The 115,343-nt window shown below is 37.0% G+C and carries 122 protein-coding genes (2 of these 122 only partly in view); 31 read left to right on the top strand and 91 right to left on the bottom strand.

Annotated elements, in window-relative coordinates:
• From BM102_RS03640 to BM102_RS03510, 27 genes are all read left to right on the top strand, one after another.
• Window positions 1-691: the 3' portion of a pyrimidine-nucleoside phosphorylase gene (locus tag BM102_RS03640; RefSeq protein ID WP_090393987.1), read on the top strand. The gene continues 614 nt to the left of window position 1, outside the view; the window shows 691 of its 1,305 coding nt (coding positions 615-1,305); its start codon lies off the left edge, out of view; the stop codon is at window positions 689-691.
• 1 nt (window position 692) lies between these two features.
• On the top strand, window positions 693-1,679 hold the full coding sequence (locus BM102_RS03635; RefSeq protein WP_044934344.1) for a PhoH family protein: 987 nt from the start codon (window positions 693-695) through the stop codon (window positions 1,677-1,679).
• The gene (locus BM102_RS03630) at window positions 1,679-2,872 is read left to right on the top strand and encodes an HD domain-containing protein (RefSeq protein ID WP_090479003.1); all 1,194 of its coding nucleotides are present in this window, start codon (window positions 1,679-1,681) and stop codon (window positions 2,870-2,872) included. The genes BM102_RS03635 and BM102_RS03630 overlap by 1 nt, the downstream gene beginning before the upstream one ends.
• Window positions 2,869-3,366 (top strand): rRNA maturation RNase YbeY, encoded by a 498-nt coding sequence (gene ybeY, locus BM102_RS03625; protein ID WP_090479000.1) that lies wholly within the window; start codon window positions 2,869-2,871, stop codon window positions 3,364-3,366. Before BM102_RS03630 ends, ybeY begins: the two co-directional genes overlap by 4 nt.
• Before the next feature lie 20 nt (window positions 3,367-3,386).
• Entirely contained in the window at window positions 3,387-4,520 is a 1,134-nt protein-coding gene (locus tag BM102_RS03620; protein ID WP_044934349.1) for a DUF3048 domain-containing protein, read from the top strand.
• Window positions 4,521-4,527: 7 nt separating this feature from the next.
• Window positions 4,528-6,210, top strand: coding sequence for a putative polysaccharide biosynthesis protein (locus tag BM102_RS03615; protein ID WP_090478997.1), 1,683 nt, complete (start codon window positions 4,528-4,530; stop codon window positions 6,208-6,210).
• A gap of 4 nt (window positions 6,211-6,214) precedes the next feature.
• A complete protein-coding gene (locus BM102_RS03610; RefSeq protein WP_090478994.1) occupies window positions 6,215-7,429 on the top strand; it encodes an aminoacetone oxidase family FAD-binding enzyme in 1,215 nt (404 codons plus the stop codon).
• Window positions 7,426-9,012 (top strand): NAD(P)/FAD-dependent oxidoreductase, encoded by a 1,587-nt coding sequence (locus BM102_RS03605; protein ID WP_090478991.1) that lies wholly within the window; start codon window positions 7,426-7,428, stop codon window positions 9,010-9,012. The genes BM102_RS03610 and BM102_RS03605 overlap by 4 nt, the downstream gene beginning before the upstream one ends.
• Before the next feature lie 36 nt (window positions 9,013-9,048).
• Window positions 9,049-11,640 carry a DNA mismatch repair protein MutS gene (mutS, locus tag BM102_RS03600; RefSeq protein ID WP_090479079.1) on the top strand — a complete coding sequence of 864 codons (2,592 nt, stop codon included), beginning with the start codon at window positions 9,049-9,051 and terminating at the stop codon, window positions 11,638-11,640.
• Complete coding sequence (gene mutL, locus BM102_RS03595; RefSeq protein WP_090478985.1) at window positions 11,640-13,544, top strand: DNA mismatch repair endonuclease MutL; 1,905 nt, start codon at window positions 11,640-11,642, stop codon at window positions 13,542-13,544. Before mutS ends, mutL begins: the two co-directional genes overlap by 1 nt.
• Window positions 13,544-14,491 (top strand): tRNA (adenosine(37)-N6)-dimethylallyltransferase MiaA, encoded by a 948-nt coding sequence (miaA, locus tag BM102_RS03590; protein WP_090478981.1) that lies wholly within the window; start codon window positions 13,544-13,546, stop codon window positions 14,489-14,491. The genes mutL and miaA overlap by 1 nt, the downstream gene beginning before the upstream one ends.
• The gene (locus BM102_RS03585) at window positions 14,484-15,770 is read left to right on the top strand and encodes a methionine gamma-lyase family protein (RefSeq protein WP_090478978.1); all 1,287 of its coding nucleotides are present in this window, start codon (window positions 14,484-14,486) and stop codon (window positions 15,768-15,770) included. Before miaA ends, BM102_RS03585 begins: the two co-directional genes overlap by 8 nt.
• A 44-nt stretch (window positions 15,771-15,814) precedes the next feature.
• Complete coding sequence (gene mreB / locus BM102_RS03580) at window positions 15,815-16,828, top strand: rod shape-determining protein (protein ID WP_044934366.1); 1,014 nt, start codon at window positions 15,815-15,817, stop codon at window positions 16,826-16,828.
• On the top strand, window positions 16,828-17,691 hold the full coding sequence (gene mreC, locus BM102_RS03575; protein WP_090478975.1) for a rod shape-determining protein MreC: 864 nt from the start codon (window positions 16,828-16,830) through the stop codon (window positions 17,689-17,691). Before mreB ends, mreC begins: the two co-directional genes overlap by 1 nt.
• Window positions 17,684-18,229 (top strand): rod shape-determining protein MreD, encoded by a 546-nt coding sequence (mreD, locus tag BM102_RS03570; RefSeq protein ID WP_044934371.1) that lies wholly within the window; start codon window positions 17,684-17,686, stop codon window positions 18,227-18,229. The genes mreC and mreD overlap by 8 nt, the downstream gene beginning before the upstream one ends.
• Entirely contained in the window at window positions 18,216-21,059 is a 2,844-nt protein-coding gene (locus BM102_RS03565; protein WP_242942895.1) for a penicillin-binding transpeptidase domain-containing protein, read from the top strand. The genes mreD and BM102_RS03565 overlap by 14 nt, the downstream gene beginning before the upstream one ends.
• 32 nt (window positions 21,060-21,091) lie before the next feature.
• Window positions 21,092-21,775, top strand: coding sequence for a septum site-determining protein MinC (locus tag BM102_RS03560; RefSeq protein WP_090478972.1), 684 nt, complete (start codon window positions 21,092-21,094; stop codon window positions 21,773-21,775).
• A complete protein-coding gene (locus tag BM102_RS03555; RefSeq protein WP_044934375.1) occupies window positions 21,775-22,890 on the top strand; it encodes an FtsW/RodA/SpoVE family cell cycle protein in 1,116 nt (371 codons plus the stop codon). The genes BM102_RS03560 and BM102_RS03555 overlap by 1 nt, the downstream gene beginning before the upstream one ends.
• The gene (locus tag BM102_RS03550; RefSeq protein WP_028236218.1) at window positions 22,891-23,286 is read left to right on the top strand and encodes a methylglyoxal synthase; all 396 of its coding nucleotides are present in this window, start codon (window positions 22,891-22,893) and stop codon (window positions 23,284-23,286) included.
• Window positions 23,270-24,250 (top strand): D-alanyl-D-alanine carboxypeptidase family protein, encoded by a 981-nt coding sequence (locus tag BM102_RS03545; protein WP_090393975.1) that lies wholly within the window; start codon window positions 23,270-23,272, stop codon window positions 24,248-24,250. Before BM102_RS03550 ends, BM102_RS03545 begins: the two co-directional genes overlap by 17 nt.
• A 78-nt stretch (window positions 24,251-24,328) precedes the next feature.
• A complete protein-coding gene (locus BM102_RS03540) occupies window positions 24,329-24,751 on the top strand; it encodes a cupin domain-containing protein (protein WP_044934379.1) in 423 nt (140 codons plus the stop codon).
• A 56-nt stretch (window positions 24,752-24,807) separates the two neighbouring features.
• Window positions 24,808-26,199: a biotin/lipoyl attachment domain-containing protein gene (locus BM102_RS03535; protein WP_044934382.1), complete on the top strand. Its 1,392-nt coding sequence runs from the start codon at window positions 24,808-24,810 to the stop codon at window positions 26,197-26,199.
• A gap of 35 nt (window positions 26,200-26,234) precedes the next feature.
• Entirely contained in the window at window positions 26,235-26,939 is a 705-nt protein-coding gene (locus BM102_RS03530) for a YggS family pyridoxal phosphate-dependent enzyme (protein WP_090478970.1), read from the top strand.
• Between the two features lie 17 nt (window positions 26,940-26,956).
• Window positions 26,957-27,469 carry a cell division protein SepF gene (locus BM102_RS03525; protein ID WP_033154092.1) on the top strand — a complete coding sequence of 171 codons (513 nt, stop codon included), beginning with the start codon at window positions 26,957-26,959 and terminating at the stop codon, window positions 27,467-27,469.
• Window positions 27,470-27,547: 78 nt separating this feature from the next.
• A complete protein-coding gene (gene aroB / locus BM102_RS03520) occupies window positions 27,548-28,639 on the top strand; it encodes a 3-dehydroquinate synthase (RefSeq protein ID WP_090478967.1) in 1,092 nt (363 codons plus the stop codon).
• Entirely contained in the window at window positions 28,639-29,169 is a 531-nt protein-coding gene (lspA, locus tag BM102_RS03515; RefSeq protein ID WP_044934390.1) for a signal peptidase II, read from the top strand. The genes aroB and lspA overlap by 1 nt, the downstream gene beginning before the upstream one ends.
• Window positions 29,162-30,076 carry an RluA family pseudouridine synthase gene (locus tag BM102_RS03510; RefSeq protein ID WP_090478964.1) on the top strand — a complete coding sequence of 305 codons (915 nt, stop codon included), beginning with the start codon at window positions 29,162-29,164 and terminating at the stop codon, window positions 30,074-30,076. The genes lspA and BM102_RS03510 overlap by 8 nt, the downstream gene beginning before the upstream one ends.
• A gap of 19 nt (window positions 30,077-30,095) precedes the next feature.
• On the opposite strand, the gene BM102_RS03505 is transcribed toward BM102_RS03510, so the two are convergent.
• The 29 genes from BM102_RS03505 to BM102_RS03360 all read right to left on the bottom strand — a co-directional run bounded on the left by BM102_RS03505 (window position 30,096) and on the right by BM102_RS03360 (window position 53,658).
• Window positions 30,096-31,160: a tyrosine-type recombinase/integrase gene (locus BM102_RS03505; protein WP_090478961.1), complete on the bottom strand. Its 1,065-nt coding sequence runs from the start codon at window positions 31,158-31,160 to the stop codon at window positions 30,096-30,098.
• A gap of 355 nt (window positions 31,161-31,515) precedes the next feature.
• Complete coding sequence (locus tag BM102_RS03500) at window positions 31,516-32,439, bottom strand: radical SAM mobile pair protein B (protein ID WP_090478959.1); 924 nt, start codon at window positions 32,437-32,439, stop codon at window positions 31,516-31,518.
• On the bottom strand, window positions 32,415-33,113 hold the full coding sequence (locus BM102_RS03495) for a radical SAM mobile pair protein A (RefSeq protein ID WP_090478956.1): 699 nt from the start codon (window positions 33,111-33,113) through the stop codon (window positions 32,415-32,417). Before BM102_RS03495 ends, BM102_RS03500 begins: the two co-directional genes overlap by 25 nt.
• 65 nt (window positions 33,114-33,178) lie before the next feature.
• The gene (locus BM102_RS03490) at window positions 33,179-33,532 is read right to left on the bottom strand and encodes a cupin domain-containing protein (protein ID WP_027424698.1); all 354 of its coding nucleotides are present in this window, start codon (window positions 33,530-33,532) and stop codon (window positions 33,179-33,181) included.
• Window positions 33,533-33,622: 90 nt separating this feature from the next.
• The gene (locus tag BM102_RS03485; RefSeq protein ID WP_027424699.1) at window positions 33,623-34,057 is read right to left on the bottom strand and encodes an Rrf2 family transcriptional regulator; all 435 of its coding nucleotides are present in this window, start codon (window positions 34,055-34,057) and stop codon (window positions 33,623-33,625) included.
• Window positions 34,058-34,265: 208 nt separating this feature from the next.
• Window positions 34,266-34,709, bottom strand: a complete 444-nt coding sequence (locus BM102_RS03480; RefSeq protein ID WP_090478953.1) for a GNAT family N-acetyltransferase — start codon at window positions 34,707-34,709, stop codon at window positions 34,266-34,268.
• An 84-nt stretch (window positions 34,710-34,793) separates the two neighbouring features.
• Entirely contained in the window at window positions 34,794-35,270 is a 477-nt protein-coding gene (locus tag BM102_RS03475; protein WP_330388577.1) for a GNAT family N-acetyltransferase, read from the bottom strand.
• Window positions 35,263-35,706, bottom strand: a complete 444-nt coding sequence (locus BM102_RS03470) for a MarR family winged helix-turn-helix transcriptional regulator (protein ID WP_090478951.1) — start codon at window positions 35,704-35,706, stop codon at window positions 35,263-35,265. The genes BM102_RS03475 and BM102_RS03470 overlap by 8 nt, the downstream gene beginning before the upstream one ends.
• A gap of 189 nt (window positions 35,707-35,895) precedes the next feature.
• Complete coding sequence (locus BM102_RS03465; RefSeq protein ID WP_090478948.1) at window positions 35,896-37,368, bottom strand: glycoside hydrolase family 32 protein; 1,473 nt, start codon at window positions 37,366-37,368, stop codon at window positions 35,896-35,898.
• Between the two features lie 41 nt (window positions 37,369-37,409).
• Window positions 37,410-38,396 (bottom strand): LacI family DNA-binding transcriptional regulator, encoded by a 987-nt coding sequence (locus BM102_RS03460; protein ID WP_090478945.1) that lies wholly within the window; start codon window positions 38,394-38,396, stop codon window positions 37,410-37,412.
• Between the two features lie 94 nt (window positions 38,397-38,490).
• Entirely contained in the window at window positions 38,491-39,336 is an 846-nt protein-coding gene (locus BM102_RS03455; protein WP_090478943.1) for a carbohydrate ABC transporter permease, read from the bottom strand.
• A 12-nt stretch (window positions 39,337-39,348) separates the two neighbouring features.
• A complete protein-coding gene (locus tag BM102_RS03450) occupies window positions 39,349-40,245 on the bottom strand; it encodes a carbohydrate ABC transporter permease (protein ID WP_090478941.1) in 897 nt (298 codons plus the stop codon).
• A 113-nt stretch (window positions 40,246-40,358) separates the two neighbouring features.
• Window positions 40,359-41,717: a sugar ABC transporter substrate-binding protein gene (locus BM102_RS03445; protein ID WP_090478938.1), complete on the bottom strand. Its 1,359-nt coding sequence runs from the start codon at window positions 41,715-41,717 to the stop codon at window positions 40,359-40,361.
• A 234-nt stretch (window positions 41,718-41,951) separates the two neighbouring features.
• On the bottom strand, window positions 41,952-42,812 hold the full coding sequence (locus BM102_RS03440; protein ID WP_090478935.1) for a flavodoxin family protein: 861 nt from the start codon (window positions 42,810-42,812) through the stop codon (window positions 41,952-41,954).
• Window positions 42,813-42,930: 118 nt separating this feature from the next.
• The gene (locus BM102_RS03435; RefSeq protein ID WP_090478933.1) at window positions 42,931-43,299 is read right to left on the bottom strand and encodes a zinc ribbon domain-containing protein; all 369 of its coding nucleotides are present in this window, start codon (window positions 43,297-43,299) and stop codon (window positions 42,931-42,933) included.
• 13 nt (window positions 43,300-43,312) lie between these two features.
• Window positions 43,313-43,528, bottom strand: a complete 216-nt coding sequence (locus BM102_RS14660; RefSeq protein WP_033154823.1) for a hypothetical protein — start codon at window positions 43,526-43,528, stop codon at window positions 43,313-43,315.
• A gap of 645 nt (window positions 43,529-44,173) precedes the next feature.
• Complete coding sequence (locus BM102_RS03420; RefSeq protein WP_090478927.1) at window positions 44,174-44,785, bottom strand: hypothetical protein; 612 nt, start codon at window positions 44,783-44,785, stop codon at window positions 44,174-44,176.
• Between the two features lie 70 nt (window positions 44,786-44,855).
• Window positions 44,856-45,059, bottom strand: a complete 204-nt coding sequence (locus BM102_RS03415; protein WP_090478924.1) for a hypothetical protein — start codon at window positions 45,057-45,059, stop codon at window positions 44,856-44,858.
• Between the two features lie 114 nt (window positions 45,060-45,173).
• Window positions 45,174-45,707 (bottom strand): VanZ family protein, encoded by a 534-nt coding sequence (locus BM102_RS03410; protein WP_090478922.1) that lies wholly within the window; start codon window positions 45,705-45,707, stop codon window positions 45,174-45,176.
• Window positions 45,708-45,960: 253 nt separating this feature from the next.
• A complete protein-coding gene (locus tag BM102_RS03405; protein ID WP_090478919.1) occupies window positions 45,961-46,698 on the bottom strand; it encodes a NifB/NifX family molybdenum-iron cluster-binding protein in 738 nt (245 codons plus the stop codon).
• A gap of 64 nt (window positions 46,699-46,762) precedes the next feature.
• Complete coding sequence (locus BM102_RS03400) at window positions 46,763-47,284, bottom strand: 2'-5' RNA ligase family protein (RefSeq protein ID WP_090478916.1); 522 nt, start codon at window positions 47,282-47,284, stop codon at window positions 46,763-46,765.
• Window positions 47,285-47,342: 58 nt separating this feature from the next.
• Window positions 47,343-47,807, bottom strand: coding sequence for a hypothetical protein (locus tag BM102_RS03395; RefSeq protein ID WP_090478913.1), 465 nt, complete (start codon window positions 47,805-47,807; stop codon window positions 47,343-47,345).
• A 162-nt stretch (window positions 47,808-47,969) separates the two neighbouring features.
• Entirely contained in the window at window positions 47,970-48,290 is a 321-nt protein-coding gene (locus BM102_RS03390) for a putative heavy metal-binding protein (protein WP_090478910.1), read from the bottom strand.
• A gap of 93 nt (window positions 48,291-48,383) precedes the next feature.
• Window positions 48,384-49,844, bottom strand: coding sequence for a carbon starvation CstA family protein (locus tag BM102_RS03385; protein ID WP_090478906.1), 1,461 nt, complete (start codon window positions 49,842-49,844; stop codon window positions 48,384-48,386).
• Between the two features lie 120 nt (window positions 49,845-49,964).
• Entirely contained in the window at window positions 49,965-50,975 is a 1,011-nt protein-coding gene (locus BM102_RS03380) for a LytS/YhcK type 5TM receptor domain-containing protein (protein ID WP_090478902.1), read from the bottom strand.
• 150 nt (window positions 50,976-51,125) lie between these two features.
• On the bottom strand, window positions 51,126-51,863 hold the full coding sequence (locus BM102_RS03375; protein ID WP_090478899.1) for an alpha/beta hydrolase: 738 nt from the start codon (window positions 51,861-51,863) through the stop codon (window positions 51,126-51,128).
• 75 nt (window positions 51,864-51,938) lie between these two features.
• Window positions 51,939-52,487 (bottom strand): DUF3990 domain-containing protein, encoded by a 549-nt coding sequence (locus BM102_RS03370; protein WP_090478896.1) that lies wholly within the window; start codon window positions 52,485-52,487, stop codon window positions 51,939-51,941.
• A 27-nt stretch (window positions 52,488-52,514) separates the two neighbouring features.
• Window positions 52,515-53,261 carry a lysophospholipid acyltransferase family protein gene (locus tag BM102_RS03365; RefSeq protein ID WP_090478894.1) on the bottom strand — a complete coding sequence of 249 codons (747 nt, stop codon included), beginning with the start codon at window positions 53,259-53,261 and terminating at the stop codon, window positions 52,515-52,517.
• A 67-nt stretch (window positions 53,262-53,328) separates the two neighbouring features.
• Window positions 53,329-53,658 carry a LysM peptidoglycan-binding domain-containing protein gene (locus tag BM102_RS03360; RefSeq protein WP_083380585.1) on the bottom strand — a complete coding sequence of 110 codons (330 nt, stop codon included), beginning with the start codon at window positions 53,656-53,658 and terminating at the stop codon, window positions 53,329-53,331.
• 170 nt (window positions 53,659-53,828) lie between these two features.
• On the opposite strand from BM102_RS03360, the gene lexA reads away from it, so the two are divergent.
• On the top strand, window positions 53,829-54,443 hold the full coding sequence (gene lexA, locus BM102_RS03355; protein WP_044934479.1) for a transcriptional repressor LexA: 615 nt from the start codon (window positions 53,829-53,831) through the stop codon (window positions 54,441-54,443).
• Window positions 54,444-54,491: 48 nt separating this feature from the next.
• Here lexA and rsfS read toward each other — a convergent pair whose 3' ends face one another.
• The 8 genes from rsfS to BM102_RS03315 all read right to left on the bottom strand — a co-directional run bounded on the left by rsfS (window position 54,492) and on the right by BM102_RS03315 (window position 59,138).
• Window positions 54,492-54,839 (bottom strand): ribosome silencing factor, encoded by a 348-nt coding sequence (gene rsfS, locus BM102_RS03350; RefSeq protein ID WP_033154117.1) that lies wholly within the window; start codon window positions 54,837-54,839, stop codon window positions 54,492-54,494.
• 14 nt (window positions 54,840-54,853) lie between these two features.
• Window positions 54,854-56,041, bottom strand: a complete 1,188-nt coding sequence (nadD, locus tag BM102_RS03345) for a nicotinate-nucleotide adenylyltransferase (protein WP_090478891.1) — start codon at window positions 56,039-56,041, stop codon at window positions 54,854-54,856.
• A 10-nt stretch (window positions 56,042-56,051) separates the two neighbouring features.
• On the bottom strand, window positions 56,052-56,339 hold the full coding sequence (gene yhbY, locus BM102_RS03340) for a ribosome assembly RNA-binding protein YhbY (protein ID WP_033154118.1): 288 nt from the start codon (window positions 56,337-56,339) through the stop codon (window positions 56,052-56,054).
• A 12-nt stretch (window positions 56,340-56,351) separates the two neighbouring features.
• A complete protein-coding gene (gene obgE / locus BM102_RS03335) occupies window positions 56,352-57,638 on the bottom strand; it encodes a GTPase ObgE (protein ID WP_033154119.1) in 1,287 nt (428 codons plus the stop codon).
• A gap of 68 nt (window positions 57,639-57,706) precedes the next feature.
• On the bottom strand, window positions 57,707-57,991 hold the full coding sequence (gene rpmA, locus BM102_RS03330; RefSeq protein ID WP_015549701.1) for a 50S ribosomal protein L27: 285 nt from the start codon (window positions 57,989-57,991) through the stop codon (window positions 57,707-57,709).
• 3 nt (window positions 57,992-57,994) lie between these two features.
• Window positions 57,995-58,321, bottom strand: coding sequence for a ribosomal-processing cysteine protease Prp (locus tag BM102_RS03325; protein ID WP_033154120.1), 327 nt, complete (start codon window positions 58,319-58,321; stop codon window positions 57,995-57,997).
• A gap of 2 nt (window positions 58,322-58,323) precedes the next feature.
• A complete protein-coding gene (gene rplU / locus BM102_RS03320) occupies window positions 58,324-58,632 on the bottom strand; it encodes a 50S ribosomal protein L21 (protein WP_028236391.1) in 309 nt (102 codons plus the stop codon).
• A gap of 137 nt (window positions 58,633-58,769) precedes the next feature.
• Window positions 58,770-59,138, bottom strand: coding sequence for a hypothetical protein (locus BM102_RS03315; protein ID WP_074788913.1), 369 nt, complete (start codon window positions 59,136-59,138; stop codon window positions 58,770-58,772).
• Window positions 59,139-59,371: 233 nt separating this feature from the next.
• Here BM102_RS03315 and BM102_RS03310 point away from each other — a divergent pair, with 233 nt between their 5' ends.
• Complete coding sequence (locus BM102_RS03310) at window positions 59,372-60,451, top strand: GGDEF domain-containing protein (protein WP_090478888.1); 1,080 nt, start codon at window positions 59,372-59,374, stop codon at window positions 60,449-60,451.
• Window positions 60,452-60,463: 12 nt separating this feature from the next.
• Here BM102_RS03310 and BM102_RS03305 read toward each other — a convergent pair whose 3' ends face one another.
• From BM102_RS03305 to BM102_RS03205, 21 genes are all read right to left on the bottom strand, one after another.
• Window positions 60,464-61,348, bottom strand: coding sequence for a ribonuclease E/G (locus BM102_RS03305; protein WP_090478886.1), 885 nt, complete (start codon window positions 61,346-61,348; stop codon window positions 60,464-60,466).
• Window positions 61,338-62,054 (bottom strand): TIGR03936 family radical SAM-associated protein, encoded by a 717-nt coding sequence (locus BM102_RS03300; protein ID WP_090478883.1) that lies wholly within the window; start codon window positions 62,052-62,054, stop codon window positions 61,338-61,340. The genes BM102_RS03305 and BM102_RS03300 overlap by 11 nt, the downstream gene beginning before the upstream one ends.
• Complete coding sequence (locus tag BM102_RS03295; RefSeq protein ID WP_090478880.1) at window positions 62,044-63,909, bottom strand: TIGR03960 family B12-binding radical SAM protein; 1,866 nt, start codon at window positions 63,907-63,909, stop codon at window positions 62,044-62,046. The genes BM102_RS03300 and BM102_RS03295 overlap by 11 nt, the downstream gene beginning before the upstream one ends.
• 7 nt (window positions 63,910-63,916) lie before the next feature.
• Window positions 63,917-65,197, bottom strand: coding sequence for a bifunctional phosphoribosyl-AMP cyclohydrolase/phosphoribosyl-ATP diphosphatase HisIE (gene hisIE, locus BM102_RS03290; protein WP_049960256.1), 1,281 nt, complete (start codon window positions 65,195-65,197; stop codon window positions 63,917-63,919).
• A gap of 22 nt (window positions 65,198-65,219) precedes the next feature.
• Window positions 65,220-65,813, bottom strand: coding sequence for an imidazoleglycerol-phosphate dehydratase HisB (gene hisB, locus BM102_RS03285; protein WP_044934491.1), 594 nt, complete (start codon window positions 65,811-65,813; stop codon window positions 65,220-65,222).
• Window positions 65,814-65,888: 75 nt separating this feature from the next.
• The gene (gene hisD, locus BM102_RS03280; protein ID WP_090478876.1) at window positions 65,889-67,175 is read right to left on the bottom strand and encodes a histidinol dehydrogenase; all 1,287 of its coding nucleotides are present in this window, start codon (window positions 67,173-67,175) and stop codon (window positions 65,889-65,891) included.
• A complete protein-coding gene (gene hisG / locus BM102_RS03275; protein WP_033154127.1) occupies window positions 67,162-67,821 on the bottom strand; it encodes an ATP phosphoribosyltransferase in 660 nt (219 codons plus the stop codon). Before hisG ends, hisD begins: the two co-directional genes overlap by 14 nt.
• Window positions 67,818-68,807: an ATP phosphoribosyltransferase regulatory subunit gene (hisZ, locus tag BM102_RS03270; RefSeq protein ID WP_044934496.1), complete on the bottom strand. Its 990-nt coding sequence runs from the start codon at window positions 68,805-68,807 to the stop codon at window positions 67,818-67,820. The genes hisG and hisZ overlap by 4 nt, the downstream gene beginning before the upstream one ends.
• Before the next feature lie 119 nt (window positions 68,808-68,926).
• On the bottom strand, window positions 68,927-69,457 hold the full coding sequence (locus BM102_RS03265; protein ID WP_090478873.1) for a Holliday junction resolvase RecU: 531 nt from the start codon (window positions 69,455-69,457) through the stop codon (window positions 68,927-68,929).
• Complete coding sequence (locus tag BM102_RS03260) at window positions 69,444-70,379, bottom strand: RluA family pseudouridine synthase (RefSeq protein ID WP_090478869.1); 936 nt, start codon at window positions 70,377-70,379, stop codon at window positions 69,444-69,446. The genes BM102_RS03265 and BM102_RS03260 overlap by 14 nt, the downstream gene beginning before the upstream one ends.
• Window positions 70,348-72,246 carry a YgiQ family radical SAM protein gene (locus BM102_RS03255; RefSeq protein WP_090478867.1) on the bottom strand — a complete coding sequence of 633 codons (1,899 nt, stop codon included), beginning with the start codon at window positions 72,244-72,246 and terminating at the stop codon, window positions 70,348-70,350. The genes BM102_RS03260 and BM102_RS03255 overlap by 32 nt, the downstream gene beginning before the upstream one ends.
• 68 nt (window positions 72,247-72,314) lie before the next feature.
• Entirely contained in the window at window positions 72,315-73,028 is a 714-nt protein-coding gene (locus tag BM102_RS03250) for an ATP synthase subunit B family protein (protein ID WP_044934504.1), read from the bottom strand.
• A gap of 5 nt (window positions 73,029-73,033) precedes the next feature.
• Window positions 73,034-73,522, bottom strand: a complete 489-nt coding sequence (coaD, locus tag BM102_RS03245; RefSeq protein ID WP_033154133.1) for a pantetheine-phosphate adenylyltransferase — start codon at window positions 73,520-73,522, stop codon at window positions 73,034-73,036.
• A 1-nt stretch (window position 73,523) separates the two neighbouring features.
• The gene (gene rsmD / locus BM102_RS03240) at window positions 73,524-74,075 is read right to left on the bottom strand and encodes a 16S rRNA (guanine(966)-N(2))-methyltransferase RsmD (RefSeq protein ID WP_090393933.1); all 552 of its coding nucleotides are present in this window, start codon (window positions 74,073-74,075) and stop codon (window positions 73,524-73,526) included.
• A 13-nt stretch (window positions 74,076-74,088) separates the two neighbouring features.
• The gene (locus tag BM102_RS03235) at window positions 74,089-74,568 is read right to left on the bottom strand and encodes a CinA family protein (RefSeq protein WP_044934508.1); all 480 of its coding nucleotides are present in this window, start codon (window positions 74,566-74,568) and stop codon (window positions 74,089-74,091) included.
• Window positions 74,569-74,570: 2 nt separating this feature from the next.
• Window positions 74,571-75,113 carry a CDP-diacylglycerol--glycerol-3-phosphate 3-phosphatidyltransferase gene (gene pgsA, locus BM102_RS03230; protein WP_090479071.1) on the bottom strand — a complete coding sequence of 181 codons (543 nt, stop codon included), beginning with the start codon at window positions 75,111-75,113 and terminating at the stop codon, window positions 74,571-74,573.
• Between the two features lie 11 nt (window positions 75,114-75,124).
• Window positions 75,125-76,453, bottom strand: coding sequence for a 30S ribosomal protein S12 methylthiotransferase RimO (rimO, locus tag BM102_RS03225; protein WP_090478864.1), 1,329 nt, complete (start codon window positions 76,451-76,453; stop codon window positions 75,125-75,127).
• 3 nt (window positions 76,454-76,456) lie between these two features.
• Window positions 76,457-76,699, bottom strand: coding sequence for a DNA-directed RNA polymerase subunit omega (gene rpoZ / locus BM102_RS03220; RefSeq protein ID WP_044934512.1), 243 nt, complete (start codon window positions 76,697-76,699; stop codon window positions 76,457-76,459).
• A gap of 2 nt (window positions 76,700-76,701) precedes the next feature.
• Complete coding sequence (gmk, locus tag BM102_RS03215; RefSeq protein WP_044935020.1) at window positions 76,702-77,337, bottom strand: guanylate kinase; 636 nt, start codon at window positions 77,335-77,337, stop codon at window positions 76,702-76,704.
• The gene (locus BM102_RS03210; RefSeq protein WP_044934514.1) at window positions 77,333-77,593 is read right to left on the bottom strand and encodes an extracellular matrix/biofilm biosynthesis regulator RemA family protein; all 261 of its coding nucleotides are present in this window, start codon (window positions 77,591-77,593) and stop codon (window positions 77,333-77,335) included. Before BM102_RS03210 ends, gmk begins: the two co-directional genes overlap by 5 nt.
• A 1-nt stretch (window position 77,594) precedes the next feature.
• Entirely contained in the window at window positions 77,595-78,473 is an 879-nt protein-coding gene (locus BM102_RS03205) for a YicC/YloC family endoribonuclease (protein ID WP_242942894.1), read from the bottom strand.
• A 140-nt stretch (window positions 78,474-78,613) separates the two neighbouring features.
• On the opposite strand from BM102_RS03205, the gene BM102_RS03200 reads away from it, so the two are divergent.
• Entirely contained in the window at window positions 78,614-80,365 is a 1,752-nt protein-coding gene (locus tag BM102_RS03200) for an Rqc2 family fibronectin-binding protein (protein ID WP_090478861.1), read from the top strand.
• Here BM102_RS03200 and recG read toward each other — a convergent pair.
• The 23 genes from recG to rsxC form a co-directional block, all read right to left on the bottom strand.
• Window positions 80,333-82,381 (bottom strand): ATP-dependent DNA helicase RecG, encoded by a 2,049-nt coding sequence (recG, locus tag BM102_RS03195; protein ID WP_090478858.1) that lies wholly within the window; start codon window positions 82,379-82,381, stop codon window positions 80,333-80,335. The two genes, BM102_RS03200 and recG, sit on opposite strands and share 33 nt — an antisense overlap.
• Window positions 82,382-82,385: 4 nt before the next feature.
• On the bottom strand, window positions 82,386-83,921 hold the full coding sequence (locus tag BM102_RS03190) for a DAK2 domain-containing protein (RefSeq protein WP_090478855.1): 1,536 nt from the start codon (window positions 83,919-83,921) through the stop codon (window positions 82,386-82,388).
• Window positions 83,922-83,934: 13 nt separating this feature from the next.
• Window positions 83,935-84,294, bottom strand: a complete 360-nt coding sequence (locus BM102_RS03185) for an Asp23/Gls24 family envelope stress response protein (RefSeq protein ID WP_033154141.1) — start codon at window positions 84,292-84,294, stop codon at window positions 83,935-83,937.
• A 140-nt stretch (window positions 84,295-84,434) separates the two neighbouring features.
• Window positions 84,435-84,620, bottom strand: coding sequence for a 50S ribosomal protein L28 (rpmB, locus tag BM102_RS03180; protein ID WP_015549663.1), 186 nt, complete (start codon window positions 84,618-84,620; stop codon window positions 84,435-84,437).
• Window positions 84,621-84,755: 135 nt separating this feature from the next.
• Window positions 84,756-86,186, bottom strand: coding sequence for a peptidoglycan D,D-transpeptidase FtsI family protein (locus BM102_RS03175; RefSeq protein ID WP_090478852.1), 1,431 nt, complete (start codon window positions 86,184-86,186; stop codon window positions 84,756-84,758).
• Window positions 86,179-87,426 (bottom strand): FtsW/RodA/SpoVE family cell cycle protein, encoded by a 1,248-nt coding sequence (locus tag BM102_RS03170; RefSeq protein WP_177194887.1) that lies wholly within the window; start codon window positions 87,424-87,426, stop codon window positions 86,179-86,181. The genes BM102_RS03175 and BM102_RS03170 overlap by 8 nt, the downstream gene beginning before the upstream one ends.
• A gap of 83 nt (window positions 87,427-87,509) precedes the next feature.
• Entirely contained in the window at window positions 87,510-89,618 is a 2,109-nt protein-coding gene (locus tag BM102_RS03165; protein ID WP_177194886.1) for a U32 family peptidase, read from the bottom strand.
• Between the two features lie 43 nt (window positions 89,619-89,661).
• A complete protein-coding gene (locus tag BM102_RS03160; RefSeq protein WP_044934527.1) occupies window positions 89,662-90,087 on the bottom strand; it encodes a cell division protein ZapA in 426 nt (141 codons plus the stop codon).
• 66 nt (window positions 90,088-90,153) lie between these two features.
• Window positions 90,154-91,167 carry a Holliday junction branch migration DNA helicase RuvB gene (gene ruvB, locus BM102_RS03155; protein ID WP_033154145.1) on the bottom strand — a complete coding sequence of 338 codons (1,014 nt, stop codon included), beginning with the start codon at window positions 91,165-91,167 and terminating at the stop codon, window positions 90,154-90,156.
• Window positions 91,168-91,179: 12 nt separating this feature from the next.
• Window positions 91,180-91,788, bottom strand: coding sequence for a Holliday junction branch migration protein RuvA (gene ruvA / locus BM102_RS03150; protein ID WP_090478844.1), 609 nt, complete (start codon window positions 91,786-91,788; stop codon window positions 91,180-91,182).
• Window positions 91,785-93,215: a tRNA (N6-isopentenyl adenosine(37)-C2)-methylthiotransferase MiaB gene (miaB, locus tag BM102_RS03145; RefSeq protein ID WP_090393923.1), complete on the bottom strand. Its 1,431-nt coding sequence runs from the start codon at window positions 93,213-93,215 to the stop codon at window positions 91,785-91,787. Before miaB ends, ruvA begins: the two co-directional genes overlap by 4 nt.
• Window positions 93,216-93,227: 12 nt before the next feature.
• Window positions 93,228-94,472, bottom strand: coding sequence for a glutamate-5-semialdehyde dehydrogenase (locus tag BM102_RS03140; protein ID WP_090478841.1), 1,245 nt, complete (start codon window positions 94,470-94,472; stop codon window positions 93,228-93,230).
• Window positions 94,469-95,062 (bottom strand): 5-formyltetrahydrofolate cyclo-ligase, encoded by a 594-nt coding sequence (locus BM102_RS03135; RefSeq protein ID WP_090478838.1) that lies wholly within the window; start codon window positions 95,060-95,062, stop codon window positions 94,469-94,471. The genes BM102_RS03140 and BM102_RS03135 overlap by 4 nt, the downstream gene beginning before the upstream one ends.
• Window positions 95,043-95,264: a DUF896 domain-containing protein gene (locus BM102_RS03130; RefSeq protein WP_177175553.1), complete on the bottom strand. Its 222-nt coding sequence runs from the start codon at window positions 95,262-95,264 to the stop codon at window positions 95,043-95,045. The genes BM102_RS03135 and BM102_RS03130 overlap by 20 nt, the downstream gene beginning before the upstream one ends.
• A 2-nt stretch (window positions 95,265-95,266) precedes the next feature.
• A complete protein-coding gene (gene proB, locus BM102_RS03125; RefSeq protein ID WP_074788937.1) occupies window positions 95,267-96,100 on the bottom strand; it encodes a glutamate 5-kinase in 834 nt (277 codons plus the stop codon).
• Window positions 96,101-96,136: 36 nt separating this feature from the next.
• Window positions 96,137-98,047 carry an EAL domain-containing protein gene (locus BM102_RS03120; protein WP_090478835.1) on the bottom strand — a complete coding sequence of 637 codons (1,911 nt, stop codon included), beginning with the start codon at window positions 98,045-98,047 and terminating at the stop codon, window positions 96,137-96,139.
• A 117-nt stretch (window positions 98,048-98,164) separates the two neighbouring features.
• Complete coding sequence (locus BM102_RS03115; RefSeq protein ID WP_090478831.1) at window positions 98,165-99,934, bottom strand: flavocytochrome c; 1,770 nt, start codon at window positions 99,932-99,934, stop codon at window positions 98,165-98,167.
• Window positions 99,935-99,943: 9 nt separating this feature from the next.
• The gene (locus BM102_RS03110; protein ID WP_044934543.1) at window positions 99,944-100,735 is read right to left on the bottom strand and encodes an RnfABCDGE type electron transport complex subunit B; all 792 of its coding nucleotides are present in this window, start codon (window positions 100,733-100,735) and stop codon (window positions 99,944-99,946) included.
• Window positions 100,736-100,748: 13 nt separating this feature from the next.
• A complete protein-coding gene (locus BM102_RS03105; RefSeq protein WP_090478829.1) occupies window positions 100,749-101,333 on the bottom strand; it encodes an electron transport complex protein RnfA in 585 nt (194 codons plus the stop codon).
• Complete coding sequence (rsxE, locus tag BM102_RS03100) at window positions 101,333-102,190, bottom strand: electron transport complex subunit RsxE (protein ID WP_044934544.1); 858 nt, start codon at window positions 102,188-102,190, stop codon at window positions 101,333-101,335. Before rsxE ends, BM102_RS03105 begins: the two co-directional genes overlap by 1 nt.
• The gene (locus BM102_RS03095; RefSeq protein ID WP_044934546.1) at window positions 102,183-102,806 is read right to left on the bottom strand and encodes an RnfABCDGE type electron transport complex subunit G; all 624 of its coding nucleotides are present in this window, start codon (window positions 102,804-102,806) and stop codon (window positions 102,183-102,185) included. Before BM102_RS03095 ends, rsxE begins: the two co-directional genes overlap by 8 nt.
• The gene (locus BM102_RS03090) at window positions 102,799-103,737 is read right to left on the bottom strand and encodes an RnfABCDGE type electron transport complex subunit D (RefSeq protein ID WP_081828627.1); all 939 of its coding nucleotides are present in this window, start codon (window positions 103,735-103,737) and stop codon (window positions 102,799-102,801) included. The genes BM102_RS03095 and BM102_RS03090 overlap by 8 nt, the downstream gene beginning before the upstream one ends.
• Window positions 103,738-103,754: 17 nt before the next feature.
• Window positions 103,755-105,074: an electron transport complex subunit RsxC gene (rsxC, locus tag BM102_RS03085; protein WP_090393916.1), complete on the bottom strand. Its 1,320-nt coding sequence runs from the start codon at window positions 105,072-105,074 to the stop codon at window positions 103,755-103,757.
• Between the two features lie 160 nt (window positions 105,075-105,234).
• Between rsxC and BM102_RS03080 the strand changes: the two genes are divergently transcribed.
• The gene (locus BM102_RS03080) at window positions 105,235-106,293 is read left to right on the top strand and encodes a ribonuclease H-like domain-containing protein (protein WP_090478827.1); all 1,059 of its coding nucleotides are present in this window, start codon (window positions 105,235-105,237) and stop codon (window positions 106,291-106,293) included.
• Here BM102_RS03080 and BM102_RS03075 read toward each other — a convergent pair.
• From BM102_RS03075 to BM102_RS03030, 10 genes are all read right to left on the bottom strand, one after another.
• Window positions 106,290-107,063 carry a CheR family methyltransferase gene (locus BM102_RS03075; RefSeq protein ID WP_044934554.1) on the bottom strand — a complete coding sequence of 258 codons (774 nt, stop codon included), beginning with the start codon at window positions 107,061-107,063 and terminating at the stop codon, window positions 106,290-106,292. The two genes, BM102_RS03080 and BM102_RS03075, sit on opposite strands and share 4 nt — an antisense overlap.
• A gap of 161 nt (window positions 107,064-107,224) precedes the next feature.
• The gene (gene rpsA / locus BM102_RS03070) at window positions 107,225-108,343 is read right to left on the bottom strand and encodes a 30S ribosomal protein S1 (RefSeq protein ID WP_044934556.1); all 1,119 of its coding nucleotides are present in this window, start codon (window positions 108,341-108,343) and stop codon (window positions 107,225-107,227) included.
• Complete coding sequence (gene ispH, locus BM102_RS03065; protein ID WP_044934558.1) at window positions 108,331-109,176, bottom strand: 4-hydroxy-3-methylbut-2-enyl diphosphate reductase; 846 nt, start codon at window positions 109,174-109,176, stop codon at window positions 108,331-108,333. Before ispH ends, rpsA begins: the two co-directional genes overlap by 13 nt.
• Window positions 109,177-109,187: 11 nt before the next feature.
• Window positions 109,188-109,844 carry a (d)CMP kinase gene (gene cmk / locus BM102_RS03060; RefSeq protein ID WP_090393914.1) on the bottom strand — a complete coding sequence of 219 codons (657 nt, stop codon included), beginning with the start codon at window positions 109,842-109,844 and terminating at the stop codon, window positions 109,188-109,190.
• A 23-nt stretch (window positions 109,845-109,867) separates the two neighbouring features.
• Window positions 109,868-111,097, bottom strand: coding sequence for a BaiN/RdsA family NAD(P)/FAD-dependent oxidoreductase (locus BM102_RS03055; RefSeq protein ID WP_090478825.1), 1,230 nt, complete (start codon window positions 111,095-111,097; stop codon window positions 109,868-109,870).
• Complete coding sequence (locus BM102_RS03050; protein WP_044934565.1) at window positions 111,097-112,011, bottom strand: MurR/RpiR family transcriptional regulator; 915 nt, start codon at window positions 112,009-112,011, stop codon at window positions 111,097-111,099. The genes BM102_RS03055 and BM102_RS03050 overlap by 1 nt, the downstream gene beginning before the upstream one ends.
• A gap of 92 nt (window positions 112,012-112,103) precedes the next feature.
• Window positions 112,104-113,522, bottom strand: a complete 1,419-nt coding sequence (locus tag BM102_RS03045; protein WP_090478822.1) for an oxaloacetate decarboxylase subunit alpha — start codon at window positions 113,520-113,522, stop codon at window positions 112,104-112,106.
• Between the two features lie 35 nt (window positions 113,523-113,557).
• Window positions 113,558-114,706 carry a sodium ion-translocating decarboxylase subunit beta gene (locus tag BM102_RS03040; RefSeq protein WP_090478819.1) on the bottom strand — a complete coding sequence of 383 codons (1,149 nt, stop codon included), beginning with the start codon at window positions 114,704-114,706 and terminating at the stop codon, window positions 113,558-113,560.
• Window positions 114,707-114,720: 14 nt separating this feature from the next.
• On the bottom strand, window positions 114,721-115,077 hold the full coding sequence (locus BM102_RS03035) for a biotin/lipoyl-containing protein (protein WP_044934573.1): 357 nt from the start codon (window positions 115,075-115,077) through the stop codon (window positions 114,721-114,723).
• Between the two features lie 18 nt (window positions 115,078-115,095).
• Window positions 115,096-115,343 carry the 3' portion of an OadG family protein gene (locus tag BM102_RS03030; RefSeq protein ID WP_090478816.1) on the bottom strand. The gene runs 478 nt beyond the window's last position, so only the last 248 of its 726 coding nucleotides appear in the window; the start codon falls outside the window, past its right edge — the gene reads right to left on this strand; the stop codon is at window positions 115,096-115,098.

The following is a 115,343-nucleotide window of genomic DNA, read 5'->3' as shown; positions in this document are numbered from 1 at the left end:
CGCCTTCATGAAGACAAAGGAAAAGGCATTAGAGCTTGCAAAATCTATGGTTGATATTGGTAAGCGCGCAGACAAGAAAATCGCTGCAGTTCTTACAAATATGGATGAGCCACTTGGTTTTGCAGTAGGAAACAATCTCGAAGTTATTGAAGCAATCAATGCCTTAAAGGGAAATGGTCCAGAGGACTTAATGGAAGTTGTTTATGAGCTTGGTTCTCAGATGATTGTTTTCTCAGAAATTGAGACTGATAAAGCTAAAGCTAGAAAGCTTATGGAAAATGCAGTAGCAGATGGTAGTGCATTTAACAAATTTGTTGAGTTCATTCAGGCACAAGGTGGCGATTCAAGCTTTGCAACTGATATTAGTAAATTTGAGCCTGCTAAATATGTAGTGCCAGTTGAGGCTCAGTCTGATGGATATGTTCACGCATTGAAAGCAGAGGCATTTGGTCTTGCTTCTATGTCTCTTGGCGGAGGTCGCGAGACATTCGAAGATGTCATCGATATGGCTGTTGGTATTGTTCTCAACAAAAAGGTTGGGGATGAAATCAAAAAGGGCGAGCCTATCTGCTATATCCATGCAAATGATGAGAGCAAAATCAAAAATGCTATGGAGATGATTAACTCAGCTACAGTTATTGCTCCAGAAAAATGTAACCACATGGACTTGATTATCGATATTGTTGAATAAAATGAGCGATTTTTCTTTAAGTATTAGTATTCCGGCTGAGCACATCGACAATATTTTTGGCCAGTTTGATAAAAATATCAAAACCATAGAAAAGGGTATGGGAATTTCCTTTATTCTTAGGGATGATGTTATCAAAGTAGTAGGTGAAAAATCCCATGTTGAACATGGAATCGTTGTTGTGGATGAGCTTTTATCCCTTTCAAAAAAGGGCAGTATTATTACTACACAGGATGTTAATTATATTATGTCAATTGAGCAGGAAAAAATAGAAAATCATGATGTTTCAGAAGCTAGAGGCGAAATAATTTGCCATACAACCACAGGTAAGCCTGTAGCTCCTAAGACACTAGGACAAAAGAAATATGTAGATGCAATCACCAACAACATGATTGTATTTGGCGTGGGCCCAGCAGGTACTGGTAAAACATATCTTGCTATGGCAAAGGCTATTACAGCCTTTAAAAACGAGGAGGTTTCTAGAATCATTCTTACTCGTCCAGCTATTGAGGCGGGAGAGAAGCTAGGTTTCCTTCCAGGAGATTTACAAAGCAAGGTCGACCCTTATCTTAGACCATTATATGATGCTCTGTATCAGATAATGGGTGCTGAAGCATTTCAGCGCAACATGGAAAAGGGACTTATAGAAGTAGCTCCTCTTGCTTATATGAGAGGCCGTACTTTGGATAATGCCTTTATCATTTTGGATGAGGCACAAAATACTACGCCAGCCCAAATGAAAATGTTCCTTACAAGAATTGGTTTCGGTTCAAAGGCTGTAATCACAGGTGATAAGACTCAGAAGGATTTACCTACAGGGGTTAAATCAGGCCTTGATGATGCCATGGCAGTTTTAAAGAACATTGATGACATAAAGATTTGCAATCTTGATGCGAAGGACGTTGTTAGACATCCACTTGTTCAAAAGATTGTAAATGCGTATGAAGTACACGACAAAAAATTACAAAGCAAAAATAAAAAGGCGAAATAATGAAATGGACTAATCGTTTTTCCACTACAAGATTATTGTATGCAATAGGCATGGCGTTTGTTTTTATTATTGCCAACACTTTAATGTGTTCATTTGCCTCTGTACTTATGGACAAATATATTTGCTTAGTTGCAATTAATATTTGTTTCTTTTGCTTACAGTTTTTACTTATCATCAGAAGACGCTTAGAGCAAAAGCTTCCAGAAAAAAACTATATATCCTACGGAAAAATGACATTCGTAATTTTAGTAGAATGGGTTTTGGTTATTGCTATGTCGTTGTGGGCACCTGATTTTTTTGCTCCATTCATAGTGCTTCCGATTATTGCCAGTAGTGTTTTTGAGGATAGTCTTTCAAATGCGTTCAGTCTTTATTTGGTGGTGCTTACATCTCTTTGCTGGGATTACAATAGTTACACTATTCTTTGTTATATTACGCTGATTCTTTTTGGCGGTGTGCTATCCGCATTTCTTAGAAAAGGAGAGACACTTCAAAAGTTGTATGCGCTAATTATGGTTTTTGCAATTACAACACTAGTGTCTATAGTTTTTTATTACTTTAATTATCTTGAGTTATCATTTTCAGTGTTATTTTATGGCTTGATTGATGGCGTGGTGGCATGTTTAATTATAGCGGCTATCTTCCCTGTAATTAGCAGATTCGTGGATAGAGAACAGGTACTGATATACGACTCCTTCTTGGATCCGGATTACACTCTATGCAATGAAATCCGCAAGCTATCCTACATCGAATACCAGCATGCAATGAGACTTTCACGATTATCTAGAAAGTGTGCCGCAGCAATTAATGCCAACGAAAATCTTGCTGCTTGCGCAGGACTATATTATCGCCTTGGCAAAATCGAGGGTGAGCCAATGATTGATAACGCAATCAAAATTGCAAACAATCATTGTTTTCCAGCTGAGGTTATTCAAATCCTGGCTGAGTATGGCGGAATAGTTATTTTGCCTAGCTCAAAAGAATCAGCCATTGTTCATATGGTGGATTCAGTTGTTACAAAGGTAGAGCTTTTTGATTCTGATTCAATGAGCAGTAGTTGGAATCAAAATATGGTTATATATCAAACTATTAATGAGCTTTCACAAAAAGGCTTCTACGACAACTCAGGACTGACCATGAATCAGTTCTTGAAGATTCGTGAGATTTTAGCAAATGAGGATATTTTAGCATGACAATTTTAATGGAAAGCGAAACAGAAGTTGATTTCGACTTCGATTACGAGAAAGTTGCAAAAGATGTGGTGAATACTGCTTTGGATTATATGGAATTTCCTTTTGAAACCGAAGTAAGCATCACTCTTACAGACAACGAAGGTATACAGGTAATCAATAAAGAATTCAGAGGTATTGATTCACCTACCGATGTATTATCATTCCCAATGATTGAGTATGAAAATCCTGGTGATTTTTCAAAAATAGAAGAGAATGATGATTTATTTAACCCTGAGACAGGAGAAGTAATTCTTGGAGATATAGTTCTTAATATTCCTCGTATTCATGCGCAAGCAGAGGAATATCAACATTCAAATCTCAGAGAGTATGCTTTTCTTATAGCCCATAGTATGTTACATTTAATGGGGTTTGATCACATGACAGAGGATGAAGCTTCTGTTATGGAACAAAAACAAAGGGAGATATTAAACATACTAAATATTTCTCGAGATTAATGAAAAGGAGACACTAATCTATGAAAAAACAATTAGTATCCGCATTGCTTGTTTTGACTATGTGCACATCATTGATTGCCTGCGGCAAAGATGAAGCAGACGATACAGCGGCTGATGATGCAGCAAGCAATACAGCACAGGAGGTAGTTGAACCAGTTGATGATTCTGCAGCTTTTTGGGATCAGGTTTCAGAAGATGGCAAGGTTCGAAGCTACTTAACTGGAGATTGGGTTGATGCTGAGTATGGCAGACAGCGCCCAGTTGCAGTCATGATTGAGAACACAAAGGCATGTTTACCACAGTATGGTATTGGTAATGCTGGTGTTATCTATGAGTGTGTTGTTGAAGGTGGAATCACACGTATGATGGCTATCTTTGATGATTATTCAGGATTAGACCAGATTGGTAATATCCGTAGTTCACGTCCTTATTACGTATATTTTGCTAGTGAGTATGATGCTATTTACATGCATGCAGGTGGTAACCCAGCAGCATTTGAGCTTATCGATGACAAGAATCTTGTAGACAACATCAATGCTCTTACAGTAGAAGGTACAAAGGGTAAGGCAGCTGCTTTCAGAACAGGTAAGGGTGAGCACACTCTTTACACAAATTCTGATGGTATTGATATTGGTATTGAAAAGCTTGGATATGACACAGAGCTTCCAGCCAACTATGAGCCTCACTTCACATTTGCTGCTGATGGTAATGACCTTTCTAGCGGTGAAGATTGCCAGGCTATCCAGCTTTACTACTATACAAACAAGCCTTATTGGATTTACAACGAGGATGATGGTTTATATTACAGATACGAGTTCAATCAGAAGCAGGTTGATGCAATTACTGGTGAACAGCTTACAGCTAAGAACATTATTATCCAGAATGTAGAGTGGTGGACATATGAAGGATCTCAGTATCTTGGATACCTTCTTTCATACAACACAGGTACTGGTAAGTACATCTCTAATGGAAAGATGATTGATATTGTCTGGTCAAAAGATGGTGATACTGATATCACACATTATTATGACTTAAACTCAGGCGAAGAAATTCAGCTTAATGTTGGTGTAACTTGGATTCAGGCTTGCCAGCAGGATTACACAGATGAAACTGTATACTATGCAGATAAATCAGAATTTAGTAAGGCAAATTAATTAGTTTATGAATGCTAAAAAAAGGCGTAGCGATACCGGCTTTTTAATGCAGGGATCAATTCTTGCTATGGCTTCAATTATCAGTCGTATTGTGGGACTCATTTACAGAGTCCCACTTACGGCTACTATTGGAAAGACAGGAAATGATTACTACGGTACCGCTTATGAAATTTACAACATAATATTACTTATATCTTCTTATAGCATACCTCTCGCGGTATCAAAGCTAGTTTCAGCGAGAATAGCCAAAGGGCACATTAAGGACGCAACTAAGGTTTTACATGGCGCCCTTCTTTTTGCGTTTATAAGTGGTGGTATTGCATCCATAATTGTATTCTTTGGAGCAGAGTTCTTTACAGGTACTGTTTTAAAGACACCTCTTGCGGCTATTGCTTTAAAGGTTTTGGCGCCTACATTACTTGTAGTTGCTATTCTTGGTGTATTTAGAGGCTTTTTCCAGGGCCTTGGCACAATGATTCCAAGTGCTATTTCTCAGATAGGAGAGCAGTTGGTTAACGCTGTTGTTTCTGTAGTGGCAGCAACTATATTATTCAGCTACGGAAAAAAGGTTGGCGGTGTTTTAGGTAATGTTTCAGATTATGCAGCTGCTTTTGGTGCGGCTGGTGGAACACTTGGAACATCTACAGGTGCTTTGTTTGCTCTTTGTTTCATTATTTTCATTTTCTTTGCTTTCAAGAAGGTCCTTAAGAGAATGGTAAAGAAGGATAGACATAAGCATTTTGAAACCTTTGGGGATATTTTACCAGTTTTAATTATGACAATAATCCCTGTACTGCTTAGTACAACGGTTTACAATATAAGCTCTATAATAGATCAGGGTATTTTCAAAAATCTTGCTTTGTTGCAGGGCTATGATTCAAAGGTTACCAGTGAATCATGGGGTGTGTTCACTGGTCAGTATAAGGTTCTTATAAATGTACCTTTAGCAATTGCATCTTCAATGGCTGCATCTACAGTTCCTAGTTTGACTGCTGCATTTAATTCTAATGACAAAGATGTAGTTAAAAGACAGATTAACGCAGCTAATAGATTTGTTATGGTGATTGCTTTCCCATGTGCTGTAGGACTTATGGTACTTGCTTCGCCAATTATGCTTTTGTTATTCAATGATGCTGAAAGCTCATCAGCATTAATGCTTATTATTGGTGGATGCTCAGTTGTTTTCTATTCCCTTTCAACTCTTTCCAATGGAATTCTTCAGGGAATTGATAAAATGACTATTCCTGTAAAAAATGCGCTTATTGCACTTGTTGCTCATGTGGCACTTTTGTTTGTATTGATGGAAGTATTTAAATTACACATCTATGCTGTAATCATTGCTAATGCTTTTTATGCACTTATGATGTGCTTCCTTAATCAATCTGCAGTACTTAGATTCTCTGGAGCAAGGATTGATGTTAAAAAAGTTGTACTTGCGCCACTTGAAGCATCAGCTCTTATGGGACTAGTTGTTTATCTCGTTTATCATATGCTTGATGCCATTTTAGTTATTGGTATGTCAGAAAAGGTAGCAAACCTTTTTGCATGTGTTATTTCTATAGTTGTTGGAGCGGTAGTCTACTTTGTTGCTATGCTTCTCTTTAAAGGTATAGATGAGGAAACACTATTAAAATTCCCTGGTGGAACAAGACTTTGTCAGATAGCATATAATTTACATTTGTTGAGGTAGTTTTATGAATACAGATGAAAAGGTATATGATGTTTGTATAATAGGTGCCGGATTTTCAGGACTTGTTCTCGCAATCAAACTTGCGAGAGCAGGTCTTTTGGTCTGTTTAGTGGAATTAAATCGTATGGTTGGCAGAAGAATTTTATCTACTGGCAATGGCCGATGCAACTTCACAAACAGTAGAATGGGGGCTCAGTATTATTACAGCAATCACAGCCTTGATTTTATTTCAGATAATCATAATGATTTACGCCAATTTCTTAATGAATTAGGTGTATACGACAAGGATTTGGATGGATATTATTATCCAATTACAAATCAAGCTAAGACAGTTAGAGAAGCACTTGAAAATGAAATTGGTTTTCTTGGAATCGATGTTCTTCTTGATAATAGAGTTACAGAAGTTTCAAAAGCAGATTTATTTAAAGTTACTACCACTAGAACTATCGTAAATGCGAAGAAGGTTTGCGTTGCTTCAGGTGGACTTGCTGCTGCAACTCTTGGTTCTTCTAAAATCGGTTATAAAATAGCACAAAGCTTTAAAATGAAAACAACTAAGCTTTCGCCAGCCCTTGTTGGTGTTAAATCTTCAAGCCAGTGCTTAAAAGAATTAGCTGGAGTGAGAGCTACAGGTGTAGTTTCTTACAAGGATTACAGTTGTGAGGGTGAAATCCAATTCAATAAAGATAGCGTTTCAGGATACCCAATCATGTGCATTAGCCGTTTCATCGGCTTTGATGAACTGGATAAAAAGCTATCGGATATACGAATTGATTTTATTCCTTATCTTTCAGCAGAACAATTGAAGGATGAGCTAACTAAAAGATTTAATCGTAATCCAAAAGCTACAATTTTGACTGCGTTGGTTGGTCTTTGTAATGAAAAAGCTATTGAACAGGTGGTTAGTTATTCTCGAATTTATGGTGACACCACTGTTGATCGCTTAGACGAAGAGGATTTAGAGAATCTTGTTTACTTCTTCAAGAGTTTCACAATCTCTGTAGATGGAACAAAGGGATTCGACAGTGCTCAGGTCACTGCAGGAGGTGTTGATTTATCAGAAATCGATACTTCTTCAATGGAATCACTAAAGTGTAAAGGTTTGTATTTTACAGGTGAAGTGTTGGACGTAGATGGAATATGCGGAGGCTACAATCTCAACTGGGCATATACATCTGCTGATATTGCATCTAAATCGATTATAAAGGAATTACAATGATTAGAATTGATCAAGTTAAAGTAGAGGTATCAGGACAAGAAGCTGATTTAAAACAGATTGTTGCTAAGAAGTTAAAAGTCAGCGAAGGTGAAATCAAGTCTTTAGAGATTTTAAAGAAGTCTGTAGATGCCAGAAAAAAGCCAATTATTTACTTCGTATATTCGATAATTGTTGAATTATCAAATGATAATGAAAAGAGAATATTGGCTAAATTTAAAAAAGATAACAATATAAATAGCTATGTTCCTAAGGCTTACAATATGCCAAAAGCATCAGATTGGACTGGCGATAGACCTATTGTAATAGGTGCTGGACCTGCTGGATTATTTGCAGCATATATTCTTGCTTTAAACAACCTTAATCCTATAGTTTTTGAACGAGGAAAAAAGGTTGATGAAAGAACAGCTGATGTTGTTAAATTCTGGGAGACTGGAATTCTTGATACCACATCTAATGTACAGTTTGGCGAGGGCGGTGCCGGAACATTTTCAGACGGCAAGCTAAACACCCTTGTAAATGACAAATTGGGACGTAACAAATTCGTTCTGGATACATTTGTCAAGTTTGGAGCCAATAGCAATATTTTATATGATTACAAACCTCATATCGGCACTGATGTTTTAAAGAATGTTATTGCCAATATGAGAGAGGAAATCATTAGGCTTGGCGGTGAGTTTTACTTTGGTACAGCTGTTGATGAATTTATTATTGAAAATGAGAAAATCATTGGTGTAAAAGCTGGTGATAAAACATACAAATCAAGTCATGTGATTCTTGCAGTAGGACATAGTGCAAGAGATACATTCAAAATTCTTCATGAATCAGGCATTTATATGGAGGCAAAGGATTTTGCTGTTGGATTTAGAATCGAGCATCCTCAGGAGATGATTTCTCGCAGTATGTATGCAGATGGCTACAAAAACCTTGAGCCTGCACCATACAAGCTTGCTACTAATCTTGATAATGGCCGTGGCGTTTATTCATTCTGTATGTGTCCAGGTGGCTTTGTAGTTAATTCTTCATCTGAGGAAAACAGGCTTGTTGTTAATGGTATGAGCTATTCAAAGCGTGATAGCAAAAATGCCAACAGCGCCATTGTCGTATCAGTTGGTGGGCGAGAGTTTGATAAAACAAATCCTCTTGCAGGCGTAGAATATCAGCGCACCCTTGAAGAAAAAGCATTTAGCTTGTGCAATGGAAAAATTCCACAGCAGCTGCTTGGAGATTTTAAACTAAAGAAATTGTCTTCTAGCTTCGGTGATTTCTCTTCTGAAACAAAGGGGCAGACAGCATTTGGATTGCTATCTGATATATTTTCTCAGGAAATTTACCAGTCTGTTATTGACGGCATAGGTGTTTTTGGGACTAAAATAAAAGGGTTCGATAGAGATGATGCGATTTTCTCTGGTGTTGAAAGTAGAACTTCTTCTCCAGTAAGAATTAGTCGTGATGAATTCTATCAGGCTAACATAAAAGGTCTATATCCTTGCGGAGAGGGTGCAGGCTATGCAGGTGGTATAACATCTGCTGCAATGGACGGAATGAAAGTTGCAGAGGCTGTTATATCCAACATGAATTTATAAGAATAGGTGGGATAATAATTGGCTGAATACACTCCAATGATGCAGGAGTATCTTAAAACAAAAGCGGAATATGAAGATTGTATCTTGTTTTACCGTCTAGGTGATTTTTATGAGATGTTTTTCGAGGACGCAAAGACTGCATCTAGAGAACTTGAATTAACACTTACAGGAAAGTCTTGCGGAGCAGAAGAACGTGCACCTATGTGCGGCGTTCCTTTCCATGCTGCAGACACATATATTAATCGCTTGGTTGCAAAGGGCTATAAAGTTGCAATTTGTGAGCAGGTGGAGGACCCAAAGGAAGCAAAGGGGCTCGTTAAAAGAGAAGTAATTAGAGTAGTTACTCCTGGTACAAACATTGATCAGCTTGCACTAGAAGAAGGAAGCAACAATTACATCATGTCTTTGTATTATACAAAGGGTGTGATTGGTATTGCCTGCTGCGATGTTTCTACTGCAGATTTCTATTTAACTGAAGTTAATGAGACTAGAAAGCTTACAGATGAGCTTTACAGATTCACTCCAGCTGAAATAATCTACAGCAAATCAATCTATGAATCAGGAATCGATATTACTGATTATGCGGATAAATTAAATATTGCTCTTACTCAGCTTGACGAATCTTATTTTGATGATACTTTAAGCACACGTGAGCTTTTGAATCATTTTAAAGCTCATTCTTTAGAGGGCTTAGGTTTAATTGATTTTTCTGTTGGCAAGGTATCTGCTGGCTCATTATTACTTTACTTAAAAGAGACACAGAAATCAGAGCTTACACATTTAACACATATCACTCCATATACAGATGGTAAGTTTATGCTGATTGACAGCTCTACTCGCAGAAATCTTGAATTGACTGAGACAATGCGAGATAAACAAAAGCGTGGATCACTTCTATGGGTTTTGGATAAAACTAAAACTGCCATGGGTGCAAGACAGCTTAAGAGCTTTATTGAACAGCCACTTGTATCGGTAGATGAAATCATTAAAAGACAGGATGCTATCGAAGATATTAATGGTTCTTTAATTGACAGAGAAGAGCTCAGAGAATATCTTTCATCAGTTTATGATTTAGAGCGTCTTATTACTAAAATCACATATCAATCAGCAAATCCAAGAGATTTGATAGCATTTAAGCAATCTATCGGCATGCTTGCTCCAATCAAAACATTACTTGATGGCTTTCATTCACATCTAATCAGAGATTTAAATGCAAGTATCGATGATCTGAAGGATTTATATGTGCTCATTGATAATGCTATTGCGGAGGAGCCTCCAATCAGCTCACGTGATGGCGATATTATTAAGACTGGATACAACGAAGAAGTAGACAGACTTCGTTCTGCTAAGATAGATGGCAAACAGTGGCTTGCTGAGCTTGAAGCAAAAGAGCGTGATAAAACAGGTATTAAAAATCTAAAGATAAAGTTCAACAAGGTTTTTGGATTTTATCTTGAGGTTACAAATTCATATAAGGATTTGGTTCCTGATTATTACGTAAGAAAGCAGACTCTTACAAATGCTGAGCGTTACTATACTCCAGAGCTTAAAGAGCTGGAAGATAGCATTTTAGGAGCTGAGGATAGATTAAATACTATCGAGTATGAGTTCTTCAAAGCAGTCAGAGATACAATTGCTGGCGAGGTAGATAGAATTCAAATCAGCGCAAAGGCAATCGCAACACTTGATGCAATTATTTCACTTGCTGTTGTTGCTGAAAAGAATCACTATGTGAGACCGGTAATTAATAATCGTGGAGTATTAGATATCAAGGAAGGCCGTCATCCTGTTGTTGAACAGATGATTAATGCCGACCAGTTCATATCTAACGATTGTTATTTGGATCAGGATTCCAACACCATTGCAATTATTACAGGCCCTAATATGGCTGGTAAATCTACATACATGAGACAGGTTGCACTTATTGTGCTTATGGCTCAAATCGGTAGCTTCGTTCCAGCTACTAGCGCAACAATTGGTGTTGTAGATAGAATCTTTACCAGAGTAGGTGCATCAGATGATTTATCAACTGGTCAGTCTACATTCATGGTAGAGATGAATGAAGTGGCTAATATTTTGCATAATGCTACTAGCAAATCACTTTTGATTCTTGATGAGATAGGCCGTGGAACTTCCACATATGATGGACTTTCAATTGCATGGTCTGTTGTTGAACATGTGGCTTACAATATTGGTGCAAAAACTTTATTTGCAACACATTACCACGAGCTTACAGAATTGGAAGGTCAGATAAAAGGAGTACATAATTACTGCATCGCAGTACAGGAAATGGGAGAGGATATTATATTCCTTAGAAAAATCATTTCTGGCGGCGCAGATCAAAGTTACGGTATACAGGTAGCCAGACTGGCAGGCTTACCTGAGGAGGTGCTTTCAAGGGCACGTACAATCGTAGATTCTTTAAATGAAAATGATATTGCTGCAGTTTCGGATAAGATTGCTCTGCAGGAAAAATTCGAAGAAAAGCTCAAAGAAGCTACAGGATTAGAGATTTCTGAATCTGAGGCACAGATAATTACAGAGCTAAAGAATCTTGATGTTACAAAGATAACTCCCCTTGAAGCTATGAACATATTGTTTGAGTATCACAATAAGGTGAAAGAATAATGGGAAAAATTAATTTACTTAGCCAGGAAACTATTGACAAAATCGCAGCAGGAGAGGTTGTTGAAAGACCTGCTTCTGTTGCAAAAGAGCTTATTGAAAACAGTATTGATGCTGGAGCAACAGCTATTTCTGTTGAGATAAAGGGCGGAGGAATTGAATATCTTCGTATAACCGATAATGGTTCTGGAATTGATAAGGATCAAATTCAAATCGCTTTTTTACGTCACTCTACCAGCAAAATCGAAGATGCTGCTGATTTAGCTAATGTTAGATCATTGGGATTTAGAGGAGAGGCTTTATCCAGCATTTCTGCTGTAGCTAAAGTCGAGCTTATTACAAAAACTAAGGACTCTCTACTTGGTGCATCCTACATTATCGAAGGCGCAAAGGAAGTATCTCTTACAGATATTGGAGCCCCTAATGGCACTACATTTATTATCAGACAGCTGTTCTTTAACACACCAGCTAGAAAGAAGTTTTTGAAGTCTGAAAGCACTGAAGGAAGCTATGTATTTGATGTTGTTGAGCATTTGGCTTTATCCCATCCAGAGATTTCATTTAAGTTCTTGCTTAACGGCAAAGAAAAGCTTATGACTTCAGGTAATGGTGTGCTTTCAGATACCATATATCAGATTTATGGACGTCAGATAGCATCCAATGTTTTGGAGATAAATTACAAAGATGAGAGAGTTTCAATCAACGGCTTTATTGGAAAATCAGTTATTGCCAGAGGAAATCGAGCTTTCGAGCATTTCTTTGTAAATAATAGATATATCAAAAGCAATAATCTTTCCAGGGCTTGTGAGGAAGGTTATTACGGCTTTCTAATGGGACATCAGTATCCGTTCTTTGTTATTAATATTAATTTCGAAGATGGCGCTGTAGATGTTAATGTACATCCAACAAAGCAGGAAGTTCGATTTGAGGATGAAGCATTTATTCTTGAGATTCTAACTAAAGTTATAAATGACCGACTTAGAAAAAGAGAAGATGTCCTTGAAGCTCATATTGATGAGCCAAAAGCATCAGCTCCTGCGCCTGTAATTGAAACATATACAGAGTTTGTTTCTAAGCCAGCTGTAGAACAGGAATCAGATTCATCTTCATATGAAGTCTCTAATGATTCTGTGTCAGAAAAGGAGCCAGAGATTATCCCTCCTGTGAAGGTAAAGCTTCCTGAACCATTTGAAAGGGACAGACTTGAAAAGATAAAAGCTCAGGTTACAAGTCAAATTCGACAGGACACACCTTACGAAAAGAAATTTGCTGAGAACAATCTAGACAAAACAAAGTACGAGCAGATTAGCTTTCTTAAGCAGGAAGCTGTCAAAGAACACAAGATAATCGGCCAGGTATTTGATACATATTGGATTATTGAATATGATAAAAATATGTATATCATAGACCAGCATGCTGCTCATGAGAAAGTTCTTTTTGAAAAGACAATGGCTCGTCTCAAAAACAATGAAATGACATCTCAGATGGTTAGCCCACCAGTTATTATTTCATTGTCACCTCAGGATGTTCTTTTGTTTGAAAACTATCATGAGGCTTTTGAGAAGCTTGGATTTAGAGTGGAATCCTTTGGAGGAAATGAGCTTGCTATCAATGGAGTTCCAGGTAACCTATTAAATCTGGATCCAAAGACATTTTTCCTTGAGATTCTTTCAGATTGTGAAAGCTTCAAGGCATCAGATTCATTTGACATGATAGTTGAGAGAGTAGCATCAATGTCTTGTAAGGCTGCTGTAAAGGGAAATAACAGGCTTTCTATTCCGGAGATTAAAACCCTAATCGATGATTTATTAAAGCTTGATAATCCATATCATTGCCCTCATGGTAGACCTACAATGATTTCGTTTTCAGAATATGAATTAGCAAAGAAATTTAAAAGGATTGTTTAATGGATAAATTAGTAATCTTAACTGGACCAACTGCGGTCGGCAAAACTTCACTATCAATTAATCTCGCCAAGGCTATAAATGGCGAGATTATTTCTGCTGACAGCATGCAGGTTTATAGAAAAATGGATATAGGTACAGCGAAGGTTACACCTGAAGAAATGGACGGGGTTCCACATCATTTGATTGATGTGATTGAGCCTACTGAGGATTATCACGTTGTAAAGTTTCAGCAAATGGTAAAGGATGCCATGGCAGATATTTATTCCAGAGGCAAAATACCTATCATTTGCGGAGGAACTGGATTTTACATACAAGCGATTTTGTATGATATTGATTTTACAGAAAACGATATCGATAAATCCTACCGTCAGTCCCTAGAAGATTTTGCTGATAAGTATGGAAATGATGCTTTGCATGAAAAGCTTAAGGAAATTGATCCTGAGTCGGCAGAAACTATTCCTGCTGCAAACAGAAAAAGAGTGATTAGAGCTATTGAGTATTATGAGCAGACAGGTGAAAAGTTCTCTGTTCACAATGCTACTCAAAGAGAAAAAACTAGCCCTTATAACTTTGCTTATTTTGTATTAAATGACGATAGGGAATTGCTATATAATCGAATTAATAAAAGAGTTGATATAATGATGAAGGATGGCTTGTTATCCGAAATCGATAGCCTACTTGCTATGGGCGTCAAAAAGGGTATGACTTCCATGGATGGAATTGGTTACAAAGAATTATTGTCTTACAAGGATGGCGAGATATCTTTAGATGAGGCAGTAGAGCTTATCAAAAAGAACTCTAGAAACTACGCCAAGCGTCAACTCACTTGGTTTAGAAGAGAAAAAGAAGTCATTTGGCTTGATAAAACAGTTTATACGACAAGTGATGCTTTACTTGAAAAGATTTTAACTTGTTTGAAAGAGAAAGGAATTATAGAAAGTGTTTAGTATTTATAAGGATTTTGGTATTTCTAAAGAAGTTTATGATTACGGTGAGGAGATTCTAAAAGGTCTTAAAGACAGATTCGAGGAAATCGATAAAACAGCAGAGTTCAATCAGCTTAAGGTTCTTAAGGCTATGCAGGAACACAAGGTTGCAGCTGAGTGCTTTAACACATCAACTGGATACGGTTATGATGATGTTGGGCGTGATACATTGGAAAAGGTGTATGCATCAGTTTTTAAAACAGAGGATGCTCTTGTTCGTCCACAGATTACATGTGGTACACATGCCCTTGCACTTGCATTAATGAGTAATCTTAGACCAGGTGATGAACTACTTTCACCTGTTGGAAAGCCATACGATACACTTGAAGAGGTAATTGGAATTCGTCCTTCAAACGGTTCTTTAGCTGAGTATGGCATTACATATGCACAGGTTGATTTGCTTGAAGATGGCGGATTTGACTACGATGGAATCAAAGCAGCTATTAATGAAAATACAAAGCTTGTAACTATTCAGCGTTCTAAGGGATATGCAAATCGTCCTACATTATCAGTTTCACAAATCGGAGAGCTTATTTCATTCATCAAAGGTATTAAGCCAGATGTTGTCTGCATGGTAGATAATTGCTACGGAGAATTTGTTGAGAGAATCGAGCCAACAGAGGTTGGTGCTGATATGTGCGTAGGTTCTCTTATCAAGAATCCAGGCGGCGGACTTGCTCCTATTGGAGGATATATCGTAGGAACTAAGGAATGCGTTGAAAATGCTGCCCACAGATTAACTTCCCCAGGTCTTGGAAAGGAAGTTGGTGCCTCACTTGGAATTATGCAGTCATTCTATCAGGGATTCTTCCTTGCACCTACAGTTGTTGCTGGTGCTTTAAAGGGTGCTATTTTCGCAGCAAATGTATATGAGAAGCTTGGATTCCTTTGCGTTCCTAATTCTACAGAATCAAGACATGATATTATTCAGGCTGTTTCATTCCTTAAGCCGGAAGGACTTATTGCTTTCTGCGAGGGAATTCAGGCAGCTGCTCCTGTTGATTCATACGTTACTCCTGAGCCTTGGGATATGCCTGGTTACGATAGCAAAGTTATCATGGCAGCAGGTGCATTTGTTCAGGGGTCATCAATTGAATTATCAGCAGACGGCCCACTTCGTGACCCATATACAGCCTTCTTCCAGGGCGGCCTTACATGGAATCATGCTAAGCTTGGTATACTTAATTCACTCCAAAAACTAGTGGATGCTTGCCTTGTGATGAAGTCTCAACTGTGTTAAAATTTTTAGGATGTTTTATATAAAAATATATACGGAGGAAAACCATGGCCAATTCATTTGGTATTGATATAGGAACCCAGAATCTTAAGATTTTTAGCGGTTCTAATAATCAAATTACTGACATAAAAAATACTATAGCAATCGTTAACAAGAATCAGATGTATTCATATGGTGATGCAGCTTATTCTATGTACGAAAAAGCTCCAGACACAATCAATGTTTCATTCCCAATTGTTTCTGGTGTAATTGCTGATTTCGATAATATGCAAACTATGCTTTTCGAAGTTATCGAAAAGGACTTAAAGGGCAAGATTAAGGGTAGCGACATTGTTGTTGCTGTACCTACTGACATTACTGAGGTAGAAAAGAAGGCTTTCTCTGATTTATTTAGCAAAGCAAAGAACAAGCCACATTCTATTAGAGTTTGCGAGAAGCCTATTGCCAGCGCTATCGGTATGGGTCTTGATGTTTCAGAGCCTACAGGTGTTATGGTAGTAGATCTTGGTGCAGACACAACAGAGATTTCCGTTATTTCCCTTGGTGGTCTTGTTTTATCAGAGCTTCTTCCATTTGGTGGAAATCAAATCGACGAGTCAATCGTTACATACCTCAAGAGAAACTTTAATCTTGTTATTGGACAAAAAACTGCAAAGCAGCTTAAAGAAGAAATCGGTTCAGCTCAGGAAGGAAGAGGACAGAAGCTTACTGTTGTAGGACGTGATGTAGTTAGCGGTCTTCCTATCGAGATGGAAGTTGAGAGTGATACAATCTACAACGCTATCAAGAATGATCTAGAGAGCTTCTGCACAAATGTTAAGCTTATTCTTGAAAAGGTTCCACCAGAGCTTGCAAAGGATATTGTTCACTCTGGTATTTATCTTACAGGTGGCACATCTCAGCTTTATCAATTGACAGATTTATTCTCAGAGGTTACAAACATCAAGGTTAACGTGATGGATGAGCCACAGGAATCTTGTGTTAGAGGTTTAGGACAGGTTCTTTCAGATTCTAAATACAAAATTTATGGATATAGCATGAGGGCAAGGATTTTCAAATAATGAGACAAAGAAAAGCAAATGGCGGTATTCCAAGTAAATATTTGCTAATGATTTTATCTATTGTTTGTATAATGCTTTTGTTTTTCAGTTATTCAACTGGTTTTTCAGGTGGTCCATTAGAGACAATTGCCAATCACTTCTTCATTCCTATGCAAAAGGGTATAGATTACATTGGCAGCTCTATAGCCATTTCTTCAGCTGATACCAAGACTCGTGAGGAATTGGTTGCTGAAAACGAAGAGCTTCAGGCTCAGGTTGATGAGCTTAATTCTACCATCAACAACTACGAGCTTAAGCTAAAAGAATTAGATGAATTACAGGAATTATACGAGCTAGATCAAACTTACTACGACTATGAGACAACTGGCGCCAGAATCATCGGCAAAGGCACATCTAATTGGTTCAATACATTTACTATTGATAAAGGTACCAAGGATGGAATAGAAGTAGATATGAACGTTATCGCAGATGGCGGTCTTGTTGGTATTGTTACTTCTGTTGGAGATTCTTATGCAGTTGTTCGTGCAATCATTGATGACACATCGAATGTTAGCGCAACTATATCATCTACCGAAGATAACTGTATTGTTTCAGGTTCTCTTGAGAACATGACAGCCAGCAATCTTATCTTGTTTTCAGATTTGGATGATGACGATGATGAGGTAGCTATTGGCGATGTTATCGTTACATCTAACATTTCTGACAAATATCTTCCAGGATTGATGATTGGATATGTTTCATCTGTTTCTTTGGATGAAAATGAACTTACAAAATCTGGAACAGTCACACCAATTGTAGATTTTAAACATTTATCAAATGTCCTTGTTATTAAGCAGTTAAAGGAGTCATACGAAAGTGAGTGATTTTAAGCAATATTTAAAGAAAATATTGATTATAGCCCTTGTCATCTATGTATGCTTCTTACTGCAGACAAGTGTTTTTTCTAGATATAGACTTGCAGGTGTTACACCTAATGTCTTGATTTGTGTTGTATCTACTTACGGCTTCATGAAAGGCCGCAAATACGGTATCTTAATTGGATTTTTTGTAGGTATTCTTTTGGATATTTTTTCAGGCGGACTTTTTGGAATGTACGCTCTGATTTATATGTATATAGGTCTTTTAAATGGCCTCTTTAAAAAGCAGTTCTTTGGTGACGATTTACGTCTTCCAATGATTCTTATTGGGACAAGTGATTTAATCTATGGCGTTGCCACTTATCTCACTTTGTTTGCAATTAGATCTCAGTATGATTTTTCTTATTATCTTTTGAATATCATTTTACCTGAGGTTGTTTACACTTTACTTGTATCCATTTTTGTTTATTATGCAATTCTTCACATAAACAATTGGGTCGAAAAACTAGAAAAGAAAGGTTCTGATAGAATTGGATATTATTAAGGACTTTTTTGAAAATGCATTTTCTTCACGTATTCGCGTGGTTATAGTAGCAATGATTGCCTTTGCTGCTATTCTTATTTCACGTCTTTTTTATTTGCAAATATTAAATGGTAGTGAATATCAGGATAATTACAATTTAAAACTTGAAAAGACTGAATCAATTGCAGCTACAAGAGGAAATATATACGATAGAAACGGCAATTTGCTGGCTTATAATGAGCTGGTATACGCCGTTACTATTCAAGATACTGGAACTTATTCTTCTACAACAGAGAGAAGCCAATCGTTAAATACAGAAATTGCTGAAATCATTTCTAAGCTTGAAAGCAATGGGGATACCATTGATAACGATTTTGGAATTTATATTGACTCATCAGGTTCATTCCAGTTTTTAAGTTCCGGCTCTGCGTTACAGCGTTTTAGAGCTGATATATTTGGCAAGAATAGCGTTGATGATTTGGAATATAACGAAAAGCTTGGAATCGACGAAGCAACCGCAACAGCTGATCAGATTGTTGAATATCTTGAAGGCGAAAAAGTTTATAACATCTCTGATGAATATTCTAAAAAGCTTCGCTATGAGATTATGGTTGTTCGTTATAATATGGGCCAGAATTCATATCAGAAATATATCTCTACAGTTATTGCATCAGATGTTTCCGATGAATCAGTTGCATTCATCAAGGAAAATATTAACGAGCTTACTGGTGTAGATGTAGAGCAAAAGTCCCTTCGTCGTTACGTAGACAGCGAATACTTTGCTCATATTATTGGATATACTGGTCAGATTTCCACTTCAGAATATAAAGAGCTTTCTGCCACAGATAGTACCGTTGAAACAACAGATATAGTTGGTAAATCAGGTATTGAAAAATATATGAATGATTATCTTTCTGGTACAAAGGGCTTTGAAACTTTGTACGTTGATAGTGTAGGTAATACTATCGCAGAGGGAGATTACCAGGCGGCTGTTTCCGGAAATGACGTTTATCTGTCTATTGATATGGATTTACAAAAGGCAGCTTATATTCTTTTGGAGCAGGAGATAGCAGGTATTCTATATTCAAAGATTCAAAACATCAAAGAATACAGCACAACATCTTCAAGTGATGTAGTTGTACCAATCTACGATGTTTATTATTCTTTGATAAAAAATGGAATCATCGATATTAATGCATTCTCTGATCCTAATGCCTCACAGACTGAAAAGGATGTTTTGAGTGCATATGAGGTTAAAGAAAAAGAGGTTTTGGCCACTTTAAAGAGCCAGTTAAAGGCCTCTAATGAGACAGTTTACAATCAGCTTCCAGATGAGTATCAGGCATATTCTACTTATATCGTTACTACACTTAAGAGCCTTGGTATTTTTGACGCTAGCGCTATTGATACTTCTTCAGATGTACAGACAAGCTGGACATCAGAGGAGATGGCTGTAAACAAATACCTTATCTATGCAATCGAGCAGAACTGGATTGATATTACAAAGTACGAATCAGAAGCAAAGTACGCTGATACAGATGAGCTTTACGCTGATTTAGTTGATTATATAATCGATTACCTTTCAACTGATACTTCATTCCAAAAGCTAGTTTATAAGTACCTTCTTTTGGATGATAATATTTCTGGAAGCCAGCTTTGTTTGATTTTATATGAGCAGGGTGTCCTTTCTAAGGAAGATGATGAGGATTACACCAAGCTTGCAGGTGGCCAAATTACAGCATATGAATTTATGCTTTCAAAGATTAAGTCTTTGGAGATTACACCAGGTCAGCTTGCACTTGATCCTTGTTCAGGTTCAACTGTTCTTATCGATGTAAAAACAGGTGAAGTTCTAGCGATGGTTACTTATCCTGGCTATGACAATAACAAGCTTGCTAATTCTGTAGATGCAGATTATTATTCGTACCTTACAAATAGTGCGGCAAATCCTTTGTATAACTATGCTACTCAGCAGAGAACAGCCCCTGGTTCTACATTTAAGATTGTCAGCTCTACAGCAGGTTTGGCAGAAAATGTTATTACTACAACTTCTGAAATTGTCGATTTAGGACAATATACAAAGGTATCAAATAATCCTAAGTGTTGGATTTATCCAAGTAATCATGGAAGCATCAATGTTTCAGAAGCTATCAGAGATTCATGTAACTACTTCTTCTATGAAGTTGGTTGGAGATTAGCTGGTGGTGATGGCGCTTATGATGACGCCACAGGTATTGATAAGATTACAGAATATGCATCGCTTTACGGATTAGATGAGACTACTGGAATTGAAATAGAAGAAAACTCACCTCATATTGCTACAGAGTATCCTGTCATGGCTGCTATCGGTCAGTCTGATAACAACTATACAACTATTGGTTTAGCAAGATATGCTGCAGCTATTGCAAGCGAGGGAACAGTATACAACCTTACACTTCTTGATAGTGTAAGAGACGCTGATGGAAATGTTATTGAAAGATATAGTCCTTCAGTTAGAAATCAGATAGATGTACTTAATTCATCAGAATGGGATGCTATACATTATGGTATGAGAATGGTGTGCGAGTCGCTTTCATCATTTAACGGATTTTCTGTTGAAGTTGCGGGTAAGACTGGTACTGCTCAGCAGGTTGCATCTCGTCCTAACCACGCTTTATTTATTGGCTTTGCACCATATAGTGATCCAGAGATTTCTATCGCTACACGTATTGCTTATGGTTATACATCACATAATGCTGCCGAGGTTTCAAAGGATATTTTGGCTTATTACTTTGGTGTATCTGCAACAGAAGACTTACTTAGTGGTGAGGCTAGCACTGTTTCAAATTCTGAAAATGAATTTACAGATTAAAATACTTTTTAACAATAAAGGGAGATAATATTATGAGTAATGACCCAGTCATTTTAAAAAGTAATAAATATGGATTAACTCTTCAATTGGATGCGACTATTCCATTCGAAGACCTTGTAAGAGCTGTTTGCAAAAAGTTTGCTCAGTCTGCCGATTTCTTCGGTGAGACTGAGATGATTTTGGAGACTCAAGGTCGAGAGCTTACTGCAGAAGAGGGAATGGTTATTATTCAAGCAATCGAGCTTAATTCTAAAATCAAAATCATCCTTATTCATGAGAATAATGAGCTCAAGGATACAAGAATGCTTGGTCAGATTGATAAATTCTATTCTGACGAGATTTTTGAAAATGCCAAAATCATTAGAGGCTCTGTTATGAAGAATGATTCTATTACTTCAGATTCAAGCCTTGTTATTCTTGGAGACGTAAAGTCTAAGGCATCAGTTCAGGCTAAGGGTAATATTATTGTCTTAGGTTCTTTGGAAGGCGCAGCTTATGCCGGATATCCAGATAATACTGGATGCTATATAGCAACTGGCCTTTTAGATAGCAACAACATTCAGATTGGTACTGTTAATGGCGCTATAAGAATTCAGGAGAAATGGTCTTTTAGAGTTCATAAGAAAGAGATAGAGCCTATGGGCGTATCTGTATGGAATAGAGAGCTCTTAGCTGAGCCTCTTAGCAGTGGATTACTTAGAAGGATTAAAAATTAATGTTTCACAATTATAAGTTTAAAAATCTCGATGTAAAGTTAATAATTGCTGTTATTACTCTTACCATTATTGGTATTTTCGTTATTGGTAGTGCAAATGAAGCAAATCAGCAAAAACAGATTTTAGGAATGATTTTGGGAATCTTTGTAATGGCTGGTATGGCGCTGTTAGACTATGATTTCCTGTTACATTTTCATTGGGTATATTATTTTCTTGTATTAGGCCTTTTGGCATCTGTTTTGCTTTTTGGTGAAAAATCAGGTGGTGCAACACGATGGATTGATGTTGGTATCAGATTCCAACCTTCTGAGTTGGCTAAGATTTTGCTTATTCTGTTTTTTGCATGGTTCTTTATGATGCATGAAGAAGATATTAATAAGCCAAAAACTTTAGCTATAACAATTGTATTATCAATGTTTCCACTACTTTTGATTGAAAAAGAACCAGATTTATCAACCACAATTGTCACAATGATGATTATTTGTGTTATGATATTTGTAACGGGAGTTAGTTACAAGTTAGTAGGAGCAATCTTAGGTGTTACTGTACCTGGTATTGCATTATTACTGTTTCTTGTAACAAGAGAAGGTCAGACGATTCTCGATGAATATCAGGGTCTTAGAATCCTTGCATGGCTCAAGCCTGATGAATATCCTGCAAGCTCATATCAGCAGCAGAATTCTATCATGGCCATTGGTTCAGGCCAGCTATTGGGAAAAGGTCTTGGAAATCAGGCGTTTGACTCGGTTAAAAACGGAAATTATATTTCTGAACCTCATACAGATTTTATTTTTGCCGTAGCGGGAGAAGAGTTAGGTTTTGTTGGTTCGGCACTTATAATAATACTTATATTTTTTATAACTATCGAAATACTAATGATAGCCAAGAACGCAAAGGACATTGCTGGCAAGCTTATCTGCATAGGTATGGCTGCTCTTATTGGATTCCAGAGCTTTGTTAATATTTGCGTTGTTACAGGCTTGATGCCAAATACAGGTTTGCCATTGCCATTTGTTAGTTATGGTTTGACCTCACTTGTGACGATTTATTTTGGTATAGGTATTGTTTTAAATGTAGGGCTTCAGTCCAAAAATAACAACGGGAGGCTTTTTTAAATGAATATTGGTTTGGTAGCACACGACTCTAAGAAGAAGCTTATGCAAAATTTCTGTATTGCTTACAGAGGTATCCTTAGTAAGAACGAAATTTTTGCAACAGGTACTACTGGAAGACTTGTAGAGGAAGTTACTAATCTTAGTGTACATAAATACTTAGCTGGACATTTAGGTGGCACACAGCAATTAGGTGCTCAGATTGAGCAGAATGAGATTGATTTGGTTATTTTCCTTAGAGATCCACTTACTGTTAAGTCTCATGAGCCTGATGTTAATAACATTGTTCGTATATGCGATGCTAATAACATCCCTCTTGCTACAAATTTAGCAACAGCTGAGTTACTTATTAAATCACTTGATAGAGGAGATCTTGAGTGGCGTGAGATGTATAAATAAATTATTAAGCTTTATACTGATTATTTGTATATCTTTACCATTTGTTGCATGTGGCAACACCACAGAATCGGTTACATCCTATCAGATGTATGATACTTCCTTTACATACGGTATCACACATAATGGTTCTACATCTAATGTTCAGTTATTTGCTAAGAATCTGTGTGTTGCCGGTACGGATGATTTAGGGACTTCAGCAGTAGATTCACAGGTGGCTGGTGCTGCAGGTGCTTTCAATACTACAGAGCAATCAGTTGTATATGCACAGTCATTACATGAAAAAATGTATCCTGCATCTACTACCAAGATTTTAACGGCTTATATAGCTTGTTTATATGGTAATTTAGATGATTATTATACGGTAAGCGCAAATGCAGTTGATCAAGCTAGCGATTCATCAGTTATCAATCTTAAAGAAGGGGATGTAATTTCCCTGAGAGATTTGCTATATGGTTTGATGCTTAGGTCTGGAAATGATGCTGCAGTTGCTATTGCAGAAGGAATCAGCGGCGATGTAGATACATTTGCGGCTCTTATGAATAGCACAGCCAAATCTCTTGGCGCAACAAATTCAAATTTTGTTACTCCTAATGGTTTGCATGATGAAAACCATTACACAACTGTTTATGATATGTATTTAATATTAAATGCAGCTATGTCTAATGAACAGTTCTATACTATTTTTACAGCAAGCACATACACGGCTAGCTATACAAGTGGTGGAGAAGCAAAGACTCAGGAGTGGAAGACCACAAATCAATACATTACTGGAAATGTAAATACACCTTCAGGCTTCACTATTTTAGGTGGTAAAACTGGTACAACAGGAGCTGCAGGCTATTGTTTGGTTCTTCTTTCAGAAAATGAAGACCACGACAAAATAATATCGATTGTTTTTAACGCAGATTGTCGTTCTAATTTATATCTGCTCATGAATGAAATACTTAGTAACTATTGCCTATAATTTGGCATTTAGTATTTAGGTTTTAACAGCATTATGTTAAAATTGATATAACTAAAAATTTAAGGGAGGTATTTTGACATGGTGGAAATTATTTCAGGCGAAAAGGGTAAAGGCAAGACAAAGTATTTACTTGACAAGGTTAACAGTGATGTCAAAAAGGTTGACGGATCTGTTGTTTACATTGACAAGAATACGAAGCACATGTACGAACTTGATTCGAAGATTCGATTGATAAACATGGGGGATTATCCAGTTGAATCTACAGATGAGTTTTTAGGTTTCCTTAGTGGAGTTTTATCTCAGAATGCGGATATTCAAGAAGTATTTCTTGATAGTTTTCTTACTGTTTCCTACGTTGATTCATCAGACGGTCTTAATGTAGCCCTTAATAAGCTTGATAAGATTTGCAACATGTATGATGTTAAATTCGTTTTATCAGTTAGTAAAAATGAAAAGGATTTGCCAGAAAATGCGAAAGGCAAAATCATTATCTCTTTATAATTTAATGAGTATATTAGGGCACGGTTTGCGTGCCCTATAATTATGTTAGACAATATATGAAAAGAAAAAAGAAAAATGATAACAAAATAATTAAATACCCAAAGCAATACCATTTTTCTATTGGTTTTATCGTCATAGGCGTAATGTTTATCTATATGATGTATCATTTATTTACTTATGTCACTGCAGATAACATTACTGTTTATGAGGTGTCACAGGGTTCTATATCTTCAAATCTTGAATATAATGCCCTTGCTATCAGACAAGAGCAGATTGTGTATGCGGATAATTCTGGAGATATTTTGTACCTTGCTGAAAATTTTGGTAAAGTTGGCTCAAAATCCCAGGTGTACGCGTTAGACACCACAGGTGAAATCTTATCCTCACTAGAGGATTCTGGTGATGATTCAGAGATTGTTTTAGATGAAGAAGATTATTCTAAGATTCAATCTACAGTTTCTAATTATTTAATTGATTATGACGGTATTAATTTTACTAAAACATATTCATTTAAAAATGACTTAGAATCTCAGGTTGAACAATTATATACAGTTTCGGCTATGGAATCTATGGGGGATTCACTAGACTCTGCTATAGCTTCTGGTTCCTTTAATATCTATAACAGTGCCACACCAGGCCTGGTGGTATATTCAATTGATGGAATGGAAGATTTAACAACTGATACATTTACTGCAGATTCTTTTGATACTTCAGAATATTCTACTGAAAATCTTAAAGCACAAGAATCTGTTGTTGTAGGTCAGCCTGTATATAAGCTTATTACATCGGATCATTGGAATTTAGTATTGGAAGTAGATGAGGATTTATATGATTCTCTTCAAGGAGAATCTTATTTAAAGATAAGGTTCCTAGAGGATGATACTGAAACCTGGACAAATCTTGAATTCCAGGAGAAAGCCGGAAAATATTATCTTGTTTTAACTTTGGATGATTCCATGGATCGCTTCGCGGATTCTCGTTATGTACATGTGAAGATTATTAATAACAATATTTCAGGCTTAAAGATTCCTAATTCGTCAATCGTTGAAAAAGAGTTCTATACAATACCAAAGGACTATATGATGCAGGGGAACAATACCGATGATGCTGGCTTCCTTCTTCAATCTGGCTCAGAAAATATGTATATTACTCCAACAATATATTATGAATCTGATGAGTATTACTATATAGATGATGAAATTGTTACTAGAGGCGATAAGTTAATTAAGCCTAATTCTAATGAGCAGTATGTAGTTGGTTCTACCACTGATAAATTGGAAGGCGTATATAATGTCAATAAAGGCTATGCAGTATTTAAGCAGATAGAAATACTTTATCAGAATGATGATTATTCAATAATTAAAACCGGTACAAACTATGGTATATCCATGTATGATCATATTGTATTACAGGGCGATGAAGTAGAAGAAAATTCAATCATAAATTAACAAATACAATCTTGATTTAATTAAGGAGCTTTTGAATGAAAGAACAAGAATTAAAAGAGAATTTAACAAACGTAGAGGAAAGGGTTGCGGCTGCTTGCAAGAGAGCTGGTAGAGCAAGAGAGGAAGTTACTCTTATTGCAGTTAGTAAGACAAAGCCAGTAGAGGATTTGCAGGTGATTTATGACGAAGGTATTCGCAGCTTTGGTGAGAACAAAGTTCAGGAACTTACAGGAAAGATTCCTGAGATGCCAAATGATATTGATTGGCATTTAATCGGTCACCTCCAGCGTAATAAAGTTAAATATATCGTAGATAAGGTTAAGCTTATTCATTCTATAGATAGTTACAGATTAGCTGAAGAGATTAATATTCAGGCTAAAAAACATGGAATAGTTGTACCAATTCTTATCGAAGTAAATGCAGCTAACGAAGCTACAAAGTTTGGTGTTAAGCTTGAAGAGACTTTGCAGCTTTGTGAAGAAATCTCTCATTTGGAGAATGTTCACATCGAAGGATTAATGACTATAGCACCAAATGTAGTGGTTTCTGAAGAAAATCGACCAATTTTTAACAAAATAAAGGCTTTATCGGTTGACATAGCAAGTAAAAACCTTGATAATGTAGATATGAGAATTTTATCTATGGGAATGACAAATGATTTTGAAGTTGCCATAGAAGAAGGTGCTACTCATGTACGTGTAGGTACAGCAATCTTCGGTGAGAGAAACTATAATATTTAAATAAAGAGGAGTATGTTATGTTTGAAAGAATGCTTGACGCGATGCATCTTAGTGACGACTACGACGATTATGATGATGATGAATTATATGATGAGGAAGAGGATAAATCCTTCTTCAACAAATTCGGAAAGAATTCAGACGAAGAAAGACGTCCAGTTTTGAACAAGCCTTCTGAAAAAGAGACTAGAGCTGCTAAACCAGCTCCAAAGATTACACCTATGAGAAATAAAGGGAAAGGAACTGTTATGGAGGTTTGTGTTATTAAGCCATCTTCATTCGAGGATGCCAGAGAGATTTCTGAGACACTTTTAGCTGATAGAACCGTTTTACTTAATATGAAAGGTTTGGATTTAGGAGTTGCTCAGCGTATCATTGATTTCACATGCGGTACATGTTATGCAATCGATGGTAACCTTCAGAGAATCGAAGATTACATCTTCATTATCACACCTGCAGGAGTTGAGCTATCTGGTGATTTAGCAGGAATCGTTGATGCCTTTGACTTTACAGGAATTCAAACAGGCTTTTAAATTTTAAGCACCAGATTATCTGGTGCTTTTTTCTTTTGACTTATGTTGACTTGCTTTTGATCATTACGGGAGAATAAAATGCTTCAAGAATTACTAATCAATTACGAGAACAAGCCATGTTATAAAATTGTATTTAGACCAGATTTTTCTGATTTAATAAATGTATTTAACTCAGAAGTAAACCATCAATACGATAAGATTTGTATTGTTACAGATTCCAATGTAGCTAAGCTATATTTATCTGAAATTATATCAGGATTTAAGAATACTGGTTCAGAAGTATACTCATTTAGCTTTGATGCAGGAGAAGAATCTAAGAATCTTAGTATTGTTAATTTGTTATATCAGCATTTAATAAATTATAAATTTACCAGAAACTCCCTGCTTGTTGCTTTGGGTGGCGGTGTTGTTGGTGATTTAACTGGCTTTGCTGCGGCTACTTTTTTAAGAGGCATTGATTTTATTCAAGTTCCTACTACATTGCTTTCCCAGGTTGATAGTTCTGTAGGCGGCAAAACAGGAGTTGACTTCAACCAATATAAAAACATGGTTGGTGCGTTCTATATGCCCAAGCTTGTTTATATGAATATTGGTTCTTTAAATACACTGGATGATAATAACTTTATTTGTGGTATGGGTGAAGTTGTTAAGAGTGCTCTTATTGCTGATCAGGATTTCTATAATTGGCTTAAGGCTAATTCTACTTTGTTAAAAGAGCGCAATTATGATGCCTTGGCATATGCTGTTAGGAAGTGCTGTGGAATAAAAGGCCATGTTGTTGAAATTGATCCAAAGGAAAAAGGTATCAGAGCGTACCTAAATTTTGGTCACACCATTGGCCATGCTATTGAGAAGCTTAAGAATTTTACATTGGGACACGGACAGTGTGTTGGACTTGGAATGGTCTCAGCAATTTATTTATCTAACAAATTATCTCACATATCGGATGATGAGGTTTCTGATATTATTGAGACTTTGAAGGAGTTTGATATTCCTGTTAGTGTAGATGGTTTGAATCCGACAGAAGTTCTTGCAGCTACCAAGTCAGATAAAAAAATGACTGGGAACAAGATTAAATTTACTATATTAAAGGCGGTAGGTCAGGCCGATTCATATTTGGATTTTTCCGATGAAGATTTGCTTTGGGCTATAGATAAGGTGCTAGTTTAATGTTTTACAAATATAAAAAATCAGTTTCATTGCTTTATAGTTTAATACTTACAGTTTTACTTATTGCTCTTGATCAGTTTACTAAAGTTTTGGCTGTGAGACATCTTATGAATAAAGCAGATATAATTCTTATTCCAAATGTATTGCAGCTACATTATTTGGAGAATACAGGTGCGGCTTTTTCTATTTTAGAGGGAAAGCAGATTGTATTTGCAATTATTACACCGATTCTTCTTGTGGCTCTTTGCTATATTTTGGTAAAGATGCCTCAGACTAAGAAATACCAGGCTTTAGATTATATTATTGTGTTTTTGATTGCAGGTGCTATAGGCAATTATATCGATAGAATCATGAATAATTATGTTGTTGATTTTATTTATTTTTCCCTTATCAATTTTCCTGTATTTAATGTTGCAGATTGCTACGTTACAGTTTCTGTTATTTTACTGTTAATTCTTATTATGTGGTATTATACAGATGAAGATTTAGATGATATTAAAAAAGGATTAAAGATTACAAAGAATGGATGAATTTACTTTATCAATTGAGGATTCTGCAGATTGTGGAGTCAGAATAGATAAATATTTAGCTCAAGCATTACCTGAGAAATCACGAAGCTACTATCAAAAAGCTATTGATAGTGGCTTTGTTTTAGTTAATGGAAAACAGGTAAAATCTAAATATCAGACCAAACTTGGTGACGATATTGTTGTAAGTATAGAGCCGGTAAAAGAGATTGATATTGTGCCAGAGGATATACCTATTGAAATCCTTTACGAGGATCAGGATGTAATTGTTGTTAATAAGCCTAAGGGAATGGTTGTGCATCCAGCTCCAGGTCATTATTCTGGTACACTTGTCAATGCGCTTATGTATCATTGCAAAGATTCATTATCTGGAATTAATGGAGAAATCCGTCCAGGAATTGTACATAGAATAGATATGAATACTACAGGGTCTCTTTTAGTATGCAAAAACGATAAAGCTCATAATGATATTGCTGCTCAAATTAAAGTGCATTCAGTTAATCGTATATATAAGGGAATCGTTATTGGGAATTTTAAAGAGGACGAAGGCACTGTAAATGCTAGAATTGGCCGAAATCCAAAAGATAGAAAGAAAATGGCTGTAGTAAGCGATGGTCGAAAGGCAATCACTCATTTCAAGGTTTTAGAGCAATATAAAGGCTATTCTTATGTACAGTTTAAGCTGGAAACTGGAAGGACTCATCAGATTCGTGTTCACATGGCTCATATAGGCCATCCTTTGCTTGGGGATGATGTTTATGGAAAGCCAGTTAAGAATCTTCAGGGGCAAACTCTTCATGCACAGACAATTGGCTTCATACAGCCTACTACTGGAGAATATGTTGAAGTAGATGCTCCGTTGCCTGCTTATTTTGAAGATTTACTTAATAAATATAGAAAAATGGTATAGGAAATTCCTATACCTTTTTTTATGTATCTTTTCTTCGGAAATCTACTGCGTTACGGGCCTGTCGTTTGTGCTCATCTTCAATAGCAGCATAGTAGTCGATAGTTGTATTAATATTTTCGTGGCCTAGTACATCAGCTACAAGCCTGATATCGCCGGTTTCACGATAGAGGGCAGTGCCATAGGTGCTTCGTAGCTTATGAGGCGTGATTTTTTTGTTTGGAACCACTATTTTGGCGTATTTCTTAACAAGATTTTCAATTGCATCTACACTAATTCTTTTTCCTTGAAGGGAATAGAAGAGAGCAGTTTCATGGCCTTCTACAGGATTTATATATTGGCGTTCGCCATTTATATAGTCTTTTAGAACGTCTGCAACCTCCTGATTGAAGTAGATAACGTCCTGTCCGCCTCCCTTTCGAACGATTGTTAAAGAATTAACATGGAAATCTACATCATTTAAATCCAGGCCATTACATTCACTGACACGGATTCCTGTATTTAGCATCAAAGTAAGGATTGCAAGGTCGCGGCCACGTGTTTTTTGATTATACATGCGTTGACGCTCAGATGTATAGGCGGTTCCGTTATCAATGGCGTCTAGAATTGCTTGAACCTCATAATTGTTCATTCTAATGATGTTTTTGTCTTTTTTGAGCTTTGGCAATTCAACTGTAGCCGTTGGATCATCGTCAATATTGTGTCTGGTATAGTGATACTTGAACATACCACGTAATGGGGACATTTTACGAGCGATTGCTTTTTTATCATTTTCGTGTTGTTCACCTACAACATTTAATTCTAAGTAACGTTGGTACTCAATAATATCATCAGCTGTAATTTTATTTAAAACGCCGTAATCAATTTTTTTGAGGTTTGAACCATCAATTGTAGGGTTGGAGGCTCCTAAAAATCGAAAAAAAGTTAATAGATCATAGGAATATGAAATTAAGGTGCTAGGCTGAGTTGTATGTTCCTTAGAATAAATATAATCAGCAGCACACTTAGGAAGCTGTGAGATTAACTCACGTAATTTGATTTTTTGATTCTTTGTTTTGTCTTTATAGAACTGTGAATCTTTACCCATATTGTAAATCCTCCCAAAAATTTGAAAAAACAGGGGATAGATAGAAAGGCCGTGTTTTCGGGCTTTTTCAATACTATCTATCGGATAAACAGATATTTAACCGATAGATACATTTTACTCTCTTCTGCGATTTTTATCAAGTGGTATCGTTAAATGATAAGTAACTTTTTAATGTAAATGCAAATTTCTTAAACTTAATGCAACATTATAGAGGTAAAAGCAAAACATACATTACTGTTACATTTAGTTCTGGAAATAATATGCATAAATAAAGGAGCTAAACCAGCTCCTTATAGTATGTTTATTTAGTTAGACAAACTTGAATTTGTGCGATTAACTTCCGGTTTTTCTTCCATTAAGGATTATGTATTACATTTCTCTTTCCACTATTGGAAGTTCCTCTTACTTCTTCGTGGTAAAAGTAATCTACGATTGTTGGATGTCCTTTCTCTACTCTCTCATACGGAGTTTCATTATCAACAAACCTGCAATCATACTTTTTAGCCAGCTCTTCTGCTTCCTTTTCCAGTGCTTCAAAATAGCTGCGGTTCTTTTTGTTATAAATTTCGTCATACAGCGGCACCAAATCCGGATGTTTATCGGAAATGTATTTCATGATATCTGCCTTAAAACCTCCGCGAAGATTCAGATTCTCAAGCCATACAAGGTCACACTGATCTTTTGTCCTGTCTATGATTGCTTCTATATCGGTAATCCCTGGGAACACGGGTGAAATGAAGCAAATTGTACGAATGCCTGCCGCATATACCTCTTTCATTGCAGCAAGCCTTCTTTCTATGCTTACTGCCGCATCCATATCATCTTTAAACTCTTCATCGAGAGTATTGATTGACCATGATACTGTAAGTCTGCTATTTTCATTGATCTCTTTTAGCAGATCCAGATCTCTTAGTACAAGGTCTGACTTTGTGCAGATAAGTATGTCCGCACCACTGTCCTTTAGTTCCTCCAGAAGTCTTCTTGTATTTTTATATGTTTCCTCTAGCGGATTATAACCATCCGTAACTGTTCCAATAATCACCTTCTGGCCGGCATACTTCTTTGGATTCTTTATTTTAGGCCAGTCTTTCACATCCATGAAGGTTCCCCATTCCTCCGTATGCCCTGTAAAGCGTTTCATAAAAGATGCGTAGCAGTATTTACAGGCATGGGGACACCCCACATAGGGATTCACCGAATATCCTCCAATAGGAGTATTCGATTTTGTCATTACACTTTTTGTTTCTATATGATTTACTTTGATTTCTGTTTGTTCCATATTCTCTGTTCCTCCAGCACTTTGTTAAAAGCATCCGGCATTTCCTGTATCATTTCTTCTCCCATAATCGGAACAAGATCTTCTTTCCAGAATACAGGAATGTTCAGTTCATGAGCCTGTTCTGTCAATGAATAAACCCACCCGGAATCTGTTTTAACAGTCCTGCTCTTTGCACCTGTCATGGTTCCCACCACAATCCAGTCAATGCCTGTAAGATTAACCCTACCCGGATCATCGAACAAGGGCTCAAAGGTAACATGATATTTTTTTGCCTTCACATTGCTCCGAAGTGCATCAATACGCCATAACTCAGACTTTCTCGTAACAGTAACGCCAAACCACGCATTATCAAGATCTGTTTCAAAAGACAGAAGATCCGGTCGTTTGGTAAGAAAAATAAACTGGTGCTGAGGATTCTCTGCTATCTTTTTAAAGACTTCCTCTCTCCATTCCTCATGCCAGCCCGAGAGATCGCTCATGCCTGTCAGCAGAAAATTCTGCGGTTTTTTCTTTTCCATCATACGAAGCTTGCCTTGAAAAAACTGTGGCTTTTCAAAATCATCTATGATGTGATAACGCCTCGTATTGTTTCTGGCATAGCAGTACGGACATCCAACAGTGCACCCTATGACAAGATTCATGTTCTGAATCTGATCTTTAATACAAATACTCATAGCTCTCCACATAAAAAGTTATGGACATCTGCTTGCAGAAATGCCCACAACTTTAAAACTCATACTTACTCGATTACTGCATCGTCGGCGGTATACGCTTCAAGAGAACCTGCCTTCACCTGGATACAGGCATAGCTGATCTCAGAATCATCTGCCGCGAAGAACTGTCTTTTTCCATCCGGCGCAATACGCACGATATCACCGGCAGAAAGCTCTATATCCTCACCGTCAACTACCGCTTTTCCCTTGCCGGAAAGAATGATGTAAATCTCTTCATTGGTCTTATGATAATGAACAAAAGGAACACTCGCACCTGCCGGAAGATGGTTGATGCTGATCTCAGCCCCTGTAAGTCCCAGCTGATCATGAAGTTCAGTTCTCGGATCGTTTGCAACACTTACCTTACTATAGTTAGACATTTCTGATACCTCCATTTGTTGTGATATTGATTGATACAACGGAAGTGTACCACTGCCACGTTGTGATGTCAAGTGTTACAACAAAACTTTTTAAGATTCTATCAGCTTGTTCGCATCCGCCATTACATCAGCTATGGTTATTCGCCGCATTTTATCTTCCATGGCATTCTGTATTTCTTCAAGCCTGTGATCCATGATCCTGTGAATGTTCCGTCCCACAGGGCATAACTCATTCGGATTCTCATGGAAATGAAACAACTGTCCATTTTCGACAGGCTCCACGGCATTGTAAACATCCAGAAGCGTTATCTCCGTCAAGGATTTCTCTATATCGGCACCGCCGCTTCCCCGCTTCACTGTTACAATCTCCGCCTTCTTCAGCTGCTGCAAGAGTCTTCTGATTACCGTCGGATTTACATTTGCGCTGGACGCAAGAAATTCACTGGTGATTTTATGGTCATTCTTAAATGTTTCAATTGCTATAAGCACATGAACCGCTATTGTAAATCTGCTTGAAATCTGCATTCTGACACCTCCATCGACTCTATCTTAAATCATTTTCGTTGTAGTTACAATAGTCACAACAAGATACTATTTTTCCGTTCCTGTCAACTAAAAAAGGCTACCACATTTTTTGCAGTAACCTTTGTAAAATCATGGTATATCTGTAAGCATTGTGTCACTCCTACAAACAACGATTTTTCAATGTTTTTATATTTGATTATATTAAGCCCTATAATACTATTCTCATAGATACCGTTCCATTTTCACAGCCTAATTCCTCAAACTCCATACGCTTATATAATTCATAGGCTGTTTTCATTACTTCTGGTTTAGTAGTAAATGTCAGTTGGTCATACCCAAGCATTCGCGACTTTTCTATCATGGAATTAAGTAGAACTCTTGCATACCCTTTCCCACGATACTCTGGTTTAATAAACAATCGTTTTCCTTCGCAGGTTGTGACATCTACTTTTTTTATAGCTATACAGCCTACAGGTTTACCATTTTCATAACCAATGAGAATTGCTCCACCCTTGTAAAAATTATTTAAATCGGCCAATTCTTTATCAAAAGAAACAAAGCATCCTTCGGCACCTTTTATCTGAGAATACTCAATGAATAATGCTTTTGCCACCTCAATATCATTACATTCTTTTACATCAAAAGTTCCCAATTCTTGTTATCTCCTTCTAATTAATTTTCTGCATAATAACTTCCACTTAATTTAATCTACATATTATGATAATATCTCTCCTTCTTATGAAGCTCTATACTCCATCAGGGTTGTATTCTGCCATTCTCCAAATCTGTCCTTCGCGATTCTTTCTCTATATCCTATTTCTCTAAAACCACACTTCTTATGTAATGCTATGCTAGCCCTGTTAATAGAGATTATTGCCGAATATATACTCCAATATCCTGCTTTTTCTGACCCCTTAATCAACTCATTTACAAGAGCAGTTCCAACGCCGTGACCCCTGTACTTTTGATCCACATAAATGCTCATTTCAACGCAGCCCTTATAAACGCTTCTGCTTGATGTTGGACTGATTGCAACCCAACCGATTACCTTTCCTTCGTCCTCATAAACAAATCTGCAATCCCTAATATGTCCCTTATCCCATTCTTCGAAACTAGGACACTCTGTATTAAAGGTTGCTGTACCGCCTTCCATTCCCTGCTTGTAAATCTCTGATACTCTTTCCCAGTCACTATCCATCATCTGTCTAATCACAACATTTGTCCTCCACTTTATTGCATGCTTCATTATATAGTTTTAAAGCCTCAAGAACCTGATCTTGCTTATCCTTCGGGATTTTTGAGAACACATCTTTAAACTTCTCATACATGTCATTCTCAATCTTATTAAAACGAGCCTCTCCCTCTTTTGTCAGAGTAAGCACAACACATCTACGATCTGTTTTAGAAGGTTCTCGAATGACAAAACCTTTTTGTACAAGTTCCTCAACAGACCTACTTACCGCACTTTTATCAAGTTTCAGTATCCTCGCCAATTCTTTTACGCAAATACCCGGGCTACGTCCAATCTCAACTACAAGAAAGCACTGAGAAGTAGTAACTGAGCATTGGCAACAATCCGTAGTGTTCAAATTATCAAGATTACGCTCCAGATCTCTGGTATATTCTCGAAAAACTTTTACTTTATCCATAGTCGAACCTCCTTTTAAATATGAATGATAATCGCATTAGTTGCATATGTCAACTAAATCTTTATATAAATTTAGACTAGTACTATCTTTTTTAGTAAAAACACAGAGGTGGAAATTCACTTTTTAGCGAATTTCCACCTCTGCTTTATATATGAGAATTATGAAGAGTGAAAATGACTATATTTTTGGTTACAGCATCAAATCCCATTTAGTAATATCCATATATGCTTCAGATGTCGCCTGGAATGTAATATCTGTTGCTTGAATAGGTGTATAAAAGGTACTTGTAAGCACACGTTCACCTTCATTGAGGAAGATTTCTGAACTGTAACGGTCTAATAGAATCCGTAGCTTCAATTTATAAGGGGTTGTTTCAACATCTCTTACATTGAGAATGTCGCAGTCAAATCCACAGTTATTTCTATCAAATCGTAATAATCCACTGTGTGGAAAATACTGTATTATAGTCTCATTTTCATGGTCTTTTGCAAAGGCAATTGTAACCACATCATTGGTTGTTGCCTCTGGCATTTGTAAGCAAATATCCATATCAAGAATTCGCCCATTAATACCGTCCAATTGCATAGGCTCCTTGAATGTCACACCTTGATAAGATACTCGATTATCACGATACTTTTCTAATTCCTTAACAGGCTTCTGCAAAAGCCTTCCATCTTTAATAGATAACTCTCTTGGTATTGACATAGTTCCAAAGAACTTATTGTCATGGGGTTGATTTCTACTTGATTCCCAAGATTGCATCCAGCCTATAAGTATTCTTCTGCCATCAGGTGTCTCCACCGTTTGAGGAGCATAAAAATCAAGCCCCTGATCAACGCTTTGAACGCTCTCACGTTCAAATTTGTGTTTCTTTTTATTGTAACCACCTAAAAGACATATAGAATTATTTCCATTATGAAATTCTAATTTCTGAGCTCGCATTTCCTGAGGTGAAACTAACAAAACCTGTGTATCATCCAACGAAAAGAAATCTGGGCATTCCCACATTTTTCCATATTTATTATCACTACGATCCAAGGTTGTTACATATTCCCATTGCTTCACATCATGACTTTGAAATAATAAGATGGCTCCGCTGCCATCCTCGGTTCTATTTCCCACGACCAAATAATATAATTGATCGTCCTTGTCGTACCAGATTCTAGGATCTCTAAAATCCGCTCTGCTACCACCCTCTGGGAGCAACGAACCATCTATAACAGGATTCTTTTCAAGCTTTATATAGTCAATACCATCTCCCACAGCTAAGCACTGTGTCTGGGTAAATTCTTTTGTTTGAGGATCCTCAACTACGCCTGTGTACATCAATGCATGAGTTCCGTCATCTAACTCTACAGCACTACCAGACCAACAACCAAAATCGTCATACTCTTGATCTGGCGCCAATGCGGCTGGCAAATATTCCCATTTAATAAAGTCTTCTGTGCATGCATGCCCCCAATGCATTGGTCCCCAGCTAGTATCATATGGATAATACTGATAAAATAAATGGTACTTTCCCTTATAATAGGAGAATCCATTAGGATCATTCATCCATCCGACTCTAGGAGTAAGGTGAAAGGCTGCTCTGTCACTTACATTGACTTTAGCCTCCTCATGTAGTTCATACTCTCGTGCCTTAATTAATGATTTACTATTCATAAAAACTCCATTATCGTTTTTATAAATTTGCCTAAATCAGATTAGTTAATAGCTGTTGATTGATCACGATGTAAACTAACAGATAAATGTACATCACTACTGTCAATAGTTTTACCGTTTATTAAATCCATCATAATATTCACTGATTGCTTGGCCAAATCATCAATAGGCTGACATACAGTAGTCAATCCAGGGCTAGCCAATCTACTAATTTTTGTTCCATCGTAACCTACTACTTTTAGCCTTCCTGGAATATCAATTCCCAGCTCATGAGCTCTTTTCATAGCAGACATCACCGTTAAATCCGTTCCAAATATGCCATCTACATCAGGATATTTTTCGAAGAATTCATATGCATTTCTTTCTGCTGTTGCTTCAGATAAATCATTCATATCTGTAATAATTTCCTGATAACCAAGTCCGTGTTCACGGATTATTTTTTCGAATACGTCGTGTCTTAATGACGCTGGTGAATCCATGTTTGAGGAGCCACGAAACTGTAGTACATTTTTACAGCCAGCCTGTATTAATTCCATGGCAGCAAGGCGTCCACCTTCCTTATGATCTACTGACACGCATGGTATACCGCGACCAAATGTATGATCTAAAGCAACAATAGGACGATTGATATTAAAATATTCTTCATTAGTAACAGAGTGAGTACCGCAGATTATACCATCAACCATATTGCGTTTTAACATATCAAAGTACTGTAGCTCATAGCTTTCCTCTGACCATGTATTGCAAATCATAGCTTTATAATCATGTGCGAGCAGCTCTACTACCAGTTTATCAACAAATTCTGCAAAAAAAGGATGAGAAATCTGAGGGATGATAACTGCAACTATACCTGTTCTTTTATAATATAAATTTCTAGCAATTTCATTTGGGGTGTAATTAAGTTCACGGATAGCCTCCATAACCTTTTGCTTTGTTTCCTCTTTTACATACCCATTTTCACTAAGTACACGAGATACAGTTGCTACACCTACTCCAGCTTTTTGCGCAACATCTCTAATTGTCGCCATAATTTCTTACCCTTTCATTTGGATATTTTAGTTTAAGATATCTGTTTTTGGGCAAATTTTCAAGTTAATTTATTGCTTTTATTATATTTATTTTTTATCCTTTTATACCCGAAGATGCTATACCTTCAACGTAGTATTTCTGCATAAATATGAACATAACTATCATAGGAATTGCAGATAATACCAGTGATGCCATGATAGCACTATAATGTACAGGCTGTGTTCCAAAAAATGACTGAACTGCAAGCTGTATAGTGCGATTTTCCTTACCTGTCATTATTAAGAATGGCCACATGAAATCATTCCAATGAGCCACAAAATCCAAAATAAATACTGTAGCATATACCGTTTTTGATATAGGCATTACAATGCTAAAGAAAGTTCTGATTGGTGAACTACCGTCAATTGAAGCTGCTTCCAATAAATCATCAGGAATATCCTTGAAAAAGTTGTAAAACATATATATTGAAAAGCATTTTGCAATTGATGGAACTACCAATGCTGGCATTGAATTTACCCAACCTAGCTGTGACATTTCAATGTACATTGGAAGCAAAATTGCCTCCATTGGCATTACCATTAATGCAACTACAAAGCTAAGAATTAGCTTTCTTCCTTTGAAACGAAATTTTGCCAATGCATATCCGCATATTGAATTGATTAATAAATCAAATACTAAAATAAGCAAAATATATGTGATAGTGTTCTCAAACACGTTCATCAAATCAACTCGTCTAAAAACCTCAATAAAGTTATCAAAGCTTGCATCTTCAGGAACAAAAGTCTGTATTGAATTCATGTTAGCAAATATTTTTGCTTCTGGTTTTAACGATGCTGAAATCATCCAAATCAAAGGAGAAACAAAGATAATTCCAATTATTGTATTACCAGCATAGAATAGAATTTTCTGAAGTGCCTTCTGTGCTTTTAAAGATTTCATAAGCTACTCCTTTCATTCTTCTGATGTTATTTTTTGCAAAATTAATGACATTGCCACAACAATCACAAAGAATACAGCTGCAACTGAACAGGCATATCCAAAATTTCCTTTTTGAAATCCCTGGGTGTAGATATAATACACCATGGTTTTGGTGGAATTTCTTGGACCTCCCTGTGTCATTACATATGGCTGTGTGAATAGCTTCATCGCCTGAATCATAGTAATCATAATGACATACTTAATTGTTCCTTTAAGATTTGGTATTGTGACAAACCAAAACTGTTGCCAAGGTGTTGCACCATCAACTGAGGCAGCTTCGTATTGATCTCTTGGAATGCCCTGCAATCCTGCAAGAAAGATCATCATCTGGTAGCCTGCTCCTTGCCATGCAGACATAAAGATGATTGAATTCATCGCTGTTCTCTCATTGGTCAAAAAGTTAATTGGTTCAAGACCAAGATTTAATAATAACGCATTAATTAATCCAGTATTAGGATTAGAGTTGTATAAAACAGTCCAAAGAACAGCAATTACAACCATAGATGTCAACTGTGGACTGAAATACATAGTTCTAAATATTGCTACACCTTTAAATTTTTTAGATACTAGCATTGCCAATATCAATGCTAATGCACATTGGACTGGCACAACTACAATAGTGAAATAAAAAGTATTTTTTAATGAAATCCAGAAGTCAGAATCAGTAATCAATTTATGATAGTTTTCAAAACCAATGAATGTTATATCGTTTGGTCTCATAACTTGATACTGGAATACTGAATAGTACACCGTATATATAATCGGTACAACCAAAAACGCTATCAGTAATGCTACTGCAGGCAATGAAAAAACATATCCAGCAATTCGTTCATCCCGTTTTCTTCCAGACATTTGCTCTGTTTTTGCCATCGGTATTGCTCCTATTTTTCGAATTCCTTTACTGCTAAGCCACTAACTATGCTATATAAAAGTCGCACCATAATTGATGCGACTTTTAATATAGTATCATCAAGCCTTACTAATTAATTTGCGTAGTAAGTGTTATAATCTTCAGCAAAACTGTCTGCTACAGAATCTAACTGTTCTTTAATGTATGATTCATCAACAGCTTTTGTCGAAGCAGCCTCTGAGAAGATATTTGACATTGCTTCTGCATAATCTGTTGAGAAAGTTGCATATGATGGAGTTCTTGGACGAGGAGCAGCTGAATTCTGAAGCTGTTCTACGAATAAAGCTCTTGGTCCTTCTGCATAAGAAGCCATACATTCCTCATCATAAGCTGATGCTCTAGTTGCAGGCTTAGCAATTGCATCTGCATATGAAGCAACATTTTCTGTATTCATTAACCATTTAAGAAACTCACCTGTAGCCTCTACATTCTCGCAATCCTTTGAAATAGCTGCTGACCAGTCTCCACATGGAGAAACAGCCTTATGAGTATCATCAGCAACTGGATAATATGTTACGCCCCAATCGAAAGTTGCATTAGCCTCAAGTGTAGCTACATCCCATGAACCACCTAACTCAGTAGCGCATGCGCCATTTAAGAATTCATCTGTAATAGGATCTACATTTGCATAACCCTTTGCAATTAGGTCTGCAAGAAATGCTGTTGTCTTTACAGATTCGTCACTATTTACATAGCCATCTGCTGTAGTTCCATCATCTGAAATATAGTCCTTACCTTCTGAAATATACATTGGCTCAAGAGCATAAGGAATACCCTCGCCGTGGTCCATAATAATATGTGTTCCTACATAATTATCTGTTGTACATTTCTCAGCAATTTCTGCCATTTCTGACCATGTTATTGGATTATCTATAGTTCTTGAATCCAAATCATCAGTATCAACACCACATTCCTTTAACAAATCCTTGTTGTAGTAGAATGCTACACCAGACTGTGTTGCTGATATTGCATATAATTCTCCATCATATGTACATTGAGCCTGTGTTGCAGGATCAAAATCATCAATACTATCACTAAAATAATCGGTGATTGGAACAATAAGTCCATTAGCTGCATAGTATGAAACCTGTGGTCCGTCTACAAAGAATATTGAAGGAAGGCTATTTGATGTTACAGCTGTTGCGATTTTATTATCATATGCATATGAATCTGAACGATCAATCGCCTCACGAGCTGCCTTCATGTCTGGATGAGCTGTGTTCCATTCGTCAATCTTTTCTGCCCACCAATTCTCAATAGATTCTTTATCACTTGGTGACCAAATAGTAATTACGGCATCTTCCATATCACCTTGTGTTGCGCCTTCAGTACCTGTGCTTGCATCTCCACCTGTAGATTGTGAAGACCCACACGCCATAAGAGATGAAGCCATCATAATGGCAAGACCTGAGCAAAGAATTTTTCTTTTCATTTTTTCTCCTCCTAGTGTAAAAACATATATGGAACCCGTTCCATATCCCCTCAATAAAAAACGCAGCCCGGTCCTGCGTCATTATATTATTATATGGAACCCGTTCCATATTTTCTATGCTTATAAATTACACCAACCATTATGGTATGTCAATTAAGGTTTGCTCAAATACTACACAAAAAAATACTCCCCATTTTATGCATTATTCTCTCATAAATGGGGAGTACCAATATTCTACTCGTTTAATTCAAGAGAAAGCTCCTGATATAAAAGTGGTATTTTTTCAGAACGCTTTTGCCCTTCACTATCAAGTAGTGATGCAGGCTGTTCACCATATTTGGCGACATATAAGAAAGGGGTAGGGCCACCATCATCTATAGTGGCATAATAGTGGGCATTGCATACAGGACAATTAAAAGGTCCTAGATTTCCATATCTTCCTTCATTAGTTTTTATGAGAATCTCATTATTACATTCTTTGCATGTATATAGATAGGCATAGAACTCTTGGTTTATTGTTACAGATGGCCTATTTTTTACTGACTCTTTTATTTTTTCAAGCTCTGATTTTTTTGTTTCATATTCGGCACTCTTTTGTATTTCCTTTTCTTCGTTGAGTTTTTTTATAAAAGCAACAAGCATATCGCCTTGCTTATAGTCATAATTTGTTAGAGGATCTATAAGTACTAAAGTAGCCTCAAATTCTTTAATTCCAATACATTCTTTAAGCTTTTCAAATGCTTTTTCTGCACCAGCACCACTTTGGCAGGCAAAGGCTGCTATTTTTTTACTAGCTAAACTAGGTGTATTTTTAATAAATGTTCTAAGCGGTGGTGCAAAGTTACTTGCCCATACTGGAAAACCAAAGACTATACGTTCATAATCGTCTATATTTATAGAGTAAGGCTCAAGTTCAGGAGTTTCAGCCATGACAGCACTTTTACCGCCCCAAAAGAATTTTTTAAATCCTTTATTGGGATATTCTTTTTTAGGAACTAACTCTAGTACGTCAGCGCCAATACCTACACGAAGTTCTTCAGCGACATATCTAGTATTGCCCTCCAGCGAAAAATAAACTATTAGTGTTTTGCACATATTAATTATTCCCCCGTTAAAAGTATTTTAATATTCAGGCCATATATCACCTGTTTTTAATCCCTTATTTGTTAGCCATGAATCTCTTCTACTGTTAAATAGGATTCATTATTTTCATTTAAAACCTCATTCCGCATTTAGGGCAAAAATCAAAGTCTTCAGCTGTCTCGTAACCACAGTTATTGCAGTGTTTGAAGAAGCCTCTACCATTGCCTACTTTAGTGAGATCTTGAGGATTGATTTGTAGGTCTTCTCCTGAAGCTATTCGCTTACCCATTTCAGGATTAAGTTCATATACACTGCCACAGCAGCTCATCTGAACATAATATCTTTTATTCCATTTAAAAGTTGGGATAAAGAAAAGAGATAGAACTGTATAGAGCATGAAAACCTGATATCTTCCATATTTCCCACAATTATCGCATATGACAGTCTGGCTAAAGTCAAAGTCTTTGCGACCATCAGTAATTCCCATAATAAAAAACATAACTATTCTTCCTTTAATATATCTTTTCAATTTCTTCTGTGATGCCGTAAATCTTTTTAAATGATGCTAGGTCTTCTTGATTCTTTATAAGCATTACTTCTTCAAAAGCACCGGTGGAAAGATCCCTAAATCCAGCTACCTGCTCACCTGTGCATATGCTAGCTTTAATAATAGGTTTCTTTGTGGTTTTATCATATCTAACGAAATCTTTATATCTAAAATATTTTATTAGTAATGAAATATCTATTGTCCATAGAGATAAAATAAAAATAATAATATCCAAAATGAGAAATAATATGCCTTTGCTATCATTCAAGTATTTATAATACCCAAGAGTTAGAAAAAACATAATTGGTATAAAAGGAATCAAAAATAAAAGATTTAAAGGGTTCCAGAATATTTCAGCTGGATTGTAATCACTATATACTACTATTGTTTTTCCAAATTTATTACATATATATTTTTCAGATCCTTTGTATTTTTTCTTTCTAGGACCTTTTTTTTGAGGCATTTTTTTCCAGTTAGCCCCTTCTTTAGCCATTGAGATTATTTTGTCTGCTTGATTTAATCCTTGAATTGACACTTTTTTCTCCTTGTTGAACGATAGTCATATTTTCTTTTTCGTCAGGACAATGAGACCTATAAGTAAAAAAACAAGTCCCAAAATGATGTACAGCCCAGGAAAAATAAGCTGCGCAAGAGCTATGCCCCCAACATCAGTAGAAAATTGGGCCCTGTAATTTATAAACTTTAGCTCCACCCACGCATAAAAGACAGTCACTGCAACCGTGCAAAGAGAGTAGATCCATCTCTTACGCAAAAGGACCATCACAACAAAAGCACCAACAATAGGTGTCTCAGAATCCGAACTTATCTAATCAATGTCGTTTGCACTTTCTTTTAACCAATCCATTGATGCTAGATATTCGTAGAAATTATCATATTCAGGAAATTCCCAGTATCCTTCCACGTAACTTATCAATTGTGAGTCAGGATCATAGTCATTGTTTTGGCATTTACCATAAATATTTAAACTCTGAATATTTGTACCAGCCCAATAATCTCCAGTTTCAACATCAAAGACTAGCGTTATGTAATCATTGTTAATATTTGGCAAACAAGGACCTTCTGCATCCATAACAATGAAATGATAGTGTTCTACTCTATTTTCCATCAATTCATCAAGAGTATAGTTTACCTGCTCTATTTCATAATATTCACTATATCCTAAAATATTTTCATAAGAGCGAAAAACTGCTTCATAATAATCGTTTCTTTTGTAGCAATCATTTAATGTATATTTCATCTTGTGAGTGGACGAATATGGAATTATTTGAGAAGAATCATTTCCGCCGCTATTTCCATAAAAAGAGCAACTATTAATGATTGGAATACTATCTGAAAAATCTTCCTTTTTTCCATCACATGCAGTGAACAATGAAACGGATAACATGGTTATAAGTAATATCTTTAATTGTTGCTTCATTATTTAGTGTCCTCTTATATAAATGATAAATCGTTTAATTTCAGTTACAATAAGCATGGATAGTATAAATTTACAAACTTGAATTTATTTCATAATCTTCTTTCTTTGAATTTTTGATTCGGCGGACTAGCTCAAATACATTTCTTGAACCAATGACAATCCAGCATATAGTGCAGATTGTATTATTTTCAAAATAATACCTTGCAGCGACAAAAAATGATAAACAAATTAATACAAAGCAACCTACTATCTTTAATAGTTCTTTCTTTTTCATCCTATTATCTCCATATATAACTTTAATTAGCAATATCACAATTATGCCGTAACACTATAAATAAAAAGTTAAAGAACTCGACAAATGTCGATTTATACGACTGTCATCTCTCCTCTACTCTTTCCCTTTGTTCCTCCGAATCAAGAACACAATACACGCGCCAATTGCTACACCGATTGTGTTCAAAATCAAGTCATCGATATCAGTATGTCGTCCAATGCAAACCAGTTGAGTCAACTCGATGAACAGTGTAAAGCCCGCACCAGCGAATATAGTTTTTCGAATCGTATCGAGTTGCTTAAAACAAATCGGCCACACGATTCCAACCGGTATGAACATCGTGATATTACCGATGACATTCATCTTCCAGCCATCATATCGATCTACAAGGAAGTAGAATGGAATGATACTGATCATATCATGGATATCATCTCTAAAGCCTAACTTTAACGTTGGTATCTTTCCATTCTCAATATGAAATCCAAAATACACGAATCGAAATATAACAACGATGCAAACGTAAACCAATAACAGTTGGAGTTCTCGCTTAATCGAAAATGCTTTTGTTTTAGCAGCTACAACTAAACGAGTGATAATCCATATAATCGTTATTAGTAAAAAGAGTTGTAAGTACGTAATTTCAATCATTATCTCAATCTCCATCGTGCATTATCCTGAAATATAATTATCGCAACAAATCTCGATTTGTTAATGTCTTTATTTTAGTTGATTAGAAAGCTAAATAAAAGTTTTAATTACCATATTTCCAATATTTGTTTATTAGATTTATACTAATACTGTTCTGCATATGTCTTGCAGCGGTTGCGATGATGACTACTGTAACAGCAAAAAGGAGCTGGGATATTTAATACCTCCAACTCCTTTGTTATCTTACATGTATTTAATTGTGGCAGCTTCCATGACCGTGTCCATGACAACTATGACCTTCACCATGTTCTTCGTCGTGATGCGAACAGTTTGCTTCACCTGAAGCTGCAAGTGTACCTGCTAAGAATGCATTTACCACTTCATCAGTATTTCCGCTTGCACCAGCGTATAACTGAATGCCTGCCTCCTGAAGTGCCATTACAGCACCACCGCCGATACCACCACAGATAAGAACATCTACTTCTGCAAGATTTAAAACACCTGCAAGAGCGCCACAGCCCTCACCATTAGTGCCTACTACCTCAGAGTTAACGACCTTACCATCCTCGATATCGTAAACTTTGAACTGTTCTGTTCTTCCAAAGTGTCCAAACACATTTCCATTATCATAAGTTACCGCTACTCTCATTATATTTACTCCTTTTGATTTCAATTTATTATCAAAAAAAGCTTGGTTTCTATTCAACTCTACATTACCACCGGATATACGAATGCGCTTTCCTTCTATAAGTGCAGTAGCTATTTTTTTTCTGGCACTCTCATACATAGCTGTAACAGTTGTTCTGGCTACCCCCATACTGTCTGCACAATCTTCTTGATTCAAACCTTCAGCATCTAAAAGTTTCAAAGTCTCATACTCATCTAGAGTAAGGGTGATTGTCTCCAACTCAGGTTTCTCCGAATTTTCTGGAACAAAGCTATAGTAATCTGGAAAAACACGTATCTTTCTACATTTTGGTAATCTAGGCACAATAGAATCCTCCTGCCTTTATTGACATATGTCAAATATAATATATCGCTATTACTGACATATGTCAAATTAATTCTATATTACAAACATCTTCATGAGGATTAACTTTTGCTAATCCAATGCGAACAATTTGTGCTTCAATATTCTTAAAATCACACATAGCTTTAACAGCTTCATTCATTTGATCGATAGTTAATGTCTTGGCTAGTGTAATATGTGGTAGCCAAGACAAAGGCCTGTAGTATTTGCTTATTGTTGTTTCCGGAATATCAGCAAAAGCTTCGCATATATCCTGCTGAAGATTAAACAAGTACTGGTTTAAATATGGCGCAGCATATATTACCTTCGGTATAAACTGGCCTACAGATATTATTGATATATCACCGCCATGTAATTTGTTATTAAGATTTTCAAAAGTAGGCACCAGTACTTCTACGTTTCTGGCTTCTATTGCGGTTAACGTCATATGGGGAGGCACGTTATTATCTAGCATAAAACTATTGCCTGATGCCTCTACTATTTTGCAAATATATTCCTGAAGCTTTTCAGTTGTATTTTTATCAAAATATGCTGATATTAAATACATTTACACCTCTTCTATAGATTGTCTTATTTATGACTATCAATTTGCTTTAGAGATTATCCTATTTCTCGTCTTCTAATGTTTGCGCTGACACTATTGTATATTCTTTGCCATCCATCTCCACATCAACAATATGTTCGGCTTTCCAATCCGTCCATTCTACAGTAAAGCATGTATTACTAGTCCATTCAATGTCGTAATCGGTCCCATATGTACTATGAATACCATCAAGTTCTATTGCTTTTTTGGCTGGCTTTTTCTCTTCTACTGAATATTTTTTTACATCTTCAGCAAATTCGATGCATAGGAAATTCTCACCGGAATCCATTGCTCCGGCAGAGTTATTGATACTCTCAACTTGATACGACCCGTCAGGTGATACAAAAACTTCATTAACTCTTCTTGTGTCGCCTTGTAAAAATGTGAGCATGAATATAAAACATATAAATAATAATGGTATAGTGAGAATAATCGCAATTATTATACCGATTATACTCAATACGTTGTTGAGAATATTTTTAGTCATCATATACCTCATTTGTCATTAATTGTCTTTATTTTAGTTGTTTTTAGTAATATTTTAAAGCGTAAATTACCATATTTTTGAGAGATGTATATAAAAAACACTTATGATTGAAAATTTCTAATCAACCATAAGTGTTTTGATTTGTTCTGTTTATTAATAAATTTATTGCACTACTACAGCAGTACCTGATGCAGTAACCATCAGCATACCATTATCAGCTCCAAGTACTTCGTAATCAATGTCGACACCTACAACTGCGTTTGCACCCATCTGAGCAGCTCGTTGTTCCATTTCCGCTAATGCCTGTTGTCTAGCTTGAATTATCTCCTCTTCATATGTGCCAGAACGTCCTCCAAAAAAATTTGATAATCCTGCTGCGAAATCTTTAATAAAATTAACTCCGGCTACTACTTCTCCAAATACAATTCCTTTGTATTCAACAATTGTGTGTCCTTCTACACTTGGTGTTGTTGTTGAAATCATAATAATACCTCCTTATCACATTATATATTGTTTTTTTATTATATTAAAACAAGGCACCTTGAAATCTCAAGGTGCCCAAAATATTTTAAATTATTATACGTGATGCATCATCTTGAAATGAGAAACTGTATCATGTTGCTTTAATGTAGCTCTTATAAATAATCCAAGGAAAACAGCGGCTGCAATTATTCCTATTGGATAAGCTATTTTTGTAGATAGATGTAAGCACTCTGGCGCACAGAAGAAATATGTGACAGAAACTGCTGACATAAATGTTGCAGGAACCGCTGTGAACCAGTAATTCTTTGCATTTTTATATAGATACATTGATGCGGTCCAAAGAGCTATCATTGCAAGTGTCTGATTTGACCAGCTGAAATATCTCCAGATTACACCATAGTTTAATTGGCTAATCAGTGCACCGGCTGCAAGAAGTGGAACGCAAATATACAGACGGCTAAGGTATGGCTTCTGGTCAATCTTGAACCAGTCAGCGATTACAAGTCGTGCAGATCTGAAAGCTGTATCACCAGATGTAATAGGACATGCTATAACACCTAGCATTGCTAATACGATACCGAAACCACCCATTGTTTTTGTACAAATATCGTATACACATGTAGCCTGACCATTTGCAAGCATTGCTGTTAAACCAGTTGTAAGACCTCCTGTCGTTGCATAAATCGCACTACCTGCTGCTGCCCAGATAAGAGCGATGATACCTTCACTAACCATAGCACCGTAGAATACCATATGGCTTTCTTTTTCTGAAGAACAGCAACGAGCCATTAGTGGTGATTGAGTTGCATGGAAACCTGAAATTGCACCACAAGCAACTGATACAAACATCATTGGCCATATTGGTGTGTTATCTGGATGTAAGTTGGCTAACTGAATCTCTGGAATGGTATAACCGTGTGTAAAAATACCTATGGCTACACCAAAAGCCATAACGATAAGGCATATTCCAAATACTGGATAAAACTTTCCTATGATTTTATCGATTGGAATAAATGTGGCAATGAAATAATAAATTAAGATGATTGCCAACCAGAAATATGTGTTTGTTAGAAGACCTGTACCACCCTGATTTCCAATTAATAGGGAAATAAGACCGGCAGGACCAACAGCAAATACTGTACCAACCATTACAAGAAGTACGACGCTGAATATGCGCATAACAGTCTTCATTATATTTCCAAGGTATAAGCCTGTAAGCTCTGATACGCTGGCTCCATCGTGGCGCATGCTCATAAATCCTACAGAAAAATCATGAACTCCTCCAGCTAAAATGGTACCTAGTGTGATCCAAAGAAATACTGAAGTACCCCACTGCGCTCCTGCTAATGCACCATAAATTGGACCAAGTCCTGCAATATTTAGAAGCTGGATTAAGAATAGCTTCCATTTTGGCATTACAACGAAATCGACGCCGTCATTGATTCTCACGGCTGGCGTTTGTCTATCATCTGGTCCGTAGAGTTTTTCTATTACCCTTCCGTAGACAAAGTACCCTCCTATAAGTACTGCCAGACAAATAATAAAACTAATCATATACATTCACCCCCGTTACATTTATTTTGTCCTATAAGGACATCTCTTAACTTGGAGTATAGTATCTAATTTTATCTACAACAACGGGTTCGGACTGAAATGCTAAAAACAGGTACTGATTTACATGCTATAATAATCCTTTATTTCATGGATTATTTTTCTGCTGATTGGAATAATAGTATGATTATCATCTTTCATACAAAGTGCATATCCGTTATTGGCATCTGGTTGTAAGGAATCACCTTTTGTAAGATTTGCAATATAGCTTCTATGAATTCTTACAAATGAGTTGTCGTCAGATTCTAGTTTCTTCTCCCATTCAATTAGTGGCTCATTGCTATAATAAGCCTGGTTTTTACAATATACTTTAGCGCCTTTATGAATCGCTTCTATGTAGTATATATTATCAGCTTCAACTAGTTCTGTGTGATCTCCTGCTTGTAGACCAAAAGGGCCAATCTTTTGCTTGGCTTTTGTCTTTTCAAGTAAATCGTTGTTTATTGTTTCAAGCCTTTCATTATCTGCTTGAAGCATTTGTCTCATATATACATCTTTAAAAATTGAAAAGAATAAAAGCATACCTATGGAATTAATTATTACCATTGGTATTGTTAACGTCTTTACGATTTCTATTGCTATGGAAAATGGTTTCACGAATATTAAAAGATTTATCATATGAAAACCTTCCGCAGCAGCTGTAATTACAAGTAGCGTGGTCCATTTTAATGTATAATTCTTCTTTTTAAGAATCTGATATATGACAGCTGACAGTATTCCCTCTAAAAATGTAGAAAATGCGCAAGCAAATGTAGTTAATCCATGTGGGTCAAATAGAAAACGATGAATTGCGCCTATCGTTCCTGCTGTAATGCCAACTATTGGTCCACAAAGTAGCCCGCCAGCTAAAACCCCCAATACTCTTGTATTTGGGATGGCACCTTGGACGACACCTCCAGTGCAGGTTGAAAATATGCAAAATCCACCAAAAATTCCGCCAAGCACAAACCGTCCTAGCTTGGCGTGACCGCTATCCTGACATAAAATATGGTCAATATATGGAATTTTTGTCAAAGCTAGAGCAATTAACGCCAGTAGCCCTATATTTATTACCATGTCATAACATAATTCCATAAGCCGTCTCCTTTTACATATTTTATTTTACGTCCCAGCGCCACAAGTTGCAATAGGTGTGAAAAAAGGACCTATTCTATGAATAGGTCCCTTAACGTATTATCTTGGTGGTATAGGATGTGCAGCTCTTTGGCCTCCCTTGCAATTAAATCATAAACCCTTTACAAATTCCTTTACAGCTTCAACAGCTTGATCAAGATGGTAATCATAGCAATGAGTATCACCAGGTATAAGCTTCAATGTGCAGTTAGCGAATTTCTTTGAGGCTTCTATTCCATATTCTACAGGAACAGCTTCATCTGCATCGCCATGTACAATTAGAACTGGGCCAGAATATTTCTTTATGGCTGCATCTAAATCAATGGATTGAGCAACTCTTATATAATTGCCACTAAGCTCTCTTCCATCCCATGACTGAAGCATATCTGGGATGTTTTCAGGATCGAAAGGCTGCCCCAACAATTCCCCTTGTTTTGCTCCTTCTATTATAACATAAGCTGGAGAAAGTGGAATTAAAGCCTTAATTACATCTCTTTCCATTGCTGCAGCAAGTGTAACTGCAAGACCTCCCTGTGAGTGGCCGCACATATACATTTCTGTAACAAAATCAAGAGTTTTAGCGTAATCTACAACTGTAAGAATGTTGTTAAGCCATTTATAGAGATTGTGATTCTTGAATTCACCGTCGCTGTTGCCGTGGCCGTATAAATCTACTCTTAAAGTGGCAACTCCAACTTCATTTAATCCTTTTGATACTGCAAGGATGTGGTCCTCCTCGATGTGTCCTGTGAATCCATGAAATACTAAACATAGTGGACATTTAGTAGTCCCATTTGTAGGCATATCAAGCTTTGCATTTAGCTTAATGCCGTCATCAGTAATAAACATTATTGTCCCCCTTTATATTTTAACTAAAAAACTCCGAAACCATTTTAAATGATTACGGAGCATTTTTACAGCATTTTATGAAAGTATTTGAGATATTGCTTCCTGGTATTCTTCCTCTTCCTTTTTAACAATATCTTGATAGCTAAGCGCTTTCTCGTGACTGAGAATTTCTGAACTAACCCATTTCAGATGAGCTGCTGCTTTTGGCGTCTTTAAAACTATTTGATAGTAACATCCTCCCTGAAGAAGTAGCTCAAGAGCTTCTTTTTTGGAAAGAAAGCCACTAGTTATAATGCCAAAGGTATTGTACAAAGTATCGTTTGCAATGGGGCCTTTTATAACGTCGTATTCAGATAAATAGTCATCTTTAGCGGCGCGATTGTTGAAAATATAGTCGGCCCACTCTGAGCTACGACTGAATTCCTTAATATGCAGTCCATCTAATTCCAGTTCGTATTTATTAATTATGATGTCATATCCTGCCTTTTCACGGGCCCAACGTCCTGCAAAGTCTAAATCATCAGATGTATAGAAACCCTGACCAAAATCGGCGTTTTTGCGTCCGTAATGAATGTCCGGATTTTTGATTTCTTCGTAGGATGTATGGAAAAGTTGTAACTTCATATCATATACCTGTATTTCAAATGCAGATTAATACTCAGGATCCTTTTCTGGATTATTTACATATACTCCAAATTCTTCCATGGTAGAAATAATTGTATTTCTAACGATATCTGCAACCTCATGGGTTTTCATATCTTTGTAGGTTTCGTAATAAATAGGCTCACCAAATATTACTTTTGTGGTAACTGGACCAGGCTTAAAGCTATTAAAAGCAAGGTAAGAATCAATAAGTGTAACAGGAATGATAGGCACCTGAGCCTTCATTGCACATTTGAAACTGCCTGGCTTGAAACGCTGGACAATATTACCATTGCTGGCGTATCCACCTTCGGAGAAGAGAATGAAGCGCTTTCCTTCCTTTACTTCCTCTTCTATCTGAGCCATGATACGAACGTTTTGACGTACGTCATCCAATGCTAGGCGCTTGGCACCAAGTAAATCAACCATTTCGCGAACAAGGAAACCGTATGATTTGGCCTTGTCCATAACGAATGTACATGGATTGTGATGTGCATACATGATTCCAAGAGCGTCATATTTGCCCTGATGGTTTGGATACATGATGTATCCGCCCTCCTCGGGAAGGTTTTCTGTGCCATATACCTCTGTGGTAATTCTGGCTGATTTCTTAAGATAACGTATAAGTCGGAGTGCATATGCGTATCTTGTTTTTTCTGGGTATTTTTCTTTATGTTTTATCATTTTACGCATAGTAGGAACTATTTCAGGTCCTCGTTTTGCGTTAAATAGAATTGCTATTAAAAAACGAATCATAATAACTCCCTATCCATATTCTCTATATATGATAGTACCATAAATGGGGGAGCCCTGTGAATACCTACTACAATATATCGTATGAAGAGTATTCGATAACGAGATAATTCCCAGCTGTAATATCATCGTCCAGAAGATGATTCATGGATTTAATATTACTGATGAAATCCTGTTTGTCGGTATAATCCGGGCCCATGAACTGATCTGCTATAGACCACAAAGTATCACCAGGCTGGATTTCGTAGCTGGTGTAATAAGTGTAAACTTGACGATTTGTTTCAGCTGCTGCTCTATTTGAAAAGAAGATAAAACCAAATAATAAAGAAGCTATGATAGCTGCTAATAACATGATTTTTCTATTTCTAACGATACGTTCTGATTTGTTATATACCTTCATAATATCAAACCCTCCAAAATAAATGTTCGGAACCTTTGTTCTGGTATCAATATAAATCCGAACGTTCGTTTTGTCAATACTTTTTTCGAACAAAATTTCGGAAAATGTGTTTGCAAAAGTATGTTCTTTGTGCTATTGTAAAATTAATAAAAAAGAAAGGAGCCTTTCCTATGGCATACGGAAAAATTTCTGCAAAACAGCGCGAAATCCTTGAAGTTATTAAAAAAGAAATTTTAAATAAAGGTTATCCTCCTACTGTTAGAGAACTTTGTGATGCATGTAATCTTAAATCTACATCATCTGTTCACTCTCATTTGGAGACTCTTGAAAAGAACGGATATATCAAGCGTGACCCATCAAAGCCACGTGCTATTGAAATCGTTGATGATAATTTTAATATTGTTCGTCGTGAGGTAGTCAATGTTCCTGTAGTTGGAAATGTTGCTGCTGGTCAGCCACTTCTTGCAGTTCAGAACATCGATGAATACTTCCCTATTCCAGCTGAGCACATGCCTAATCAGCAGGCTTTCATGCTTCGTGTCAAGGGTGAGTCAATGATTAATGCTGGTATTCTTGATGGAGACACTATTATTGTTATGCAGCAAGACACTGCTAAAAATGGTGATATGGTAGTTGCTCTCGTAGATGACAGCGCCACTGTTAAGACATTCTATAAAGAGGATGGACACATTCGTTTACAGCCTGAAAATGACACTATGGATCCTATTATTGTTCCAGACTGTCAAATCCTTGGTAAAGTATTCGGTGTTTTCCGTTTCTTCTAATTTTAGCCATGAAAAAAGCCAATCCTTTCGGATTGGCTTTTATTAATTCTATAAGTCTGCAGCATCAATAAGGATGCCATCTTTCCAAATTCTTTCTAAATCGTAGAATAATCTATCTTCTTCAGAGAATAAGTGAACAATTACATCTTCGTAGTCCATAAGTACCCATGTGCTCTGTCTGTTACCCTCGATAGATTTAGCGTGAATTCCGTTTTCGTAAAGAATTCTATCTACTTCGTCCTGCATTGCATTCATCTGACTCTGGTTTGATGCAGAAGCAACGATGAAATAATCAGCCATGATACTTACATTTGAAATATCGATAGCTTTAACATCGATAGCTTTCTTATCGTCAAGTGCTTTGCAAACGAGTTTTGCCATTTCTCTTGAATCCATATTGTACCTCTCTTCTATTTATTAAGTAATTTACGATAATAATTAAACGTATCTATTGTTGTTGGATCTACCATATCAGGATTGCTATTAAGATAGTTTACTGAATCCTCAAGAATCATATATACACATAAATCTAAATCACTATATGCTACTGAGCGAATTATATCTAACCTTGGCTGCTTGTCACGGCATGGTTCAATATAATCTGCTACAAATATGATTTTATCTAATAAACTCATATTTGGACATCCAGTAGTATGAACTTCAATCGCATGAGCGATTTGCTTGTCCTTTACGTCATACTTTTCTTTAGCGTAATAGGCTCCAACTTTGCCGTGAAGTAAGTGAGGATATTTATACTCTATATCAGTTATAGGAATATTGTTTTTCTCACATACGCTGATACGTTTTTCATCTGAGATGCATTTTGCGCAGTCGTGAAGCATGCCTGCAACCATAGCGTTTATAGCAGGATAATTCCATCTTATTGCTAAGCTGTATGCTGTTTGAGCCACGCCTATGGTGTGAACATATCTACTTACTTTTAACTCCTTTTTCATTTCATCATCAAGACGCATAACGTCTTCCATGGTGTATGAATCAGGGGCATAAAGATTATGTTCAATTATGTAATTAAAGACTGCTTCAGGCATCTGGTTTTTAATATCTGGATTTATTCTGATTTTGTTTCTTATTGATGAGGATGCAATATCGTTTGCAATATAATCAATTAAGAAAAAATCACCATCAAAGATATTTTTGCATTCATGGATAGATTGCTCTATTTTATCCATATCATCCCCGGCTCTAGGCGCTGCAAGCACATTACAATACTGGGAAATGATTTCAGGCTTAACCCAATTTTTGAAATTGATAAGGCTGTCGCTACCCATAATAAAGAATAATTCATCATCAGGGTGCTCTTGATGTAATTCTGTAAATGTAATGTAAGAATAACTCTTTCCAGCTCTATATATTTCTCTGTCGTCTATTTCTAGCCCGTCGATGCCTTCGATAGCAAGGCGCACCATATCGTATCTGCATAAATCAGCAACTGTCTCACTAGTATCCTTGTGAGGCGGTGTGCCTGAAATAAGGAAATAGACAATATCTAAGTCAAACTGCCTTTTAGCAGCCTGCGCAATTTCTATATGAGTGTTATGAATCGGATTAAATGTACCACCATAAATGCCAATTCTCATGATGTCTCCTTTACTGTGGAAGCTTAATAACAGGCTTTTTAGCAGCTCTGTAAAGCACGATCTTGCGACCGATAACACGAACAACTTCTGCACGTGTACGCTCAGCTAATACTTGAGCGATTTCCTTAGGATCATCAAAACAATTCTTTAATACATTTATCTTTATAAGCTCTCTAGCCTCTAAAGCTTCATCAACAGCATTTGTATATTCTGGTGTAAGTGAAGCCTTGCCGATTTGTAAAATAGGGCTCATATCGGCTGCTAAAGATGATAAATAAGCTCTCTGTTTATTTGTCATTTCTATACCTCTTTATTTGTAGTAATCAAATACTAGACCATACATACGAACTGTATCGCCTTCCTGAATACCCTTTTCCTCAAGCTCCTTCAAGATGCCTTGCTCTTTGAGGAAGTTCTGGAAGAATAAGAATCCCTTCTCAGACTCAAGGTTAGTGTATCCAAGCATTTTTTCAATACGTGGTCCTTCAACAACGTAATCGCCTTCATCGTTAATTTCTACTGTGTAAGGCTCATCATTGAATGCTCTTATTGTAGGATCAAACTCCTGCTCATAAACGATTGGAGCATCATCACATGTATCAAGAAGTCGTACAACCTCGTATAAAAGCTCTTTAATGCCCTGACCGCTAACAGCAGAAATAGCAAATACTTTGATGCCTTTAGGCTCAAATTCTGCTTTTAATTCTTCAAGAACCTGATTAGATTCCTCTCCGATTACATCCATTTTGTTGGCTGCGATAACCTGTGGCTTTTTAAGAAGCGCTGAATCATATGCTTCGAGCTCAGCTGAGATAGTTTTAATATCCTCAACAGGATTACGGCCTTCTACAGAAGCGCCATCAACCATATGAATGATAACCTTTGTTCGTTCGATGTGGCGAAGGAATTCATGACCTAGTCCGATTCCCTCAGATGCACCTTCGATAAGGCCTGGAATATCAGCAATAACGAAACCATTTATATCATCAACATCTACAACACCAAGATTTGGGCTAAGTGTTGTAAAATGATAATTTCCAATTTTAGGGTCTGCATTTGTTACACGTGATAAAAATGTTGATTTACCAACGTTTGGATAACCTACAAGACCTACATCAGCTATAACCTTGAGCTCAAGGATAACCTCTAATTCAATTGCATCTACACCTGGCTTTGCATACTTAGGTGCCTGCATTGTAGAAGTTGCAAAATGCTGATTTCCAAGTCCGCCTTTACCACCAGGAAGAACGATTTGACGCTTATTATCGCCAGACATATCTGCAATAACCTTTCCTGATTCGGCATCTTTGATAACTGTTCCTTCTGGAACCTTTAGGATTAAATCCTCTCCATTTTTGCCATGACAATTGTCTTTGCCACCCTCCTGACCTGGAGCTGCAGCAAATTTTCTACGATGTCTATAATCTGTAAGTGTGTTAAGGCCTGGATCTACTTCGAAAATTACATCGCCACCTTTACCACCGTCGCCGCCATTTGGACCACCGTTTGGTACATATTTTTCGCGACGGAAACTAACGTGACCATCGCCACCCTTACCTGATTTTATAATAATCTTTGCTCTATCAGCAAATGCCATAAAAATCTCCTTATACTGAAATGAAAAACGACCCGACTTTACGTAACACGTATAGTCGGGTCAAATAATTACTGCTCTACAGGATAGACAGAAGCCTGCTTCTTGTCTCTTCCCTTTCTCTCGAAACGAAGTACTCCATCAACTAAAGCAAAAAGTGTATCGTCTCCACCGAGACCTACATTATTGCCTGGAAGAATCTTTGTACCGCGCTGTCTATAAAGAATGTTGCCAGCCTTAACGAACTGACCATCTGCTCTTTTAGCACCTAATCTCTTAGACTCAGAATCTCTACCGTTCTTTGTAGAGCCTACACCCTTTTTATGAGCGAAGAACTGAAGGTTCATCTGTAGCATGTCTTACACCTCCTTAATTTCTAGTGAAATATACTCATCACCGTATTGTTTTTGAATCTCGCCCAAACCAAGCAACATAGAGTCAATCAAAAGCTGAGCTCTATCAGATAGCTTTTCTGAAAAAGACATAACTAAATGTCCTCCATCTTCAGCAGCCTCAACACTAAAAGCATCATCAGTAAAACGCTCAATGCTGTTAAATGTGTTAATAGCTAATACTGAAACTGCAGCACAAACAATGTTTTGTCCTGCTTCCTCGGAACCGGCATGGCCGTCCAAAGAAATCTGTTTAATATCTGCTGCTTGCTTGGAAATAATCACGGAAACCATAATTAACCGTTAATCTTTTCAATCTTAACCTGTGTGAAAGCCTGTCTGTGGCCATTCTTCTTGTGGTAACCTGTTTTTCTCTTGTACTTGTAAACGATTACCTTCTTACCTCTGCCTTCTTTAACAACAGAAGCCTCTACTGTTGCGCCCTTAACTGTAGGGTCACCAACCTTGAGATCCTTGTCGCTAACAGCAAGAACCTGATCAAAAGTAACCTTCTCACCAGCTTCAACGCCAAGCTTTTCAATGGTAATGATATCGCCTTCAGAAACTTTGTACTGCTTACCACCTGTTGCAATAATTGCGTACATGGTTGCTCCTCCTTTTTATCATTACTCGCCAGTTTCGGTGGTGCTTCGGAATGAAACACACTTCAAAAACCACACTGAGCGGCATACTCAAGTATAATAGCACAGCAATTGGCTATCGTCAATAATTTAATTAAAGATTACTCTACTGTATGTACATCTCCAAGATGTTTCTTAAGATATTGATCTAAAGATGAAAGATTATGACCATTACTTTCTCTTATTTTTCTAGCTTCATCTTCAAGACAATGCCTACAAGCTCTGTGCAAATCATCCTGCTCCGTAGTTTCAAACCATTTATCGAATTGCTCTTCTAGGTCAGTGTCTGATTTAAATCTAAACTTGCTCAATTGCAAAGTAAGCTGTGAAATTGCACGCTGTTTAACAGCAATTCTAGCATCGTCAGTTAAGTTTACCTCAGGAAAATCTTTGTTATATTTTACAATCTCCTGGTCTGCAATCTGTTCAGCCTTTTTCTCTACTACAGGAATTATTTCGTTTAGTTCCATAATAGATGCCTATCCTATGATAAGGATTATTCCTTTCTGAATCAATGTTTTGCACCAAATCATATGAATTATATCATCATATTATGTTTAATCTGTTATAGAACCAGATTTGTAATTATTCCTAATTTCAAAAGTAATTTATTGTTGAAAAAGCTGAGGCTGACGTTATTTACATTGCATGCAATTAAAATTATAATAAAATATATAATTTATACAACACCGGGGTATAAAAGATGCCTATTAAAAAGCTTAATGAATGGATAAAAAAAGCGCCAGCTTATAGTGAAGATTCCAGTAGTATGATATCTCTTGTTAGATATCTTCTTTGTGCGTGGATTCCTTATTATTGTGCTATTCTGATTTATACCATTATAAGAGGCTACTTTTTATATTCAGTAGTTTTATCGATAGCTGTCGTGATATATGCTATTGCATTAAATCTTTCCTATAAAATTAGAGTTCGCGCATGCGCTTTCATAGTTATTCTTACAACAATAGCATCTACTTATGTTCTTACATATGGATTTGGATGGCGATGTTCTTTTCAAAATATGATATATATTGCTTTCCTAGTTCTCTGGTATGATGCTATGAGTTCATTAAAAGTAAAAATAAGTCTGAGCTTGATAATAACAGCTATATTTCTTTCACTATCAACTTTAACTCCTTTTGGAGGTACAATCCTAAATCCTGATTCATTAGAATTTAGATTATTAGTCTGGGTAAATATAATAGAATTTTCTATTTGTCTTTCTCTCACAGCATACTTCTACTGCACCTTATATGTAGATGTTGAAAGAACACTTCGTATTAATAATAAGCAGCTTAAGTTGATGTCTGAAACAGATACACTGACAGGTCTTATGAATCGACGTTTTGCTCAGAATGAATTGAAAGATATTGAAAAAGCAAAAGACATTTCATTTATATCTATAGCTATTGGCGATATAGATTTCTTTAAAAACATTAATGATACCTATGGCCATGATTGCGGTGATTATGTTCTTTCGGAGCTGGCTGAGCTTTTCAAGTCTTCCATGACTCTTCCAAATTTTGTGGCACGTTGGGGCGGAGAAGAATTTTTATTTGTGTTTGTAAATAAAAATGGGGATGAAGCTCTTTTGCTATTGGAAGATTTAAGAAATAAGGTTAGAAATTTTGATTTTAAATATAAAGATAAAACCTTTAATGTGACAATGACCTTTGGCTTGGAAGAATATTCAAGAACCATCGGAACGGTATCAACCATTGAAGCGGCTGATAAAAAATTATATTTTGGAAAACAAGCAGGAAGAAATAGAGTCGTTTTTTAGGCTCTATTTCTTTTATATTGTAAAGGTTGAAAAGATTTTACTGCGGGTAACCTCAAGTAGGCCCAGATTTGAAAAGCCGTGGATGGTAATTCTAGAAATATCCTCGTCAATCAAGCTGTTTGCTACTTCAATCAATTTCTCTTCTGCTGCTTTTGAAACTTTAAGTAGGTCTATAAGGATTATTCCAGATATAGAACGTAATCTGATTTCCCTGAAAGCTGCTTCCAGTGCCTCTACATTAACCTCAAATGGATTTTGTTTTCCGTAGTTTTTGCCGGAATTGACATCGATTACAGTCAAAGCTTCTGTTGGTTCAATTACGATGTTCCCGCCAGATTTCAAATGACAGATTCTAGAACAAATATTATCTAATAGTTTAGTTAATCCATAGAGATTCCATAATGATAAGGAATCATCGATGTAATATCTAAATGATGGATTAGCTTCATGGATGTCAGGCATATCGGTAATAACTTCGGTGTCAGAATCACAATATTTACCTAAATAATAGTTTATGAATGTAGGATTCTCAGTATAGTCTTCCTGCTTTATGAAGTTACAAGAATATGGCTTTGTGCCTTTTCTATCCTGATATATCTGTACATAGAATTGATCTTCCTGGCAAACTTTTTTCTTGTCGGAATGCCTTGTGACATAAGAATCTGGAATAAGCTTTTTATTCTCGATATATCCTTTTGTGTTTGAATCAAGCTTTAGGATACAACCGTCTACATCGTTAAGCACTTTTTCTACTGTAGCAAGGTATACCTCGCCGATTTTGGTGACATCCAGATTGATTAAATCTACTGGCTTATCATTTTCATCAAAAGAAACAAGGAGCCGAAGCTCCTTATCTAAATATATTCCTGTTGTAATTACAACTTTTTTAATGTTCATCTCCTATTTCTCCTAGAGAAACAAAGCTGTCTGGTTCCCCTGTGTACATATCTACACGCTGAATATCTAAGGAAAGCTCATCAAATTCAGGCAAACCTAAATACTCGTGAAATGCCTTAATAACAAGCTCTGGCTTGATATTGTCAGTGCTTCCGCTTGAAAGAAGCAAGTCGTATACAGGAACGTTATCCTTTACTTCAAGGTTGAAGCGATAAATTAATGGCTTTAAATCAAGCTCTCTTTCGCCCTTTTTGGTTTTCTTAACAATGTTTATAGAAGCAGCTTCATCAAAAAACTTTTCTTTTAAATCGATGATGTTTTCGATGTAACAAGCATCATCCTTAGGATTTTTATAGGTAACAATATAGCTTGCTGCAGTCACAGCGCTCATGCATTTTTCAGCATTATCTGGAAGATATTTAAAGCCTGTAATTGTAAGGCCTTCTACCATATTTTGATTAAGGCTTTCAAGGCCTTCTTTGGAAGATACTTCTTGTTTTAAATCGATATCCATATATTCGCCTGTAGATGTAAGTCCTACACCAAGAGGTGCTGCAAAGGACATTATCTGATGAGGATTGAAACCTTCTGAATATCTTATTGGGAGATTTGCTCTTTTTACAGCCTTCTGGAAAAATCTCATTAAATCCAAATGGCCAACATATCTCATTATTCCTGTTTTTTCAAATTTAACTCTAACGCGCATTGTGACATACCCCCGAACCTATAGATTTTGCGCCACATCCACTGCAGCCCATCTTACAATTTGGAGTAACCTTGCCAGCCATGGCGTTATTCCATTCTCTCTTTAAGAAATCTTTTGTTACATGGCAATCGATGAAATCCCATGGGAAGATTTCGTCTAAATCACGCTGTCTGTATGCATAAAAATCAATTGAAATATTGTTTTTCTCAAATGCAGCAAGCCATTTATCAAAATCGAAGTATTCACCCCAAGCATCAAAGAAGCATCCACTATTGTATGCATCTAAAATAGCTGGGCAAAGACGTCTATCACCGCGAGCAAATACACCCTCAAGTACAGTAACATCAGAATGATGCCAATTGTATTTAAGCGACTTTTGATTAAGCTGTGCCTTCATTTCGTCATTTACAACCTTAGCGCGACGGAGATATTCTCCTGCTTCGTACATAGGAGCCCACTGGAATGGTGTAAATGGCTTTGGAACAAAGAAAGATGTAGATATAGTAATCTGACATCTGCCCTGACGCTGTTCCTTTGGAACTGTATCATAGTATGCAGCAGCAACTTCATTTGCAAGTTGAGGAATGGCTTTCATGTCCTCGTCTGTTTCACCAGGCAAACCTAACATAAAGTAGAATTTAACCTTGTTCCAGCCGCCCTTAAATGCAAGTGTAGCACCGCCGATAATGTCTTCTACTGTAAGTCCTTTATTAATGACATTACGCATTCTTTGAGAGCCTGCCTCTGGAGCAAATGTAATACTTGATTTACGAACATCCTGAACCTTGCTCATTACATCCAAAGAAAATGCATCAATACGCAAGGATGGTAACGATACATTTACACCCTCTGATAAACAATCATCAATGAGGAAATCCATAAGCTCACCAAGTGCATGGTAATCACTAGATGAAAGGGAGCTAAGGCTGATTTCTTCATGGCCGGTAGATGCTAATAATTCTTTGGCCTGGGCCTTCAAAACATCAACGGATTTTTCACGATTTGGACGATAAATCATTCCTGCCTGACAGAAACGACATCCACGGATACAACCACGCTGTATCTCAAGCACAACTCTGTCCTGGATGGCACGAACAAATGGAATAAGCATCTTTGTAGGATAGCTAGATGAATCCATATCTTTTACAACCTGTCTTTCAACAGTTGCAGGAACGTCATCGTAGATAGGCTTGAAATATGCTATTGTTCCATCTTCCTTGTATGATACTTCATAAAGTGATGGTACATAGATGCCAGGAATATGGCTGGCTTCTCTGAGGAATGTTTTTCTATCAAAACCATTTTTCTTGTGTTCTTTGTAAAGCTCGAGAAGTGTTGGATAGCTAGTTTCGCCCTCGCCAACGTATACCAAATCAACAAAATCGGCGATTGGCTCTGGATTTGTGGCGCAAGGACCACCAACAATAACGACAGGATCGTCGTTTTCTCTTTCGCTGCTTAATAATGCAACTCCAGCTAAATCAAGAATCTGCAAAATGTTTGTATAACACATTTCGTACTGAAGTGTCATACCGATAAAATCAAAGCCCTTGATAGGGTCCTGTGATTCTAACGCAAAAAGAGGTATATTACGCTCTTTCATCAGATTATGTAAATCTGGCCATGGCGAATATACCCTTTCACAATATGTATCCTGACGCTTGTTAAGCATATCGTAAAGGATGGCAATTCCTAAATGAGACATGCCAACTTCATAGACATCAGGAAAGCACATGGCAAATCTGATGTCTACGTCAGCAGGATTTTTGATTACGCTATTAAATTCATTGCCGATATAACGTGCAGGCTTATCAATCTGCATCAGAATATCGTCTGGTAATGCTAATTTCTTCATAAATAAATTATCTTTGAGCTAACTCCGATGTGATGTCTTCCCATGTGACGCCTTTTTCAGCCATGAGAACCATCATATGATAAAGGAAATCAGATATTTCGTATTTAGTCTCCTCAGGGTCAGGATTCTTAGCTGCAATAACGATTTCTGTAGCTTCCTCTCCCACCTTTTTAAGGATTTTATCAAGTCCTTTATCGAATAAATAATTTGTGTATGAGCCTTCCTTTGGATTCTTTTTTCTATCCATAATGACGGCATAAACATCTTCGAAAACCTTAAGTGGATTTCGCTCAACATACTCCTTTTTAACTATTTCGTTGAAGAAGCAGCTTGGTGCGCCAGTATGACATGCTACTCCAACTTGAGAAACTTTCGCCAAAATAGTATCAAAATCACAATCAGCAGTCAATGACTTGACGTACTGTGTATGGCCACTTGTTTCTCCTTTAACCCAAAGAGCTTTTCTTGAACGAGAATAATAAGTCATCTTGCCAGTACGTATTGTAGAGTTCAATGATTCTTCGTTCATGTAGGCAAGCATGAGAACTTCGCCTGTCTGAAAATCCTGAACTACAACAGGTACAAGGCCATCTGAGTTTGGTTTTAAATCTGACCAGCTAAGCTTTGGCTCAAAATTGTCCATTTTGATGCCAGAATCTGAAAGCTCGCTCTTTAACTGCATGATATCTGTATCGGTATCATTGATAAAGGCACCAGAGATTCCCCTGATTTGATCTGATTTAAGTAATTTCTCTACATATGCAAAATCATTGTTATCAACCTGGACTATGTATGGAATGCTTGTGATATTTTCAAGACCCTCTAAAAGAGTGGTGTTCATGATTAAAAGCTCGTGAACATTATCCTGAAGGAAATCTTTTGTTTTGAAAAGGAAATCTACAGTTGAAAGTGAAACAAGCATTTTGTTAGCACCAAATCTTGCAGATGCTTCTTTTATTAAGTCGATTGTCTCAGGCTTTGAACCATTTAAAATGACTTCGATACAGCCAGCATACAAAAGCTTTTTAACGTCCTCAAGACGCTTAATATTTCCACCGCCTGCTGTCTTAACCTGAACGTTTCGATTAATCTCTCGGATTGCTAAAATGTTTTTCTCGTGCTCTTCATCTGTAGACGATAAATCGTAGCAAATGATTTTATCGATTCCGCTATCATCATAAACAGATGCAAGCTCTAATACGTCCTTTTTATTTTCAAGCTCTGTTGGACTTTTAACTGCCATTCCATCTTTGATGTAGATGGTGGCAACTATATTTTTGTGCTCCATTGTAAATACCGCTCCTTTAATACTAGATTGAACCCTTTGTTGTCATTGTATCTGCAATTCTAGGATCAATAGTGGTTGCCTGGTCTAAGGCTTTTGCAAAAGCTTTAAAAATCGCTTCACACATATGATGAGAATTGCCTGGTGTTAAAACTTTGATGTGAAGGTTCATAGCTGCAGAATATGAAATCGCATAGAAAAATTCTTTTACCATTTCTGTGTCCATATATCCTATTTTTTCTGTAGGAAAATCTGCTTCAAAGGATAAATATGGGCGATTGCATAAATCTACTGCAACAAGAACTAAAGTCTCATCCATAGGAAGAATGCAACTACCGTATCGCTTCATGCTCTTTTTGCTACCGCATGCTTTTTTGATAGCATTGCCTAAAACTATACCTGTATCTTCGATGGTATGATGGCAATCTACCTGCAAATCCCCTCTGATTTCTGCAGTCATATCAAATAAGCCATGTCTTGTAAATGCATCAAGCATATGATCAAAAAATCCAATGCCTGAATTTACCTGACAGTTACCTGAACCATCTATTTTAAAATCGATGGTAATGTCTGTTTCTTTTGTTTTTCTAGCAACACGTGCTCTACGTTCTTCCGACATAACACCGCCCCAAATAATTATTTTTACAACCTTTTTTATTATACCTAAATATTACAAAATATTAAAGTAACTATATTACTCAAAACGCACTTTAATTGAGTTGGCATGAGCTGTGAGTTGCTCGTTGTTTGCAAACTTAACAATGTCAGGATAAACCTTTTCTAATGCTTCCTTTGAGTATGAAATAATGCTTGATTTCTTGATGAAATCGTCTACTGATAGAGGTGAGAAAAATCTCGCTGTACCATTTGTTGGAAGCACATGATTAGGTCCTGCAAAGTAATCACCTAATGGCTCAGATGAATACTGACCAAGGAAAATTGCTCCCGCATTTTTTATATAAGTCATATCTTCAAATGGATTTGCGGTTACGATTTCTAAGTGCTCTGATGCAATAGCATTTACGCATTCTATGGCGTCTTTTTTGTTCTCTGCAATCAATAGATATCCGAAGTTATCCAAAGACTTTTGAATGATATCTTTTCTAGATAGTATTTTTACAAAACGCTCTATCTCGCTCTCAACCTGGTTTGCAAGCTCTGCAGATGTTGTAACTAAAATGGCAGATGCCAATTCATCATGCTCAGCCTGTGAAAGTAGGTCTGCAGCTACATAGGTTGGATTAGCTGTTTCGTCTGCAAGTACCAGTATCTCAGAAGGACCAGCAATAGAATCGATTGAAACATATCCAAATACAGCCTTCTTAGCAAGAGCTACAAATATATTGCCAGGGCCAACAATCTTATCTACTTTTGCAATAGATTCAGTTCCAAAGGCAAGAGCTGCTATAGCCTGTGCACCACCACACTTGTAAATTACATCAACCCCGGCTTCATTAGCGGCTACTAGTGTACTTGGGTTGACTTTTCCTTCTTTGTTACAAGGTGTTGTCATGTATATTTCAGGAACTCCAGCAACCTTTGCTGGCATAACATTCATTAGAACCGATGATGGATATACAGCCTTTCCTCCAGGTACGTAAACACCAACTCTTGCAAGAGGAGATACTTTCTGGCCAAGGATAATACCTTCCTCAGATGTAAACCAGCTGTTCTGCTTTTGTTTTGCGTGATAGCTTTCGATGTTTACAAGGGCTTTTCTTATTACCTCGACAAGCTCTTCTGGAACAAGACTGTAAGCCTCTTCTATTTCTTCTTTTGTTACAACAATATTAGTAGAGTTAATATCTGCTCCGTCGAACTGCTTCGTATATGCGAATACTGCTTCGTCTCCCTTTTCACGAACCGTATTTACGATATCATTAACAGTGCTTTCATACTCAGTGTATTGACTAGGACTACGCTTAAGTAGTGATTCTAGTATGTTGTTAATTGTGTCTTTAGTGAGCTTAAGCTTTCTCATTTTCTAATGCTCCCTTCAGCTTTTCAATAAGGTCAGTAATTCTTTCGTTTTCCATTTTCATCGATACCTGGTTTACTACCATTCTGGCTGATAATGGACAAACCTCTTCCAGAACCACAAGACCATTTTCCCTAAGTGTTGATCCGGTTTCTACAATATCTACAATCACCTCAGATAGACCAACAATAGGTGCTAGTTCGATAGAACCGTTTAGCTTTATTATTTCTACTGTTTGATTTTTGATATTATAAAAATAGTCCTTTGCGATTCTAGGATATTTACTTGCTACACGAATAAGCTCATGATGCTTTAACAGCTCTGCTGCTTCTGCTGGTCCACAGACGCACATGCGACATTTTCCAAAGCCAAGATCCAATACTTCATAAATATTTCTATTCTCTTCTAGGATTGTATCTTCACCTACTACTCCAATATCAGCTGCACCGTATTCCACATATGTTGGTACATCAGGACCTTTTGCCAAGAAAAACTTAAGCTTTAAATCTTCATTAACAAAGATAAGCTTTCTTGTATCAGGATCTTTCATTTCTTCACAAGTAATACCAATAGTTTCAAAGAGCTCTAAGGTCTTTTTTGCTAAACGTCCTTTTCCAAGGGCAAATGTTAAATATCTATCTTCACTCATGACTGTCTCCTAAGTGCTAACATTAATTGATCAACTGTAATTGCAAAACCAATGGCTGGAGCTTCCTTTCCAAAGTGGCTTAGGAGGGAATCATATCTACCTCCTTTTACCAAAGGCTCTCCAACGCCATAGGAATATCCTGTAAATATGATGCCTGTATAGTATTTGTATTCAGAAATCATTCCAAGCTCAAATGAGATGTAATCCATCACCTTATTTTTGTTTAAAAGCTCGTAAAGCTTTGTAAGGTATTCCAAGGCATCATATACTTTTTTATATTTCTTTGCCTTCTCCAAATAAGGCGCCCATTCTTTAGGGGAATTCATGATTTTGCCTGTAATATCAAACAAATCTATTAAACCCTTGCTTACTTCTGCTTGCTGCAATAGCTCCTTTGCTCCAAAGAAATTCTTATTTGAGATAAGATTGATAAGCTTTTCTTCCTGGTCATCAGAAAGGTTTGCTGCTTCAATTAATCCTCTAACAACATCGATATGGCCCACGCCAATTTCGAATTCTTTTAAGCCTAGCTTCTTTAACGCATTTACGGTAATTGTAAGAATCTCTGCATCAGCATCTACAGAGCTATCTCCGATAAATTCGCAACCAGCTTGAGTGCTTTCTTTCAATCGACCCTGCAGACTATGATAATTAATAAAAACATTTCCTTCATAGGAAAGCTTCACTGCCTCATCTGTATCCGAAAAATACATTGCAGCAGCTCTAGCTACTGAAGGTGTAATGTCAGGTCTGAGAACAAGTGTATTGCCGTCTCTGTCAAAGAATTTGAACATCTCGTTAGATTTGCAGCTTCCTACTTCTTTTGAAAAAGTGTCAAAATATTCAAATGTAGGTGTAGATATTGGAGAATATCCAGCCTCCTTAAAACACTTTCTAAGATTATAAAGTGCATCCAATCGTTGCTCATATTCGCTGTTATAAATGTCTCGAACTCCTTCTGGAGTGTGTAATGTAAGATTTTTCATTTCGCACCTCTTGTACAAAACTATACTTTAGCGTGATAAAGAACTAAAGTTATTATACTTTAATAAAGCCCCGAAGTCAACATGACCTCGGGGCACTCTATTTCTTAGATTGTAATGCTTTATGTTCTTGAAGACAAATCAATATTTATCATATCAAGATAAGGTACTAGCAGATTAGGCTTTGTGGTAAAGAAATATTTTTCATCAAGCTCTTCTATTCTAAAGCTTTTTCTGCCGCCTTCTTGCATTCTATCCCAGAATTCATTTAGCTTTTCAAAGGTCAGGTAATAATATACATCTCTCTCGCTAAAGAATATCAGAATAAATGCCAGGCCATCTTGTGCCTCCCAATTTCCCATGAAATTTACCTGGTGCTCATGTATGTTTTGGAGAGGGAATGTGTCTTTATTGCACTCTTTTGCATCAAAACACACAGGAATACCTTGGATGGCACCTACATAATCGACAGTGGACTTTTGATCAAAGTAAGCAAGTGTTATATGACCCTTATTATCCATATCAATAGGTGTGATTGGTGTTGGAATCTTTTGAATGAGGGCCAAACCGTTTTCGGCGTACACCTCATTTGTTTTATTAATAAATTCTTCGAATGTGGAACCGCGAAGTCCACGTGATTTATATGTAGCCATTAAACTCCCTTGGTAAATCACAGACAAACTTTCTACCATCTTCAAACTCTATTGAGTACGCATGTAAAAGCTGTCCTCTAACATTTTCTTTTTTATTAATTGATGTGTTTCCGTATTTGTTATCACCTAATATAGGATGACCAATTGAAGCAAGGTGTGCTCTTATCTGGTGGGTTCTTCCTGTGATTAAGTGAATCTCCAGCAAGGTAAATTTATCATCGACATGGGATATAGGTCTATAAGCTGTTTTAATAGGCTTAGAATCCTTTGTTTCGTATTGTGTTATAGAAACCTTATTAGTTGCTTCATCCTTTGATAAAAAGCCTTCTATCTGCTGCTCATTGTCGATGTCGCCGAGTACAACTGCACGATATAATTTCTTACAGCTACGCTCCTTCAAAGCTTCCCCTAGTTCCTGGGCAGCCTTTAATGTCTTAGCAAATAAAACGATGCCTGAAGTATTTCTATCCAGCCTGTTGCATATGCTAGGGTGAAAGTGCTTGAAGCTTTCTTCTGTAAGGCCTTTTTCGTTTATCAAATAAGATATAGCCATCTCATTAATCGAGACATCTGATGGTGTATCTTTTTGAGACTTAATACCAGCAGGCTTGTTGATGATAATCATTTCATCATCTTCGTAAATCACATTGATATTATGGTCTACTTCTTTAAGAGAATAATACAATTCATCTCTTTCTCCAGCTCCAGTCATTTTTGCATATGTTTCATCCGAAAACCAAATCTTTACAATATCGCCAGTATTTAGTTTTTCTGTGCCATCAGCTTTTTTATCGTTAAGTGTGATGTTCTTTTTACGAAGCATTTTGTATATAAAGCTGGAGCTTGCTTCGCTAAGAACACGTTTCAGATATTTGTCAAAACGCTGATTACTATCGTTTACGTCTATTTTTAGTTCTTTCATTTGTCTTACTTTGTTTTCCAGAAGTCTGTTTTCTAGTATTTTTATTATTCTTTTTGAATTCCTTGCCTTTAATCTTTCTAGGTGGAATCAAGCATTCTTCTCCAAATCCAATCAAATCCTCTCTTCCAGCTTTGATAAGAGCTTCTTTTACGAGATCATAGTTTTCAGGTCTCTTGTACTGTATAAGAGCTCTTTGCATTGCTTTTTCATGAGGATTCTTGCATATATAAACGGGCTTCATATCCCTTGGGTCAATCTCTGTATAGTACATTGTTGTAGAGATTGTGCTAGGTGTTGGATAGAAATCCTGTACCTGTTCTGGTGATAAATGATGGTCGCGAAGATACTCTGCCAAGGCGATTGCATCATCTAATGTGCTTCCCGGATGAGAACTCATCAAATATGGCACCAAATACTGCTTTAAACCAAGCTCTTTATTAATCTTGGCATATTTATCGCAGAAACTATTGTAAACGGAAATATCAGGCTTTCCTAAGTAGCTGAGTACATTGTTTGAAATATGTTCTGGAGCCACCTTCAGCTGGCCACTAACATGATACTTACACAGGTCACGGAGGAAGGTGTCGTCTTTGTCATACATTACATAATCGAATCTGACTCCGGAACGTACAAATACTTTTTTTACCTTTGGAAGCTTGCGAAGCTTTGTAAGAAGGCTTACATAATCCTTGTGATCTACTTCTAGATTAGGACATTTTGTAGGGAATAGACACTGTCTATGCATACATACGCCCTTTTCCATCTGCTTTTTACAAGAAGGATTCCTGAAGTTGGCTGTTGGTCCACCAACATCATGGATATAACCCTTAAATTCTGGATCCTGAGTTATAAGCTTTGCTTCATTTATAATAGATTCATGGCTGCGTGATTGAATAATTCTACCCTGATGGAATGTTAAGGCACAGAAATTACATCCTCCGAAGCAGCCGCGATTACTAATCAATGAAAACTTAACTTCTTTGATAGCTGGGATACCACCATCTTTTTCATAGATAGGATGATATGTGCGCATATATTCTATAGCATATACATCATCCATCTCCTGTCTTGTTAAAGGCTTCTGAGGTGGATTTTGAATTACATACATTGCGCCATCGTAAGTCTCAACCAGTTTTTTGGCTGTGAACGCATCCGTATTTACGTACTGAGTATAGAAGCTTTTAGCGTATGTTGCCTTATCAGATTTAATATCCTCATATGATGGTAATATAATTGCATCCTCGGTAAAAGATTTGTCACGAGTTTTGAATACAGTGCCATCGATATATGTAATATCCTTTACATCCATTCCAGATGCAAGACAATCAGCTATTTCTACCACAGAACGCTCCCCCATTCCATAAGAAATCAAGTCCGCACCAGAATCTAAAAGTATAGAACGACGAACCTTATTTGACCAATAGTCGTAATGAGCAAGTCTTCTAAGGGATGCTTCTATTCCACCTATAATAATTGGTTTCTTTTTGTATGTGTGTCTAATTAAATTACAGTAAACAACGGTAGCATAATCTGGCCTAAGACCAATTTTGCCGCCTGGAGAATAGTTGTCGTAATCTCTACGGTGCTTTGAAACACTATAATGATTTACCATTGAATCCATGTTTCCTGCACTAACAAAAAAGCCGAGTCTTGGCTCGCCAAGTATATTGATAGAATTATCGTCCTTCCAGTCTGGCTGAGCAATAATTCCCACTGTATATCCATGTAATTCAAGTATACGGCAGATAATTGCAGCACCAAAGGATGGGTGGTCTACATAAGCATCTCCACAGACGTAGACAAAATCTAGCTGTTCAATGCCTCTATCTTTCATATCTTGCTTACTAATTGGTAGAAATTGTGCCATATAAACCTCTTAAATAAAATAAGCCAACTGTATGTAATACAAGTTGGCTGTAAAATCTAAACTTATGATTATTCCTTGTTAAAGAACTGCTCAGGAATATCAAGTGCTGGTAAATCCTCATCAGCATCATTACCGTTTGAAGTGACATCTGCCTGCTGTTGTGGAGCTGGCTCATTCACAGCTGCATCACCTGTAGAATCTAAACTCTGAGCTGGATCAGAATCGCCGTCATTTAATGAATCAGGAACAAGCGCTGCTCTGTTTCCATTAACTGTATCTAAGTAAACCTGCATTGTGCCAAGGAATGCCTCGTCACGTGCTCTTGTTGTGTCAATTGCATTTGCAAGTATAGTTTGGATATTTGCTAATAGCTCATCTGTATAAGCGATAGCACCCATTCTGATGTTGTTAGCATCTTCTGTAGCTCTATCGATTTTCTCTTGAGCGTTTTTCTGCGCAATAAGAATAACTTCATTAGCCTGAGCATATGCTTGCTGCATAATTTGATGTTCAGAAACAAGTTCGTTTGTCTGAATCTGTGCCTGACTAATTATTTCATCAGCCTTTGCTTTTGCATCTGCAAGAATCTGTTCTCTGTTTGCAATCATTCGCTGATATTTTCTGATTTCATCAGGAGTCTTTGTTCTAAGTTCCTGTAAAAGTGATTCAAGCTCGTCCTTGTTAACTACGATTTTGTTTGTAGAAAAAGCAGATGGCTTACAATCATCAATATAAGCTTCGATTTCGTCAATGATATCTTCAATTTTGCTTGTACTTGCCATGGTAATTACTTCTCCTTGTCTTTAATTTTGGCTTCTATGAGAGGTATAACCTGAGGTGGAACAAATAGGCTGATATCTCCTCCATAAGACGCAAATTCCTTTGCGACTGTAGAACTCAAATAAGAATATTTTAAAGATGTAGGCATAAATAAAGTCTCTAAATCAGGATATTGAACTTTATTAGATTGAGCTATTTGAATTTCGATTTCAAAATCAGTAACAGCTCTAAGCCCTCTAATTATTACCTGTGCATCCTTTGCCTTTGCAAAGTCTACGGTAAGTCCTTCGAAAGAATCGACCTTAACATTGTCTAAATTTTCAGTCAATTCTCTTATCATGTTAACACGTTCATCAATGGAAAACAACGGATTTTTTTGCTTGTTATTTAAAACGCCAACAACAAGTTCATCACAAAGCTTGCTAGCCCTTTTAATAATGTCAAGATGCCCATAAGTGATTGGGTCAAAGCTTCCTGGATAAATTGCTCGTCTCATTTTACGCCTTCTTTAAAAATATATGCTTATTAGTCTTGTATAGTTTTTCTTTGGTAATTGTATAGCCTAATTCTGAAACATAGTCTATATCTGTATCAAGACTGGCTTCTACTATAATGGTGGTTTCGTTAGAAATATAGCTTTTGTTTGCCAATACTTCTAAAACCTGTTTTTCTATAAGTTTGTTATATGGAGGATCCATAAAAACAAAATCAAATTCTTCATTTCCATTTAGCTTGTTCAAAGCTGAAAATACGTCCTCTTTGTAAAGTGTTGCTTCATCTGTGAACTTTGCTTTGGATAAATTATTTTCGATGCATGAGATGGCTGTTTTATCTTTTTCTACAAAAACAGCTTCACTTGCTCCTCTACTAAGAGCTTCGATACCCATTTGACCGCTACCTGAAAACAAATCTAAGAATCTGCAACCAGGTATATCAAAAGAAATCATATTAAATAATGTTTCTTTGATTCTATCAGAAGTAGGTCTGGTGCCGAGGCCTTCGGGAGTCTGTAAATTCATCCCACGTTTACTTCCGGAAATTATTCTCAAAACTATTACCTCATTATATGTTAAGTTCTCTCATGCATTCATCTAGAAGCTGGAATGCGAGATTTGTAGCCTGCGCTCTAACCTCTGTTCTGCTTCCAGTCAAATGCAATTCTTTAACCTTTACGTTGGACTCACCATATGAACATCCAATATAAACTAGGCCTACTGGCTTAGTTGGAGAACCACCTCCTGGACCAGCTATACCGGTTGAGGATAAACCGAAATCAGCCTTTGCCTTTTTCTTGACTCCGATAGCCATTTCTTTTGCAGTCTGTTCACTAACAGCACCGTAAGCCATAAGTGTTTCATCTTTTACGCCTAAATTCTTGATTTTGGCCTCGTTGGAATATGTAACATATCCTTCATTGAAACAATTTGAAGCTCCTGGAAAATCTACAATAGAGCTTGCAATCATACCACCTGTACAAGATTCAGAAGTTGACACTGTAAGCTTGTTAGCTATCAATCTTTCAAGAATATTGGAAATTTCCATAATTAGTTTTGCTCCTTGAGAACTTCACTATTCTGGTAAATGTATATTACAAGTGAAAGAACTGTAAGTACAAGTGATACCCAAATTAACACCTGTCCTAATACCTGCAACCAACCAAATGGAAGGTTTGCAACAAGGATGATAATCATAATCATCTGTGAAACAGTCTTAAGCTTTCCGAAAATGTTTGCAGCTATAACAACACCATTCTCAGCAGCTATAAGTCTAAAGCCGGAAATAATAAACTCTCTTGCTACGATAATAATAACAATCCAAGCATATAACTGGCCTGTAGAAATAAGACAAATCATTGCTGAGCAAACTAAAAGCTTATCTGCCAATGGGTCCATAAACTTTCCAAAATTTGTAACAAGATTGTATTTACGTGCAATCTTTCCATCTAACATATCTGTTAGAGACGCTACAATAAAGATTAAATCAGCAATAATACGAAGTGCTTGATTTTCAGGGTTGATAAGTAAAAATAAAACAAAAAAAGGAATAAGTACAACTCTGAATAATGTAAGTTTGTTAGGTAAATTCATTTCCTTTAAATTCATAACTTTACATCTCCTATTAAATCATATTCGTCAAAACCTGTAACTTCAACATCTACGAACTGTCCGCTGGTAAGTTCAGTATCGCTATTTACAAAAATAAAACCATCTACTGAAGGTGTGTCGCGATATGTTCTACCTATAAAGACTCCATCTTCTGGAAGCTTTCCTTCGATGAAAACTCTCAGTGTTCTTCCGATGTATTTTTTATTGTTAGATAAAGATATATCTTTTTGGCAAAGCATAACCTCATCTAACCATTTTTTCTTTAAATCTTCATCTACTTGATTGTCCCAAGTAGCAGCTACAGTACCTTCTTCTTTTGAGTAGGCAAAAGCGCCAAGTCTATCAAAAGACATATCCTTGATAAACTGTAAAAGCTCTTCATGCATCTCTTCTGTTTCACCTGGGAAGCCACAAATCAAAGTGGTTCTAAGGGAAATATCTGGCATAGCCTTGCGCAATCTGTCTGCTATATTCATAATGTCAGCTTTATTTGTTTTTCTAGCCATATTATGGAGAAGCTGATCATTACAATGCTGTATAGGCATATCGATATAGTGGCAAATCTTTGGCTCAGATGCCATGCATTCTATAAGCTCATCAGTGATTTCCTCAGGGTAAGCATAAAGAATACGAATCCATTCAATTCCATCGATTTCACAAAGCTTGTGAAGAAGATCTGTGAGTGATTTCTTGCCATAAATATCCATACCGTAGACTGTTGTTTCCTGTGCAACAAGAATGAGTTCCTTTACTCCATCTGCAGCCAACTGTTTTGCTTCTGCCAAAAGCTTTTCCATAGGTACAGAGCGATAATCGCCGCGTAAGAATGGAATTATACAGTAGGTGCAGCGTTTGTTGCAGCCTTCAGCAATCTTAAGGTACGCATAGTGACCACCTGTTGTAAGAACTCTTCGGCCATCCTTAGGAAGCCCTTTTAATTCTTTCTTGAAAACAGGCTTTTCACCGTTCTTTTCTAAGACTATATTGATTGCATTAACTAATTCATCATAGGAATTGGTTCCGATGATGGCGTCAACCTCAGGAAGTTCTTCAAGAATATCCTCAGTAAAACGCTGAGCCAGACACCCAGAAACAATAAGTCCCTTAAGCTTGCCTGACTCCTTATATGCTCCTAAATCGATGATAGTCTGGATACTTTCCTCCATTGCATCAGCGATAAAAGAACATGTATTAACAACAATGATATCTGCGTCTTCCTCGTTGTCACAAATTGTGAAATCGTGGTCAATAAGATCACCAAGCATATGCTCCGAATCAACAAGGTTTTTATCGCAGCCTAATGAAACAAATAATACATTCATAGGTTAGTTGTTTGCATCCTCATTAATAATTTTAATAGCGCCTTCGTTAAGCTCATTAACAGCGATTGAAAGTGGCTTTTCACCCTTCTGGCAGTTGATGAGTGGCTCAGCTCCGTCGATAATCTGACGAGCACGCTTTGCTGTAGCAGCAACGATTGTGTAACGACTGTTTACAACTGGCTCCTCTCCAACCTCAACATTTTCATTTACCTTTTCCATAAGTTCAACATAAGATGGATGTATCATAATTAATTACTCCTTTCAAATATCTTTAATTCTTCTTGCATTTCTTTAATAGCTGAATGATTTCTTTCTACTCTATAATGTTCAGCCTGAATTATATTATGAACCTGATCTACAGCTTTTTCCAATGAATCGTTTACAATCAGGTAATCATACTTGTCCATGTTTTGAGATTCCTTGCATGAAATTGCTAATCTCTCTTTGATTACTTCATCTGTTTCTGTGCCTCTGCCAACAAGTCTGTTTTCAAGCTCCTTGGCTGATGGTGGCATTGTGAAAAGTAAAAGTGCATCAGGGAACATTTTCTTAACCTGAAGTGCACCCTGGATTTCTATTTCAAGGATAACATCCTTTTTACGCTCGATTAACTGCTCAACGTAAGCACGAGGTGTTCCGTATGAGTTACCATTGAAAGTTGCATACTCAAGTAACTCGTCATTTTCTATCATTTTGTCGAATTCTTCTCTTGTTTTAAAGAAGTATTCTCTTCCATCCTTCTCTCCTGCACGAATATCACGTGTTGTAGCGGAAATTGAAAGATTGTAATCATTAGGATGTGCCTCAAGCAAATGCTTCATGATTGTTCCTTTACCAGCTCCTGAAAAGCCTGAAAGAACAATTACAAGACCTTTATCACTAATCATTGTCTATCTCCTCCTTAAATGAATTATCGCTAATTCTATTTGCTATTGTATCTGGCATAAGTGCAGATAAAACCACATACTCATCGCATATTATCACACATCTAGTGCGACGCCCCTGTGTTGCGTCAATTATGTTGCCTTTTTCTTTTGCATTGGCAACTATACGCTTTGAAGGTGCCGAATCGGAGGTGATCATCGATACAATTTTATTGCTATTAATAATGTTTCCAAAACCTATATTTATAAAAGCCATATTATTCTATATTTTGGATTTGCTCCCTAACCTTTTCGATAAGTGTTTTAAGAGTGATACCGATATCAGCAATTTCAACATCTGTTGATTTTGAAAGAATGGTATTTGCTTCACGATTAAGTTCTTGGGCAAGGAAATCAAGCTTTCTACCAACTTCCTTATCTAAATCAAATACAGATCTTGTTTCTGCTACATGACTCTTTAAACGAACCATTTCTTCATCGATACAAATCTTATCTGCGTACATTGTGACTTCCTGAGCGATACGTGCCTCGTCGATTTTAGTATCATCAAGAAGCTCTTGAATCTTTGAAGTAAGACGAGCTTTGTATTCTTCGATAATCTGTGGACTACGTTTTTCAAGCTTGTCAACGAGAATAAGCATGTCATCCATCTTAGAAACTAAATCAGATTCTAAACGCTGGCCCTCTGCTATTCTTGACTCTACGAATTGATCGATGCAATCTGAAAGAGCTGAAAGCACCAATTCCTTCAGGCTATCTTCATCAGCATCATTTTCTGTAAGCTCAATAACATCTGGAAGACGAACAATGCTGCTAGCCTTCATATCGTTGTCGACACCGAGCTTTTCAGCCATAGCAGAAATAGATTCATAGTATTTAGCTGCCATAGCATCGTTGATAGATACCTGATAGCAGGCATCAGAATGCTCGAGTAAAGTGATGTAAACATCTACCTTTCCTCTAAATATACTTTCGCCAATTTTGTTGCGAACTACACTCTCTAAAAAATTAAGTTTCTTTGGGAGTTTGATATTTAAATCAAGATATCTGTGATTAACAGACTTCATTTCTATTGTGACACGGGCATCAGAATTTTCAGCAAAGCCCTTGCCGTATCCAGTCATACTACGTACCATGTGAAGATGTCTCTCCTTAGAATTTTATAATAAAAATTACATTACTCTGAAGTGTACACAGTTGTAATTAATTATAATTAAATGTATCATGATAGTCAACAATAAAGGATGAAGTACTAGTACTTTGAAAGGACAAGAAAATGGCATTAGATGGTATTTCTATTCATGCATTAGTACATGAATTTAACGAGACATTTTTGAATGGAAAAATCAATAAAATTTCTCAGCCTGAAAAAGAGGAATTATTGATTACTATAAATACTCAAAATGGAAACAAACGATTGTTAATATCAGCAAACGCTTCTCTTCCATTTATGTATATCACAGATGAAAATAAAACTGCACCAGCCCAAGCTCCAGGATTTTGTATGTTGCTTAGAAAGCATATAGGCGCAGGAAGAATTATTGAAATTTCTCAAATGGGAATGGAACGCGCCGTTCGCTTTAAAATCCAGCATTTAAATGAAATGGGTGATATTACATACAAATATCTTTATATTGAGATTATGGGTAAGCATTCTAACATAATCTTTTGCAACGAAGATAATATGATTTTGGATTCCATAAAGCATATTCCATCTTCAGTTAGTTCTGTAAGAGAAGTTTTGCCTGGTCGAGACTACTTTATTCCAACCCAGGAAGGCAAAACGAATCCTTTGGAGTCATCAGAGGATTCCTTTAAGAATACAGTTCTTAAACGAAGCGAATCCGTGTTTAGAGCACTTATGTCATCATATATTGGTATAAGCCCTACAATTGCCAATGAAATTTGTTTCAGAGCGGGAATAGATTCTGATGCAAGCTGCGCTTCTCTTTTTGACGAACACAAAGATAAGCTTTGGAATAGCTTTACCGGCTTGATGGATGATATTAGAAATGATAACTACTCTTACAATATCATTGTAGATGGAGCAAATGGCAAGCCAATTGAATATGCGCCTGTTAACCTTACAATGTATCAGGATATGGAAGCAAAATCTTTCCAGACAATGTCTGAAGTATTAATTGAGTTTTATGCTAAGCGTAATCAATACACAAACATTCGTCAGAAATCCTCTGATTTACGTAAGATTATTACAAATCACATAGAGCGTGCTTCTAAGAAGCTTGATTTGCAATTAAAACAGCAAAAGGATACAGAAAAACGCGATAAATACAAGATCTACGGCGAAATGCTTCACACCTACGGCTACGAAGCAAAGCCAAAGGATAAATCCATAACGGTTATTAATTACTATGACAACAAGGAATTGACAATACCTCTTGATCCTGATTTGTCTGCTACCGAAAATGCCAAGAAATATTTTGATAAATATGCAAAGTTAAAAAGAACAGCAGAAGCTCTCAACATTTATATTGAACAGTCAAAGCAGGAATTGGAATTACTGCAATCTATCGAGGCTGCTTTGAATATCGCCGAAAATGAAAATGATTTAGCTGAAATTCGACGCGAATTATCTGATCACGGATTCATTAAAAAACATTCTGGTAATAAAAAAGAAAAAATCAAGAAAAGCAAACCATTACATTTTGTTGATGATAATGGGTTCGATATTTATGTTGGTAAAAACAACTACCAGAACGATGAACTTACTTTTAAATTTGCTACAGGAAATGATTGGTGGTTCCATACAAAAAAGATACATGGCAGTCATGTAATTGTTAAAACAAATGGTAAGGAATTACCAGACAGTACCTATGAATATGCTGCAGAGTTGGCCGCTTACTATTCTTCTGGTCGTGATTCTCAAAAAGTTGAGATTGATTACTTGCAAAAGAAGAACGTAAAAAAGCCCGCTAGTGCTGTAGCAGGCTTTGTAGTTTATTACACTAATTACTCTCTTATGGCTACTCCTACCTTAGAGCACGTAAAATTGATTAGCCAAGAATGAGTTTAATGTGGACCTTAGAGCTGGATGTTTTTCCAGTTCAGGGTCCTTTTTTAATATCTCATCTACATCAGATGAAGCCATCTCAAGCTCATCAGCATCTTGATAAATATCGGCAACCTTAAAGCTGAATTCGCCACTTTGACGAACTCCAAACATATCGCCTGGACCACGTAATTTCAAATCTTCTTTAGCGATATAGAAACCATCGTTTGATTTAAGCATTATATTTAAACGTTCTGATTCATGATTATCAGAGCTTGAATTCATCAAAATACAGTAGCTTTGAGCGTCGCCTCTACCAACTCGCCCTCGTAATTGATGAAGAGCCGCAAGACCAAATCTATTAGCGTTTTCAATCATCATGACTGTTGCGTTTGGAACATTTACACCTACCTCTACAACAGTTGTAGAAACCAATATATCAGTTTTATGATTAGCAAAATCATCCATTACCTGATTTTTTTCTGCAGGCTTCATTTTTCCATGTAATACACCAATCTGATATTTATCTTTAAAGTGCTCTTTTAGTTTCTTGCTGTAATCCGTAACGTTTTGCGCTTCAGTTGTTTCTGATGCCTCAACAAGTGGACAAATTATATATACCTGATGTCCTTTTGCTATTTCATCGGAAACAAATTTGTAAGCGGTTGCTCGCATACTTTCTTTAATTACACATGTTTTTATAGGTAATCGATTAGCTGGAAGCTCCTTGATTGCAGAAACATGCATATTTCCATAGAGAATCATAGCCAAGGTTCTAGGAATTGGGGTTGCTGACATGACAACAATATGAGGATGATTTCCCTTTGAGGAAAGCTTATCTCGTTGCTGTACGCCAAATCTATGCTGTTCATCGGTGATTACTAATGCCAATTCTCCAAAAGTTCGGCCTTCTGAAATCAAGGCATGAGTGCCAATGATTAAGCATTGCTCATTTTCATCTACAAGCTTTTGCATAGCTTTCTTTTCAGAAACCTTCATAGAGCCTGTAAATAAAGCTACTGGAATATCTAATCCAGCATCATCAACCCATTTTTTGAAGTTTTCATAGTGCTGCTTTGCAAGAACTTCTGTAGGCGCCATGATTGCTGCCTGATATCCAGATAATGCAACATCCAACATAGCCAGAAAGGCAACGATGGTTTTACCACTTCCTACATCACCTTGAATTAATCTTTGAGTAATGTATTCTCCTGTTAAATCACTAGAAATGTCATTAATAACCTTTAATTGATCATTTGTTAAAGCGAAAGGTAATGAGTTTCTAAAATCGTCTGTTTCCTGATGATGTGTGATATTGAATGTATTCGGATATGAAACGCCCTTTTCTTCCTGTAAACGGGAATTAAGTATAAAGAAAAACATTTCTTCATAAGCAAGGCGACGGCGTGCTTTTACCAGCTCATCAAAATCCTTAGGAAAATGATAGGCGTAAATTGCATCCTTATATGACATAAAATCATTTTTGGATTCTATATCCTCAGGCAACCTGTTTTCTGGAATGTTACAGTGCTCAAATCCACTTTTAACTGATTTTAATACAAGATTGTTGCTTAGGCCTTTAGTTAAATGATAAATAGACTGTATTTGCTTGCGGATTTCCTCATATTTATCTCTTTCAAATATTAAAGGCTGTGTAATCTTGTATCGCCCCTTGTCAAATAATAGCCTTCCGTAGAATACATATATTTTGCCTGGTTCCAGGCTGGATTTAATATAATTTGAATTAAACCAGGCTAAATCAACTGCCGTATCATCCACATATGCTGTTGCTGATAATACATCCAGTTTGTTTCTTGTTCTAAATATCTTTGGGCTTGTCTTGATGCGCCCAGCTATACTAACAAGTGAATTGACGTTATCTTTGTTTGGTATAGATACTTCAGGATAAATTAAATAGGTACGCGGAAAAAAAAGGAGTATATCCTCTATGGTATATACTCCTAACTTGTTTAATAATTTAGTTGTCTTCTCTCCAACGCCCTTAATAGTGTCAATCGGTGATAACAACTCCATAATATTACTCCACTGAAACGATATATGCGTAAACAGCCTGTCCGCCTTCTGAAATTTCAACTTCAAGATCTGGATACTTCTCAAGGACCTTGTCGCCAAGTGCCTGAGCATCATCCTGATTTGAACCTTCACCCCAGTAGATAGAAACTACAGCGGAATCATCAGAAACCATCTCGTCGATCATCTCGAGGAATGCAGTTGAAATATCAGCATTTACTGAAAGGAGGCCTGAATCGCCCATACCCATCCAGTCATCTTTTCTGATTTCCTTATCATCAATAACTGTATCACGAACAGCGTATGTAACCTGACCAGTCTTAACATTAGAAATTTCTTCTGTCATTGCTGCCTGGTTATCTTCAACGCTAGCGTCTGCAGCGAATGAAATAAGAGCTGTAATTCCCTGAGGAATTGTCTTTGTAGGGATAACGATAATCTTTTTATCCTCACAAATAGCAGCTGCCTGATTTGCTGCAAGAATGATATTTTTATTGTTTGGTAAAACAAATACAGTCTTTGCATTAACCTTTTCTACAGCTGAAAGAATATCGTCTGTAGAAGGGTTCATTGTCTGACCACCTGGAATCATATAGTCACAACCAAGCTCTGTAAAGATAGATGTAAGACCATCACCTGTAGCAATTGAAACGAATCCCATTTCCTTTGCAGGCTCTGTAAACTTTGGAGCTTCTTCTTTAACATCTTCTTTTTCACTAGAGAATACTACTTCATCAGAATTTGTCTCTGTGATTGTAAGATCAGAAACCTTTCCTGATGCTAACTTCTCTAATTTTGCTCTTAATTCTTTGATCTGGTATGAAGCAAGTGGCTTCTCAGATTCGATAACGAATTCAACAGCATACTTAGAAATAGCTGGCTTAGCCTTTGGAGCCTCTACAGCTTCTGTTGTGTAATCAACTTCCTTACCAATAAGGGCATCGTAAGCTCCCTTAAGAACCTGAACAAGACCCTGTCCACCTGAATCTACAACACCAGCCTGCTTCAAAACTGGAAGCATATCTGGAGTTCTTGCAAGTGTATCCTCTGCTTCTGCGATAACAGCTTCAGCAAATTCTACGATATTGTCTGTCTTTGTAGCCATCTCTGCAGCCTTGTCAGCAGCAGCACGGGCAACTGTAAGAATTGTACCTTCCTTTGGTTGCATAACTGCCTTGTAAGCAGTCTGAACAGCCTTTTCAAAGGCTTCATTTAAAAGTGGAATATCAACTTCGTCGTGGCTTGAAATAACCTTTGTAAAACCACGGAAAAGCTGAGACAAAATAACACCTGAATTACCTCTAGCGCCTCTAAGTGAGCCAGATGAAATAGCCTTAGACAATGTCTTCATGTCTGGATTCTGAAGTTCCATTACAGCATTTGCTGCAGACATGATAGTCATAGTCATGTTTGTACCTGTATCACCATCAGGAACTGGGAAAACGTTTAATTCGTTAATCCATTCCTTTTTAGATTCAAGATTTTTTGCGCCCGAAAGGAACATCTTTGATAATAAAGACGCATCGATAGTTTGAATCTCCACGTATAAATCCTCCTTAGTCAATAACTCTTACGCCTTCAACGTAGATATTGATTGTATCAACAGTTAAACCAGTAAAAGACGAAACTTTATATTTTACTGTTTCGATGAGGTTTTCTGCTACTGCAGCAACGCTAACACCATATGAAACAATAACATGAAAATCTAACGAAATTGTGTTGTCCTCATTGATATTGACACTAATTCCGTGATTTAAATAATCTTTCTTGAGAAGCTTAACCAAGCCATCTTTCATATTGACAGCAGCCATGCCTACAATGCCGAAGCACTCTACTGCAACTGAACCGGCATAAGTAGCAATAACATCTGTGTCTATAACAATCTTACCAAGCTCTGTTTCCATTTGACCTTGCATAAAATTACCTCCAAATTCGCATATTTACTCATGATGAGAACATTATATACTATGTTTACTAAAAATGAAAGTAAGGATTAATGCCTAAAACAAAAAATAAAAGCCACCCTTCCGAGTGACTTTCAATATCGTGTGTAAGATTAAGCACGCTCAACCTTGCCAGAACGTAAACAAGAAGTACATACATATAACTTCTTAGGTGTTCCATTCACATTACACTTAACGGACTTCACATTAGACTTCCACATATGATTGGATCTTCTATGAGAATGGCTCACATTGTTACCGAAATGAGCGCCTTTTCCACAAACTGCACATTTTGCCATGATTGCACCTCCTTGTAATTTATTTCAAAAACAAATTGCATTGACTAAACGCAACAAACGAATTATAGCAAAGCAAATTGTAAATTGCAATGATTTTTTCACTATATCTTGATTTTATTTTTTAAATATAGAGTGTTACTGGAAATATGCATTAAAAACCTTTGCTGCCAATGGCGCTGCATGCTTACTTCCATATCCTGCTCCCTCCATTATAACAGCAATAGCCAGTTCTTTTCCAGTATTATCTATCGCGTATCCAACGAACCAGGAATGGGTCATACTTTTATTTGTTGTATACTCTGCTGTTCCAGTTTTGCCGTATACTTTTAAATCGCCAAAATCTACGCTATCAGCAGTTCCATCCATTACAACAGCTTCCATGTATTCATTAAGTAAATCTACCTCAGAATCGGACATAATTTGTCCGTAACTCTTTTCATCTGTCTGACTAACAATATCGCCTTCGGCGCTTACCAGTTTATCAGCGTAATATGGTTCCATCAACTCACCGTCGTTTGCAATTGCAGAAACAAGCATGCACATGTGAAGTGGTGAAACTGTGGTGTTACCCTGACCTATGGATGTTTGACCGACAAGCTTATTGTCACTATTTGCAAGAGAAAAATTGGATGCTTTAGTAGCTTCAATCTGAGTAGGCAATGTATCGTTAAATAATAATTCCTCTGCCGTTTCAGTGAACTCATCTTTATCAAGATTGATTCCCATATATGCATAGGCACTATTGCAGGAGTTGGAAAATGCTTTTAATAGATTTTCTGAACCGTGAGATTCATTACTACTACAATGAATTGTATAATCCCCTACTTTAAGGGAACCCTTACAATTAAAGCTAAAATCAGAATTACCATTATTTGCTCTTAAATAGGCAATGGTGGTGACAATTTTAAATGTCGAGCCTGGTGGATACGCTCCTTGTGTGGCTCTGTTTAACAGAACTGATTTGCTGTTTGATTCACTATTGATGTCATCCCAGTATGTTGCAATTGTGTTTGGATCGTAATCAGGTTTGGATACCATGGCAATAACTTTTCCTGTAGATGGTTCGATTGCTATTACTGCCCCGTCGTACATTCCCATACCTTCGTAAGCAGCTAACTGAGTTTCATAATCAAATGTAGTGTATAAATCGTCTCCAGGGCTTTTCTTGCCGCTGAGATTATTGTTAATCTGATCTTTAAGTGAAATGTGGCTCTTCAGCAAATCGAATGAATAATAGGCTTCTAGCCCAGCCATTCCCTGATCCACATATCCTACAGCATGGCTAAATAGCCTTTCGTCTGGATATACACGTATTTCCTGCTTGGAATCATCGTAGCTTGTTTTGGCTATAATATGCCCGTCTGCGGTATATATGCTACCTCTGGTTACATCATCTGAAAAAGCAGAAAATCTTGAATTATAAGAATTATATATGAAATCTTTTGCTCCTTCTTTCACGTAATAAGAAAGGTAGACAATCATAGCAATAAAAACCATGGCAAACATAATTGCTATAACATATATTTCTTTTCGAATTGCTTTCTTAGTAGTCTTCTTTTTAGTCATAACGTCTTCTGCCTTTGTTTATATAAATTAATTCATCAGAACACTGTGCGATGTAGAAACAAATAAACATTGAAAGTAAAGAACTGCCACCATAGCTGATAAAAGGTAAGGTGACACCTGTGGATGGTATGAATTTGATTACGCCACCAATATTTAATATAGCTTGAATCGAAAAAATAATTGCGATTCCATTGATAACCAACATATAAAAGCTATTAGAACATGCAAAAGCTCTATTAAAAAGCATAATGCTGGTGCACATTACAATAACTATTAAGCATATAGCTACAACTGCCCCTAATTCCTCTGAAATAGCTGCAAATATGAAGTCCTTGGTAACAACCGGTATCTTATTTGGCTGACCATTTGTGAGTCCGGAGCCGAACCATCCTCCAGATCCAATTGCGAATAATGACTGTGTAATTTGATATCCTTTATCATCGATAACTGATAATGGGTCAGACCATGCAATAAATCTAGATTGTATATGAGGAAATCTATTGTATGCGAATATTCCGCCTGCAAAAGCTACAATAAATTCCAACGATAAAACAATATAATTCTTGTAAGCTATGAAAATGATAAAAACATAGGCAACAAGAAATATCATAGCTGTTCCTAAATCTTTCGAAAAAACTAATACCAAAACATGTAATGCAGCTCCTATTGTAGAAAACAGAAAGCCACGCATATCTTTGTAAGTGACTATGCAACCGCTGATAAAGAACAGATAAGTAAGCTTAACAAATTCACTAGGCTGTATGCTTATGCTTCCAAACGAAAGGGATAGCTTTGCGCCATACTCCACCTTTCCTGTGAAATGCACTATTAAAAGAAGCGCTATACCAACAAGGGCAAAAATAAATAGTTTTCGATTGATATGCTTGATGTTTTTAAGTACAAGCATAGCTAAAATAGCAAATCCGGCAGATGCAATGGCAAATACAAACTGTCTGGTTGCCCTACTCATATCAAGTCTTTCTAACGCAATAAAACTAAAGCTTAGAAGCATCAACATATTATTTAAGAGAGCTCCAGATTTGCCGTAGTTTAGCTTGGTCATTGATATGCCTATTGTAATAAATAAAACTAGCTGAAAGATAGTCAAAAGAATAATTCTAGGGTCTTCTTTTACATAGTATAAAATGATGGAGCCGTTTATCAGAAAACAGACCACCATGATAGATTGAATAGTAGAAAAAATCCCCGATAAATCTTCACCGATTTTTGCCTCAAACATCTGTATAACATCTAATAGTGTAAACACCATTACAAAGATTAAAATTGTAATTCTGGAAAAAGTTATCAGAACGCTAACCAACGTTATTCTACTCCTCTTTTTAAATGTCCTTTAGTAAAGTCTTCTTTGAATTTAAAAGGTTGATTCTTGATAAATACATCTTTATAAAGATTAAGTATTTCTTCGGTCTCTGATTCAGATTCAACAGTAAAATCTAATCTGAATTCTTTAACACCGAGAGATAGCAATTCATCCTTTAAATCAAATGCCATATATCTCTTACTGTTGTAGATAGTGTTGTAACAATTATTACAGTCACATGCTACAATGAAGCTTTCATTTTTTCGGTCTACTAGCGTAATCTGGCTGTTAGCCTTTTTACATCCGATAGTGTTCTTTACAGTGCAATTAGCTGTAATCATCATAGGAATACGGCTGTAAATTATCATCTGAGAATTATGATTATCTCTGTGCTTTAATTCCTTTAATGAAAGCTCATAAGGAATACAGCTATTATTGAATCCAAGCTTTTCGAATGATTTAACGCTTCGGTTGTTGAAAGTATATAACCTGTGGTCCAGTATTACTTTTTCCTGAGGATATTTAATACTAGATAAATAACCTAGCTCATCGTAGCTTGCTGCTATTACACCGTCTGCTCTATCATCTATATCTAAAGACTTGATTTTGCTGCTTCTAAACACTGCTGGCAGGTAAATATATACTTTGCCAGAGAAATATTGTTTTGCAGTCTCGAATAAATGGGATGGAACCGCAATAGCATCAATAAAATCAAAGTTTTTCAATGCTTTAATCTGCTCTTCTTTTAGCAATGTGATGAAAGCCTTTGGTGAAGCCTGAATATTTCTTTGAACCTTTAATTCCTCGAATGGAACCACTATTTTATTCTTCTCAGTAGATAATACAGTAGTAAGCTTTGCAATGGCTTCTCTTCTGGCGGTCTTTAAAGCCGAAACAGGCAAGAAAATATCATCATCATAATCAATGTTTAATTTATCAATTTCAAATGATGTATTTCCCAGACCAGATATCGCTTTTACGATATCTTCTTTGCTAGTGGCTCTATTTTGAGCTTTTTCAATAACACTTCCTGTAAATTTACCTTCATTTCCGTTATCATCCGTGAAAGTAACCTGAAGCTCTTTTCCTAGATTTGCGCTAACCTTGCAGTTAACTTTTATTTTTCTTTCTGAAATTTCTGCATTAGAAGATTCTGCTTTTGTATGGGATGGGGCCTCGAAAGTCATCATTTCAGGGCCATTGTGGGAATGCAAATATAAATTTGTAAATCCGCTTCTGTTTCCTGAATTTAAAAGACGTGTTATGTCCTCATCTGATACAGAATAATTAGCAGCACCCTTGTATAAATACTGGTCTATATAATGTCTATATACAGATAAAACTCCTGTTGCATAGTCTATCTGCTTCATTCTTCCTTCGATTTTAAAAGACATTACACCTGCTTCAATCATTTCAGGAAGATACTTTATAGTACAAAAATCCTTAGGGCTAAGGATGTAATTTCCTTTTTTGTTAAGCTTATTATTTTTATCATCAAAAGCTTCGTATGGAAGTCTACAAGGTTGAGCACATCTTCCTCTGTTGCCAGATCTTCCACCTAAAATTGACGACATCAAGCACTGTCCAGAATAGCAAACGCAAAGAGCACCGTGCACAAAAGACTCGATTTCCAAATCAGGGCAAGCACTATGGATTCTACTAATTTCATTGATAGATATCTCGCGAGCTGTAACAATACGAGATGCGCCTAAATTCTCAAAAAACTTGGCACCATATTCGGTACAAAGGCTAGCCTGAGTGCTCACATGAATATGAGTATCCGGGAAATAGGTTCTTATGAAATTAAATACGCCAAAATCCTGAACGATAAATGCGTCTACTCCATTTTCCACGTATGCTTTTAGGTATTCGTACAACTTGCCTTCAATTTCAAGATTTTTAAGCAAAGTATTTACAGTAAGATAAGCCTTTGCACCGTGTAAATGAGCATATTTAATAGCCTCTTTGGCATCTTCGATTGAGAAGTTTTTAGCATAAGCTCTGGCGCCAAATAAATCTCCACCAAAATACACTGCATCAGCTCCTGAATTGATAGCAGCTTTAAATATTTGTAAATCGCCTGCTGGCGAAAGTAATTCTAATTTATTCATAGATATCCTCATAAAATAAGGGCCCCATCAAGGGACCCAATTATTATACATCTGAAATAGAACCTAGAAGAGCATCCTCTAGGGAAGCCTCAAGCTTTGTCTTGTGAAGAAGAAGCTCCTTGTTCTCCCTTTCAAGCTTTGTAATTGTTTCTTCTAAAGTCTCTGTCTTAAGCTGTGCTGATATTAAATCGTGTTTGAGATTGTAAATTTCTTTATCACGAATATCTAAATCAGATTCAAGGGATTCAACCTGGGTCTTCGCCTTGAAGTAATCGTCAGCAATATTTAGCTCAAGCAAAGTAGCCTTTAAATCAGCAGAAATACGCTTGTAATCGTCTATTGAATTAAACTCGTCAAGCTTTGAATTTATGTAGTTGGCAACCTTTTGAAGATATTCCTCCTCTTCGTAACCGCTCAACGTATAAACTTTTCCGCCTATAAGCACTTTTGCGCTCTTCTCGGAAACCATATACCGCATCCTCCCTGTAGAAAATCAATTATAATTATATATATTATTTTGCATAAAAACAAGATTTCACATTACATTTTCTGGAATTGGCATGTGAAAATGTTCGTATGCTTCTTTTGTTGCAACTCGTCCCTTTGGAGTGCGGATAATTAAGCCGTTTTGGAGAAGATATGGCTCGTAAACATCCTCAATTGTTCCTGAGTCCTCTCCTACTGTGGCAGCAAGATTGTCCAGGCCAACTGGACCTCCGTTAAAACGCTCGATTATTGCAAGCAATATGTTTCTGTCGTTATTATCTAATCCTAATGTGTCAACCTCTAAAGAATCTAGTGTGGCGGCAGCTACATCCTTTGTGATAACACCATCAAATTTAACTTCAGCGTAATCTCGCACTCGTTTTAAATACCTGTTTGCCAAACGAGGGGTTCCTCTTGATCTAAGAGCTATTTGGTAAGCTCCTTCATAATCTATAGGAGCATCCAGCTTTCCAGCAGAAGCTGTGACGATTGTTGATAGCTCCTCTGGAGTGTAATAATCCATATGGCCGATTATTCCGAATCTATCACGAAGTGGAGCTGATAAAAGACCTGGTCTTGTGGTTGCTCCAATAAGTGTAAAACGAGGAAGCTTTGTATGGATTGAACGAGCTGTTGTATCTTTGCCCATAACAATATCTACGGCGAAATCCTCCATTGCAGAATACAGAGTCTCTTCTACCGGCTTTGAAAGACGATGAATTTCATCGATAAATAATACATCACCATCTTTTAAAGTCATAAGAACAGCTACTATTTCACCTGGTATGGTAATCGCAGGGCCTGATGTAACTTTAATATTTGAGTTCATCTCGGAAGCTACAATCCCTGCAAGAGTGGTTTTGCCAAGACCTGGAGGTCCATATAAAAGCACATGATCCAGTGCCTCGCCACGCTTTTTTGCAGCCTCGATATAGATTTGCATGTTCTCTTTGACTTTATTCTGACCAATGTAGCCATCAAAGCTCTTTGGTCTAAGAGCGTTATCTGTAACTAAATCCTCGTGAGATGCAATTGTAGATGTTATTTGTTTGTTTGAAAGCATATATTCTCACCCTTAAATAAATGACATTTGTTTTAGTGTATCAGAAAGCAACTGTTCAGTGGTTGTAGAATCTGTAATTGTCATCTTGTCTAAAGCTCTAGCAGCATTGCTTGGAGAATAACCAAGTGCTACAAGTGCCTCTAGTACTTCTTCTTTTACAGTTGAAGTGGTGGCAATCTTTGTCTGGCCTGCTGAAAGCTTACCTTCGAATGCATCTACAATATCAACTTTATCCTTTAAATCGATTATTGCTCTTTCTGCTGTTTTCTTTCCTACTCCAGGAACTTTAGCAAAGGCCTTGGAATCGCCTCCTGCTACAGCAAAACGAATGTCTGAAACGGTCATGGAACTAAGGATTGCAAGAGCTCCCTTAGGCCCAATTCCGCTGACAGAAAGAAGAAGCTCAAACATCTTAAGCTCCTCCTTGTCATAGAATCCATATAAAGTAAGAGAATCCTCTTTTGGAATCAGCTTGGTGTTAAGCTTGATTTCTGAACCAATAGCAGGAAGACTGCCAATTGTATTCATTGAAGAATTAACACCATAACCTATTCCATTATTGTCAACGATAATGACGTTGCCATCAATATCAGTAAGTGTGCCTCGAATGAATGATATCATATTTTCTCCCCAATAAAATAAAATCCTTTACAACAGTTTAACTTAACCTCAACGATTTTTCCAATCAAAGATGCATCTCCTGGGAAATGTACTGTTGTATTGTTTTCAAGCTTGCCTGATACCAATGATGAATCCTGTTCATTTACTTCTTCAACAAGCACCTTTTGAACAGTTCCTTCAAGGGATTTTACTTTTTCGTGTCCATGCTTTTGTACTAAGGCAAGTAATCTATCAAATCTATCCTTGATTACGTCTTCAGGAACCTGATTATCCATAGTAGCTGCTGGAGTTCCAGTACGCTTAGAATAAATGAATGTGAAGGCGCTATCATAGTGAACCTTATCTACTACATCCATTGTCTCAAGGAAATCTTCCTCTGTTTCACCAGGGAAACCAACGATAATATCTGTAGTAATCGCTACATCAGGGATACGAGCTCTAAGCTTTTCTACTAAGCCGAGATAATGCTCCTTTGTGTAACGTCTGTTCATTTTCTTAAGGATTTCGCTACTTCCAGACTGAAGAGGTAAATGCATGTGCTTGCATACCTTTGGAAGTGTAGCCATTGCCTCAATAAGGTCATCTGAAAGATCCTTTGGATGAGGAGTCATAAAACGAATTCGCTCAAGTCCCTCGATATCATTTACCATTTTAAGTAGCTCTGCAAAAGTAACCTTTTCTTCAAGGCCTACGCCGTATGAGTTAACATTTTGACCAAGAAGCATAATTTCAACTACGCCATCTGCTACCAATGATTTAATTTCGTTAACGATATCTTCTGGCTTTCTAGAACGTTCTCTTCCTCTAACATAAGGTACGATGCAATATGTACAGAAATTATTACATCCGAAACTGATATTTACACCAGATTTGAATGGGAATTTTCTAGAAATTGGAAGATTCTCTACGATTTTGTCGGTATCCTTCCAAATATCAATAATCATTCCTTTTTTATTGAGTAATGCTGTTGTAAATAGCTCTGCAAACTTGTAAAGGTTGTGTGTTCCAAAGATTAAATCTACAAATTTGTAGTTGTTCTGCAAGTGTTCGATAACAGTAGGCTCCTGCATCATACAACCGCAGAGACCAATCATCATATTCTTATTCTTTTTCTTGTAACCGTGAAGAATACCAAGATGACCGTAAACTTTATTATTTGCGTTCTCTCTAACAGTACATGTATTGTAGATTACAAAATCAGCATTCTCATCTGTTGTTTCTTCATAACCAATTTCCTTAAGAACACCAAGAAGCTTCTCAGAATCTCTTGCGTTCATCTGGCAACCAAATGTAACAACACAGCAAGTAAGCTTTCTTCCAAGCTCTTCTTCTCTTTTAGCTACAATTTTTGCAGCCTCCTTAATGAAATAATATTGGCGTTCTGGCTCCTCTGTTGGAGCATTGTTTAATAAATCTGTAATACTCATTTTAATTCCTAACTATTTTCTAATTTGTCCGTTACCACGGATTGTATATTTATAACTTGTTAATGCTAAAAGTCCCATAGGGCCTCTTGCATGAAGTTTTTGTGTGCTAATTCCTATTTCTGCTCCGAACCCAAACTCAAATCCATCTGTAAATCTGGTTGAAGCATTAACATAAACACAAGATGCATCAATGCCATTCAAGAACATATTAGCATTAGCTTCGTCATTAGTAATGATCGATTCTGAATGACCAGTATTGTATTTATTAATATGTTCAATTGCCTCTTCTACTGAAGAAACAGTCTTAACTGAAATTATATAATCTAAATATTCCTTACCAAAATCTTCCTCTGTTGCATCAAAAGAACCCTCAAGATACTGCTTAGAATCAGCATCGGCAAATATTTGTACGCCGTGCTCTCTAAGCTTTGCGTTTAGAGCAGGAAGAAGCTTGGCTGCTATATCTTTATGTATAACAAGAGATTCACAGGCGTTGCATACACCAATTCTCTGTGTTTTCGCATTTTCGATAACAGATATAGCCATATCGATATCTGCATCATAATCAACGTAAATATGGCAGTTGCCAGAACCTGTTTCTATTACTGGGACAGAAGCATTTTCTACAACTGATTTAATAAGGCCAGCTCCTCCACGAGGAATAAGAACATCTACATATCCGTTCATTCGCATAAGCTGATTTGTAGATTCTCTTGTAGTATCTTCGATTAATGTAATAGCATCAACTGGAAGATTTTCCTTCACAAGAGTATCCCTGATAATCTTTACAATAGCCTTGTTTGATTCAAGAGCATCCGAACCACCTTTTAAGATAGTTGCATTGCCAGTTTTGAAACATAAGCCAAACACATCGGCAGTTACATTAGGACGAGCCTCGTAAATGACGCCAACAACACCAATTGGAACAAGCCTTTTGGCTATATGGAGCCCGTTAGGTCTATCCCATTCTTCGGTGATTTTTCCGATTGGATCCTCCAGTTCTACAACCTGGCGCAATCCCTCTGCCATCCCGCTAATTCGAGATTCATCTAATTTCAATCGATCTAGCAATCCCTGGGATAATCCCTTTTTCTCACCGTTAGCCATATCGATTTTATTAGCACTAATAATATCAGCGCTATTTTCCTCAAGGGCATCTGCAACTGCTAATATCCCTTTGTTTTTAGCCTCGGTAGATAATAAAGCTACTTTGTACTTTGCTGCCTTTGCTTTTGTTGCCTGCTCAATTAATGTCATGATCTACTTCCTTTCAAAACCAAGTTTTCAGTAACAATACAATCCATCGGTATATCATGGGATTCGATTTGAATATTCTCCGCCAGCTGCTTTGAAAAGCAAGGCGCAATGCTTGTTATTTTTGGATGCTTTTCGAAAAATCTATCATAAAAGCCGCCTCCATAACCAATTCTATTAAGCTTTTTATCGAATATCAACCCTGGGGTTATAGAAATAATTGACTGATTGAAATCAGTAAGTAAATTCATGTCAGATTTCGGTTCCATAATATTGTATGAACCAATAGAAAAATCCTTTTCTAAATCGACTATTTCATAGAAATATAACTGATGATTCTTTTTATCACATTTTGGGAAATATAGATGCTTTCCCTGCTGTAATAAAATGGAATATAACTGTTTTAAATTAACTTCACTTCCAAATGAATAATAGCATAAAAAAATATTAGCTCCTTTAAAATCAGATTCTAAAAGAGCCAAAACATTTTCACTAATAAGGGATGACAATCGATTTCTTTCTGAAATTGAAATACCATCTCTAATACTTTTATAAGTTAATCTAATATCATTACTAGTTTGACTTACTTCCATATTTTTCGCCAAGGTTTTCTACCTTACCATCTTCGTCTACGATATCGATATTGTTAAGCTGGGTTCTGATATTGCCCTTAATTGCATCAATATAAGCTCTTCTAAGCTTAGCCTGCTCTGCTTTTTCAGCATCAGTAAGACCTTCACCTTTCTGCTTATGGTAAAGTTCATTAATTCTTGCGATATCTTTCTCTGTAATCATAATTAATCCTCTAACAAATCTAATATATGGACATCATCTCTTTTATTTGCTGTAAAGAGTGTGCCTTTATCTTTATTTTCGAAAATACGATGAATATTTCCTATATGTGTGCCGTTTGTAATAACCATATCCGCACCAGAATATGTAGCTATTTGTGCTGCTCTAAGCTTTGCAGTCATTCCTCCTGTGCCAACATTTGATGTACTATCAGATGAAGCCATCTCAAAAACAGAGTCTATATCCTTTACAACTGGCACAAACTCAGCATTAGGGTTTGTGTTTGGATTGTCAGTATAAAGACCATCTATATCTGATAAAAGAATAAGTGCATCAGCGTTAACAAGGGCTGCAACAATAGCCGACAATGAATCATTGTCACCAAATTGAATTTCATGAGTGGCAACAGTATCATTTTCATTAACTACAGGAATAACCCCTAGATTAAACAGCTGTTCAAAGGTATTACGAGCATTTTCTCTAGATTCTGGATCGGTCATTGTCTTTTTGGTCATAAGAATCTGGCCGGCTCTTTGATTGTACTCAGAAAAAAGCTTTTGATAAACCGACATAAGATAAGCCTGGCCAATAGAAGCACAAGCCTGCTTTGTAGCCAAATCTGAAGGACGTTCTTTTAAACCAATTGCATATCGTCCAACAGCAATCGCACCTGAAGATACAAGACATACATCCTTGCCTTGAGCACGCAAATCACAGAGCTGTCGAACAAGTCGTTCCAACTTTGTGTAATCAATATTTCCAGTTGCATCATGTGTTATGGTTGATGAACCAACCTTTACAATAACTCTTTTCTTTTTTGTAAAATCTACACCGTACATATTCTTCCCCCAAATAATATCCGGTACATAATACCACTATTTTTGCATATATTCAATAAATTGGGCCTTAGGAATTGGTTTTGAAAAATAATATCCCTGCAAATAATCTACATTTAGATCTTGCAACATTTTGACATGCTTTTCCGTTTCCACGCCTTCAACTAAAATCTCACAGCCTATATCATGAATCATCTTGACAGTATTATTAAGAATAATCCTTCCTCTTTCATGATTTTCAGCATTCCAAAGTAAAGTCTTATCGATTTTTATAACATTAAAATCCAATGAGAAAATGCCTTCCATGTTGGAATATCCTGTTCCGTAATCGTCCATAGATATTGAAAAACCAACTGATTTGAGCTTGTGCGCAACAGTTGCAAGTATATCATAATCTTCAGCACCAACTGTTTCAGTGATTTCAAAATTTATCATAGAATGATCTATGTTGTATTCATCTACTATGTTAGTAATATGTTTAAAGAAACCAGGCTTAAGACATTGAACAACTGATAGATTTACATTTATACAATCAATTATGTTATTTGTTTGAATGTTTTCTTTTATGAAATTGCATACTTCTCTAAGAACATAATCATCTATCTGTTCAACCATACCAATTTGTTCTGCAATAGGGATGAATTCCTCAGGTGAAATATAACCAAGTTCTTTATCCTTCATTCTAATCAAAGCTTCTGCTCCATGAAGTTTAAAATCCTTCATATAAACAGTAGGTTGATAGTATACTTCAAAGCCATCGTTGGCAATATTCTTTCTGATAGCCTTCTCTATATCAGAACGACGCATTATCCACTCTATTGTAGCGTTATTGTTGGCTACGCTTGAAGGAACAATGCAATCAGAAATGTACATAATATCGTCAATATTCTTTAAATCGCCAGGTATAGACATTTGAAAAATATTTGCATCAAGCTTAATGGCGGAATCATTTAATTCCCAGATGTTACTAAATCTGTTCTCAATGGTTGTTATAAGTTTTTCTACAAGACTACTCTCGTTTTTGCTGCATATGAGTACAAAAGTCTCTCTGGTTGGATGATATATTTGGTAAGCAGGAATTAACGATTTAAAAAACTCTGCGCAGGATAAAATAAGTAAGTCATAATTTGAAGAACGGGCTATTCTTTCAAGTTTATTAGCGTTTAAAATCTTTACAAAAACCAAAGTTGAATGTTCATTCATAACAAGCATATTGTGAACATCCATCTGGAAGGCTCTTCTATTATAAAGGCGGGTTCCTGCATCGATTCTATCGTCCTCATTTTCAACTGCAAGCATAGCTCCCATCATTCCTAAAGCTTCCGCCAACAATTCACATCTAATATTTATAAATTTGTATTGTATCCATACACCGATAAAGACAATAAAGAAGAAATAGATGAGTGCCACACTTTTTCTGTGAGTAAGTGCTTTCCATGAAAACAATATTTCAAAGAATGCTAATACAAAATAGAAAATTGCCGCCCAATATATGAAGTACTCGCCAGTATTTCTATGGAACACGTTGTTGGAATCATAGTAGAACACCCAATTTGTAAAAGGATTTGACAGTGCAATTATTTCTGTAATAAAAAAAGGAACCTGTAAAAGCATTCCAGAAATAAAATCTCGTCTTCTATTTTTGCCAGTTACACTACATACATAATTATACAAAGCAGGACATAATGCTGTGTGAAATATAAAATATGTATTTTGTGATAACAGCAACAAATATTGATTATATATGGATTCCGAAGAAGTTATTTCAAAATATGCTGTAAATATTTGAGATAATGAATTAAACGCAATTATAAAAAGCAAAAACAAAAACCATCTGTGCTGAGCTTTTTCTGTTCTTCTTTTAAGTAAAGTCAACAAAAGAATAGATATCGTTATTGCAAGAGCTGCTGTAAAAAAAGCTATATGTAATTGATTTCTAATTAATATCATCAAATTCCTCCAGTAGAATTAATTCAAAAAACAAAGATAATTCTAACAAATATTTAAACTTTTGTTAACAAAAAAATGCTCCCCGTAATAAACGAGGAGCATAAATATAAATAATGCTTATTTATCAATGTATTCAATTGCGCTTTCAGCTGCGATTCTACCATAAACAACGATATCAGCAACAGCATTACCACCAAGACGGTTAGCGCCGTGGATACCACCAGTAACCTCACCGCAAGCATATAAGCCTTCGATTGGATTACCATCAGTATCAATAACCTCTGCAGAAGTGTTAATCTTAACACCACCCATACAGTGATGGATACCAGGTCCAACGTTTACTGCATAGTAAGGACCAGAAGAAAGGTCAGTCTTTACAGCACCGATTTCACGTCCGAAGTCTTCATCAACTCCAGATGCAACGTAACCAGACCATGTCTCTACTGTTTCTTTTAAAGCTGCAGTTGCATCAGCATCAAATTCCATTGCCTTTGCAAGATCATCAAGAGTATCACCATTTACAAGGTATCCACCCTTTTCAAGCTTAGAAATAACAGCTGAACCTTCATACATATCCTGGTTTACGATAAGCCATACATTACCTGTAGGCTGCTCGATTTCTGCTGCTGAAACTTCATCACGAGTACCTGTCTCGTTGAAGAATCTGTGGCCTTCCTTATTAACAAGGATAGCACCATCACCACGAAGAGCCTCACCAACTAATGTACCATCTGTTGGAACAACTGTAGGATGAAGCTGAATCTGATCAAGATCAACAAAATCAGCGTTAAGATCTCCTAAGAAATCAATTGCATCACCACTTGCTGTAGTAACGTTTGTAGAAATGTATCCTTCTAAGTCAGGACGATATTCTGTAACCTTATCCATGTTACCACCGAAACCACCTGTAGCTACAATTACAGCATCGGCATGAATTGTAACATTGTTTCCAGATGAGCCTGTAGCCTTAACGCCTGCAGCCTTACCATCTTCCATAATGATTTCTGTAGCAGCTGTGTTTGTATGAACTTCGATTCCAAGCTCATCCATTCTTGCAGAAAGCTTATCTACAAGGTAAGAACCAACTGGAATAATGTTTCCGTCAGCATCAACTGGTCTATGTGTACGGTTTGCACTTAAACCACCCATAGTTGCAAGAGGTCCGTTTAATTCGATACCCTCTGAATCAAGCCAATCGATGGCACCTGATGTATTTTCAGCTAATACCTTTACAAGCTCAGGATCGTTCATGTTCTTACCACTTGCCATTGTATCATCGATAAATGACTGAACTGAATCTTCAACACCCTGCTCTTCCTCATAATGAGTCTCAGCAGCGTTCATACCAGAACTTGCACGTGCAGTGTTACCACCAAGGATTGAGTTCTTCTCGAGAAGGATAACTGACTTTCCTTCCTCTGCAGCACTGATAGCAGCTGTCATACCAGCTCCACCACCACCGATAACTACGATATCAGCAGTTCCTTCGTAGTCCTCGGCAACAGTCTTTGTACCATTAGAACCATCAGCAACAACGCCAGCTTCATTAAGGGCTGCATTTACAGCCTCAAGGAAACCTGTAGAACTGTATGTAGCGCCAGCGATAATGTCTACATTACTGTTCTGCTCTTCAATAATTTGAGTCTTTAAGTTACTCATTGCAACACCACCAACTGAAGGTGTTTCATCTGGAGCCTCGTAAGTAATATCTGTAATAGTGTCACCATCGACAAATACTGTAACTTCGATGTTACCTCCAAAGCCTTGTGCATTAGCAACATAAGACTTACCAGAAGCTCCTTTCTTTACGAGTGGAGCTAAACCACAGAATAATGCAAGTAATATACAGATTGTTACACCTAAAATTTTCTTTGTACTATTACGCATATTTCCTCCTTACAAAATGATCTTTCTTGGACAAGCTTCTGCACATTTGCCACAGCTTGTACATTTATCTTGATCTATGTGAGCAAAGAATCCATCAACATGAATAGCATCGCTTTCACAGACCTTTTCGCACTTGTGGCAACCAATACAGCCAACTTTACAAACGCTCATAACATCTTTTCCCTTGTCATTATTGTGACAACGAACAGCGTGACCAAAATCGTAAGGAATAAGCTCGATAAGATGATTTGGACATACAGCCACACACTTACCACAAGCCTTACAAGCTTCTTTGTCAACTAAAGCTACACCGTCAACAATATGAATAGCGTCAAATGGACAAGCCTTAACGCATGAGCCGAAGCCCATACAACCATAAGAGCAAGCCTTAGGACCGCCGCCTGGCACATATGCCATAGCCTGGCAATCCTCGACGCCTGTGTAATCGTAAAGCTGAGTAGCATTCTCACATGTTCCGTGACACATTACAAATGCAACTTTACGAACACCTTCTTCAGCAGCTACACCCATAATCTCAGAAATCTGAGCCGCAACAGGTGCTCCACCAACTGGGCACTGATTTACAGGTGCCTCTCCCTTTGCAATAGCTGCAGCCAAGCCGGAACATCCAGCGTATCCACAACCACCACAGTTATTTCCTGGAAGTGCTGCAAGAACAGCCTCTTCACGTGGATCAACTTCAACCTTAAACTTTTCAGATGAAAAGCAAAGGAAAAATCCAATTATACAACCGGTAGCGCCAACTATAACAGCTGCCAGTAAAATTCCTGTTATACTCATTTGTTAGCCCTCCTTAAATTACTCCAGCGAAGCCCATGAAAGCCATAGCCATAAGTCCTGCTGTAACAAGAACGATAGCTGAGCCCTTGAAGGCCTGTGGAAAATCGTTGTATTCAATCTTTTCTCTAATACCAGCCATGATAACGATTGCAATTGTGAAACCAAGTGCAACACCAAAACCGTTAATTACTGATTCGAGAATGTCATATTCCTTAGTTACGTTATTGATAGCTGTACCAAGCACTGCACAGTTTATTGTGATAAGTGGAAGGTATACACCAAGCGACTTATAAAGTGAAGGTACACTCTTTTTAAGGAACATCTCTACGAACTGAACAAGCGCAGCAATAACAAGAATGAAAACGATTGTCTGCATATATTCAAATCCAGTAGGAGCTAAAATAAACTTATAAATAAGTGATGTAACAAATGATGAAATAGTAATTACGAAGATTACTGCTCCACCCATACCTGCTGCTGTCTCAACCCTCTTTGATACTCCAAGGAATGGGCAAAGACCAAGGAACTGAGAAAGAACAACGTTGTTAACAATAGCTGAAGCTACTAATAAAAGAATTAAGCTTGTTACGTAACTCATTATTTTTCCTCCTTTCCAGCGATATCGTCAGCATATGAAGAATCAGAACCAGATTTCTCTACATCTTCTGTATTCTTTGCATTTGCAGTCTGTTTTGTTTCTGTAGGAACAGCCTGTGGCTTAGCAACATCCTTAGGATCAACCGGTGGAACCTCATCAGCCTTGTGAACCAAAGACTTTCCTGTGCATGCACTTGATAAGCTACAACCTGAGCAATCTCCGCCTAAGCATCCTTGCACTGCTGGAAGTGGCTTGCCTTTTGCTTCCATGTTACGTCTAACGACGTTCATGATTGCAACAAGACAACCAAGCACGAAGAAAGCTCCAGGAGCAAGACCAAATAATGTAATATGATAATCATTAAGAGGTGCAATAACTGCTCCAAAGATAGATCCGTTTGCAAGAATTTCACGAACAATACCAATAAGAGTAAGTCCTACTGTGAAACCAAGACCCATACCAATACCATCGAACATTGAAGGTATAACTGGATTCTTGCTAGCGTAGCTCTCTGCACGTCCTAAGATGATACAGTTAACTACGATAAGTGGAATATAAATTCCAAGTGATTCATATAATGAAGGTGTAAAACCTTCCATCAAAAACTGAACAATTGTAACGAAGGATGCAACTACAACGATGAAAGCTGGCATTCTTACTCTATCTGGAATGATATTTCTAAGTGCAGAAATAAGCATGTTAGATAAAACAAGAACAACTGTTGTAGAAAGACCCATACCAATACCATTAATTGCTGATGTGGTAACAGCAAGTGTTGGACACATACCAAGCATTAATACAAAGGTAGGATTCTCCTTCCAAAGTCCGTTATAAACTCTTTCTAGGTTCTTATTCATTAGAAGCACCTCCTACAATAGATTCGAAGTAGGTGACACATGCGTTAATACCACCTGTCATAGCACGTGATGTTACAGTGGCAGCTGAAATAGCATCTACTTCGCTTGATGAAGATGCGCCAGTCTTTGTAACTGTAAAGATTTCTGCTGCTCTGTTAATGAACTGAGCTGAGAATGAACCATCACCTGTATCTTTAGCCTTCATACCAAGACCAGCTGTTTCTGAGATATCTGTAATTGAATAGCCATTGATAATACCATCATTTGTGATACCAACAGAAAATGTAATATTTCCGCCGTAACCAGCAGATGTAGTAACTGTAAGAACATATCCGATTACGTTGTTTGATGCATCAAGTGCCTCTACACAATTATCGATTGTTTCTGTGCCGTATCCTGCCTGATTAACATAATCTGTGGCAGCTGAAGAATCAAAATTCTCCATTTCAGCGAATGAAGCTGCATCTGCGAATACTGAAGAATATGCTTCCTTCATAGCGTCCTGATGAGCTTTCTCAATAGGAGCTTTTGTGATTTCGTATACAAGTCCTAAAGCGAAGCCTGCTACAAGAGTAATACAGGTAAGGACTAAAGCGTCTTTTACCAATTTATTCATTAGACTTCACCTCCTTTGAAATTCCAAAGGCTCTAGGTACTGTAATCTTCTCAATAAGTGGAACAAGAAGGTTGCTAAAGATGATAGCGTAGCTAACACCTTCTGCGCTGTTTCCGAAGAATCTGAAGATACCTGTTAAAACACCAAGGCAAATACCAAAAAGAACTTTGCCAAGAGGTGTGATTGGTGATGTAACATAATCTGTTGCCATGAAGAATGCACCAAGCATTAATCCACCACCGCAAAGGTGTGCAACAAGGAATGTTGTATCTAATCCATGTCCTCCAAATAAAATAACGAAAATGGAGAATGTAAGAATATAAACACCAGGAATAACCAAATCAATTACTCCTAATAAAATAAGGATAATAGCTCCAATAAGAATACAAAGAGCACTAGTCTCACCAATTGTACCTGCTGTACGACCAATCAACATATCGAGAGTGTTTACATTACCACCACCGATTGATGCAAGAGGTGTAGGACCTGCAACGCCATCATACTCGAAATGAGTCATTGTTCCTGCGAATGAAATAAGCAAGAATACACGTCCACCAAGTGCTGGGTTCATGAAATTCTGACCTAATCCGCCAAATAACATCTTTACAACTACGATTGCAAAAACGCTACCGAGCACTGCCTGCCATACAGGAAGTGTATGTGGTAAGTTGAGTGCAAGAAGAAGTCCAGTAACAGCTGCACTTAAATCGCCGATTGTATTCTTCTTCCCTACTGCTTTTTCAAATAAGAACTCTGATAATACACAAGATGTGATACATACTGCTATAAGTAATAATGCACGAATTCCAAAATTGATAATACCAAATAGTGTAGTTGGCATAAGGGCAATTATCACATATAACATGATAATACTACTGTCGTCCTTCGCTCTGACATGTGGAGATGAAGAAACTTTTAATAAATTACTCACTTTCTACCCCATCCTTTCTACTTTTTTCTCTTATCTGCAAGAATTTGTTTTTTCATAGTCTTAATTGACTGAGCAAGTGGCTTTCTAGCTGGGCAAGCAAAGCTGCAGCTACCACATTCAATACATTCAAGACCATACCATTTTTCGAACGTTTCCTTGTCTCCATGATCAGAGAACTTAGAAAGTCTAGAAGGTATTAATTTTTCAGGACAAGCCTCAACGCATCTACCGCAATTGATGCAAGCAGTAGTTTCGTACATTGAAACTTCATCTTCTGATAAACAAACAAGTGCGCCAGATGTCTTTGTTGTAGGGATATCAGCATCCATAACAGCAAATCCCATCATAGGACCACCTGAAATGATTTTTGCTGGCTCTCTAACGAATCCGCCAGCTGCTTCAAGGATTTCCTTGCAGCTCATACCAATGCAGATTCTGTAGTTGCGTGGCTCCATAACTGCATCACCAGTAAGTGTGAAGATACGGTCCATAACTGGCTTTCCTTCAACAATTGCTGTATAGATAGCATTTATAGTAGCAACGTTGTCTACGATACATCCAGCATCAGCAGGAAGCATCTTTGAGTTAATTTCACGACCTGTGCACGCCTTAATAATCTGACGCTCACCACCCTGAGGATACTTTGTAAGAAGTGGAACCACTTCGATACGTGGCTCGTTCTCAACAAGCTTCTCTAATGATGCAATAACATCAGATTTGTTGTCTTCTACGCCAAGTAAACCTTTTGCCTTTGGGAAAAGCTGAAGAATAATCTTCATGCCAGTGATAAGCTTTTCAGGCTCTTCAACCATACTTCTATAGTCTGATGTAAGATAAGGTTCACATTCAGCACAGTTTGCAATAATATATTCGATCTTCTCAGGATTATTTGGTGAAAGCTTAACATGAGTAGGGAAACCAGCTCCTCCCATGCCTACAATACCTGCATCCTGAATTTTCTTGATGATTTCTTCATTAGAAAGTTTTGTGAAATCCTCGCAAGATTCAAAACCTGTCTCAATGAATTGGCCATCACTTTCAATTATGATAGAATTAACCATGTCGCCTGTTGCGACGCGTCTTGGCTCAATAGCCTTGACTGTACCGGAAACGCTTGAGAAAATTGGTGCAGATACAAATCCGCCTGCTTCAGCAATTTTCTGACCTCTGAGCACACTATCGCCTACTGCGACACATGCTTGTGCTGGTGCACCTATGTGCTGGGATAATGGATATACCATTAAGCCCTGTGGCTTAATATCCTTAATAGGCTTTTCTTTGGAAAGTTCCTTGCCTTCATAAGGGTGAACGCCACCTTTAAATGTTCTAAGGCCCATTAGCATTTACTCCTCTCTTTCTTTAACGTTAATTAAATTATATCATTTAAAATACTGAAGTAGAGAAAATTTATCATTAATATTGTACATTTTTAAATACCAAAGTATGAAAAATTTGTGTATAATTTAATGAAAAAAACTTTAAAAAGCGAGTTATATTATGGAAATATTTAAAAACACTTACGAATTAGATAACTTAAGCTATGCAATTGATAAATATTTTGATAAAACCACACTTTTCTTCGATATTGAGTGCACAGGCCTTTCTCCAAGAAAATCTTTCATTTATTTAATTGGATATGCTACAAGAAGCGAAAATACAGTTACTATCACACAGTTATTGGCAGCGAATGAATCTGAGGAAATCGATATTATTACAGAATTTGAAAACGTCATGTCTGGATACGATAATTTACTCGGATTCAACTCTACACGATTCGATGAATCTTTTATTGTAGAAAGATGTAGAAAATACAATTTCAACACCAAGATTAAATCTAAGAATCATATGGATATGTATTTGAAAACTACAAAAGCCAGATGCCTTCTTGATCTTCCAAACTATAAACAAAAGACTATCGAGCAATATCTAGGGTTAAATCGCGATGATAAATACAACGGAGGAGAACTTATACCGGTATATGAAAAATACTCTCAAACAGGCGATTTAGAGTCCAAAAAACTTATTCTTCTCCATAATTATGAAGATGTTCAAGGTATGATATATATTACCGATATTTTGGCATACCCTGATTTGTTTAATTCGCAATTACGATATATTTCTCATGAACTCGAATCTAATAAACTAAGATTTATAGTAGAAACTGATATCGCAATTCCGAATTCAATTAATAAGCAGCGAGATTACGGTTTATACATTATAAAGGACAATCGTATATACGTTACGCTGGATTTGTTTGACGGAGAACTGCTCACCTTCCTGCCCGATTACAAGAACTATTATTATCTAATAAATGAGGATATGATAATACCTAAATCATTGGGAGAAAGCATGGATAAAAACAGTCGACGTCCAGCTAAAAAACAAGATTGTAAAGTAAAAAAGGAAGGACAATTCCTTGCCCTCCCTGAAAAAATCGATATTGGAACTACCCGATTATTCAAACCTTCATATGAAGCAAAGGAGGCATTTGTGGATGTCAATGACATTACTCCTAATCTTCTACTGAAGGTTGTAAGATACATGCTTAAGCACTAGTTCTTCTCATAATAGAAAGAGTAACGACGCTTATATCCAAGATCTTTGTAATTAATAACCTGCTCTGTAGAGCCGATAAATAAAATGCCACCAGGACGAAGTGATTTGCAGAATTTATCATAAACTTCGTCCTTTGCTTCATCTGTAAAGTAAATCAATACATTTCGACAAACAATCATGTCGTAGTTTGTAGGATATGTATCGCGAAGCAAATTATGCTCTTTAAATTCTACACACTTCTTTATCTCTTCACTTATCTGGAATGAATTTCCTACTGGTGTAAAGTACTTCTTTTTTAAATCTGCAGGAACATTTGCAATACTTTTAGCATTGTATAGGCCAACCTTTGCAGTTGCAATTACCTGCTTGTCAATGTCTGTTGCAAGAATCTTAATCTTATTAAGAGGAAGATGCTGCGATAAAGCCATTACCAACGAATAAGGCTCATCTCCAGTGGAACAAGCAGCACTCCAAATTTTAAGATTCTGGCCAGAATGCTTGATAAGCTCCGGAATGAATTCTTTTGTAAGAAGATCCCACTGCTCTGGATTTCTATAAAACTCAGAAACGTTTATAGTGAGGAAATTAACGAACTCATCAAAAACTTCTTTATCACTCTTTAAAAGAGCAACATAGTCGTGATACTCCTTGCATTTATGTTTAGTAACAAGAGAATCGATACGTCTACGCATCTGCTTCTCTTTATAGGAACTTAAATCGATTTTAGTAAGATCATAAACCTCTTTCTTGAATCCATCGTAATTGTCCATAAAATCTTCTCCTATCTATTTTTATATTTCTTTCTGTAACTCGGAATAGATACATTATATACATTATTTGTGTATTTATTGTTATTTTTCTAAGAATAATTGCATTTGAAATAGAAAAAAGGTCTAGATTTAAAACCTAGACCTTAAAAATAGTCAAAAGATTATTCTTCTGTAGCAGCTACTTCTTCGATATTTACATCTGCAACATCTGCATCATCAGCAGCCTCTGGCTCAAGAAGAGCCTTGATAGAAAGGCTAATCTTCTTCTCAGCATCGTTGAATTCAACAACCTTTGCTTCGATGTCCTGACCAATTGTAAGAACATCTGAAGGCTTTTCAATACGATCCTTAGAAATCTGAGATACATGAAGAAGTGCATCGATTCCAGGAGCAAGCTCTACGAAAGCACCAAAGTCTTTCATACGAACTACTTTACCCTTTACTACAGAACCTACTGCATACTTATCTGCAGCGCCGTTCCATGGATTCTCGTTATCGAACTTGCAAGAAAGAGCAATCTTGCCATCCTTGATTTCCTTAACGAATACCTTGATTGTATCGCCAACGTTAAGAGTCTTTGTAGGATTCTCAACACGGCCCCAGCTCATCTCTGAGATATGAAGAAGACCATCAGCACCACCTAAATCGATGAATGCACCGAAGTCTTTAACATTCTTAACTGTTCCTTCGAATTCCTGTCCAACAGCAATCTTAGACATAAGCTCTTCCTGAGCCTTTGCTCTATCAGCAACAAGAAGTGTCTTTCTGTTACCAATGATTCTACGACGCTTTGGATCGAACTCTGTGATTACAAAGCTGATTTCCTGACCCTGGTACTTTCCAAGATCCTTTTCATAAACATCTGATACGAATGAAGCTGGAATAAATACTCTAGCCTCATCAACAACAACTGTAAGGCCACCCTTAAGAACCTTATCAACTGTAGCTGTAAGAACCTCTCCGCTTTCAAAAGCTTCTGCAAGTCTTTCGTTGCCCTTTTCCTGAGCAAGTCTCTTGTATGAAAGAAGAACCTGACCCTCACCATCATTTACCTTGATTACGATAGCTGATAAAGGATCACCAACTTTAACTACAGTAGTAAGATCGACGTTTGACTCATTTGTGTACTCTGAACGTGTTATGATACCATCTGACTTGTAACCGATATTTAAAACGATTTCATCTGGCTTTACGCTAATAACAGTACCGTCTACTACCTCTCCATTGTGTATAGTTTTAAATGATTCCTCCAACATTTGTTCAAAACTCATTTCTGACATTTCTTTTGAACCTCCTCAATAATATTGTTTGGGGTGGATGCCCCTGCGGTAATACCTACACTTTCAATGGAACTAAGGTCAGATGGCTGGAAATCATCAGCCGTCTGTATATAGTAAGTATTGTTGCATCGTGTTTTGCATATCTCGTACAACTTTTGTGTATTGGATGAATTTTTACTTCCAATAACAAGCATAGCATCGACCTGTGACGCAATGTCAAAAGCCTCAACCTGCCTTTTATTAGTCGCATCGCATATTGTATTCAAAACAATAATATGATAACCTTTTTGCTTTATAATTTCAACTAATTCTTGAAATTTATTGTGGTTAAAGGTGGTTTGAGAAACAATACAAATAGTATCGTGAGAATTAACTGAAAAGTCTTTAGCGCTTTGCTCTCCTGAAATCACTGTATACTTATCTCCGTTAATCCAACCAACTATGCCTCGAACCTCAGGATGATCCGGATTTCCAATGATTACAATGTACTCTCCATTCTTAGAATGTTCATCAACTGCACGATGAATCTTTTTTACAAAAGGACATGTGGCATCAATAACATTGTGACCAGCAGCTTTCAAACCTTCCTCGACAGCTTTTGTAACACCGTGAGAACGAATGATAACAGTTCCTGGCTCATAATTCTTATTGGAATCCTCATCCATAACCTGAACTCCATGGCTCTCGAAGTCTTTTACAACTTCTTCATTATGAATAATGGGACCATAGGTATAAAGTGGAGAAACTCCCTCTTCTATTTGTTTGTTTACAACATCAACAGCTCTTTGCACTCCAAAGCAAAAACCTGCAGATTTAGCTAAGATTACTTCCATATAAAATACCTTTATTTACATAAATCTATAATTGCAGCAACCACTTCATCAATAGTCATGTCTGAACTATCAACTAATACTGCATCATCAGCCTGCTTTAATGGGCTTATTTCTCTGTGAGAATCTCTATAATCTCTCTCTTCAATATCTTTTGCAATCTGGTCAAAATCAGCCTCGACTCCCTTTGCCTTAAGCTCATCAAAACGTCTCTTCGCTCTGCATTCAACAGAAGCTGTAAGGAAAACCTTAACATCTGCGTTAGGAAGAACTACTGTACCAATATCTCTTCCATCCATAATTACATCTGTAGTTTTAGCAAGCTCCTGCTGTAAAGCAACAAGCTTTGTTCTAACTGCAGAGTAAACTGATGTTGCGCTGGCCATGTTTCCAACCTCTTCTGTTCTGATAAGACCAGTAACATCCTCACCATTAAGGATTACATGCTGAGCACCATCTTCATATTTAATAGAAACAACTATTTCATCTACCTTTTCAGAAATAGATTTCTCGTCATCTGAAGCGATACCTGCTCTAAGAAAATAAAGTGCCATTGCTCTATACATAGCACCAGTATCTACATATACATATCCTTTCTTTGCTGCAACAGCTTTAGCTATTGTAGATTTACCTGCACCTGCAGGTCCGTCGATTGCAACATTCATTGCCATAATATATATCCTCCGTAAAATAATTAAATACTAAGTCCAGCAAGATAACCTGTAGACCATGCTATCTGAAGATTAAATCCGCCTGTAAAGGCATCCAAATCCAAAACCTCTCCAGCAAAAGAAAGGCCATTTATATTTTTACATTTCATAGTGGATGGGTCAATATCCTTGACGCAAACTCCACCTTGAGTGACAATTGCTTCTTTGAATTCTCTCAGTCCCGTAATAGTAAAAGGGAAATTCTTAAGGAGCTTAATAATATTGTTTCGCTCTTCCTTGGTGATTGAGTTGATTTGTCTACTGTCATCGATATCCAAAAGTTCTATAAAAACAGGAACCATAGATGAAGGAAGTAGCCCCCTAAGAACTGAGCTAAGATGCTTATTCATATTGTCATTAAAGTCCCTAAGTATTCTGGCATCCAGCTCCTCAACAGAAAGCGCAGGCTTCAAGTCGATAAAAGCATTAAGCTTACCTTCGCTCTGCAAAGTCTTGCCAATTATAGAGCTTGCTGAAAGCACAAGTGGACCAGATACACCAAAATGGGTAAATAGCATTTCACCAAAATTATCATAAAGCTTTTTCTTTCCATTATATATAGAAAGATTTACATTCTTTAGAGAAAGGCCCTGCATAGACATAACATAGTCTTCTTTAACATTAAGTGGAACTAAAGCCGGTCTTGTATCGGTAACACCTATGCCGATTTTTTTAGCCCAGCGAAGACCATCACCTGTAGAACCGGTAGTCTGATATGAAAGCCCTCCGGTACAAACAATAACATGATCAGCCTTTAACTGAGTTTTATCCTTAAGCAAAACTCCAACAGCTGTATCATTTTCTATTATTATATTAGAAACTTCTGTGTTAAGAAGAATATTTACATTGTATTCATCAAGACCATTTTTTAAGGCTTTTGTAATATCCGAAGCGTGGTCCGAAACAGGGAAAGCTCTATTTCCTCTTTCAACCTTTGTCTCGGTGCCATGCATTTCAATGAAGCCAATCATAGCATCGGAATTGAAGGTATATAATGCACTGTACAAAAATTTAGGATTACTAACAACATTCTTGAAAAAATCTGTCTCATCACAGGCATTAGTAAAATTACATCTACCCTTTCCTGTAATATAAATCTTTTTTCCTAGCTTTTCGTTTTTCTCTAACAAAGTGACATCATGGCCACACATACCAGCAGCATAAGCTGCCATCATGCCGGCAGCTCCGCCACCAACTACAATAACTTTACTCATTAAAAGTCTCCTGAATAATTCATTTTAATAGAATCATCCACCAAATCTATTTCATCATTTTCGTAGAATTGATAATCATTCCATATGTTTTCAATCATATCTAGATTGTTTGCAACCGTAGCTTGATTACGATTACAAAGCTCAACGATTAACGCATTTATTACAGACAGAGGGGCCACTAGCGAATCTACTACATAATGCATTCCGCTTTCTGCAATGAGATTGCAAGAACTGTAAAGATTCATAGGTGAATGAATAGAATCAGTAATAGTCACTACATGAGCTCTTCGATTATTTGCAAACTCCAAAGCCTTCAATGTACGCATTGAATAGCGCGGGAAGGAAATACCAATGATACAGTCCTCCTCGTTAATATGAATCATCTGTTCAAATAGCTCTGAAGTAGAGCTTGTTTGAAGATTAATTACATTATCAAAAATCATATTTAGATAAAATGCTAAAAATGAAGCCAATGGCGCGCATGTACGCAGACCTACGATGTATATTCTTCTGGCACTATTAATTGCTTCAACTGCATTTTCAAAAGCAGCTTCATCAATAGATTCCATGGTGTTTTTAACCTTTAAGGCATCTGCAGATAATACCGAACGCAAAACTCCATTTTGCTCAATGCCTCCATTTGTAAGCTCAATTCTATCTGTAGTATTAAGCTTTGTGCGAACCATTTCCTCTAATGCTTGCTGGAACTCTGGATAACCCTTATACCCAATAAAAGAAGCAAAACGTACTACGGTAGATTCAGATACGCCAATAATATCTCCAAGCTTTGCTGCAGTAAGGAAAACAGCCTTGTCAAAATTATCAATAATATAATTTGCAAGAAGCTTTTGTCCCTTTGACATTCTGCCGTAATTTTCATTAATTTTTGAAATTAAATCAGTTGTAGTAGCCATAAACACTCCTTTTACTAATCATTGAGATATTTATTATACTATGCAAAAAAAGGCAATGCAAGAAATCTTGCATTGCCTCATCACTATTGAAATTAAACTGGATAAGCTTTATTTTCCTTATCTGCCTTTGCAGGATCAACCTTTGTCTGCTGAGCCTCACGATACTCGAAGAACTCTGTAGCAACCTTTGGGAATAATGCGTATGATAACACATCCTCATCCTGCTGTTTCCATCTAGCACATTCCTCTTCAAACTTCTTAAGTCCTGGCTCAAGTAAGTCTGCTGGACGGCATGTGATAGCTTTATCTTTGTCAGCACCAAGTGCCTTCTCTACAACCTCTGGGTTGAAAGGCTTAACTGTCTGACCATACTTTCCAAGGAGAATATCCTTAGTCTGCTCTGTAACAACCTTGTATCTCTCACCCATAAGAACATTGAATACAGCCTGTGTACCAACGATCTGAGAAGAAGGTGTAACAAGTGGTGGCTCACCAAGATCCTTACGTACGCGTGGTACTTCCTCAAGAACCTCGCGAAGCTTATCTTCCTTACCCTGCTCTTTAAGCTGGCTGATAAGGTTTGAAAGCATACCGCCTGGAACCTGATAACGAAGTGTGTTGATGTTTACGCCAAGTACCTTTGTTGACATAAGACCACTTTCGATGCACTCTTCTCTGTATGGTCTGAAGTAATCAGCAATTTCTGAAAGAAGTTCCTGATCAAATCCTGTATCATAAGGTGTTCCTTCGAATGCAGCAGCCATAACTTCTGTTGCAGGCTGAGATGTACCAAGTGCGAATGGTGACATTGCGCAGTCGATAATATCACAACCAGCTTCTACAGCCTTTAAGTATGTCATACTAGCAACACCTGATGTGTAGTGAGTATGAAGCTCGATAGGAAGGCTTGTAGATTCTTTTAATGCTGTAACAAGCTCTGAAGCCTTAGCTGGAACAAGAAGACCAGCCATATCCTTGATACAGATTGAAGATGCGCCCATATCTTCGATACGCTTTGCAATATCCTTCCAGTAATCAAGTGTATAAGCCTCACCAAGAGTGTATGAAAGGGCAACCTGTGCATGTCCTTTCTCTTTGTTTGTAGCATTAACTGCTGTCTGAAGGTTTCTGATATCGTTAAGGCAGTCAAAAATACGAATGATATCGATACCATTTGCAATTGACTTCTGAACGAAGTATTCAACAACATCATCTGGATACTGGCTGTATCCTAAGATGTTCTGACCTCTGAAAAGCATCTGAAGCTTTGTATTCTTAAATCCATCACGAAGCTGTCTAAGTCTATCCCATGGATCTTCCTTAAGGAAACGAAGACATGCATCAAATGTAGCACCACCCCAGCACTCTACTGCGTTATATCCAACCTGGTCCATTTTATCAATGATAGGAAGCATAATTGAGGTAGGCATACGTGTTGCTATAAGAGACTGATGCGCATCACGGAGCACTGTCTCTGTAATTTTAACTGGCTTTGGACTAATATCTGCCATTTGTAATTCCCTCCTGAATAATTAATATGTAAGAACTAAACACCGAATATAGCCATGAATACACCGGCTGCTACGGCTGTTCCGATAACGCCTGCTACGTTAGGTCCCATAGCGTGCATAAGTAAGAAGTTTGTAGGATCTTCCTCTGCACCGACCTTCTGTGAAACACGGGCTGCCATTGGTACAGCAGAAACACCAGCCGATCCAATAAGTGGATTGATTTTTCCACCTGTAACATGGCAAAGAAGCTTTCCAAATAATACACCAGCAGCTGTTCCGAATACGAAAGCAACAAGACCAAGAACAACGATCTTGAGTGTAGCTGGATTCAAGAATGCTTCAGCTGATGTAGACGCTCCTACTGATGTACCAAGTAAAATAACTACAATGTACATAAGTGCATTTGATGCTGTCTCTGTAAGCTGATTTACAACACCAGACTCCTTGAATAAGTTACCAAGCATAAGCATACCAACAAGAGGAGCTGTTGTAGGTAAAATCAAACATACAATAATTGTAACAACGATTGGGAAGAGAATCTTTTCAAGCTTTGATACAGGTCTAAGCTGTGCCATTTTGATTGAACGCTCTTCTTTTGTTGTAAGTGCCTTCATAATAGGTGGTTGAATGATTGGAACAAGTGACATATATGAGTATGCTGCTACAGCAATTGGTCCCATAAGTGCTGATTGTCCAAGTTTACCAGCCAAGAAAATAGATGTAGGTCCATCTGCTCCACCGATGATTGATACAGCAGCTGCTGCCTGATCTGAGAATCCTAAAAGGATTGCAAGAAGGTAAGCTGTGAAAATACCAATCTGTGCTGCAGCGCCAAGCCAAAAGCTTATTGGATTAGCGATAAGTGGACCGAAATCAGTCATTGCTCCAACGCCCATGAAAATAAGCGAAGGAAGAATTGAATACTCATCAAGAGTATAGAAATAATAAAGCAAGCCGCCTACACCATTAGATGTTTCCTCTGGTGATGCAATAATGTCAGGGTAAATATTAACCAATAACATACCAAATGCGATTGGTAATAAAAGAAGTGGTTCATATCCCTTTTTAATTGCAAGATAAAGGAAAACACAGGCAACCGCTATCATGACAAAGTTTCCCCAAGTCAAATTCGCAAATGCAGTTTGACCGGCGAGATTTAACAATGTCTCTCCAACGTAACTCATGTGTAATCCTCCTATTAGTTCATAGTTGCAAGTAATGCGCCAGCCTCAACCTGCTGTCCTTCGTTACAATTGATTGATGCAACAGTACCATCCTGTGGTGCAACAACAGGTGTTTCCATCTTCATAACCTCAAGAACTACAACTGGATCACCCTTCTTAACTGCTGTACCAGCTGCAGCTGCAATCTTTACAACCTTACCAGCTGCTCCAGCTTCGATTTTAACACCGCCTGCAGCGCCTGTAGCAACTGGAGCTGGTGCTGCTGCCTTAGGTGCAGCTGATGGAGTAACTGGAGAAACACCAGAACCTCCCTTATCTTCTACAGTAACATCATATACTGTTCCATTAACAGTGATTGTATAATTTTTCATGGAAAAATCCTCCTAATTCTAATGTCTTTTCTTGATAGAACGAACTACAAACGAATCTGTAGAAGCTCCTGTACTAGCAGCGATTGCTGCGGCAATTACAGCAACAAGCTGTAAATCATCTGTTTCATTTTTAACTGGTGCAGGTGTCTTGCTAACAACTGGAGCAACCACAGCACCCTCTTTCTTTTCTTTAGATCTCTTTTCAAGCTTAGGAATAATCTCAAAAAGCTTGATTACGCCTGACATTACAACAAGCATACAGAACA

This window comes from Pseudobutyrivibrio sp. JW11, from assembly GCF_900115355.1.
In the GTDB taxonomy this organism is placed as follows: Bacteria; Bacillota; Clostridia; order Lachnospirales; family Lachnospiraceae; genus Pseudobutyrivibrio; species Pseudobutyrivibrio ruminis.
This window is presented reverse-complemented; position numbering and strand designations above follow the sequence as displayed.

Bases quoted from the DNA above. Each gene is read 5' to 3' on its own strand.
- BM102_RS03635 (WP_044934344.1), top strand. From the start codon at position 693: ATGAGCGATTTTTCTTTAAGTATTAGTATTCCGGCTGAGCACATCGAC.
- BM102_RS03630 (WP_090479003.1), top strand. From the start codon at position 1,679: ATGAAATGGACTAATCGTTTTTCCACTACAAGATTATTGTATGCAATA.
- ybeY (WP_090479000.1), top strand. From the start codon at position 2,869: ATGACAATTTTAATGGAAAGCGAAACAGAAGTTGATTTCGACTTCGAT.
- BM102_RS03620 (WP_044934349.1), top strand. From the start codon at position 3,387: ATGAAAAAACAATTAGTATCCGCATTGCTTGTTTTGACTATGTGCACA.
- BM102_RS03615 (WP_090478997.1), top strand. From the start codon at position 4,528: ATGAATGCTAAAAAAAGGCGTAGCGATACCGGCTTTTTAATGCAGGGA.
- BM102_RS03610 (WP_090478994.1), top strand. From the start codon at position 6,215: ATGAATACAGATGAAAAGGTATATGATGTTTGTATAATAGGTGCCGGA.
- BM102_RS03605 (WP_090478991.1), top strand. From the start codon at position 7,426: ATGATTAGAATTGATCAAGTTAAAGTAGAGGTATCAGGACAAGAAGCT.
- mutS (WP_090479079.1), top strand. From the start codon at position 9,049: ATGATGCAGGAGTATCTTAAAACAAAAGCGGAATATGAAGATTGTATC.
- mutL (WP_090478985.1), top strand. From the start codon at position 11,640: ATGGGAAAAATTAATTTACTTAGCCAGGAAACTATTGACAAAATCGCA.
- miaA (WP_090478981.1), top strand. From the start codon at position 13,544: ATGGATAAATTAGTAATCTTAACTGGACCAACTGCGGTCGGCAAAACT.
- mreB (WP_044934366.1), top strand. From the start codon at position 15,815: ATGGCCAATTCATTTGGTATTGATATAGGAACCCAGAATCTTAAGATT.
- mreC (WP_090478975.1), top strand. From the start codon at position 16,828: ATGAGACAAAGAAAAGCAAATGGCGGTATTCCAAGTAAATATTTGCTA.
- BM102_RS03560 (WP_090478972.1), top strand. From the start codon at position 21,092: ATGAGTAATGACCCAGTCATTTTAAAAAGTAATAAATATGGATTAACT.
- BM102_RS03555 (WP_044934375.1), top strand. From the start codon at position 21,775: ATGTTTCACAATTATAAGTTTAAAAATCTCGATGTAAAGTTAATAATT.
- BM102_RS03550 (WP_028236218.1), top strand. From the start codon at position 22,891: ATGAATATTGGTTTGGTAGCACACGACTCTAAGAAGAAGCTTATGCAA.
- BM102_RS03540 (WP_044934379.1), top strand. From the start codon at position 24,329: ATGGTGGAAATTATTTCAGGCGAAAAGGGTAAAGGCAAGACAAAGTAT.
- BM102_RS03535 (WP_044934382.1), top strand. From the start codon at position 24,808: ATGAAAAGAAAAAAGAAAAATGATAACAAAATAATTAAATACCCAAAG.
- BM102_RS03530 (WP_090478970.1), top strand. From the start codon at position 26,235: ATGAAAGAACAAGAATTAAAAGAGAATTTAACAAACGTAGAGGAAAGG.
- BM102_RS03525 (WP_033154092.1), top strand. From the start codon at position 26,957: ATGTTTGAAAGAATGCTTGACGCGATGCATCTTAGTGACGACTACGAC.
- aroB (WP_090478967.1), top strand. From the start codon at position 27,548: ATGCTTCAAGAATTACTAATCAATTACGAGAACAAGCCATGTTATAAA.
- lspA (WP_044934390.1), top strand. From the start codon at position 28,639: ATGTTTTACAAATATAAAAAATCAGTTTCATTGCTTTATAGTTTAATA.
- BM102_RS03510 (WP_090478964.1), top strand. From the start codon at position 29,162: ATGGATGAATTTACTTTATCAATTGAGGATTCTGCAGATTGTGGAGTC.
- BM102_RS03505 (WP_090478961.1), bottom strand. From the start codon at position 31,160: ATGGGTAAAGATTCACAGTTCTATAAAGACAAAACAAAGAATCAAAAA.
- BM102_RS03500 (WP_090478959.1), bottom strand. From the start codon at position 32,439: ATGGAACAAACAGAAATCAAAGTAAATCATATAGAAACAAAAAGTGTA.
- BM102_RS03495 (WP_090478956.1), bottom strand. From the start codon at position 33,113: ATGAGTATTTGTATTAAAGATCAGATTCAGAACATGAATCTTGTCATA.
- BM102_RS03490 (WP_027424698.1), bottom strand. From the start codon at position 33,532: ATGTCTAACTATAGTAAGGTAAGTGTTGCAAACGATCCGAGAACTGAA.
- BM102_RS03485 (WP_027424699.1), bottom strand. From the start codon at position 34,057: ATGCAGATTTCAAGCAGATTTACAATAGCGGTTCATGTGCTTATAGCA.
- BM102_RS03470 (WP_090478951.1), bottom strand. From the start codon at position 35,706: ATGGATAAAGTAAAAGTTTTTCGAGAATATACCAGAGATCTGGAGCGT.
- BM102_RS03465 (WP_090478948.1), bottom strand. From the start codon at position 37,368: ATGAATAGTAAATCATTAATTAAGGCACGAGAGTATGAACTACATGAG.
- BM102_RS03460 (WP_090478945.1), bottom strand. From the start codon at position 38,396: ATGGCGACAATTAGAGATGTTGCGCAAAAAGCTGGAGTAGGTGTAGCA.
- BM102_RS03455 (WP_090478943.1), bottom strand. From the start codon at position 39,336: ATGAAATCTTTAAAAGCACAGAAGGCACTTCAGAAAATTCTATTCTAT.
- BM102_RS03450 (WP_090478941.1), bottom strand. From the start codon at position 40,245: ATGGCAAAAACAGAGCAAATGTCTGGAAGAAAACGGGATGAACGAATT.
- BM102_RS03445 (WP_090478938.1), bottom strand. From the start codon at position 41,717: ATGAAAAGAAAAATTCTTTGCTCAGGTCTTGCCATTATGATGGCTTCA.
- BM102_RS03440 (WP_090478935.1), bottom strand. From the start codon at position 42,812: ATGTGCAAAACACTAATAGTTTATTTTTCGCTGGAGGGCAATACTAGA.
- BM102_RS03435 (WP_090478933.1), bottom strand. From the start codon at position 43,299: ATGTTTTTTATTATGGGAATTACTGATGGTCGCAAAGACTTTGACTTT.
- BM102_RS03420 (WP_090478927.1), bottom strand. From the start codon at position 44,785: ATGAAGCAACAATTAAAGATATTACTTATAACCATGTTATCCGTTTCA.
- BM102_RS03415 (WP_090478924.1), bottom strand. From the start codon at position 45,059: ATGAAAAAGAAAGAACTATTAAAGATAGTAGGTTGCTTTGTATTAATT.
- BM102_RS03410 (WP_090478922.1), bottom strand. From the start codon at position 45,707: ATGATTGAAATTACGTACTTACAACTCTTTTTACTAATAACGATTATA.
- BM102_RS03400 (WP_090478916.1), bottom strand. From the start codon at position 47,284: ATGTATTTAATATCAGCATATTTTGATAAAAATACAACTGAAAAGCTT.
- BM102_RS03395 (WP_090478913.1), bottom strand. From the start codon at position 47,807: ATGACTAAAAATATTCTCAACAACGTATTGAGTATAATCGGTATAATA.
- BM102_RS03390 (WP_090478910.1), bottom strand. From the start codon at position 48,290: ATGATTTCAACAACAACACCAAGTGTAGAAGGACACACAATTGTTGAA.
- BM102_RS03385 (WP_090478906.1), bottom strand. From the start codon at position 49,844: ATGATTAGTTTTATTATTTGTCTGGCAGTACTTATAGGAGGGTACTTT.
- BM102_RS03380 (WP_090478902.1), bottom strand. From the start codon at position 50,975: ATGGAATTATGTTATGACATGGTAATAAATATAGGGCTACTGGCGTTA.
- BM102_RS03375 (WP_090478899.1), bottom strand. From the start codon at position 51,863: ATGTTTATTACTGATGACGGCATTAAGCTAAATGCAAAGCTTGATATG.
- BM102_RS03370 (WP_090478896.1), bottom strand. From the start codon at position 52,487: ATGAAGTTACAACTTTTCCATACATCCTACGAAGAAATCAAAAATCCG.
- BM102_RS03365 (WP_090478894.1), bottom strand. From the start codon at position 53,261: ATGATTCGTTTTTTAATAGCAATTCTATTTAACGCAAAACGAGGACCT.
- BM102_RS03360 (WP_083380585.1), bottom strand. From the start codon at position 53,658: ATGAAGGTATATAACAAATCAGAACGTATCGTTAGAAATAGAAAAATC.
- lexA (WP_044934479.1), top strand. From the start codon at position 53,829: ATGGCATACGGAAAAATTTCTGCAAAACAGCGCGAAATCCTTGAAGTT.
- rsfS (WP_033154117.1), bottom strand. From the start codon at position 54,839: ATGGATTCAAGAGAAATGGCAAAACTCGTTTGCAAAGCACTTGACGAT.
- nadD (WP_090478891.1), bottom strand. From the start codon at position 56,041: ATGAGAATTGGCATTTATGGTGGTACATTTAATCCGATTCATAACACT.
- yhbY (WP_033154118.1), bottom strand. From the start codon at position 56,339: ATGACAAATAAACAGAGAGCTTATTTATCATCTTTAGCAGCCGATATG.
- obgE (WP_033154119.1), bottom strand. From the start codon at position 57,638: ATGGCATTTGCTGATAGAGCAAAGATTATTATAAAATCAGGTAAGGGT.
- rpmA (WP_015549701.1), bottom strand. From the start codon at position 57,991: ATGCTACAGATGAACCTTCAGTTCTTCGCTCATAAAAAGGGTGTAGGC.
- BM102_RS03325 (WP_033154120.1), bottom strand. From the start codon at position 58,321: ATGGTTTCCGTGATTATTTCCAAGCAAGCAGCAGATATTAAACAGATT.
- rplU (WP_028236391.1), bottom strand. From the start codon at position 58,632: ATGTACGCAATTATTGCAACAGGTGGTAAGCAGTACAAAGTTTCTGAA.
- BM102_RS03315 (WP_074788913.1), bottom strand. From the start codon at position 59,138: ATGGAACTAAACGAAATAATTCCTGTAGTAGAGAAAAAGGCTGAACAG.
- BM102_RS03310 (WP_090478888.1), top strand. From the start codon at position 59,372: ATGCCTATTAAAAAGCTTAATGAATGGATAAAAAAAGCGCCAGCTTAT.
- BM102_RS03305 (WP_090478886.1), bottom strand. From the start codon at position 61,348: ATGAACATTAAAAAAGTTGTAATTACAACAGGAATATATTTAGATAAG.
- BM102_RS03300 (WP_090478883.1), bottom strand. From the start codon at position 62,054: ATGCGCGTTAGAGTTAAATTTGAAAAAACAGGAATAATGAGATATGTT.
- BM102_RS03295 (WP_090478880.1), bottom strand. From the start codon at position 63,909: ATGAAGAAATTAGCATTACCAGACGATATTCTGATGCAGATTGATAAG.
- hisIE (WP_049960256.1), bottom strand. From the start codon at position 65,197: ATGGAGCACAAAAATATAGTTGCCACCATCTACATCAAAGATGGAATG.
- hisB (WP_044934491.1), bottom strand. From the start codon at position 65,813: ATGTCGGAAGAACGTAGAGCACGTGTTGCTAGAAAAACAAAAGAAACA.
- hisD (WP_090478876.1), bottom strand. From the start codon at position 67,175: ATGAGAAAGCTTAAGCTCACTAAAGACACAATTAACAACATACTAGAA.
- hisG (WP_033154127.1), bottom strand. From the start codon at position 67,821: ATGAGTGAAGATAGATATTTAACATTTGCCCTTGGAAAAGGACGTTTA.
- hisZ (WP_044934496.1), bottom strand. From the start codon at position 68,807: ATGAAAAATCTTACATTACACACTCCAGAAGGAGTTCGAGACATTTAT.
- BM102_RS03265 (WP_090478873.1), bottom strand. From the start codon at position 69,457: ATGGCTACATATAAATCACGTGGACTTCGCGGTTCCACATTCGAAGAA.
- BM102_RS03260 (WP_090478869.1), bottom strand. From the start codon at position 70,379: ATGAAAGAACTAAAAATAGACGTAAACGATAGTAATCAGCGTTTTGAC.
- BM102_RS03255 (WP_090478867.1), bottom strand. From the start codon at position 72,246: ATGGCACAATTTCTACCAATTAGTAAGCAAGATATGAAAGATAGAGGC.
- BM102_RS03250 (WP_044934504.1), bottom strand. From the start codon at position 73,028: ATGGCAAGTACAAGCAAAATTGAAGATATCATTGACGAAATCGAAGCT.
- coaD (WP_033154133.1), bottom strand. From the start codon at position 73,522: ATGAGACGAGCAATTTATCCAGGAAGCTTTGACCCAATCACTTATGGG.
- BM102_RS03235 (WP_044934508.1), bottom strand. From the start codon at position 74,568: ATGGAAATTTCCAATATTCTTGAAAGATTGATAGCTAACAAGCTTACA.
- pgsA (WP_090479071.1), bottom strand. From the start codon at position 75,113: ATGAATTTACCTAACAAACTTACATTATTCAGAGTTGTACTTATTCCT.
- rimO (WP_090478864.1), bottom strand. From the start codon at position 76,453: ATGAATGTATTATTTGTTTCATTAGGCTGCGATAAAAACCTTGTTGAT.
- rpoZ (WP_044934512.1), bottom strand. From the start codon at position 76,699: ATGATACATCCATCTTATGTTGAACTTATGGAAAAGGTAAATGAAAAT.
- BM102_RS03210 (WP_044934514.1), bottom strand. From the start codon at position 77,593: ATGGCTTTTATAAATATAGGTTTTGGAAACATTATTAATAGCAATAAA.
- BM102_RS03205 (WP_242942894.1), bottom strand. From the start codon at position 78,473: ATGGTACGTAGTATGACTGGATACGGCAAGGGCTTTGCTGAAAATTCT.
- BM102_RS03200 (WP_090478861.1), top strand. From the start codon at position 78,614: ATGGCATTAGATGGTATTTCTATTCATGCATTAGTACATGAATTTAAC.
- recG (WP_090478858.1), bottom strand. From the start codon at position 82,381: ATGGAGTTGTTATCACCGATTGACACTATTAAGGGCGTTGGAGAGAAG.
- BM102_RS03185 (WP_033154141.1), bottom strand. From the start codon at position 84,294: ATGCAAGGTCAAATGGAAACAGAGCTTGGTAAGATTGTTATAGACACA.
- rpmB (WP_015549663.1), bottom strand. From the start codon at position 84,620: ATGGCAAAATGTGCAGTTTGTGGAAAAGGCGCTCATTTCGGTAACAAT.
- BM102_RS03175 (WP_090478852.1), bottom strand. From the start codon at position 86,186: ATGACTAAAAAGAAGACTACTAAGAAAGCAATTCGAAAAGAAATATAT.
- BM102_RS03170 (WP_177194887.1), bottom strand. From the start codon at position 87,426: ATGTTTGAGGCAAAAATCGGTGAAGATTTATCGGGGATTTTTTCTACT.
- BM102_RS03165 (WP_177194886.1), bottom strand. From the start codon at position 89,618: ATGAATAAATTAGAATTACTTTCGCCAGCAGGCGATTTACAAATATTT.
- BM102_RS03160 (WP_044934527.1), bottom strand. From the start codon at position 90,087: ATGGTTTCCGAGAAGAGCGCAAAAGTGCTTATAGGCGGAAAAGTTTAT.
- ruvB (WP_033154145.1), bottom strand. From the start codon at position 91,167: ATGCTTTCAAACAAACAAATAACATCTACAATTGCATCTCACGAGGAT.
- ruvA (WP_090478844.1), bottom strand. From the start codon at position 91,788: ATGATATCATTCATTCGAGGCACACTTACTGATATTGATGGCAACGTC.
- miaB (WP_090393923.1), bottom strand. From the start codon at position 93,215: ATGAGTATTACAGATTTATTAAACAATGCTCCAACAGAGGAGCCAGAA.
- BM102_RS03140 (WP_090478841.1), bottom strand. From the start codon at position 94,472: ATGACATTAATTGAGCAGGCAACAAAAGCAAAGGCAGCAAAGTACAAA.
- BM102_RS03135 (WP_090478838.1), bottom strand. From the start codon at position 95,062: ATGGAAGTAAGTCAAACTAGTAATGATATTAGATTAACTTATAAAAGT.
- BM102_RS03130 (WP_177175553.1), bottom strand. From the start codon at position 95,264: ATGATTACAGAGAAAGATATCGCAAGAATTAATGAACTTTACCATAAG.
- proB (WP_074788937.1), bottom strand. From the start codon at position 96,100: ATGTACGGTGTAGATTTTACAAAAAAGAAAAGAGTTATTGTAAAGGTT.
- BM102_RS03120 (WP_090478835.1), bottom strand. From the start codon at position 98,047: ATGATATTAATTAGAAATCAATTACATATAGCTTTTTTTACAGCAGCT.
- BM102_RS03115 (WP_090478831.1), bottom strand. From the start codon at position 99,934: ATGCGTAATAGTACAAAGAAAATTTTAGGTGTAACAATCTGTATATTA.
- BM102_RS03110 (WP_044934543.1), bottom strand. From the start codon at position 100,735: ATGAGTATAACAGGAATTTTACTGGCAGCTGTTATAGTTGGCGCTACC.
- BM102_RS03105 (WP_090478829.1), bottom strand. From the start codon at position 101,333: ATGAGTTACGTAACAAGCTTAATTCTTTTATTAGTAGCTTCAGCTATT.
- rsxE (WP_044934544.1), bottom strand. From the start codon at position 102,190: ATGAATAAGAACCTAGAAAGAGTTTATAACGGACTTTGGAAGGAGAAT.
- BM102_RS03095 (WP_044934546.1), bottom strand. From the start codon at position 102,806: ATGAATAAATTGGTAAAAGACGCTTTAGTCCTTACCTGTATTACTCTT.
- rsxC (WP_090393916.1), bottom strand. From the start codon at position 105,074: ATGGGCCTTAGAACATTTAAAGGTGGCGTTCACCCTTATGAAGGCAAG.
- BM102_RS03080 (WP_090478827.1), top strand. From the start codon at position 105,235: ATGGAAATATTTAAAAACACTTACGAATTAGATAACTTAAGCTATGCA.
- BM102_RS03075 (WP_044934554.1), bottom strand. From the start codon at position 107,063: ATGGACAATTACGATGGATTCAAGAAAGAGGTTTATGATCTTACTAAA.
- rpsA (WP_044934556.1), bottom strand. From the start codon at position 108,343: ATGTCAGAAATGAGTTTTGAACAAATGTTGGAGGAATCATTTAAAACT.
- ispH (WP_044934558.1), bottom strand. From the start codon at position 109,176: ATGGAAGTAATCTTAGCTAAATCTGCAGGTTTTTGCTTTGGAGTGCAA.
- cmk (WP_090393914.1), bottom strand. From the start codon at position 109,844: ATGGCAATGAATGTTGCAATCGACGGACCTGCAGGTGCAGGTAAATCT.
- BM102_RS03055 (WP_090478825.1), bottom strand. From the start codon at position 111,097: ATGAGTAAAGTTATTGTAGTTGGTGGCGGAGCTGCCGGCATGATGGCA.
- BM102_RS03050 (WP_044934565.1), bottom strand. From the start codon at position 112,011: ATGGCTACTACAACTGATTTAATTTCAAAAATTAATGAAAATTACGGC.
- BM102_RS03045 (WP_090478822.1), bottom strand. From the start codon at position 113,522: ATGGCAGATATTAGTCCAAAGCCAGTTAAAATTACAGAGACAGTGCTC.
- BM102_RS03040 (WP_090478819.1), bottom strand. From the start codon at position 114,706: ATGAGTTACGTTGGAGAGACATTGTTAAATCTCGCCGGTCAAACTGCA.
- BM102_RS03035 (WP_044934573.1), bottom strand. From the start codon at position 115,077: ATGAAAAATTATACAATCACTGTTAATGGAACAGTATATGATGTTACT.